This is a genomic window from Embleya scabrispora, from assembly GCF_002024165.1.
Taxonomy (GTDB): domain Bacteria; phylum Actinomycetota; class Actinomycetes; order Streptomycetales; family Streptomycetaceae; genus Embleya; species Embleya scabrispora_A.
In genome coordinates, this window is record NZ_MWQN01000001.1 from 4372843 (window position 1) to 4485477 (window position 112635).

The window sequence follows — 112635 nt, forward strand, 5'->3', positions numbered from 1 at the left end:
CCGCCCGTCCCGGACGGCCAGCGCCTCGGCCTCGGGCAGGTCGGGGTCGACGGTGTGGATGAGCGCGTTGCGCAGGACCAGGTCGGCGGTGCGGGACACGGTGAAACTCCAGGGTGGTGGTGCGATGGGGTCTGGTGCGGGGTCGATCAGTGTTCGGCGAACTGCGGTTCGCGGCGGGCGATGGCCCAGTAGAGGAGTCCGGAGACGACCGCGCCGAGCAGCGTGAAGTCGCCGTCGAAGGTCTCCACGAGCGCGCCGGTCCACAGCGCGGACTCGGCGGTCAGCGCGGCGAAGACGATGCCTGCGCCGAGCGCGATCATTCCGGCGGGATGGAAGCCTCGGGTGTACCAGTAGGCGCCGCCGCGCATGTCGTGCAGGCCGTCGGCGTCGTAGCGGCAACGGCGCATCAGCGTGTCGGCGATGAACACGCCGCCCCACGGCGCGAAGACCACCACGAGCACGGACAGGAAGCTGGTCAGGTTGTCGGTGAAGTTGCCGTTGAACAGCGCCCACAACGAGCCGACCAGGATGAACGCGGTGCTGACCAGAATGCCCTTGGAGCGCGACCACGGGATGCCCAGCACCTGGAGGTTCAGGCTGGAGGAGTACAGGGTCAGGATCGAGTTGGTGATCGAGCCGCCCACCACGAGCAGCAGGAACGGCGCCTCGAACCAGCCCGGCACCAGGTCGGCCACGCCCGCCACCGGGTCGCTCATGTCGGCCTGGGTGGCCGCGGCCACGCCGAGTACGCCAAGCAGCACCGAGGAGAGCATCCCGCCGGCCGCGCCCCACAGGGTGATCGAGCGCAGCGAGGTGTCCCGGGGCAGGTAGCGGGTGTAGTCCGAGGGCATCGGCAGGTAGGAGATCGGGCCGGCGACCATGACGAGCACGGCGAGCGAGATCGCGTGGAAGGTGTTCGAGGTCTCGGGCGCGTCGCCGGTTTTCAGGCCGGGGACCACGAACAGGATCAGCAGGCCGAAGCCGATGCCCAGGACGTAGGCCATCCAGCGCTCCGCGGCCTGCACGGTGGCGTGCCCCCACATCGCCACCGCAAAGGTGAGCGAGAGGGTGATCGCCAGCGCGACCACCCGGGCGAGGTCGCCGCCGGCCCAGCCGAGCTTGGCGAAGAGCCCTTCGAGGGCGAAGGTGCCGACCACGGTGTTGAGGATGGTGTAGCCGATGCCGACCACCCAGTTGAGCAGGCCGGCCGGGAAGTTGCCGTGTACGCCGAACGCGGCGCGCGAGATCACCAGCGTCGCGGTGCCGGTGCGGACGCCGGCCAGGCCCAGGGCGCCGACCGCGAAGAAGGACAGGCCGGTGATCACGACGACGGCGATGGCCGCCCAGAACGACAACCCGAACATCACCGCGAGCGTGCCGTTGATCACGAAGGTGAAGGAGAGGTTCGAGCCGAACCAGAGCCAGAAGACGTCCCTGGCGCTGCCGTGGCGCTCGTGGTCCGGGATCGGGTCGATCCCCCGGGTCTCCACCTGGAACAGCTCGTCGGAGGCGACGCCGGTGCCGAGGTCGGACGGGACGACGGTCCCGGATTCGCCGGCTGAGTCCGTGCGGGGCAGGGCCACCGGACCTCCTCTACGTGGTGTGCGGCTCGTTCGGCCGGCGGAAAGCTTGAATGGCATTCAAGGACTTTGAACGTCACTCAAGGTGTGCCGAGGTGGGGGAGAGTGTCAAGGGTTCGTGGCGAAGAGGGGAAGAATTTGACCGTCGTTCAAGGTTCGCGCCGGCGGGGGAGTAGGGTCGAGCCCTTGCGCGGGCGGGGTGGTCGCGCGGTCGAGAGGCGGTATCGGTGGTGGCCACGAGGCGGCGCGACGGTCGGATCGCGCAGGACCGGATGCTGGAGGAGGCCATCGCGGCGATCGCCGAGAACGGCCTGGCCGCGCTGACCATGTCCGGTCTGGCCGAGCGCCTGGGCACCAGCGGCGGGCACATCCTGTACTACTTCGGCAGCAAGGATCAGCTGCTCCTGGCCGCGCTGCGCTGGAGCGAGGACCGGCTGGCCGAGGAGCGCACCCGGTTGCTCGCCCGCCGGGTCGCCGCCGATCGTAAGGTGGACCTGTTCCTGGACCTGTACCTGCCGGTGGGCCCGCGCGATCCGCGCTGGATGCTCTGGGTGGAGCTGTGGGCCCGGACGGCGGGCAACGCGGAACTGCTGGCCGCGCAGGACGAGATCGACCTGGGGTGGCAGCGGGACCTGGCCGCGGTGCTGGCCCGGGGGGCGGCCAAGGGGGTGCTAGTCGTCGACGATCCGGTCGTGGCGGCGTCCGAGTTGCTGGCGCTCCTCGAGGGGCTGAGTACGCGAACGGTCCTGGGGCTCGGCGGGACCACGCGCGACGGTGCGTTGGCGTTGGCGCGGCGGGCGACGGGGCGGCTGCTCGGCTGAGCCGCGGGTGCCGGATGGTTGGTTTCGGGGTGGTGTGGTGTGTTCCGAGTGCCGGCCGGACGGTTGGTCGCGGTCGATATGTGCCGGCCGGCCGCAGCTCGGGGCACTACCATGAGCCCTGGTCGGCCTCGGGGCATCGTCGCGAAGGCCGGTCGTACGCGGCCGTGGCGCAATTGGTTGACGCAGCAGGTTTAGGTCCTGCCGTCCGAGAGGATATGAGGGTTCGAGTCCCTTCGGCCGCACAACGGTGTTTTTCCCGGGTGTTCCGTCCCCGGCGTTGCGCTCCGGCGTTCTGCTCCGGCATGTCCCCGGTGTTCGTTCCGGTAGGTTTCCGCCGGGTTTCGGCCGGTCTTGTGCTGGTGGCGTCGTCCCGCCCACGCTAGCTTTCGGCATGTCGTCTTTGGGGAGGCGCCATGCACTGCGAGTACTGTCCGAAGGTTGCCGGCGGCCGAGCGCAGATGCCGCCCGCGGACATGATCGTGCCGAAGATCGCCGGCGAGTGGGTCGGATGGGTGCGGACCGCCGCCGAGCGGGTCGAGCCGTCCGGGCGGGGGCTGCCGGCGCGGGCCGAGGCCGACTGCGTCATGAGCTTCGGCCGGCGCGTCTTCGAGGGCTCGGCCAAGCGTGGACTACACGCCGAGATGGACTGCCTGCATCAGGCCAGGACACTCGGACTGCCGCTGGAGACGGGCGAGTTCAAGGACGCCGCCGGCGCGTGTTGTCTGATCTGCGCGTCGGCGCTCGCCGCGGTGGGCATCCGGCACGTGCCGGCCGTGGACCCCGATCCGGACGCGTGCGTGAGCTGGCACGCCCCGGGGTTCCTGTTCGAGGATCCGCTGCTGTGCGTGGGGTTGATGGGCGATCGGGCGGCGCACCTGTGGCTGCGCCATCTGACACCGGCGGTGCGGCGGCAGTTGCGCGGGTCGTTGACGGGCGCGATGACGCGGTTGTTGGCGGGGCGCTGGGAGTGAGGGCTTCCGGCGGGGACGGGGTGGGCGCCCCCGCCGGGTTCGCCGACGTCGGTCAGACCGCGTGTTCCTTGCGGTCGCCGGACCATTCGGTGTGGAAGGTGCCGTCGCGGTCCACTCGGCGGTAGGTGTGCGCGCCGAAGAAGTCGCGCTGGGCCTGGATCAGCGCGGCGGGCAGGCGCGGCGAGCGCAGGCCGTCGTAGTAGGCGAGGGCGGCGGCGAACCCCGGTGCGGGGATGCCCAGTTCGGCGGACGTGGCGACGACGCGACGCCACGCGTCCTGGGCACCGGCGAGCGCGTCGCGGAAGTAGTCGGCGCTCAGCAGCGACTCGGGCCGCTGCGGGGAGTCGTACGCCTCGCGGATCCGGTTCAGGAAGCGGGCCCGGATGATGCAGCCGCCACGCCAGATCTCGGCGACCCTGCCCGCGTCGATCGCCCAGTCGTACTCGGTGCTGCCCGCCTCGATCTGGTGGATGCCCTGGGCGTACGCCACGATCTTGGACGCGTACAGCGCCTGCTCGACGTCGTCGGCGAAGCGCGCGGCGGCCTCCCCGTCGAGCGTGGTGGGCGCCGGTCCGGGCAGGCCCCGGCCCGCCGCGCGGATGTCGGTGTGGCCGGACAGCGAGCGGGCGAACACCGCCTCGGCGATGCCGCTGACCGGAACCCCCAGGTCGAGCGCGGTCTGCACGGTCCAGCGCCCGGTGCCCTTCTGCTCGGCGCGGTCCTGGACCACGTCGACGAACGGCCGGCCGGTGTCCGCGTCGGTGTGTGCCAGTACGTCGGCGGTGATCTCGATCAGGTACGACTCCAGGCGGCCGGAGTTCCAGCCCTGGAACACCTCGGCGATCTCGGCCGGCCGCAGCCCGGCGGCGCGGCCGAGCAGGTCGTACGCCTCGGCGATCAGCTGCATGTCGGCGTACTCGATGCCGTTGTGCACCATCTTGACGAAGTGACCGGCGCCGTCCGGGCCGATGTGCGCGCAACACGGGACGCCGTCGACCTTCGCGGCGATGTCCTCCAGGATCGGGCCGAGCGCCGCGTAGGACTCCGGGGAGCCGCCCGGCATGATGCTCGGGCCGAGCAGCGCGCCCTCCTCGCCGCCGGAGATGCCGGTGCCGACGAAGTGGATCCCGCGCTCGCGCAGTGCGGCCTCGCGGCGGCGGGTGTCCGCGAAGTGCGCGTTGCCGCCGTCGACGATCATGTCGCCGGGGTCGAGGAGCGCGGCGAACTCGTCGATCACCGCGTCGGTGGGGGCGCCGGCCTTGACCATGATCACCAGGCGGCGGGGTGGTTCGAGGAGGGCGACGAACTCCTCGGCGGTGTCGGCGGGTAGGAAGCTGCCTTCGTGGCCGAACTCGTCGACGAGGGCCCGGGTCTTGGCCGAGGTCCGGTTGTGCACGGCGACGGTGTGTCCGTGTCGGGCGAAGTTGCGGGCCAGGTTGCGGCCCATCACGGCCAGTCCGGTGACACCGATGTGTGCGCGCTCCGCCATGTCGTCAGCTCCTGTCGGCGATGTTGATGATCATGTGTGATCACTCGGACAACATCGTTTGCGGGAGGGGTTAATCCCTTCCGGCCGCAACACGCCGGCGTGCGGATGGGCGGTTCGGGCGGTGCGGGCGTCGGTGTCGGTGGGCAGGATCCGGGGATGAGGCGGAATCGCGAAGTCGTGCTGTCCGTGGTGGCGGCGGCCTACGGGGTGTCCGCGATGGGGGACCAGATGGCGATGGTCGTGCTGGTCCTGCGATTACACGATCAGGGGCAGTCGGGCGCGGTGATCTCGGCCCTCGTGGTGGCGAGCGTATTGCCGATCGTGGTGGTGGGGCCGTTGGCCGCGCCGCTGGTGGACCGGGTGGAGAGCGGCCGGCTGGTGGTCGTGGCGACCGGGCTTCAGGCGGTGGTGGCGCTGGGGTTGGTGGTCACGACGAATGTGGTCGGCGTGATCGTGCTGTTGGCGCTGCTCGGGGCCGGTCTGGCGGTGGTGTCGCCGACGTTGCAACTGCTCGTGCCGGAGATCGTCGGGGACGAGGGGGCGGCTCGGGGCTACGCGCGGATGGAGACGTTTCGCTCGGTCGGCAATGTGGCGGGTCCGGCGGCGGCCGGTCTCGCGGTCGCCGGGGTCGGTGATCGGGTGGTCCTGCTCGGGAACGTCGTGTCCTATGCCGTGATGTCGGTGGCGTTCGTGGCGCTGCGGATCCGGCGCGAGCCGGTGTCGGGCGGGCGGTCCCGGCCGGGGTGGCCGGCGCAGGTGCGCGAGGGGGTCGGCGTACTCGGCGGTGATCGGGTGTTGCGGGTGGCGATCCCGACGCTTGCGGTGGCGGTGGTGTTCACCGCGATCCTGCATGTGGCGCGGGTGTTTTTCGTTCGGGACGACCTGGGCGCCGACGACACGGGGTACGGCTGGTTGGTCAGCGCGCACATGGCCGGGATGCTGCTGGCGGCCGCGTTGTTGGCCGGGCGGATCCCGGTGGGGCGGCAGCCGGCGGTGCTGATCGGTGCCGGGATGTTGTCCGGCGGGTGCCTGCTGATCAGCGCCACGGTGGCGGTGTTCGCGGTCGCCGTGGTCATGTTCGTCCTGATGGGCGTGGCCAACGTGCTGGCCAACCTGGCCATTCGCAACCTGATCCACGCCCGTGTGCCACCCGAGACCCGAGGCCGTGCGTTCGCCACGTCCAGCGCCGGCCTGAACGCCGCCAACCTGACGGGCGCCGCGTTGGGCGGCCCGGCGGCAAGCGCCCTGGGCGGTACGGGAGCCCTGCAACTGGCGGGCGCCGGAACCCTGGCGGTGTCCCTGGCGGCGATTCCGCTCCTCTCCCACCACCTTGCCGCCGAGCCGGCGGCCGAGTGATCCGGCGGCGAAATCCGGTTGTCCGAGGGCCTGGGCCGACGGTACCCATGAGGCCATGAAGCCATCGATCCGACGTACCCGACATGCCCTGCCGCGCGGCGAGGCCGAGGTCTGGGCGCCGGCCTCCGCGCGTTACGGGATCTCGCCCTACGCCTGCAAGTACCTCCACACGGCGGGCGTACTGCGCGAATTCGTGTCGGCGGCGGGGTCGTTGGTGGCGCAGGCCCACCACCTCGCCGCCGCACACCTGGCCCTCAACGGCGCCGAACTCGTCGGCCGCTGCGTCTCGGAGCGCACGGAGCAGGGCGTCACCCAGCGGCTGCGCAACGGCCTGGCCTACCTGGAGGCCCTCGAACCCCCGGAGGAGGGCCGCCCCGTCCCGGAGCCCGACGCGTTGGTCAAACTCCGCAGCTTCACCGCCCACCCCACGCTCGAACCCCCGGCGGGCTCGGAACTCCAGTTCTCCCACGCAGCGTTCGAGTACGTCCTCACCCGCCTGGCCCTGGCCACCGACCACCTGTGGACCAACGCCGACGCGACGATTATCCGCAAATTCGCCGCCGCGAAGATCGCCCCCATGCGCACGGACGGCCAAAGCCACTACATCGAATCCGTCCTGACCCACCTCGAAGCCGGCCACACCCCGGGCACGGAAATCCCCCACGAGCAAGCCTGGCGCCCGGGCAGTCGGTTGACGGCAGCCCACTGACCCCGCCAGGTCACGGCCCTAATCGAGGATGTAGTCGGCCGACAGTTCACGGCCCGCGCCGAGAATGTCCATCGCGTATTCGGTCGGATTGTCGTGCTGGTCCCAGTACAGGTTCGTCATGGTCAGCGCCGGGGTCTCCGGTTCGACCCCCATGATCCGGGCCGCGTCTTCCGGTATGGGCCGCAGCGCGACCACATCGCGACGTCGGGTGGCGCGGCGTCCGGAGCGCTCCTCGACGAGACCGAACGTCATCGTCGGCAACGGCTCGGCGACCAGCAATTCCGGCGCCGCCTCGGCGAGTTGTCCCGGGAGCCAGGACGTCGAGAGGGCGATCACGCCCTCGTCGTCGCGATACAACCGCCGTCTGCGTACGACTTCGGTGCCATCCGCCAGGCCCAGCGCATCGGTTGCATGGCCGGTGCCCACGACGAGTTCCGCACTCAGGATCTCGACCCTCTCGCCGGAGCGGAACCCGGTCCCCGTCGCCCGCAGGAGCGCCAGGCGGTCCGGCCCCGTGGTCAGGCGTCGTGGCGTGACGACGATCGTCCCCACGCCAGGAATCGATTCGGCGTAGCCATCCGCACGGAGCACGGCGGCGACCCGGGTGGCGGTGGCGATCGAAACATTCTCGGCCTCGACGATCTCCCGCACGGACGGCACCCGGTCACCGGGCCGCAGTTCACCACGATCGATCCGGGCCCGAATCTCGGCCGCGATCCGCCGATACGGCGGCAATCCCTGTGCGCCGGCCACGGTCACACCCTTCTGTTCTAGTGCGCTCTAGAGCAGCTGTTGACTTGTCGCAGTGTTCTAGAACACTATAGATCGAGGCGTCTCCCAGCAATAGGGGACGGTCGCACGGCGGTCGGTCACGCCCAGTCGGCACCGACCGATCGCCGAGGCCTCGGCTGACGCACAGGCAGCGGCGGCACGTCCTGCCCGTCCACATCATTCATCGCGACGGATCCTCCGGCGGTCCGCGCACCACGCCCCAAGGAGGCGCCCCATGACGTGCGATCCCAACGCGCCCGAAGGCACGTTCACCACCGTCCAGCCCGGTGGTCGGCCGGTTCGGGACAAAAGAAGTGGCCTGATCGTGGTGCCGCTGGTGCTGCGCGAGGGGGCTCGGGGCGAGGCCGTCGGGGAGACCGCTTTGCGGCTCGACGGGGTGGGGGCGGAGCTGTTGCACGCCTATCTGACGCGGGCCCTGGACGGGGTCGACGGTTCGAGGGAGCGGCGATGAGCGAGATTGCCATCGCCAAGCCCGTACCCGTGGCGCCGGAATCGGCCCGGGATGTGCGGGAGACCGTCAGGCGGGTGAGCGACGGGCTTCGGCTGCTCGACGAAGCGCGGGCGAGCCTGGTGCTGATGGCCTCCGAACTGGTCGCGGACGCGGCGCTGCGCTCGGAGGCGGAGTGGCTGATCGTCGGCATCAAGGCTCAGTTGGTGCAAATCGACAGCGGTGAAAGGGAGTTCGCCCCCGTCGTGTACATCGGCATCCGCGAGGTGGTGCCGCGTCCGACCTGGACCCCCTACGGCTACGGGCCCCAACTCGCCCCGCCCCGCCGCTTCGACCACGGCCGGGGCCTCGGCCTGGTCGCCGAACTGGTTCACCACGACTGGGTGTCCGGCTGCTGCGGCTGGTCCCCGGGTACCGCCGGCCCCACCTCGTGGTTCCTGGCCACCGACCTGGACCCCCAATACGTCACCGGCTCGATCGGCAGCACGCTGGTGGTGGCCAGAGGCTTCCGCGACGAATGTGTCCTGACCCCGGAAATGCTGCTCCCGCATCCGGACGAGCCGAACTCCACCCCCGCGCCACCCTTGACCCTCGCCGCCGAGTCCCCATGACCGGAGCTTCCCGGACGCCCGACCTATGGGGTCGTTGAGCCCGGAGTTCCTTTGGGGAAGGGTTCGACTCCGACTATGCGGCGGACTTTGGTGGGCTCGATCAGGATGATGACGCGTTGTTCGCCGGGGACTCGCCATTCGTAGTGGTCGGTGCCCAGGTAGGTGTGGGCCAGCTTGTCCATGTTTCGGTCTGCCTCTGGGCCCTGGATGAAGTGTGCGGCGTGGCCGCGGATTTGTACTCGGTCGTAGGGGTTCGCCGGGTCCGCCAGGGACAGGCAGATGCGGGGGTCGCGGCGTAGGTTTTGTTCCTTGATGCGGCCGATTGCGGTGTTGATCAGGGGCAGGTCGCCGTCGAGGCCCAGCCACATCGGGCTGACGTGGGGGGATCCGTCCTTGTTGATCGTTGCCACGTACCAGATGTGTGGCGTTTCGATCATCCGGCGGGTCTCCGGGGGTAGTTCCACCATGAGGCGATTCCTGCCCGGGGGTGGGTCTTCGGACACTCAGCGGGGCCGGGTTCCGGTTGTAGTTCGGGCCAGGTGGAGGATGCCCTCTCGGATGCGGGCCGGGCCCAGTTCCGGGAGTAGGGCCGTTGCGTGTTCGGCGGCCAGTGGGGCCAGTAGGGCGTGGGCCGTGTAGTCGGGGTCCGGGGTTTCCCGGGGGAGCAGGATCGCCACGTGGCGGTGCCAGAACCTGTAGGCGCCGATTCGGTAGCGGGCGCCCGGGGTCGAGGTTTCCGACATGCGGATCAGGTCGAGGTGTTCCAGGAGGTAGTCGACGTAGGCGTCGAGGAATGCCGTGAGGCGTTGCTCTGCCGGGGCGCCCGGGCCCAGTGGGGGCGGGCCGCCGAGGATGGCTTCCTGGAGCTTGCGTTCCCTTGCGTCCAGCAGGGCCGTGGCCAGCCCCGACTTGTCGCCGAAGCGGCGGAACAACGTGCCCTTGCCGACGCCGGCCGCCGTGGCGATCTGGTCCATCGAGACGGCTGCGACGCCGTGTTCGGCGAAGAGCCGCGCGGCGGCGTCCAGGATGGCGGCGCGGTTGCGGGCCGCGTCGGCGCGTTCCTTGGGGGGCGGGGTGCGGAGCAGGTCCAGGTCCACCGGGATTGCGGAAGCGGACTGTGGTCCGTTAATGTCCTCGGGCATAAGCGGACTCTAGTCCGATTCTCTGTGAGGTGGGAGGCATCGCCATGACCGCGCTCATCAGCCGGGACGAGCTGCGCGCCGAGATCGCCGGCGGCACCGTGATTCTTGTGGACGCGCTCGGTGGGGAGTACTGGGCCAAGCAGCATCTGCCGGGGGCCGTTGCCCTGGTTCGGGACGACGTGGACACCCTGGCGCCGACGTTGCTGCCCGATCGTGACGCCGCGATCGTCACCTACTGCTCGAACCCGGGCTGCCCGAACAGCGGCCAGGTGGCCGATCGGCTGACGCGCCTCGGGTACACGAACGTGCGCAAGTACGCCGAGGGCATCGAGGATTGGGTCGGCGCCGGGCTGCCCACCGAGTCCGCCTGAGTGTGCGAAGGGGGAGGGGTGAGGCCGAACGTGGCCTCGGCCCTCCCCCTTCGGGGCCAACCGGCCTACTGCGGTGCATCCTTCAGGTCCGAGATTCGGCCGCCGTCGAGCGGGACCCGATACCAGACGTCGATGGTCGAGCCGTCGCCGAAGTGCTCGGTGACGATGACCGTCGCGTGGCCGGCGCCGCTGCCCTCGTAGCGGACGTCGCGACTCTCGGGGGTGTTCTGGGCGCGGAAGACCGGGTCGGCCATGTTCTCCTCGGCCCAGTCGTCCAGGCGGGCGTTGAGTTCGGGGGTGAGGAATTCGTTGCGGACCTCGGTCGGGTCCATGTTCGGGTTGGTGCCGTTGATCGCGTCCAGGTACTGGTCGTAGAAGGCGGTCACCTTCTCCACGACGCCGATCTGCCGGGCCGCCTGATGGCTGCCCGGTGGCGAGGCCTCCGCGGCGAGTGCCGGGGCGGCGAGGCCGCCGGCGAGCAGGAGTCCCGCGGTCACCGCGACGACGGCGGTACGGCGAATGCCGGTGGTCATGTCGACCTCCACGTGCTTGGGGATGTGCCCTTGCACCGGTTGAGACGTCCAACCGGTGGGGCGGGTTGCAGGATTTTGCCCTGCTTTACCCTCCGGAGATCGATTCGTTTCCCTCGGCCCGCCGGGCTCAGCCGCCGTCGGGACTGCCCGCCAAGGCCTCTTCCGCCTCGTCCAGGACGGACTGCGGCAGGCGGGTGTACGAGAGCAACCGGCCGCCCGAGTCGCGGATCCGGGTCGCCACCTCGCGGGCCCAGATGTTCTCCACGAACAGCACCACGACCAGCGAATCCGGCGGCATCACCTGCCCGATCTGCTCGGCGTCCTCGGCGCCGGCCAGGCCCAGCAACTCGCGCGCGGCCAACTCGGCCGCCATGTCCCGCAGGCCCTCGAACTCGCTGACCTCGTGGCTGCTCACCACTCCCGCGATGTCCTTGACCACGATCAGCGCGTCGATCAGCCGGACATCGCCGCGCTCCTCGACCGACTCGAACGCGTCGAGTACGGCGGAGGTCAGCCGCTGACCCGGAAAGCCCAACACGATCGCGTCGACGGGTCCCAACTCGGCCATGCTTCCTCGTCTCGGGCAGTAGGGGTGTGCGTCGCGGAACGCGGGGCACCCGATACGGAGCAGCCGACGCGCACCACCTGCGGCCACCGGAAGCCGGGGACGGGAGGCGCGAGTCGGCGGCGGAACGGGCAAACCGGATACCGCAACCGGATTTCCCGTTCCCGCTGCGCGCCCATTCATGTGTCCGCGCGGATGCGCACGCGCGAGGGGATCCGCGCGAGGCGCATGGGGCGGGCGGGTGGCGCGTTCGTCCGCGCGAGTGCGCCGGCGGGCCATGTGCCGTCCCGACCCGCCCGTGTCCGGAAGGTGCTACTGCTCGTATGCGATTACCGAGGCGTTCGGGTTGCCCTCGTTCGGGCGGAGCCACTGGGCGATGTACACGTTGCCCCGTGCGGTCACCGGGCGGGACGAGACCGGGGACGGGAGGGAGGCCTTCCAGGCGACCCTGCCCGTCTTCGTGTGCAGGGCCAGCAGTTGGGCCGCGTCGTCGGTCGAGGCGTCCGGCTTGGCGGCGTCCATCGCGATGTAGACCTTGTCGCCCGCGACGACGGGGGCCTCCAGTGCGCCGTACGAGGGCATCTCGGCCGACCACCGCACCACGCCCGTAGCCGCCTCCAACGCGTAGACCTCGCCCTTGGACACCGACGTGGCCGGGGGGTTGGTGGGCGCCGGGCCGGCGGTCGTGGTCGCGCTCGGTGTCACGCCCGCCTGCGGCTTGGAGGGGTGACACGCGACGTAGACCACGTCGTCCACCCGGGTGATCTCGCTCGCGTTCCGGGCCTCCATCTCGAACTTCCACACCTGCGAGCCCGTGAGCGGGTCCACCGCCACCACTCCCGACTTGGCCTCGTCGGTGGCCCCGTCGTAGACCTGGAAGACGTGGTCGCCGGCCACGGTGAGCGAACGGGCTTGGCCGCCGTTGACCGAGATGGGCCCCCACAACACCGCCCCGGTGGCCGCGTCGAGCGCGTATCGCTGCCAGGTGAAGACGCCCCCGCTGGAACTGTCGGTCACCACCGTGATCACCCGGTCGCCGAGGATCACCGGATCGCGGCCCCACGGCCGGCTCTTGAACGGGACCTGCCACTTCGGCTTGCCGGACCGATCGAACGCGTGGACCGCCGACGGGTTGTAGGACGCCTTGGGCTGAGCGACCACGACCACCATGCCGTTCGCGAACGTCGGCGTCCCCGGCATGCCCGTGTCCGCCGTCAGCCCCGCCCTCCACACCTCACGGTGCGTGGCCGCGTCGATCGCGACGATCGCCCCGGGCGCGCTGCTGTAGGAGTTCTCCTCGGCGACGCCCAGGTACAGCAGGCCCTGGTCCAGGGCGGCCGGCAGGTTCACCCAGCGGGCCTTGTACTCCAGGCTCCACCGCAGTTCGCCCTTGACCGGGTCGAAGGCCTGCACCGTGCACAGGGCCGGCTGGGATTGCTCCGCGACCGAGGTCGAGGGGTCCACCGTCCAGGAGACGACGAACAGGTGGTCCTTGGTCGCCAGCGGCGCGGACACCGAGTTGCCCGCGGTGGCCTTGCGCCAGACCTTCTGGCCGGATTCCGCGTCGATCGCGGTGACCTGACCCTTGCCGCCGCCCGCGCCGTCGGCGACGTGGAACACCAGATCGCCCTGCACACTCAGCGACGAACCGCCGCCGGTGCCCGCCGGATACGACCACACCCGCCTGCCCGGATCCGCGTCGTCGCCCATCAACAACCAGCCCGCACCGCCACCCACCGCGGCCACGGCCACCGCGCCGCCGCCGATCAGGAACGCCCGACGGGCCAACCCCCGCTTGTCGGGCGGAGGTTCCGGCACGCCGACGGTCGGCGGCAGGGCCGGTGGCGGCGGCGCGGCGGCCCGTTCGCCCGGCGCGTCGGACACCGCCACGGCGACCGTCGTCGGCGCCGCCGCGTCCGCGCCCGCCCCCAACGCGCGGGTGGGGGGTTCACCCGTCGAAGCGGTCACCGGATCCGGCAGCGCCGGATCGCCCAGGTGCCGCCGCTCCAACTCGGCCGCGAGCGCTGCCGGCAGCCACGAAGTGCCCAGCGACGGTTCGGAGTCGCCCATGCAGCGGGCCAGGATCTCGGCCGGCGCCGGTCGCGCCTCGGGTTCCTTGTCCAGGCAGTGCCGAATCAAGTCCCGCAGCCCGTCCGGTACTTCCGCCAACGCGGGTGCGTCGCGCAGCACCCGCATCATCATCTGCAGTTGCGCCACCGGCGGTTCCGCGTGGAACGGACCCCGCCCGGTGGCCGCGAAGACCAGCACCGAACCCAGCGAGAACACGTCGCTCTCCGGACCGAGGCGCCGCCCGCCCGCCTGTTCCGGCGACATGAACGACGGCGACCCGACCACCCGTCCGGTCCCGGTCAGCCCCTGGCCGCCCTCGTCCGCCGCCCGGGATATGCCGAAGTCGATCACCCGCAGCCGATCCCGGCCCAGGATCACGTTGGACGGCTTGAGGTCGCGATGGATCAGGCCCGCGCGGTGGATCGCCATCAGCGCCTCGGCCAACTGCGCGCCCAGGATGCGCAACGCGCCCTCGGGCAGCGGGCCGTACGCCTTGATCGCCTCGGACAACGAGAGGCCGGTCAGGTATTCGGTGGCCAACCACGGCGGTTGCGCGTCCGGATCGGCCTCGGCGATCGGCGCGGTCCAGGCGCTGTCCACCCGCCGCGCCAGGTCTATCTCGCGCCGGAACCGGTCCCGGAAACCGTGGTCCATCGCGAACTCCGGACGCACGGTCTTGACCGCCACCCGGACGCCGCTCGGGGACGTGCCGAGGAAGACCTCGCCCATCCCGCCCTCACCCAGCCGGCCGCGCAGCCGATACGGCCCCAGCCGCGTCGGATCCCCGTCGCGCAGTGCTTCCATGACCACCGTGTCCCCGTTCCGGTCGTGTCGGCCGGCCACTTTAGCCGCCGGCCCCCACCGGATTCAGCCGGTTCCCCCTCGGAAATATCGCTGCCAGGTCTGGGTCTGCCGAGTTTCCGGGTGATCCGGGCCCAAAACCCGGGCGAAGTCGGCGACCAGTGGGTCGTACAGGGCCAGCGCCTCGCCGCGGTGGCCGGCCAGGCCGCGGTTGACGGCGTGGCCTGCCCGGGCGACCAACGACTCCAGGCAGTCGGCGCCCAGGATCCGGATCGAGTCGATCGCGAGCGCGCCGTACATCTCCGCGGCGCGGAGCGGAGCGCCGCACTCCCCGGTGAAACGGGCCAGGTAGCTGCGTGCGGTCAGCGTGCTCTCCGCCTCGGCGCCCAGCGCGCGGGTCATGTCCGCGACCAGCTGGGTGAACAACGTCGTCGCACGTGGCGCCTCCCCGCCCTCGCCGATGAACCGGGCGTGGCACAGCCGCATGTCGAGGGTGACCCAGTCGCCCGGGCCGAGCGCCTGGCCCGCCACCGGGATCAGCCCCGCCAACAACTGGGCGGCGCGCCGCGGGTCGCCGTCGATCCCGACGAAGTGCGCATATGCGCGGCGCACGTTGAGCGTGTCCCGATCGGTGCCGCCGAGCACCCGGGCGGCGACCTCGCCGAGTTGGTGGTAGAGCCGGACGGCCGCGGTGGGATCCTCGCGCATCCCCCATTCCCAGACGGCGCCGACCTGTTCGTTGATCCGGGCACGGGAGGGATACGGCTCTTCGAGCGGACGAGGGGGCCGCACGATGCGGAAAGGCGAATCCATGCTCACCTCCGAAGATGTCGCATCCGAGTCTGCGACCTGCCCCCGGTCCTCCGGTAGAGGTATGTACCAGTGGACCGTTCGGGTTCATTCGGTGGGCATATTCCGTTATTCGTACACCAGTTCGAGATATCGTGTTCGAGCGAGCCGGGTGCACTTTCGATGCGGTTCGCTCGGAATACGCGGATAAAGATCTCAAATGGCGTCAGAAGCCGCACCGAGTACGCCCGTTCGAGGTCGGTTGGATGATCTGTCCGTTTATAGGCGCGTCGTTCGACGCGCCGGACCCGGCACTCGCATACAGTTCGGTCGAGTGGAGGATGACGAGATAACCCGGACGGGGCCGGGACGACCGGACGCGGAGGTGCCCATGGGCGCATTGCGCAAGGCCGGCTCGTGGCTCGGGATCGGTTCGGGGGACGTGGACGACGACCTTTACCGCACCGGCGCGGGTGCCTACGAGACCGGGACATACGACGCGGACGACGACGACACGGGATCGCGCTGGGTCTACGACGACGAGCCCGAGGAGTCGCGTTCGCGCGCCCTGGAGGGCAGCGTGGTGCCGGCTTCGGAGGTGTTCGCCGCGCGCGCGGCCGCTTCGGAGACGCCGGCGCAGCCGGGCACCCGGATCGCCGTCGTGCACCCGAAGAGCTACCACGAGGCAAGGGCGATAGGCGAATACTTCCGGCAGGACATCCCGGTCGTGATCGATCTGACCGCGATGGACGAATCCGACGCCAAGCGCGTCGTCGACTTCGCGTCGGGGTTGACCTTCGGCCGCCGCGGTGCGATCGAGCGGCTGGCGAAGCGGGTCTTCCTGCTGATGCCGGCCGACGCGCGGCTGCTCACGGGCGACCCGACACAGCAGAACCACGACGGGTTCTTCAACCAGGCGTAGCCGGCGGGTTCGAGAGCGATCCCGGAGTCGGTACGGGAGCCCCGCCGGCGACAGGGGCCCGAGGCCGCGCGTGCGGCCGGGCGCGAGTGTGCCCGGAGGCGAGTCGCGGCTCCCGAGTCGCGGGGGACGCGTGAGTGAGTACGCGGGTGCGTGAGTGCGCCGGTGCGCGCGGGTACGCCGGTACGCGAGTATGCGAGGACCCGAGCCCCCGGCGGCTCGGGTCCTCGGTCGTTCAGGGATCCAGCCGGGCCAGGTCGGCGGGCGTGTCGATGTCGAACGGGTCGGCGACGTCGGCGCACTCGATCAGCCGAACCCGATCCCGCTGCTCGGCGAGCAGCGCCCGGGCGCCGGCGTCCCCCTCGGCCCCGGCCGCCAACTCGGCCCACCAGGCGCGCCCGAACAGGACGGGATGGCCGCGCCGGCCCGCGTAGGCCGCCGCGATCAGGTCCTCGGGCGCGGCGTGTGCGGCGATCAACCGGGCCACCGCCGCCGCGCCCACGCCGGGCATGTCCACCAGGGTGACCACGACGGCATCGGCGTCGGCGGGCAGCGCGGCGACCCCGGCGGCGAGCGAGGAGCCCATCCCGCTCGCCCAGTCGTCATTGCGCACCACGACACAACCGGTCAAGTCGGCCTCGGCGAGCACCGCGTCGGCCTCCGCGCCGAGTACCACCACGACCCGGTCGCAGCCGCCGCGGCGCGACTCGGCGACCGCGAACTCCACCAGCGGCCGGCCCCGATGCACCAGTCGGGCCTTGGCCCGCCCCCCGAGCCGCCGCCCACCCCCGGCCGCCAACACCAACCCGACCACATCACCCACCGGGCACCCCTTTCCTTCGTCGACCGCGCGGACCCGCATCGTCCGGGCGAACCGGCCGACCCGGACAAGGCCGGGCCGACCCGGCCGCCCGACACTCACTCCACGGCCGACGCCCCCGAAGGCAGCGTGAGTTCGGCCATCGCACCGCCCGCCTCCGGATTGCTCAGCGTCAGCGACGCACCCAGCACCGCCGCCTGGCCCATCGCGATGGTCAGGCCCAGCCCGTGCCCACCGGCCGCCCGGTCGTCGGTGCCCTTCCGGAAGCGGCTGGGCCCCTCCCGCAGCAGTGTCGCCGGAAAACCCGGCCCCGCGTCCACGACCCGCAGTCGCGGCCCGTCCACCTCCACCACCACCGGCGCGAGCCCGTGCTTGGTCGCGTTGGTCAACAGGTTGGCCAGGATCCGCTCCAGCCGCCTGGGGTCGGTGACCACCACCTCGTCCCCGATCACCCGCAACTCGGCGGCGGGCGCGAGCGCGGCCACCCGCCGGGCGGCGAACGCGCCCAGCGGTACCTCGGTCAGGTCGGCCCGCTGGGTCGCGGTGTCCAGGCGGGCCACCTCCAGCACGTCCTCCACCAGCGAACGCAGCGCCCGGACCCGATCGCGGACCAACTCGCCCGGCCGATCCGCCGGCAACAGGTCGGCGGCGGCGCTCAGTCCGGTCAGCGGCGTGCGCAACTCGTGCGCGATGTCGGCGGTGACCCGGCGCTCCGCGTCGAGCCGGGCCTGCAACGCGTCGGCCATCGCGTCCACCGCCGTGGCCAACTCCGCCGCCTCGTCCCGACCGCTGCCGCCGATCGCCGCCCGTACCCGGATCGACCGCTCGCCCGCGGTGACCCGCCGAGCCGCGTCGGCGGCCCGCCGCAGCCGACGCGACAGCCGCGCCCCGATCAGCACGCCCGCCCCGGCCCCGCACACCACCACGCAGGCCGCGCCGATGACCAGCACCCGGTCGAGCGAGGCCAGGTCGCTGGTCCGGTCCCGATAACTGGAGCGCAGCGACAGGATGTGTCCGTCCACCCCGACCGCCGCCCAGATCCGGCCCTCGGACAACTCGGTGGCCCGGTCGCCGTCGCGCACCGCCTGGCGCAGTGCCGCCGGCACCCGCGGGTCGTCCAGTCGGCTGCCGAAGGTCGGCTGTCCGGTCCGGACGTACTCGCGCAGGGCCAGGTCGATCCGGTCGATCTGGAGTTTGCGCGCCTCGTCCGCCTGCTTGTAGGCGAAGGCGAAGTGCACGGTCAGGCTCAGCGCGACGGCGACCGCCACGCTGACCACCGTGACCACCGCCGAGATCCGCCAACGCAGACTCACCCGACGGGCCCCGGACGCAGCTTGTAGCCGAAGCCGCGGACCGTCTCGATCCGGCCCGGGCCCACCTTGTTGCGCAGCCGCTGGACGTGCACGTCCACGACCCGGGTGTCGCCGCCCCAGGCGTACTCCCAGACCCCTTCGAGCAGGGTGTCCCGGCTCAGCACCGTGCCCGGCGACTCGGCGAAGCGCAGCAGCAGCTTCATCTCGGTCGGGGTCAGCGCGAGCAACTCGCCGGACCGGCGCACCTGCACGCCGTCCGGGTCGATCTCCAGGTCGCCGAAGCGCAGCGGGCCCGGCTCCTCGCCCGGACCGGCGGTGCGCTGCGCGCGGCGCAGCAGTGCCCGGATCCGGGCGAGCAGCACCACGGTGTCGAACGGCTTGGTCACGTAGTCGTCGGCACCCGCCTCCAGCCCGACCACGATGTCGATCGGGTCGTCGCGCGCGGACACCATGATCACCGGGATCAGGCTCTCCGCCCGGATCCGCCGGCACAGGCTGATCCCGTTCATCAGCGGCAACATCACGTCGAGCAGCGCCACATCCGGCCGCTCGGCGCGAAACGCGGCGAGCCCGGCCTCGCCGTCGGCGGCGGTGCTCACCCGGAACCCGTCCCGTTCCAGGTTGAGTTGCGTCGCCTCGCGGATGACCTCGTCGTCCTCCACGACGAGCACGTGCGGTTTGCTCACGACACACCCTTTCCGATCTCGTTCTCGACGAACTGCGCGCCATCCCACCGCAATCCGACCCCGTGCTCGCCGAAGGGGCAGATCGCCGGCTCGTTGGCCCGGTACGCCGGCAGTTGGAGGACCAACATCTGCTTTCCGACCTCGATCCGACTCCCGGGCTCCTCCGAGGAGAACACCCGCTCGGCGTGCCCGTCCTCGAAGAGCCGGTAGACGTACGCGGCGACGTCCCGGCGCATCGTGCAGGTCTCGGGTCCGCAGTGGAACACCGACACCACCGCGATGGGCAGGGGTGTCCCGGGCACTCCCGGCGCGTTCAGGTATTGCGCGTTCACCGGGTAGGACGTGCCGCAGGACGGGGTGAGCACCGCCTTGATCTTGACGCCGATCCCCGCGTCCTCCCGCAGCACCCGGACCGGATCGATGCTCAGGCCCGCCCCGGAGGGCGGCGGTGCGAGCGGGATCCCGACCGGCTCCGGCTTGCCCGCGACGCGCACACCGGAGTCCACCGCGCACCCCGTGATCAGGGCAAACAGCAACAGAATCAGTGGAAAGCCACGTTTCACCGACATCCGACCGATCCTACCCGTCGAGGATTGTTACCCGATCTACGGACGACCGACGGACGGCCGCAACGACGACGCGATCAACCGGATGGGCGCCGCCGCATACCGTCCCTGACATGACCTTCGCCCACGATCCCGGCACTCCGGACAACCGTGACTCCGTCGGCCCGCTCGGACCCCTCGACACCCCCGAGAGCCGGCGCAACCGCACCCTGCGGCGGAGTGCGTTTCTGGCCGTGCCGCTGCTCCTCGCGACGGCCGTGGCCGCCTTCGTCGCCGCCGACGCGGACCCGCTCACCCAAAAGTCGCCGCAGGCCGCCAAGGTCGCGCCGCCGACCGCGCAGATCGCCGCCAAGCCGATTCCCGCGCACGAGTCGGCGCCGACCAAGCCGCTGTACCGGGTCCCGACGCAGGACAAGGTCGCCTTTCTGACCATCGACGACGGCGCGTACAAGGACCCGGAGATGATCCGGCTGCTGCGCGAAGCGGGCATCGAACCGACGTTGTTCCTGACCGACGAGTATGTGAAGCAGGACCCGGGCTTCTTTCGGAAACTGCGCGACGAGACGGGTGGGGTGATCGAGAACCACACCCTCGACCACCCCGACCTGAAGGGCAAGCCGTACGACGTGCAGAAGAACCAGATCTGCGCGACGTCCGACGACTACGCCCGTGAATTCGGCCGCCGGCCCGCGCTGTTGCGTCCGCCGTACGGAAACCACGACGAGAACACCATGCGGGCGGCGGGCGATTGCGGCATCGGGCACGTCGTGCACTGGAGCGCGGAAGTCCGCGACGGCGTCATGCGGTTCGCCGTCGGCGACAAACTCCGTCCGGGCGACATCGTGCTGATGCACTTCCGCAAGCAATTCCGGGCCGACATCCGGTCGTTCGTCGACGAGACCCGCGCGGCGGGCCTGACTCCGGCGCTGCTGGAGGACTACCTGGGACGGTAGTCGGCCGAGCGCCGACGCGGGTGCCCGGCTCGGGGCGTCGAGCCGGGCCGGGGGCGGGTGCCGGGGGTGCCGGGGCGGGTGCCGGGTCGCCGGGCTCGATGGTGCTGGATGGTGCTCGATACATGCGAGAAGGACCCGCCGGAAACCGGTGGGTCCTTCTCGGTGTTGCCGCTGTGCGCCGCCAGGGACTCGAACCCCGGACCCGCTGATTAAGAGTCAGCTGCTCTAACCAACTGAGCTAGCGGCGCTTGCTGCGAGAGAAATACTACCCGATGTTCGGGGTCGCTCTCACCCGGGTTTGGCTCGGCCGCGGTCTCACCACCGGTGACGATCACGTTACGAGGACGGGTTCGCCCGGTGTCCTCCCTGGGTCGGTGCGGCCGGGTACCGTGCTGCTTGTACATCGGCTGCTTGTACGTCGTCACGACCGGCGCAGTCGGGTGGTCGTGTTCGCGGGGGAGACGCCATGTCGGATGCCGGGGCGGTGCGGGCGTTCCGGATGGCCACGCATCGGGAGGGCGAGGTGGAGCCTCGACTCGTCGCGATGCGGGACTTCCTGGCCAACGCCTCCGATGCCGAGGTGGTCCGCAACCGGGGACTGATCGAGAGCCAGATCCAGGCCGTGGCCACCCAGCAGCCGGAGACCGCCGCGCGCATGCTCGCCGACGTGCTCGGGCGCGACCCCCGGGGCCACTACGCCCGCGCGATCGACGCAGTGCTGCGCTGGTGGGTGGTTCAGCCCGGCAGCGACTTCGCGGAGACGTGGACCACGCTGGAGAAGGCGCTGGAGGCCGGACCGCGCCCGCTGGAGCGCGCGCTGCTCGACGTGCTCGGCGGCCTGGACCCGCGTGCGCCCGTCCGGCGCTGGCGGGTCGCCGCCACCACCCGGGTCCTGGACTGCCTGGAGGAGCGCTTCGAGCAGCCGGCCCGGCACCCCGACCACGACCTGTGGCGGCTGCTGCCCGTGGTCGCGCCGCCCGGGGCGCCGGGTACGCGGGCCGAATGGGTGTGCGTGATCGGCGACCGGGCCGCGGCGCGGGGTGCGGAGGCCGCGGCGCGCACCTGCTACCGGCTCGCCTTCGAACAGGGCTGTGCCGCCGCCGCGCCGCGCCTGGCCCACCGGCTGGCCGTGGAGGGGCATCGGGAGCTGACCGGCGGCGACCCGGAACGGGCGGTCCGGTATCTGTACGAGGCCGCGATGCTCGATCCGGACCACGCCGAGTATCGCGAACTGCACCGGGCCGCCGTCGCGGCACGGGACGGCGGCGCGGCGGCCGGCGTGCGGCCCGGGACGGCGGCGGCCCTGGTGGTCGCGGCGGCGGATCTGCTGGAGCGCGGCGACGACGCGGGCGCGGTGCGGCTGCTGCGGCGGGGGCTGCCGGGCGGCGGCGGGGCGTCGGGTCTCGGCGGGGTGTCGGGCGGTGGTGCCGCGACGGCCGGCGGTGCAGCGACGGTCGGCGCCGGCCCGGACGACGCCGGGCCCGAGCCGCACGTGGTCGAGGAGCCCTACGCCGACACCTGGCCCGCGCGGCTGCTGCTCGGCACGCTGGAGGGCGACGACTCGATGGTGGCCGGTGCCGCGCGCGACCTGCTCCGGCGCTACGGTGCGGGCTGGGTCCGCCGTACGCCCCTGGGCCCCGGCCTGGTGCTGCACCGGGTCACCCGCGCCGACCCGGAACTGGCCGCCACGCTGCTCGAGTCGTCGCCGGCGGAACTGCGTGACGGACGACTCGGCCGGGCGGTCGCGACGGCCGCCGCATACCGAATACTGGCCTTGGGCGTACGGGACCTGGGAGCGGGACGGCCCGAGGCGGCCCGGGCCCGGGCGGACCTGGCCGAGCGGCTGCTCGCCGGCGACGAGGCGTGATCCGGCCCGGTGCGATCGAATCGGCGAGGCGGGGGAGAAGGCGACGTGGAGACGGACATCCTGGGGGTGCCGGAGCAGGTGTTCGACAGCGGGCTGCTGGTGGCCACCCGCCGGTTCGAGACCGCCTCGGCGGTGGCCCGCGAACTCGGCGCGCACACGGTCGAGGTCGCCCACACGCTGATCGCCCTGGCCCGGATCGACGGCGGGCGCGCCTGCGGCCTGTTCGCCCGCCAGGGCATCCCGCCGGACGTGCTCGCGGCCGGCCTGCTCGGCGGCGGCGGACCGGCCGCCGGGACGGCCGCCGGGGCGAGCGGCAACGGCCGGGGCGCGGGCGCGCTCGGCGGCCTGCCGGTCACCGCCGATTTGCGGGCCGGCTTCGCCGCCGCGGCGGACACCGGCTACGTCGACGAACGTGCGCTGCTCGCGGAGTTGTTGCCGCGCCTGGAGCCGGGCGCGGTGGACCTGCTCGTCGGCTACGGCCGGGTGGACCTCGACGCCTGGCGGGCCGAGGTGGCCGCGGCGCGCCCGGCGGCGGAGGTGTGCCGGGCCGACGGGTCGATCGACGAGGCCGCGTTCGCCCCGGGCGCCCGGCGGGTGCTGGCGATGATGGTCGCCGAGGCGAGCGGACTCGGCCGGCGGCAGTGCGGCATCGCGATGCTGCTGCACGCGCTGGCCACCACCCCGGGCGGACTCCTGGAGCAGGCCTTCCTGTTCCTGCGCCGGGACGTACGGGCGCTGCGCGAACAGACCATCGCGCTGACCGGCGCGCGGGTCCGCGGCCCGGCCGTCTCCGGCCCGATTCCCCCCGACGAGCCGCTGCGGCAGACCCTGCGCCGGGCGGCGACGTTCGCCGCGAGCGGCCCCGACCCGGACCCGGACACCGGCGCCCGGATCACCGAACGCGACCTGCTCGCCGCGCTCCTGGACACCCCCAGCGGCTTGGCGGCCGCGTTCTTCCGCGACATCGGCCTGGACCTGGAGCGGCTGCGCCGGTTCGCCGACACCTACTACCGCGAGCCCACCGAGCCCGAACCGGACCGGCCCGATACCCCGATGTCCCCCGAGGAGGCGGTCCGCCGGCTGCGCGCGGGACTGATCGGCCAGGAAAGCGTGGTCGAGCGGCTCGCCTTCCACGTCGAACTCATCAAACGTTCGCTCGCCCGCGGCTTCCGTCCGGACGACCGCCCGCGCGCGGCGCTGCTGCTGTGCGGCCCCAGCGGCTCCGGCAAGACGATGACCGCCCGGCTGCTCGCCGAGGTCGTCTACGGGTCCCAGGACGACGTCCTCGTCTTCGAGATGGGCCAGTTCAGCGCCCGCGAGTCGATCAACAACTTCATCGGCGCCCCGCCCGGCTACGTCGGCTTCGGCGAGGGCAAGCTCACCAACGGCCTGCGCGACAATCCGCGCCGGGTGTTCCTGTTCGACGAGGTGGAGAAGGCCGACGCCCGGGTGCTCGACGCACTGCTCCGGCTGCTCGACGAGGGCCGGATCGGCGACCCGGCCGGCCCGGTACGCGAGGCGCACGACGCGGTGGTGATCCTGACCACCAACCTCGGCGCGATCCACTCCGCGGCCGAGGCCGTCGAGGACGACGTGGACAGCGTGGACAACCTGATCGGCTCGATCCTGGCCGAGGGCTCGACCGGGCACACCGCCGCGAGCGCCCGGCTGCGCCGCACGATGGAGGGGTTCTTCCGGCCCGAATTCCTCAACCGGGTGGACGAGGTGATCCTCTACTCGCCGTTCGGCCCCACCGAATTGCGCGGGATCGCGGAGAACGGCCTGACCCGACTCGCCGCGCGGCTGCGCGACCAACTCGGCGTCGCGTTGACCTGGACCGACGAGGCCGCGGACCACATCGCCACCGTCGCCTGGCGCGGCCGGCCGGAGGAGGCGGCACGCGGCGTCAACCGCTGCGTCACCGCCGTGGTGCCGGGCGTGCTGCGCCTGCTCGACGAGGCCGACGCCGCCGGCCGGCCGATCGGCGCGGTCCGGGTGCGGGTGGTGGCCGGTGCGCTCGTGGTCGGGGGCGCCGATGACTGACCGCGCACAATTGCGCGCGTTCGCCGCCCGGCTGCGCGAACACGGCGCGGGCGACGGGCCGTTGGACGGCGAGGCGTACGCGAGCCTGGGCACCGGCGCCGACGCGCAGCCGTGGAGCGTGCGGGCCGAGGAGTTGTGGACCACCGGCGGCGGCCCGTGGCGCACCCACCACCTCGCGGTCGCGCTGCACGCGCGCGCCTACGACCTGGAGTCGACCGGCGAGAGCGAGGCGGCCCACCCGTACTGGAAACGGGCGTTGGCGCACTGGGCCGAGCTGTACCACGACAGCGCCTTTTGGGACCGGATGCACGAGCACCTGGAGGCGGTCGCCGGGAGCCCGGTGCCGGCGGCGACCGTCCAGGAGGTCCGCGAGCGGCTGCCGCGCGACCTGCTCGCCCCGCACCTGACCCTGGCCGCCGATCGGCGCCTGCGCGATCCGCTGTCCGCGCGCGCACACCTCGACCTGGTCCGCGAGTCCGGCTTCCCGCCGTCGGTGATCGCCAACGCCCGGGCCGACCTGGTCCGCGAGGCGCTGGCCGAGGCGTCGCGCGACGTCGAGGAGGGCCGCTACGACGACGTGGTCGAACTGCTCGCCTCCTGGCTCACGGTGGACCCCGGCAACGTGGAGGCGGCCCGGGCCCTGCTGTACGCGACCCGGCGCCACATCGAGATCGTGGTGGCCGCACCCGGGTGGGCGCACAGGATCGAGCCGCTGGTCGAGCGGGTGGCCCGGCTGGTGTTGCCCGCCTGGGACGAAGTGGGCACCCCCGCCGGTTCGTTCGCCGTCGAGCTGGCCCGGCACGAATACTGGCGCGGCATCGTGGTGCGCGAGTTGGAGTCCGGCCCGGCCACCGAACCCGCCGTACTGGAACAAGCCACGCTGCGCTCGGGCCGACACCTGCTGCGCGCCCTCGAACTCGACCGCGACCTGGCGCTCAAGAGCATGTACCGCGATGTCGAGCAACTGGCCGCCGAGGAATGGGCGTTGGCCGCCACCGCCCGACAACGCCAGGGGCTGCCGGACGGACACGTGCGGGACGCGCTGCGCCGGGCGCTGGCGATGTCCGCGCCCGGGCCGTGGGGTCGGCTGTTCATGGCCCGCGTACTGATCAACCTGCACGCACCACAGCCGGAGGACCTGGCCACCGCCCGCCGGCTCGCCGACGAGGTGGCCGCCGACCCGGACGCGGACAAACCCGAGATCGTCAACGCGCTGCGCGGCGTCGTGTTGTCCCTGGCCACGGGGCACGGCCCCGCATGGAGTTGAGTGCCGATGGAACCCACCGCGAGCGAGGGCGCCCGGGAGAACCCCTGGGCCTGGCAGGCCGGCCGCAACCCCTACCGGGGCACCGCCTTCCAGATCCTGGACCTGGATCCGGACCTGACCGGCCGGGCGGCGATCAAGGCGCAGGTGCGCAAGCGCCGACAGCGGATCACCCGGAGCGCGGACCGCTTCCCGGTGCACGGCCGGGTGCTCGCACCGGCCGAGGTGAACGCGGCCGAGGAGGCGCTGAACGATCCCGCCGGGCGGCTGACGGCCGAACTGCTCACCCACCGACCCGAGCGGCCCGGCCCCGATCCGGCCGAGTTGGCCGAGGAGTTCGCCGAGACCGACCCCCCGGAGTCGGCCGGGCCGACGCGGATCGGGATCGACCGACGTGTGCTCGCGGGCCTGGTGCCGCCGCCCGCGCCACGCGAGTTCGTACCGTTGTGGACGGAAGAAGGGGCGCACTGATGGCAGCGACACCCGAGCGGGGCCCCCTCGGGGCGGACCCGCCGGCGGATGCGGCGAGCCGGCCCGACCGGGGCGGCTCGCCCGCGCCCGCGTCGACCACATCGGCCGCGTCGCCCGGTTCCGCCGGGTCGGCCGATCCGGCCGCGTTCGCCGCGGACCCGATGGCGATCACCGAAAGCGAGCGCGCCGTGCCGGAACACGCGCTCGACCCGCCGTTCGCGCTGGTCTACGACGTGGTGCGGCGAACCGCGCGCGAACGCGAGGCCGGGCGCGAGGAGATGCGCAAACGCCTGGAGTCCACCCACGAGCGGTACACCGGCCTGGCCGCGGACGCCGCGGTCGCGCTGCACGAGTTGCGCGGCTGCCTGGAGGGCGAGCCCGCGCCGGCCGTACTGGCCTCGATCGCCCGGCGGTTCGCGACGGCGCTCGATCGCGCGGGCGTACGCTTCGACGATCCCGTGGGCGAGGCGTACGCCGCGGTCGGCCGCCGGGTGGATGTCGCGCACGCCCCCGACAGCGGCGACGAGGCGGCGATGATCGTGGCCAGGACGCTGCGGCCCGGTGTGCTCCTCGACGACGGCGAGGTGATCCGCCGCGCACAGGTCGTGCTCGGCTTCGTACCCACCCCGGCCGAACGCGAGGCAGCCCCCGGGCGGACCGACGACCGGGACACCCCCGCGGCTCCGCGCCCCGAACCCTCGAACGACCCGAACTGCGAAGGCGGTAGCACCAGATGAGCATCGTGGTCGGTATCGACCTCGGCACGACCAACTCGTGCATCGCGATCCCCGCCGACGCCGAGGTGCCCGACAAGGAGGCGCTGATCGCCGCCCGTCGGCTGCGCCCGGTCGGCGACTCGCTGATCGTGGCCAACCCCGACCGCTCGCCCACCACCCCGTCGGCGGTGTGGATCGATCCGATCGGCACCCCGATCGTCGGCCAACTGGCCAAGAACAAGGCCCGGTTGCCCGGTGCACCGCCCGCGATGTTCTTCAAGCGCAACATGGGCACCGACCAGTTGGTCACGGCCGGACACGCGCGGCTGACTCCGCTGGAGGCGTCCACGCACATCCTGCGCCACCTCAAGCAGGTCGCCGAAGAGGTGCTGGGCGTACCGGTGGAGCGGGCCGTGGTGACCGTCCCGGCGTTCTTCGAGACCCGGGCCAAGAACGAGACCACGCGCGCCGGCCAGGCGGCCGGCCTGGAGGTGGTCGAGACACTGATCGAGCCGGTGGCCGCGGCGCTGGCGTACACGCACGAGCGGGCCCGCGAGCTGACCGAGCCGCAGACGTTCCTGGTCTACGACCTCGGCGGCGGCACCTTCGACACCTCGGTGGTCACCTGGGACCCCGAAGTCGGCTTCGAGAACCGCTCGTTCAGCGGCGACCGCTACCTGGGCGGCTTCGACTTCGACCGGCGGATCGTGTCCTGGATCGCGGCCCAACTGCCCGAATACGATTTGGCGATCGACTCGGAGAACCCCGCCGACGGCAAGGTGGAGGCGCAGTTGCTCTCGGTCGCCGAGGGCGCCAAGCACGACCTGTCGCGCTACCCCGAGACCGAGATCGTCAGCCAGTACTGCGAGGACCGGCGCGGCACCCCGATGAACATCGGACTGCCCATGCGCCGCGAGGAGTTCGAGGAGATGATCGCGGACCGCATCCGCGGCACCCTGGACGACTGCGACCGCGCGCTGACCCGCGCCGGGATGACCGCCGCCGACCTGGACGAGATCGTCATGGTCGGCGGCTCGTCCCGGATCCCGCTGGTGGCCTCCATGCTCACCGAGCACTTCGGGCGCGGCCCCCGGCTGCTCAACCCGGACCTGTGCGTCGCGCTGGGCGCCGCGCTCAAGGCGGCGAACGTCCCCAGTCGCAGCGGCCATCTGGAACTGGACCGCCCCGAGGCGCTGCCGCCGGAGACGGACATCGGCGGCCGGGTCCTGGCCGGCCCCGACCTCGGTTCGCCGGCCGCCGCGCAGTTGGTGCTGACCTCGGACGACGGCCTGGTGTACCTGACCGAGACGGCCGACGGGGAGGGCCGGTTCCTGTTCGCCGACGTGCCGTTGCGCGAGGGCGAGAACGGCTTCACCGTGCAGGTGTCGGCGCACGGCCGGGAGATCGAGAGCCGGCGTCTGGAGGTGACCACCGACGACAAGCCGCGCTCCGACGCGACCGGCGACGTGCTCGCGCACGACTTCTCGGTCGAGCTGGTGGACGGGCTGCACGCGGTGGTGCGGGCCGGGACGATGGTGCCCTATCGCACCGACTTCCGCCTCGAGACCGCGTCCCACGGGTCCAGCCTGCGGGTCGGCCTGGTCGAGGGCCTGGTGCCGATCGGCGAGGTCTCGATCCGGGACCTGCCCACCGACGTGCCGGTGGGCTCGACCGTCGAGGTGACCCTGGAGTTCGAGACCGGCTGGACGATCCGGGCCGAGGCGCGGCTGCCGCAGGTGGGCGCGGAGGGCAGCGCGGTGATCGACATCCCGCAGCGGTCCGTGCCGGGCTGGCCGGAGCTGACCGAGCGGCACAGGCAGGTGGTGACCGGATGGGCGGAGAAGCGCGACGCGATCCCGCCGGCCGACGCCATCCGGGTCGGCCCGGCGCTGGATCGCCTCCTCGCCGAACTCGCGGAGCTGGTCCGGGAGCGGATCGACCCGAGCAAGACCCACCACAAGCTCCTGGAGGCGGAGACGCTGGTCCAGGGCCTGCGGGTGGCCACCACCGCGGGCAGCGCGCTGAACCCGCCGATCGGCGAGTTCGAGGACAACCTGGCGTTCCTGGCCCGGCTCGCCGACCGGCTGGTGGACCACGACCCGGTCGAGGCGGAGCGCTTCCGCAGCGCGATCCCCGGCCTGCGCGCCACGGGCCGTGCGGCCTACGCGGCGGGCAACAAGATGGACTGGCACCTGGCCAACGAGGCGGTACGGGACCGGATCAACGCGGCCGAGCGCATGCTGCACGGCGGCCGTGCCCCGCAGCAGTTCACCGCCGCCGAGTTCCAGGTCGCGGTGCTTCAGGAGGTGGAGTATCTGCGGCGCTCGATCCAGGAGATGGACCAGGCGTCCGGCGGCCTCCACCGGCTCGACGCGGACGCGTTCCTGCGCGAGTTGGACACGATCGCCGAGGACGCGGCGGAGGTGGACGTGCGGGACGAGGCGGCGGGCAACCGGCGGCTCGTGGAGATCTATCGGGGCCGGATCATGCCGCTGCGGGCGCGGGCGGACCGCTGGATGGAACAGATCCGGGAGGGCTCCCCGCACATCGGGCTGCGGCTCCCGAAGAACTCCCTGGAGAAGTGACATGGCGTTCGCGATCACCTGCCCCCTGTGCCGCCGCCGGATCGCCGACCTGACCGGACGCTGCCCGGCCTGCGGCGGCGACCTCGGCGCGCTCGCCGGCCTCGTCGAACTGGCCGACCGCCACTTCAACGACGCGGTACGGGCGGCCCGAAGCGCCCGCTGGAACACCGCCGCCGAACACCTGGCGGTCACCCTCGCCCTCAACCCGGCCGACGCGGAGGCCCGCCAACTCCTCACCAAGGTCCGCTACCACCAGGACCCCAAAACCCTCCCGGACCGCCTGTGGCGCAAGGCCCGCGCCCACCTCCCCTACGGCGACCGCCTCCCCCGAACCCTCCCGAAGCAAGCCGCCCTGAACCACCTCCTGGAGGAGGCAACCCGCCGCTGGTCCACGATCCGAAAGCCGACCTGACCGACACCACACACGGATGACACGCCGACCGGGCAAAACCCCGGCCCGGCCGGCGTTCGAGGACGGCAAGCCGACCGCCGATCAAGCCACCGGCTCGCCGGCGGGCCGGACCGCGAGGCTGCGCCGACCGTCCACCCCCACCGGGACGTCCCCGTCGATCGTCACCCGGTGCAACAACCGCCGGGCCCCGTCGAAGTCGGTGATCACCCGATGCTGCGTCGCCCGGTTGTCCCAGATCGCCACGTCACCCGCACGCCACCGCCATCGCACGGTGTTCTCGGGTCGAGTGACGTGCTTGTGCAACAGCGCGAGCAACGCCGCCGAGTCCTCGGCGTCGAAGCCCACCAGCCGCTGTGCGAACGCGCCGAGAACCAGCGTGCGTTCGCCCGTGACCGGGTGTATCCGCACCACCGGGTGCTCGGTCTCGTACACGGTCGATTCGAACAACTCCCGGTAGTCCTTCCGCGCCTGGCTGAGCCCATCCGTGTCCGAAGCCACGTAGTCGTACCGGTTGCTGTGCACCGCCCGCAGCGAATCGGCCAACGCCGCGAGTGGGGCGGGCAGTTGCGCATAGGCGCTCGCGGTATCGGCCCACAACGTGTCCCCGCCCACGTCCGGCAGGCGTACCGCGCGCAGGATGGAGGCGAGCGGATAGGCGGGAACGAATGTGACATCGGTGTGCCAACGATCGGCGACCACCCCGTGATCGTTGTCGATCGGCACGATCAACTCGCCCTCGGCGGACGCGGTCGGGTGCCCGATCGGATCGCCGAGCAGCCGGGCGAAGGCGAGTTGGCCCGCGTCGTCCAGGTGGTGCTGGTCGCGGAAGAAGATCACCCTGTGCCGGTGCAGTGCGTCCCGCACGGTGTCCACCGTGATCGGGTCCAGCTCGCCGCCCAGGCGAACCCCCTCGACCACGGCGCCGATTCGGGCGGCGACGGGTGATACGGAAACGGTGACAGCGGTCATGAGTGTGGTGTCCCTTTCGGCCCTCGCATGAAGAAGAACGTCATCCGAAGCGGGCGCACGCGGGCACGGACCGCCGAAACCCCGCGCATTCACGAGACATGACGACCCATCAACGAAAACCGAAGCCGGCGCGCGCCCTACCGACAGCGCATACCGGGCGGAACGGGAAGATGCGCGATCCGATGCCGCCGCATCACCGACGCGACAACACGCCCGCCGGTCTCGCCGGCGCGCGCCATGATCGTGATCCCCACACCAAAATTCTCCGGGTGAACCTCGCGGGGGTCAACCTCGAGGACGCCCGTTCCCGTCCGGGTGACCAGCAGGCCACGGAAAGCGATCTCGGAATCCTACGACCTACCATGGGAAGTATGGACCGCGAGGAATTCGACCGACTGACCGCCATCGCCGAGAGCATGCACGCGCCGTCCAATTACAAGGTCGAGATCAGCGATGGCACGCTCGTGATGATGACCGGCCCATCCGGCATCCACGAGTTCATCGTGCGTCGCCTGCGCATGCGTATCGAACAGGGGATCGCCGGGCGTCCCGAATGGGCCGGGATGGCGGTGCACGGTGGGATCGACGTGTTGGACGATACCAACCTGATAAGGCGCAACCCCGACGTCTGCGTCTTCCCGGAAGACGATCTCATCACCATCGAGAACCACATTCCCGCCGCCGACCTGCGACTCGTCGTCGAGGTCGTGTCACGGTCGAACCCCGAGAACGACTGGGAGGCCAAGCTGCGCGACTATCCCCGCATGCGTATCCCGGTCTACGTGATCGTCGACCCGCGCCAGGGCACGATTGTGGTCAATTCCGAGCCCAAGAGTGGCAGGTACACGGCTCGCGCGGCCTACGCGTTCGGCCAGGACGTGCCGTTGCCCGGCTTCGGGTTCGTGCTGACGACGGCGGACTTCCCGACCTACTGAAGGTCCGCCGCAGGTGCGGTCGGGCCGGTCGAGGAACCGGCGGGCGGGGTCAGGAGCCGCCCTCTTCGAGGAGTCGGCGCAGTAGTGCCTCGTCGTCGGTGGACAGGTCGGAGACGAATCGGGCGAGTACCGCCTGCCGGTCGCCCTCCTTGTCCAGCACCTGGCGCATCCGCCGCGCGGCGAGCCCGGCCTCGTCGTACACCGGCGCGTACACGTAGGACCGGCCCGACCTGGTGCGCTGGAGCACACCCTTGTCGTGCAGGCGGGACAGGATCGTCACCACCGTCGTGTACGCCAGTTCGCCGGAGACCCGTGCCTGCACCGCGGCCGCGCCCATCGCCGTGGGCGACGTCCACAGCAGGGACAGGATCTCGGACTCCAACTCGCCGGGGCCACGTCGCGCGGGCGCTCCGCCTGCTCTGCTCTCGGTCACTTCGGCCTCCGGTGAATGGGCACAACGCCCCGGAAGCCTAGTCGCGCGCCGAATACGGTCAACAGGGTCGCCGATTTCGGCCCGGCCGCCGGCACCGGGCGCGGACCTCACCCCAGGGGCAGCAGGTTTGCGCGGACGAACCCGGCGAGCCGGGACTGGTCCAGAATGCCCTTGTCGGCGCGCACGACCAGGGTCGGATGGCTGCGCGAGCGCGGATTGCCCAGGGTCACGATCGCGACCGGCTCGCGCCAACGCCGCACCGAGTTGGTCGCCTCGTAGTACTCCTGGGTGAACAGCACCGCCTCGCCCAGCGGAGTCTGCACCGTCTGGGTCACCGCGCCGGGCGGGACGTCGGCCGCGGTGCGGTACAGGCCGTGCCACCCGTTGCCCGGGGCGCCGCCCGGCGCCTTGCAGGTCACCTCGTTGGACTCGATCGTGACGTCGTCGAGCGCGAGCAGCACCCGATCGCAGGGGGTGGTCACGGTCTGCGCGCCCGCGTCGGTGCCCCCGGCGGCGCGGACCTCGAAGGCGACCGTCCCGGTGTCCACCCTGGTCGCGTGCGCCCGAACCGGCGGCGCCTTCGTCGAGGGCGCCGACACCACGAACGGATCATCCCCGGACCCACCACACGCGGACACCCCCAGAATCACCCCGGCCGCGACCACCGCCCCCACACTCCACCGCCGCACCGCCATCGCCCTGCCCCCTCGTCGTCGAACGCACGCACCGCGCAGTCGTACGCACCCGCAGAGTGGACGCGGCAGCCCACCGACGGGTTCCACCCACGCAGCCGGCGGTACGTTCTCGGGATGAGCACTTCTTCCGCGATCGCATCGGCCGAGGAGTGGCCGCGGACCGCCGCCGAGGCGCTGGCCGTGCAGGATCGGCTGCGCCCGACGGTGGACACGGTCGGGCCCGGGCCGCAGCCGGGCGAGGTGCGGCGGGTGGCCGGCCTCGATGTGGCCTACGCCGAGGACTCGGACGAACTGGCCGCCGCCGTCGTGGTGTTGGACGCCCACACGCACGCCGTCCTGGAGCACTCGGTGGTGCACGGCGTGGCGACCTTCCCGTACGTCCCGGGCCTGTTCGCCTTCCGGGAGGTCCCGGCGCTGCTGGCCGCGCTCGAACGCCTCGACGCCGCACCCGACCTGCTGCTGTGCGACGGCCAGGGGCTGGCCCATCCGCGCCGCTTCGGGCTGGCCTGCCACCTCGGCGTGCTCACCGGTCTCCCGGCCATCGGGGTCGGCAAGACACAGTTCGTCGGGACGTACGAGCCACTCGGACCGGCCCGCGGCGAGGCCGCCGACCTGGTGGACGAGGGTGAAGTGGTCGGCCGCGCGCTGCGCACCCGCGACGCGGTCAAGCCGGTCTTCGTGTCGATCGGCCACGGCGTCGACCTGGACACGGCCTGCGCGCACGTACTGGCCCTGACCCCGCGCTACCGCCTCCCGGAGACCACCCGCCAGGCCGACCAACTCTGCCGCCGGGCACTGAAGTCCCACCCCGCGGCCCGCTCCTGACCCCCGCCCCGCGAACGCGAAAGAGCCCCCGCCCCGCGAACGCGAAAGAGCCCCCGCACCGCCTGCGCAAGGCGGTGCGGGGGCTCTTCGGTCACCGGCTCCCCAAGGGGGGAGGATGGGGAGCCGGCTGCCTGTCGGGAGGGTCGCCCCTCCGGGTCAGTCCGTCGCGATGGCGCGCAGGACGTTCATCCGTGCCGCCCGGAAGGCCGGCATCACCGCGGCCAGCAGGCCGACGATCGCCGCGGCGATCACGATGCCGACGACCGTGCCCCACGGGACCTTGAGCACGTCCAGGCCCTGGTTGGCCAGCAGGCGCTGGGCGCCGATGCCCCACGCCATGCCGAGCGCGAGCCCGACCAGGGCGCCGAACACCGCGATCACCATGGACTCCAGGCGGATCATCCGGCGGATCTGCCGACGCGAGGCGCCGATCGCCCGCATCAGACCGATCTCCCTGGTGCGCTCGACCACCGACAGCGCCAGCGTGTTGATCACACCCAGGATCGAGATGATGATCGCCAGGCCGAGCAGACCGTAGATCAGGTACAGGAACGTGTCGATCTGCTTGCCGATCAGTTCCTTGTAGTCGCTCTGGTCACGCGCCTTGACCTGCGGGAAGGGTTCGAGCGCCGTCTTGAGCGCGGCGCCGACCTTCGTCGCGTCCTGACCATTGGCCGCGTTGATGCTGACGCTCTGGTACTGCACGTTCGGGACGAACTTCTTCATGATCGTGTTCGGGATCACGATCGTCTCGCCCATGCCGATGACGTCGTCGGACTTCTTGCGGATCGCGCCGACCTCGACCGTGGTCTTCTGCCCGTTCGGGAAGGCGAGCTCGATCTTGCCGCCCAGGCTCAGGTGGTGGTCCTTGGCGAAGTCCTCGCCGATCGCCGCCTTGCCCGCCGACATGGCCGCGTCGCCGCTGCCCTGGAGATAGGTGGTCTTGATCGTGCCGTCGATGCCCGGGTCCGAGCCGAGGACGAAGTCCTTCTTGGACTTGCCGTCCGCGGTGATGACCGCGTTGGACAGGGTCGAGGCGACCACCTCGCCGACGCCGGGGGTCTTGCGGGCGGCGTCGACGATGTTCTCGGGGAAGGTCCCGGTGAGCGACTGGACGGTGTAGTCGGAGCCCAGCGACTTGTCGATCTGCTTGTCGAAGGAGGCCGACATCGACGAGGCCGCGACCGCCATACCGCTGACGAGGGCCACACCGATCATGATCGCCGACGCGGTGGCGCCGGTACGCCGCGGGTTGCGCAGCGCGTTCTCCCGGCTGAGCCGGCCCATCGAGCCGAACAGCTTCGGGTACCAGGCGGCCAGCGCCGGGACCACGGTGCGAGCCAGGAGCGGTGCCAGCACGATGAAGCCGAGCAGCGTGAACAGCACGCCCAGGCCCACGAATCCGCCACCCTGGCCACCGCTGGAGGAGGTGGCTCCGGCGACCAGCGCGAGTGCGCCCAGACCGAACAGGACCGCGCCGATCACCGAGCGGGTCTTGATCGACTTCTGCGGCGGCGCGCCGGCCTCGCGCAGGGCCGCCATCGGGGCGACCTTGCCCGCGCGGCGGGCCGGAACGTACGCGGCGATCACGGTGACGATCACGCCGACCAGGTAGGCCACGATCGGGGTGGCGGTCTTGATCACCAGGGACGTGCCCTTGAGGTTGATCCCGACCGCGCTGATCAGCGCCTTCAGGCCGACGGCCAGACCGAGGCCCGCCGCCAGGCCGAGCGTGGAGCCGACCACGCCGAGCAGGACCGCCTCCAGGAGCACCGAGCGGTTCACGTCCGCCCGACTCGCCCCGATCGCCCGCATCAGTCCCAGTTCACGGGTGCGCTGGGCGACCAGCATGGAGAAGGTGTTGAAGATCAGGAAGACGCCGACGAGGACGGCGACACCGGCGAAGCCGAGCATCGCGTACTTCATCACGTTCAGGAAGCCGCCGAGCTCGTCGTTGGATTCCTTGGCCGTCTCCGCGGCCGTCTTGACCTCGAAGTTCTTCGGGTCGTTGAGAAGCTGCTCCACCCGCAGCTTGAGGTCCTTGTCGGCGACTCCGCCGGCGGCGTCGACCGATACCGAGGTGACCGCGTTCGGGTCGCCGAGCAGTCGCTGCGAGGCGATGGCGTCGTCGAACGAGAGCAGCGCGGCGCCGGGGTTGGTGGCGGTGAAGGTCAGGATGCCGCTGACCTTGAACGTGAACTCGCCGTTCGCCCCGATCGCCCGAAGCTGGTCACCGATCTTGACGTGCTTCTTCTTCGCCGTGTCGGCGTCGATCAGCGCCTCGCCCGGACCCTTGGGGGCGGCACCACTGGTGATCTTGACCGGCGTGCGGTCGGTCTCGAACCAGTTGGTGACGATGGTCGGAGCACCGCTGGACGGTCCCACCGACTTGTTGTTCTTGTCGACGATCGTGAACGACTCCAGGCTGATGCTGCCGTGAGCGTCCTTGACGCCGTCGACCTTCTTGATCTTGTCGATCAGCGACCGCTGGACGACGGGCGTCTCACCGGTGAGCGCGAGGTCTTCCTTGCTGAACTCGGACTTGGGCTTGACCGAGACGTCCGACGCGGTGGACTTGAACAGCTCGTCGAAGGTCTTGGTGATCGTGTCGGTGAAGACCAGGGTGCCGGAGACGAACGCGACCGACAGCAGGACTGCCAGGGCGGACAGCACCATTCGGCCCTTGTGGGCCAGGAAGCTGCGGAACGTGGCTTTCAACATGGTGGGGGACTCTCTCCGCCTGTTTCAGCTGGTCCGGGCACCGTCGAAGCGCTTCATGCGCTCCAACACGGCGTCGGACGTGGGACGCAGCATCTCGTCGACGATTCGACCGTCTGCCAGGAACAGGACCCGGTCCGCGTAGGACGCCGCGTTGGGGTCGTGGGTGACCATCACGATGGTCTGACCGAGTTCGTTGACGCTGCGCCGCAGGAAGCCCAGCACCTCGGCGCCCGAGCGCGAGTCCAGGTTGCCGGTCGGCTCGTCACCGAAGATGATCTCGGGCCGGCTGGCCAGCGCCCGGGCGCAGGCGACACGCTGCTGCTGACCGCCGGAGAGCTCGGTCGGACGGTGCTTGAGCCGGTCGCGCAGGCCGACGGTCTCGATCACGTTGTCCAGCCAGGCCCGGTCGGGCTTGCGGCCGGCGATGTCCATCGGCAGCGTGATGTTCTCCAGCGCGGTCAGCGTCGGAAGCAGGTTGAACGCCTGGAAGATGAAGCCGATGTTGTCGCGGCGGAGCTTGGTGAGCGCCTTGTCCTTCAGACTCGTGATCTCCGTGTCGCCGATCCAGCTCTTGCCGCTGGTCGCGGTGTCGAGGCCGGCGAGGCAGTGCATCAGGGTCGACTTGCCGGAGCCCGAGGGGCCCATGATCGCGGTGAACTGGCCGCGACCGATCTGGACGTCCACACTGTCGAGAGCGACGACTCGGGTCTCGCCTTCGCCGTACGCCTTGGTGAGCTGCTGCGCGCGGGCGGCGATGGTGCCCCTGGAGTCCGCGTCGGTCATGGCAGCCGTGGCCGTGGTCACGAGTCTGTCCCCCATGTTGAGGTGAAGGGTGGCGCGCTCCGCTCTTGCAGTGCACTCGATCACCGTAGGGGGGAAGCGGTCGCGGCGAATCCTCTCCAAGGACAGACCCGCTCGTCCTACGCAGGGAGGACCCGGGGTACGCCAAGCGACCCTTGCCCCTAGGGGAGGCCCGTACCGGTGGGGTAGTCACCGAAGGTGTGTACGCGCGTGATCACGTTGCGTTGATTCTCGTGGTGCCAACGATCCCCATGCGGCACGGAGTTCCCCAAATGTCCCATCTCTCGCCACGCGCGCTTGAAGAAGGGGGGTGTCAACCTTTGGGGGGACCCGTGGGTACGCCGTGGCGCGTGGCGATGCTCGCGCCCGCGGCGGCCACCGCCCGGCGCAGACTCGGCGGCGAGACCGCCTCCATCTCGACGCCCAGCATCACGAGTTGGCCGGCGGCGACCTCCTCGGACTCGGCCCACAGGCGCAGCTCGCGCCACCCCTGCGGGTCGGGCGGCCCGGCCGTCGCGAGCGCGTCCGCGGCGACGACCGGGCCGAACACCCGGGGCAGCTGCGCCGCGCCGAACGGCGACACCCGGATCACGCAGGCGAACCGCATCAGCGAGCGGGCGAAGTCGTCGTTGTGGTGCGTCCACCACGTGCCCAGATCGAAGTCGTCGGGTCGCTCGAAGCGTTCCGGCCGGGTGCTCGCGGCCACCACGCGCGAGACCCGATAGCTGCGGATGTCGACGCGATGCCGGGCGACCAGGTACCAGACGCCGGCCTTGAGCACCAGGCCGAGCGGGTCGAGCCGGCGGGTCGCCTCGCGGTCGCGGCGGGCGTAGCGCACGTCGATCCTGTGGCCGGTCCACACCGCGCCCGCGATCTCGGTCAGGTGCGGGACGTCCTCGTCCCGGGCGAACCACCCCGGCGCGTCCAGGTGGAACCGCCGCCGCACCCGGCTCGCCCGGGTGCGCAGGTCGGCGGGCAGGGTGGCCATCACCTTGGTCTGGGCCGCCACCAGGACCGTGTCCAGGCCCAGCGCGTCGGCGGCGTGCGGCGCGCCGGACAGGAACAGCGCGGCGGCCTCGTCGCCGGTGAGCCCGTCCAGCCGGGTCCGCCAGCCCTTCACCAGCCGGATCCCGCCGTGCGGACCGGTCTCGGTCCACAGCGGCACGCCGGACGACTGGAGAGCGGCGACGTCGCGGTACACGGTGCGTACCGACACCTCCAGCTCGGCGGCCAGCTCGGCGGCGGTCGCCCCGCCGGGTCGGTTCTGCAGGTGCAGCAGCAGTGCCACCAGTCGACCGGATCGCATGACTCGAAACTAACCCGGAATCCCTGCCAACGGTTGTCAGGGATGGGTCGCCATCATGGGTGTCATGACGAGTTGGGCGGAGTTCGAGAAGGCCGAACCGGAGTTCGCGGCGACGGTGCGCGAGCGGTTCGGGATGTACAAACACCACGTGCTGGGCACGCTGCGTCGGGACGGCTCGCCGCGGTTGACCGGTCTGGAGGCCGACTTCCGGTTCGAGCAGATGTGGCTGGGCATGATGCCGGATTCGCTCAAGGCGCGCGACCTGCTGCGCGACCCGAGGTTCTCGCTGTTCGCCAACCCGGGGGAGGGGGCCGAGATGACGCACGGCGACGTCCGGGTGAGCGGGCGCGCGATCGAGGAGGTCGACGAGGCGCTCAAGGAGCGATACGTCGCGGAGACCAACGCGCCCACCCCGTTCCACCTGTTCCGGGTCGAACTGGGCGAGGTGAGCGCGGTCGGGCTCGAGGGGCAGGAGATCGTGGTCCGGAACTGGCGGCCGGGCGCGCCGGTGCGGGCGATCCGGCGGGGCAACGACGCGGAGTCGGCGCGCGCGGAGGGGTGAGCGGTGCGCCCCGGCCGCGCGCGCCGGCCGGGGCTACTCCACCGGCGCGTCCTCCGCGGTCTCGGCGTCGCCCTGCGGGGCGGGGACGGCGAAGCCCTCGCCGCGGCGCAGGGTCAGCTCCCGGGTGATCCCGATCCCGTCCAGGAACGGGCGGTCGTGGCTGACCACGACCAGTGCGCCCCGATAGGCGTTCAGGGCCTGTTCGAGTTGGCGCACCGACGCCAGGTCCAGGTTGTTCGTCGGCTCGTCGAGGATCAGCAGGTGCGGCGGCGGGTCGGCGGACAGCAGGGCGGCCAGGACGGCGCGGAATCGTTCGCCGCCGGAGAGCGTGCCGACCCGCTGCTCGGGGCGGTTGCCCCGGAACAGGAAGCGGGCCAGCCGGCCGCGCAGTTCCGCGTCGGTCGCCTCGGGCGCGAAGCGGCGCACGTTGGCCAGGACGGTGGCGTCGTCGTCGAGGATGTCCAGCCGCTGGGGCAGGTGGCGCACCCCTTCGACGTTGATCCGGACGGTGCCCTCGGCCGGTTGCTCCGCGCCGGTGAGCAGGCGGAGCAGGGTGGTCTTGCCCGAACCGTTGTCGCCGACCAGGGCGATGCGTTCCGGGCCGCGCACGATCAGGTCCACGCCGTGCGGGCCGTAGAGCGCGTCCGCCGTGTTCAGGCCCTCGACGGTGAGCACCGTGCGGCCGGCCGGCACCTCGGTCTCGGGCAGTTCGATCCGGATCTCCTTGTCCTCCCGGACCGCGTCCCTGGCCTCGGACAATCGGCTTTTGGCGTCGTCGAGGCGGCCCTCGTGAGTGCCCCTGAGCTTGCCGGCGGAGACCTCGGCGCCGCGTTTGAGGTTGCCGGCCACGATCTTGGGGAGGCCGCCCTCCAATTGGGCCTTGCGGCCGGTGCGCTGTCGGCGGGCCAGCCGGATCTGGGCCTCGGCCAACTCGCGCTTCTGCTTGCGCACGTCGGTCTGGGCGACCCGGACCAGCCGCTCGGCGGTCTCCCGCTCCTGCTCCAGGATGTCGAGGTAGGAGCTGAGGTTGCCGCTGTGGGTACGCGCCCGGTCCGGCAACAACTCGACGATCCGGTCGACCAGATCGAGCAGCACCCGGTCGTGGCTGACCGCGACGAGCACCCCCGGGTACCGGCTCACCGCGTCGTACAGCCGCTCGCGCGCGGACGCGTCGAGGTTGTTGGTCGGCTCGTCCAGGAGCAGGATCTCCGGCCGGCGCAGCAGCAGCGCGGCCAGCCCGAGCAGCACCGACTCGCCGCCGGACAGGGTGCCGACGGTGCGGTCGAGGTCGACGTGCGGCAGGCCGAGCCGGTCGAGTTGGGCCCGCGCGCGTTCCTCGACGTCCCAGTCGTCGCCGATGGTGTCGAAGTGCCGGACGTCGGCGTCGCCGGCCTCGATCGCGTGCAGCGCGGCCCGCGTGTCGGCGATGCCGAGCACGTCGTCCACGCGCCGGTCGGCGTCCAGCGGGAGGTGTTGCGGCAGGTAGCCGAGGTCGCCGGCGAGGCCGATCGTCCCGGCGGTGGGGCGCAGTTCGCCCGCGATCAGCTTGAGCAGGGTGGATTTGCCCGCGCCGTTGACGCCGACCAGGCCGGTGCGCCCGCCGCCGATGGACAGATCCAGGTCGGTGCAGACGGGGGTGCCGTCGGGCCAGGCGAAGGACAGGGCGGAGCAGACGATCGCGGGTGCGGTCGGAATGGACATGCGGATTCTCCCGGGACGCGGTGATGTACGGATCGCGTGGGACACCGCGCGGCGGGATCGGGAAGCACCGGGAACGAGAGGGTCGACAAACGAGAGTCGACGAAAAAGTCGTCCGGGACGGCCACACCGAGGTCGAGAACGCGACCGCGAGCACAGCAGGCTCGAGCGGCGCGATGTCCTGACCTCAGATGCGCAACGGACCATCCAGACGGACGACAATGTGGCCCGCCCAGGCTACCTCGGGTACGTCGTGGACCTCAAACGGTTTCGTCGGCTCTCGGCTCGCGCCGCTCCCGCAGGTCGAAGCGGTAGGCGACGGCGGCGGTGCCGATCAGCAGGGCGAGCGGCGCGGCGAACGCGATCAGCACGTGCACGCGCAGGACGAGGATCGCGCCGGTGAACGCGCCCAGTGCCATCGCGAGCGCGGAGAGCAACCGGCGGCCCGCCCGGGATCCGGTGCCGCCGAGTCGGCGGATGTCGGCGGCCAGGCCGGTCAGCGTCTGGGACAACACGGTGGTGGTCAGGTCCGGGACGGCCAGTCGGCGGGCCACCGCGTTCTGCAGGCCCATGGCCAGGCCGAGCAGCAGGATCAGGGTGTACCGCTCGCCGGTGCCCAGGCCGTGCGCCGAGGCGGCGACGATCAGGGCCGCGGCGAGCAGGGCGGCCTGTACCGAGGCGCCGACCCACAGCAGGCGTACGCGGCGCGCGCCGAAGACCACGCCCAGTCGGCCGCCGCCGGCCGCGCCGACCAGGAACGCGCCGAGCGCGGCGAGCGAGGCGGTCACCGACAGGCCGGGGGCGCCGGCCAGCGCGAAACCGGTGAAGACCACGTTGCCGGTCATGTTCGCGACGAACACCCGGCCCAGTTCGAGATAGCTGAGCGCGTCCACCAGGCCGGTGACCACGGTGAGCACGATCAGCAGCGGCGGCAGCGGGGCGTGCGGGTCGTCGTGCGGCGGCAGCAGCGTGTGTTTGGCGTCTCGAAGCGTCTCGCGCATCGATGTCCCCTCCGGGGTCGGCCGGTTCTCGGTCCGGGTCCGGCGAGCGGACCCCGGGCGGCCGCGCGGGCGCGCCCCGTGCCGAGGCGAACCACCGGCTCGGGGCTATCCATTGCCGGTGGCGGACCCGCGACACCCTCGGCGGCCCGTGCGGCCGCTCACACCGCGGCCGAGTGGCCGTACCCGTTCATCCCATGGGGTGGTGCCGGCCGGCCGTCCGGTGGGGTGGGTCGATGAATCGGCCGGCGGCCGATCTAGCCTGCTGTCGAGTTCCCTATATTTCCAATCATTTGGGGCATTCGTGCGATCATCCCGCACCATGGCCGTCATCGTGCTCGTCGTAGCGGTGTTCGCCGCCATCGGCTTCGTCGTCTTCGCCCGCGTCCACGGGAGCGATCCCGAACAAAAGGCCGCCGCGCCCGCGAAACCTCCCCAGGGGCCGGCCGCACAGGCCCCGGTGACGCTGATCGGCGACGGCTCGACCTCGAACACCGGCGAGCAGCCGAACCGGCCCAGGCCGGAGAAGCTGGCCCCGGGTGCGACCCCGCCGCAATTCGTGGTCTTCTCCTGGGACGGCGCCGGCGAGGACGACAAGAAGTTGTTCTCCCGCTTTCGCCAGGTGGCCAAGGAGAGCAACGCCAGGATGACGCTGTTCCTGTCCGGGGTGTACGTGCTGCCCGAGGCCAAAAAGGCCAGGTACCAGCCGCCGCACAAGCCGATCGGCGCCTCCGACATCGGCTACCTCGACGACGCCCACCTGCGGATGACGCTGGAGCAGCTCGGCGCCGCGTGGCAGGAGGGCCACGAGATCGGCACCCACTTCAACGGACACTTCTGCGGACCCACCGGTGGCGGTTCGTGGTCGGCCGAGGACTGGCGCGCCGAGACGGAGCAGTCCCGTTCGTTCGTGAAGACTTGGAAGAGCAACACCGGTTGGACCGACATGCCGGCGCTGCCGTTCGACTACGACAAGGAACTCATCGGCGGTCGGGCGCCGTGCCTGGAGGGACAGAAGGCGCTGCTCGCGGCGGCGCCCTCGCTCGGCTTCCGCTACGACGCGAGTTCGCCCGGCGGGCGGCAGGTGTGGCCGGACAAGGTGAACGGGGTGTGGGACCTGCCGCTCCAGCAGATCCCGCTGCCGGGGCGCAAGTTCGAGGTCCTGTCGATGGACTACAACGTGATGTTCAACCAGTCGCGCACGGTCAAGGGCGACCCGGCGAAGTTCGGCGAGTGGGAGGACCAGGCGTACGCGAGCTACATGGCGGGCTTCGACCGCGCGTACACCGGCAACCGGGCGCCGCTGCTGATCGGCAACCACTTCGAGGGCTGGAACGGCGGCATCTACATGAAGGCCGTCGAACGCGCGATGCGCACGGCCTGCACCCGCCCCGAGACCAGGTGTGTCAGCTTCCACGACCTGGTGGACTGGCTCGACGCGCAGGATCCGGCGGTGCTGGCGAAGCTGCGCACGTACGACGTCGGCGCCAAGCCGGACTGGGCGGCGCTCGGGGCGCCCGCGGCCCCCGCGGCTCCGGCCGCGCCGGGTGCGCCCGACGCGCGACAGGCCGCGGTGGTGCGCGACCGCTACTGACGACCGACCGACCGACCGACCGCCGACCGCCGGCCGGGCCCGGGCGCCGCCCCGCCCGGTCGGCGTCAGCCGTGGGGGTGGCGCCGGTCCTCGCGCAGCAGTTCCGGCAGCGTCACCGCGCCGGAGCCGTAGCGGGCGGCCTGGTCGTCGGGGTTGGAGATCCGGCAGCGCTTCATCGACAGGCACCCGCAGCCGATGCACTGCTCCAGACCGTCACGCAGCCGTACCAAAGCCTCGATCTCCTCCTCCAGACGACCGCGCCAGGCCCGGCTGATCTTGGCCCAGTCGGCGGGGGTGGGCGTGCGGCCCTCCGGGAGATTGCTCAGCGCCGACCGGATCTCCTCCAGGGACAGGCCGATGTTCTGCGCCGCGCGGATGAAGGCCAGCCGGCGCAGGATGTGCCGCTCGTACCGGCGCTGCCCGCCCGTCGTGCGGCTCGCGGTGATCAGGCCCTCGGCCTCGTAGTAGCGCAGCGCGGATGCCGCGAATCCGCTGCGCGCGGTCATCTGCCCGACCGTCAACAGGTCCGTTCCGGTGAGCACACCGTCTCCAAGTTCTCGTCCGAAGTCTCGTGCGATGCGCTTCCCGGTCGCTTGACCTGAAGTGCACTTGAACTTGCAGTGTAGAGGGGCAGCCCATCACCGGGTGGGGTGTGGAATTCCCCTGGAGAACACCATGCCTGTCGCACTCGTCACCGGCGCTTCGCGCGGCCTCGGCCTGGCCCTGGCCCGCGCGCTCGCCATCCGCTCCTGGACGCTGATCCTGGACGCCCGCGGCGCCGCCGACCTGGATCGGGCCGCCCGCGAACTCCGCGCTCTGGGCGACGCCGACGTGATCGCCGTCGCCGGCGACGTGACCGATCCCGCACACCGTCGCGAACTGCGCGACCTGATCCGCGAGTCCGGTCGCCTCGACCTGCTCGTCAACAACGCGAGCGTGCTCGGGCCGAGTCCGCTGCCGCCGCTCGCCGCCCATCCCCCGGCCGATCTGGTCCGGGTGTACGAGGTGAACGTGTTCGCGCCGCTGGCGCTGACCCGACTCGCCCTGCCCTTCCTGCTCGCCGGCGACCGCGGCGCGGTGGTGAACATCAGCTCGGACGCCGCCGTCAACGCCTATCCCGGCTGGGGCGGCTACGGCTCGGCCAAGGCCGCCCTCGACCACGTCGGCGCGACGCTGGCCGCCGAGAACCCGGACCTGGACGTGTACGCGTTCGACCCCGGGGACATGAACACCGACCTGCATCGACAGGCGTTCCCCGGCGAGGACGTCTCGGATCGCCCCAACCCCGAAACCGTGGTGCCGGCCCTGCTGCGGCTGTACGACGAGCGTCCCGCGAGCGGGCGGTACACCGTCGCCGAGTTCGCCCCGGCGGTGATCTCGTGACCACCGCGACGGTGCACGAGGCGACCGAACCCGCCGAGGCCCGGGGACTCGCGCGGGACGGGGTCCGGCTGCTCGTACACGCGGGGGAGCGGGTCGAGCACACCGTCTTCCGCGACCTCGGACGGCACCTGGGAGCCGGCGACCTGCTCGTGGTGAACACCTCCGCGACGCTGCCCGCCGCGGTGGACGGCTACCGCGCCGACGGCTCGCCGGTCACCGCCCACTTCGCCACTCGGCTCGACGAGGAGACCTGGATCCTCGAACTGCGGCACACCGACGGCACGCCCGGGCCGGTGGCCGGGGTGCGCCGATTCGAGGCGGTGCGCTTCCCCGGCACCGGGTGCGGCATGGCGCTGCTCCTGGACCCGTATCCGCACGAGCACACCCCCCAGCGGTTGTGGAAGGCCCGGATCACCGTGCCGCACGCCCGGGTCGAAACCTTCCTGGCCGACCGCGGCCGACCGATCAGTTACGCCCACGTGCGCGAGCGCTGGCCGCTGACGGCGTATCAGACCATCTTCGCCCGGGACGAGGGCAGCGCCGAGATGCCCAGCGCCGGGCGGCCGTTCACCCACGAGTTGGTGGTCGACCTGATCACCCGCGGGGTCACCGTCGCGCCGATCGTGCTGCACACCGGGGTGTCCTCCCAGGAGGTCGGCGAGCCGCCGCTGCGCGAGTGGTTCGCCGTCCCGGAGAGCACCGCGCACCAGGTGCGCCGCGCCCGCCGGGTGATCGCGGTGGGCACCACGGTGACCCGGGCCCTGGAGTCGGCGGTGGGCCCCGACGGCGAGATCGCGGCCGCGAGCGGCTGGACCGACCTGATGCTCGGCCCGGACCGGCCGGCCCGGGTGGTCGACGGCGTGATCAGCGGTCTGCACGCGCCCGAGGCCACCCATCTGCTGCTCCTGGAGGCGGTGGTGGGCCGGGCAGCGGTGCGCAGGGCCTACGACGCGGCGCTGGCCGAGGAGTACCTGTGGCACGAGTTCGGGGACAGTTCGCTGCTGCTGCCCTGAGCCGCGCGGCGGCCCGGAGCCGCCCCGGGCCGCCGGCTCAGCGCACCAGCTCGGACACGGGCCCGGGCGACGAGCCCGCGCTCCCCGGTGGGGCGGGGCGCCGGGAGCGTACCCACCACAACACGATCACGCTCGCCGCGGCCGCGACCGCGCACCACGTGGACGCGAACGCGTGGAACCACAGGCGCATGGTGATCGCCGCACCTACGGCGCAGACCAGGCCCAAAAACCGCAACAGTCGGTCCCGGGCCAACAACAACGAGCCGAGGGTCGCGACCAGATAGCCGGCGATCACCCACGGCGCGCCGGGGATGCCCACCGAGTAGCGCACGGTGTTCCCGCAGATCTCGGCGTCGACCGGGCGCGAGACGAGCGCGTGCCCGAGGGCGCCCGCGACCACCAGGCCGAGCACGATGAAGAACGTCGCCCGGACCCGCTCCCGACCCCGGGCGAGCGGCCACTGGGCGGCCAGCACCGCGAGCGGGACGAAGGCGGGCAACAGCGGAAAGGCGATCACCGCCCAGGCCTCGCGCGCGATCTCGGCGGTACCCGCCGACACGTCACCCGTCTCGCCCTGCCACACCACCGCCTCGACGAGCTGATGGGCGCCCAGGATGACCGGCAGCAGCGCCATCGGCAGATCGTTGATCCGTCGCACGGAGGCGACGCTCGCTATGCCGACCGCCGTGATGGCACTGCCCATCACCAGATCCGCACCGGCGCTCCAACACACGGCTGCCTCGATTCACCGGGAGGGGTGGGGTGGTCCCGTGGCAGGCGTACCCATGGTTGGTGTGTTCAACAGTTCATACGCTCATTCGGCCCCGGGAATCCACGTGGGATGGGTCACGCCCAGGTGTAGGGCACACGTACCGCCGACCGCCGGCGCGGTTGGCGCGGGCGCGACCGGGACGAGTGTGGCCGGACCCGGCCCCGGGTCCGGCCACACCGCACGTCAGTTGCCGGCCGTCCACTGCTCCCAGGTCAGGTTCCACGCGCCGTAGCCGTTGTCGGCCGCCACCGGCTTCTCGTCGTTGCCCTTGACCTGCACGATGTCCCCGCGGATCGAACGCTCGTACATCCACTTGGCGTTCTCCAGCGTCATCGAGACGCAGCCGTGGCTGGTGTTGGCGTTGCCGAACGGGTTGACCGTGGTCCACGTGTTGGCGTGCAGGAACGTGCCCGACTCGGTGATCCGCATCGCGTACGGCACGGCCTTTTGGTCGTACTCGTTGCCCAGGCCCACGGTCTGCGAGTTCATGTCGAGCGTGGGGTAACGCTCCTCCATCACCATGATCCCGTTCCACGTCGTGTACTTGGGGTCCTCGCCCGCGGTGATCGGGATCGTCTTGACCACCTGGTCGTTCTCGGAGACGGTCATCGTGTGCGCGTTGGCGTCCACCACGGCGATGCGCTTGGTGTCCGCGATCTTGAAGCCGAAGCTCTTGAACTGCTTGGACATCACCCCGCCGCCGAGGTCCACGCCGCGCAGGTTGAGGTCCACCTTCACCTGGGTGCCGGTCGGCCAGTACTCCTTCGGCCGCCAGTCCACCCGCGAGTTGCCGAACCAGTGCCAGGCGCCCTCGACGGCGGGCGTGGCGGTGACCTTGATCGCCTCCTGCACCGCCTTGCGGTTCTTCACCGGCTGGTCGAAGGTGATCGACACCGGCTGGCCCACGCCGACCGTGGCGTCCGCGTCCGGCATGAAGGTGGCGGTGGCCGCCTGCGTCGGATTGAGCACGGTGAACGCCGCGTTGGCGGTGGTCGGCTTGTTCTCCGCGTTGGTGGCGGTGGCGGTGACCGTGTACTTGCCGCCGTACATGAACGGCACCTTCGGCTTCCAGGAGTCGCCGCTCAGCGCGCCGTCGACCGTCTCGCCGCTCGCGTTGGTCACCTTGACCTCGGACACCTTGCCGCCGCCGACCGCGATCTTGACCGGTGCGCCCGGATCGACACCGGTGGCCTTGTCCACGGGGGTCAGGGTGACCACGGCGGGCTCGGCCGGGGCGGACCGGTTCTCGCCCGCCGCCTTCGCCGGGTCGGCCGACTTCTTCGCGTCGTCCTTGGAACAGGCTCCGGTCAACAACAAGGTCGCCGCGACGAACGCGGCGACCCCGACACGCTGGGTGATACCGGTCATGAAAAGGGCCCCCCGGGCTCAGCCGTCCGATCAGGTGGATTCACCTGATCGGACGCCGCCGGGCGCGTGGCCGTTGCATGAGAGGACCTGTGATCGAGGTCTCAATCGTCGTCGGGCGCGTCCCGCCCGGGGGGTGCTCCCCGGGTCACTCCTTGGTCGCGCTGCCGGCCAACCACTGGGACCAGCTCAGGTTCCACGCGCCGTAGCCGTTGTCGGGCGCGACCGCGCGCTCCTTGGAGTTGACCACCTTGACCACGTCGCCGCGATCGGCGTGGTCGTAGAACCACTTGGCGTCCTCGGGCGTCATGCTCACGCAGCCGTGGCTGGTGTTGGCCCGGCCGAACGGCGGATTGGCCTTGTCGTACCAGTAGTTGCCGTGCACGAAGGTGCCCGAGGTGGTGATCCGGACGGCCCACGGGACGTCCGCGATGTCGTACTCCTTGCCCAGACCCACGGTCGCCGAGTTCATCCGGGTCTTCTCGTACTTCTCCATCACCACCATCACGCCGCCCCAGGTGTCGTACTTGGGGGACTCGCCGGTGGTGACCTTGGTGGTCCTGACCACCTTGCCATTCTCGGTGGTGGTCATCGTCTTGCTCGCCACGTCGACGGTGGAGATCCGCGCCACGCTGCCGATCGCGAAGTTGAAGCTCTTGTACTGCTTGGAGCCCGCGCCACCGCCGAGATCGGCGCCGCGCAGGTTGAGGTCGACCTTCACCTTGGTGCCGGCCTTCCAATAATCCTTGGGCCGCCACTCCACCCGGGTGTTGCCGAACCAGTGCCACGCGCCGGACACCGCGGGCGACGCGGTGACCTTCATCGCCTTCTCCGCCTCGGCCTTGTTGGTGATCGGCCGGTCGAAGCGCACCGAGACGGGCTGACCGACGCCGACCGTCCCACCGTCGGGGAAGATCGAGGCCGTCACCTCCTTGCCCAGCGTCTGGGTGGTGAACCTGGTGGAGATGGTGGTCGGCTGGTTGTCCGCGTTGGTGGCGGTGGTGCTCACCGTGTACTGGCCGCCGGGGGTGAACGGGACCTTCGGCTTCCAGGACTTGCCGTCGGGCGACAGGGTGCCGTCGACCTGTTCGCCCCTCGCGTTGGTCACCTTGACCGCGGAGACCTTGCCGCCCTCGATCGCGAAGGTCAGCGGATCGGCGAGGTCGACGCCGGTGGCGCCGTCCTCGGGCGTCATGGTCACCTGCGGCGCTGCCCCCTTGGCCGGCTCGGGGGGTTGACCGGACTCGGTGCCCGGGGTGCCGCCGGACGCGCCGGGCGTGACCTTGGACTCGCTGCCCGCGTTGCTCGTCTTGTCGCCCTTGTCGTCGCCGCCCAGTAGCCCGCAGGCCCCCGTGAACAGGATCGCGCCGGCGATCAGAACGGCCGGAACGGTGCGCCGTCGCATCGCTTTACCTGCCACGTTTCGGGATTCCCTTCACAACGGGTCGAAAGACGGAGGCCGCGCGATGCGAGTCTCCGCATCATTGACTCCCGGAGGGGGTCTCAGGTTGCTCTCTTCGGGATGTGATGTACGTCTCGTTTTGGTGGGCGGGTCCTGGCTCCGGCGGTCCGCGTGCCCGGTGGTGGTCGTCGCCGGCGAAGGCGGTGCGTCGGTTGTGCGGCGGATTGCGGGGCCGACGAGTCGGCGGATCGACCGGGTCGGGGGCTTGCGTCGACCGTGCGGCCGGCGCGGTCGGCGCGAAGGCCGCGTTCGGTGTACTTGCGCGGGCGTGGCGGAGTGGGTATAGGCGTCGCGCCGCGCTCCACTCCTCTGCGTCTCCCCTATATACCGGCGGAGTTCGAGGTCGGCCGCGGGCACTCGCGGGTCGTGCGCGGGCCGGTCGCGTGACCCATTCTCGGTTTCTCCGACGTGAGACTGGTCACCGCCGCGGCGGCTTCGCGCGGTGTCGCGGCCCGTCGGGAGCGGGTGTGCGGGGCTCGGCGGGTGCGGGTGCCAAATCCGGTCGGACGTGGCCGGATTCGCTCTCGGCGGGGGTTTGCGCCGGTTCGATCGGCCGTCGGAGAGATGGGTAACTCACGGACATATCAGTCCAGTTGACGACACGTCAGGCTACGCCTGCGTCCGGAAGGTCGGTGTTGGGCACGTCCGGATCCGGCCCGGTAGGCTCACGCCCGACCAGCCCCCGGCAACGAGGATCCGCTTGATGTCAGCAGTAGACATGCCCCCTCGCGCCCGGTCCGAACGACCCCCGATGGGGCGGCCACTGCTCGCCTTCGCGGTCGTGTCGATCTGTACCGCAGGCGCGGTCGTGTGGGCGGTGTCGGCCGTCGGCTCGAAGCATCGCACCACCGTCGCGGTGGGCGGCGTGGCGGTCGCGCTGGCGTTGGCCATCGCGGTCGCGGCCACCCTCTACGCGATCGGCACCGCAGAACTGTTGCGCGCCAGGGTCGCCACGTTGGAGGGTGACGCGGCCCGCTGGAACGACGCCAACCGGGACCGGATGTCCGCGTTCCAGGCCGAGGCGACCCGGGTCGCCGACCAGACGTTGCCCGCCCTGGTGGCACTGCTGCGCGACGGCGCGTCGGTGGAGACCGCCCTGGCCGGTGTACCCACGCCGCAACACGAGGCGCTGGAGCGGATGTTGACCACCGTGGCCCGCGAGGTGGGCCAGGGCGAACGGATGCGTGCCGCCGCGATGTCGGCGTGCGCGAACGCTGCCGGCCGGGTGCAGGCGTTGTCCACCAGCATGCTCGCCGACCTGCGCGAGATGGAGAACCGGCACGGCGAGGAGGTCTTCGGAGACCTGCTCCGGCTCGACCACAGCACCGCTCAGGCGGGCCGGCTCGCGGACAGCATCGCGGTGCTCACCGGCGCGCGTTCGGGGCGGCGCTGGACCAAGCCGATCGTGATGGAGAGCATCCTGCGCGGCGCGGTCGGCCGGATCAGTGCCTACCAGCGGGTGCGGGTGCACTCCACCAGCGAGGCGGCGGTGGCCGGCTACGCGGCCGAGGGCGTGATGCACGCGCTGGCCGAACTGATGGACAACGCGACCAAGTTCTCGCCGCCCTCCGAGCAGGTGCACGTCTATGTCGAGGACGTGCCGGCGGGCGTCGTGGTCACGGTGGAGGACGGCGGCCTGGTGATGGGCGAGTTCGCCCTGCGGCGGGCGGAACAGGCGGTCTCGGCGGAGGCGTTGGACCTGACCACGCTCTCCGGGACGCGTCTGGGGCTGGCCGTGGTGGGTTGTCTGGCCCGCAAGCACGGGCTGACCGTGTCCTTCCGGCCGTCCTCGCGCGGCGGTACCGGCGTCGTGGTGATGATTCCGCGGCAGTTGGTCGGCGAGATCCGGCCCGAGCCGCGCAAGCGGGCCGCGCCCGAGGTGCGTTCGGGGCGGGCGCATCCCGTGGAGGCGGCGCCGGTGGCCCGCGCGATCACGGAGGCTCCCGCGGCACCCGCGACTCCTGCGGCACCTGTGGCACCGGCGGTACCCACGGCACCCGCGACTCCCTCGGCGCCCTCGGTGTTCGAGCCGGTGGCCGGGCAGGGGACCGAGCCGGCGCCCGCACCCACGCTGTCCCCACTGGCCAAGCGCCGCCCCGGACAGACCCTGGCCGCCGCGACCAGGGCGGCCGAGCGGGCCGAGTCGCGCTCGGACGCCGGTTCCCGCGAGACCAAACCGCGCCCCGCGCCCGGGGCCCGCTTCGGCGCGTTCCGCCAGGCGGTACAGGGCGAACGACCGGGTCGGGACGTGACGGCGTCCCCCGACGACAAGTCCTGATCGCCCCTTCGCCGGGTGGTACGCAACGAGAGAACGGAGGCGGGGGCGGGCATCCGAGCGATGTCCACCCCGGAAGCCCTATGAGCGCAACAGCACACGGCACCGAAGCGCAGCGGATCGACCCGCAACGGCGCTCCGAGCGCGATCTCGACTGGCTCCTGGAGAGCCTGATCGAGCGCACCCCGGGCACGCGGCACTCGCTGGTGTTGTCCAAGGACGGCTTGAAGCTGTGCCGTACCGGCGGGCTCACGATCGACCAGGCCGACCAACTCGCCGCCATAGCGTCCGGCATCCAGAGCCTGTCGCACGGCGCGTCGATCGAGTTCGGCGACGGCAGCGGCGGCGTGCGCCAGTCGATGACCGAGTTCCACGGCGGCATCCTGTTCATCGTCGAGGCCGGCGAGGGCGCCCACCTCGCGGTGATCGCGGACGACGACGCGGACGCCGGCGTGGTGGGCCACAACATGAACGAGTTGGTCGAGCAGATCGGCGAGTATCTGAGCACACCGGCTCGGAACTTCGACGAAGGCGGCCGATCGGCATGATCCGGCGGCCAGTCGACAGCGGCGATCCGGACCGGCTGTACACGGTCACCAACGGTCGAACGCGCGCCGACGAGGACGCGTTCGACCTGGTCACCCTGATCGTCAGCGAGTGCGAACCCACGCCGGGCATGCAGTCCGAGCACGTGCGGATCCTGCGGATGTGCGATCGACCGACCGCCGTGGTGGAGATCGCCGCCGAACTGGGCCTGCCCGTGGGCGTGGTGAAGATCCTGCTCTGCGACCTGCTCGACACGGGGCGAATCACCGCGCGGCACCCGCGCCTGTCCCCGCGCCGGGCGCAACTACCCGATACCGAGATCCTGAAGCAGGTGCTCGTTGGACTCCACAACCTCTGAGCTCGCCGCGTCCGCGCCGGCCGTGCGTACCCCCCTGGCGAGCACCGCGAGCGACGGGCTCAAGATCGCCATCGTGGGCGGGTTCGGCGTCGGCAAGACGACGATGGTGCGCTCGGTGAGCGAGATACGTCCGCTCAACACCGAGGAGACGATGACCCGGGCGGGTGTGGGCATCGACGACGCACGCGGCGCGGACGGCAAGACCACCACCACGGTCGCCTTCGACTTCGGTCGGATCTCGCTCAACGACGAGATGGTGCTGTACCTGTTCGGCGCCCCCGGGCAGGAGCGCTTCTGGTTCCTGTGGGACCGGCTGTTCTCGGGCACGCTCGGCGCGGTCGTGCTGGTCGACCCCAGGCGGCTCGAGGACTCGTGGTACGCGATCGACCGGCTGGAGCACCACGGCATGCCGTTCGTCCTGGCCCGCAACAACTTCGGGCCGCCCGAGCACACGCTGGAGGAGGTGCGCGACGCGCTGTCCCTGCCGCCGGAGATCCCGATGGTCGACTGCGACGCGCGCAGCCGGGAGTCCAGCAAGGCCGTGCTGATCGCGCTGGTGAACCACCTCTACACGTTGTCCTTCGCCCGGGAGCACGCCCTGTGACCACGCCTTCGGACCTCAACGACCCGAACGCCCCGGCTCCGCCGCAGGGTTGCCCCGCGCACGCGGGCGGCGGGCCGGCCCTCGACCCCTCGCACGAGGGCGCCGCGCGGTTGTCCGGCCCGGGGTTGTGGCAGGACCCGCACGGGATGTATCGCAAACTACGCCAGGAGTACGGCTCGGTGGCGCCGATCCTGCTCGACGGCGACATCCCCGCGTGGTTCGTGCTCGGCTACCGCGAGGTGCACCACGTCACGGCGAACGACCAGATGTTCGCCCGCGACTCGCGGCGCTGGCACGCGTGGGACCGGATCCCGCCGGACTGGCCGCTGATGCCGTTCGTCGGCTATCAGCCGTCGGTGATGTTCACCGAAGGGCCCGAGCACCGGCGCCGGGCCGGGGCGATCAGCGACGCGCTCGCGGCGGTGGACCAGTTCGAACTGCGCGCCCAGGCCGAGCGGATCGCGGACCGGCTGGTCGACGACTTCGCCGGGGTGGGCGAGGCCGAGTTGATGGCGGACTACGCGCACCGGCTGCCCTCGCTGGTGGTGGCCCGGCTGTTCGGGCTGCCCGAGGAGGAGACTCCGGATCTGGTCCGGGACCTGGCCGGCTCGTTGGACGGCGGCGAGGGCGCGGTGGAGGCGTACCTGCGGGTGCGGGACACGATGGCCCGACTGTTGCGGCGCAAGCGCGAACGCCCCGGCGCCGACGTGCCGTCGCGGTTGCTGGTGCACCCGGCCGAGTTGGCCGAGGAGGAACTGATCCAGGACATGCTCGTGGTGATGGCCGCCGCCCAGCAGCCCACCGCGAACTGGATCGGCAACACGCTGCGGCTGATGCTGACCGACGACCGGTTCGCGCTGACCCTGTCCGGCGGCCGGCGCAGCGTCGGACAGGCGCTGAACGAGGTGTTGTGGGAGGACACCCCGACGCAGAACTTCATCGGCCGCTGGGCGGTGCGCTCGACGGTGCTCGGAGGGCAGAAGATCAAGGCCGGCGACCTGCTGGTGCTCGGGCTGTCCGCGGCCAACACCGACCCGCAGGTGCGGCCCGACTCGCACGCCGGCGCGGCGGGGAACAGCGCGCACATGTCGTTCAGCCACGGCGAGCACCGCTGCCCGTACCCGGCGCCCGAGTTGGCCGAGGTGATCGCCCGGGCGGCGATCGAGGTGCTGCTCGACCGGCTGCCCGACGTCCACCTGTCGGTGCCCACCCGGGAGCTGGTCTGGCGCGACTCGGTGTGGATGCGCGGTCTGGAGAACCTTCCGGTCGAGTTCACCCCGGCGTACGTGGGGTGATCCCGGGTCGGCGCGGGGACGGGCGGGTGACCCGTCCCCGAGGGGCTTGCGTGAGGCTCGGACCTATGGGACGCGGGACGGCGCGGCTCAGGCCGTGGGGGTGAAGGTGACCGGCAGCGCGACCGGGCCGCGGGTGAACACGCCCCTCTCGGTGGGTGCGAAGCCCGGCGCGAAGGCCAGGTCGGGCATCGCGTCCAGGAGTTGGTTGGTGCCCACCTCGACCTCGGCCACCGCGAGCAGCGCGCCGACGCAGAAGTGCCGGCCGAGCGCGAAGGACAGGTGGTCGGCCGCCGCGGAGAACGCCGTCCTGGCGGTCAGGTCCTCGCGGAAGATGTCGAACCGGTCGGGGTGCGCGTAGCGCCGGTCGTCCCGGTTCGCCGCGCCGATCAGGCAGGTGAGCGTGCTGCCCGCGGGCACCACTCCACCGGTGAGTTCGACGTCCTCGGCGGGTTGGCGCATGATCATGTGCACCGGCGGCGAGTAGCGCAGCGTCTCGGCGAACGCCCGCGGGATCAGTGAGCGGTCCGCGCGCACCGCGGCGAGTTGGTCGGGGTGTTCGAGCAGGTTCTTGAACAGGCTCGCGATCGCCTTGTCCGTCGTCTCGCCGCCGGCGGCGAGCAGCAGGCTGCAGAACGCCTTGATGTCCTCGTCGCTCATTCGGGTGCCGTCGATCTCCGCCCGGCACAGCGTGGACAGCAGATCGTCTCCGGGATTCGCCCGCCGCTCGGCGATCAGCGGCAGCATGTACGCGGCGAACTCGTCCCGGGTGCGCAGCCCGGCGGCGGCCACACCGGGGTCCTGGCTCAGATTGCCCAGGAACGCGATGACCGAGGTGTACCAGCCCTGGAACCGCTCGTGGTCGGCCTGGTCCAGGCCGAGCATGTCGGCGATCACGTTGACCGGGAAGCGCTGCGCGAACTCCGGTACCAGGTCCACCGATCCGCGCGCGCGGAAGGTGTCCACCAGTTGTCGGGCGTTGCGCTCGATCACCGGCATGAACGTTTCCTGAAGCGTGTTTCCGCGAAACGCGGGCGCCACCAGCGCGCGCCGCACCGCGTGTTCGCGCCCGCTCATCTGCAGGATGGTGCGCCCGTGCACTGGCTCCAACTGCCAGTCGTAGTTGTCGGTGGTGAACACCGGCTCCTTGAAAGCCCGTTCGAGGTCCGCGTAGCGCGAGATGATCCAACTCTGCATGCCTTCGTGCCACAGCAGCGGGTGTTCGTCCCGCATGCTCCGGTAGAGGGGATACGGATCGGCCGCGAACTCGGGCGAAAGTATGTCGGGCACATCCAGAGCGGTCATCGAATCGAAACCCCTTGTCCCGCAACGCGATCGAAGATCATCCGGCAACCACTCCAGGCTATGGAGCCAACCACCTCGGGGTCTACCCCGGCCGCGGGGCCGACCTCGGCCTCCCTTCCAGGGCCGGCGCGTAGCGCGCACCGCGCAGCGCGGTCGACATGGTGGGCACCGCACGAGAGGCGGCCCAGGCCGAGGTCGTCGCCGAAGAGCGCTGGGGCGAACCGAGATGCGGCCCGCGCCCAGCGCCCGACCGAGCGGGCCACCAGGCCCGGCCCGATCGGAGCGGTTCGCCGGCCAACGACGCACGGGCCGCACGTTCGAGATCTCCGGCCGTGCCACCCGAACCGCCGGCTCCGCGCCGCCGAACGGGCAAAACGACGAAGGCGTTCTCGATAAATCGAGAACGCCCAAGTCGAGGGTGTTTCTGCGGTGCGCCGCCAGGGACTCGAACCCCGGACCCGCTGATTAAGAGTCAGCTGCTCTAACCAACTGAGCTAGCGGCGCTTGCGTTGCGTGGGAAACATTAGCAGGGGTCGGCGGTGATCGAAAATCGACACCCGGGGACCTGGCTCGATCGGGTCCGGGGGCGCGCGGGGAGCGTATCGAGGGCGCGCAAGGTCCCTCGAAGGACTTCTTTGAGGACACGGGGAGGACGCCGCTTTCCGGACATCGGCAAAGAGGTCCCCCGGCCCCTCTCACGGCGGGTACCGTCGGCATCACAGCCTGCACAGCACACCGCACGCGTGAACCGGGAGGGCCGATGGCCATGCGGCAGGGGGCCGGTCCTTCGTCCGGGAATGTCCGGCTCAAGGCCCTGCGGCACTCGCATGGCTGGGTTTCCCAGCAACAATTGGCCGACGCGTTCGAGAAGAAGGCGCTCGAATGCGGTCTCCGCCTCGGGGTGAGCGTGCGGCAGGTGCGCCGGTGGGAAAGCGCCGAGCCGCCCTGGCCGACCCCCGATTATCAGCAGGTCCTACAGGCTTTGTTCGAGCGACCGCTGACCGATCTCGGGTTCACCCCGCCGTGGCAGGCGGAGCTGACGGCGGAGTACGGCGAGGGTTATGCCGAGGGGTTCACCGAGGGCTACCCCGAGCCGCAGCCCGCGCTCGAGCAACCGGCGCCGCCGCCGAGTCTTCCCGCGCCCGCCCGCGAAGCCGGGTGGGCGCCGGAGCTTCCGGAGCCGACCGCCTACGGCGAGGCCCGGGTACGCCGACAACCACCGCCGCCGGGCAGCAGCCCGCTCGGGGGGGCGATGGCGCTGCCCGCCCGCACCGCACCCCCGTCGCCCGGCCGCACCGCGCCGCCGGCCGCCCCGGGCCGGACGCCGCCCCCACCCGGCCGGCACGTGCCGCCGCCGCGATCCGGCCCGGTGCCGCCGCCGGGGCCCGTACCGCCGCCCGGCATCACGCCCCCGCCCGGCCCGGTGCCCCGCCCGGCCTCGCGTCCGTGCCGGCCCAGGCGCCGCCGTTCGAGGACGGCCCCACCGTGGTCGACGGCCGGCGGCTGGAGGGCGATCGGCCCCGTGACCTGCCGGTTCGGCCACCGCTACGGGTGATCGGCTCCCCCTCCGCCCCTGTCGAGGCGCCGTCCCGGTCCCTGGAGATCGCCACCCCCGCCGTGCTGCGCCAGCTCCTGCGCGACACCCCCGACCCGGGCCCGCTGGCCGTGCCGATGCACTCGCGGGCCGGCCGGCTGACCGTGGTCGGCGCCGACCAGTACGCGATGCTCACCCGGACCTACCGGCAGATGTACTGGGTCGCCCCCGCCGCCATCGCCTACCCCTCGGTGATCACCCACGTGCGCCTGGGCACCCAACTGCTCGCCGCCCCCGGCCCGGCCCGGGCCCGGCGGATCCTGGGCGCCTCGCTCGCCGAGACCGCGATGCTGGCCGGCCGGATGGCCTTCTTCGACCTGGACCGCCCGCACGACGCGCAGGACCACTACCTGGTCGCCTACCGGGCCGCCAACGAGGCGGCCGACACCCTGCTCGCCGCCGCCGTACTCGCGCACACCGCCTTCATCCCCGCCTTCGACGCCGCTCCCACGGCCGCGGCGGACATCCTCGACTTCGCCCGCAAGACGGCTACGCGCGATGCGCCGACGGTGATGCGCGCCTGGTTCGACGCGGTGCAGTCCGAGTTCGAGTCGTTGCGCGGCACTCCCGAGCGCGGGCTGCACCTGCTCGACCGGGCCGAGGACCTGCTGTGCCACCCCGACAACACCCCCACCCCGCCGTGGCTCGACTTCTTCGACGCCTCCCGGCTGTGGGGTTTCCGCGGCAGGGCCGAACTCACCGCACGCCGGATGGACCAGGCCCAGAGCTCGCTCAACGACGCGCTGCAGAACCTGCCGCCCAACGGCGACAAGCAGCGCGCGGTGATGTACGCCGACCTCGCCGAGGCGGCCTTCCAGGCGGGCGAGGTGGACGAGGCGTGCGGCCGGCTGTTCCAGTCCATCGACATGTTGCGGGTGCACTGGTACTCGATGGGCATGGACCGGGTCCGGGACACCCGCAAGCAACTGGAGCCGTACAAGAATTCGGTCGCGGTGCGGCAATTGGACGAGGCGCTGGCGTCCTTCTCCGAACTCGCGCCCACCGACGAGACCGGCTTCGTGGCCCTGCCCTCGGCCGAGGATCAGCGTGCCGATCGGCGTGACGACCGGCGCTGAGTTCCGCCTGTCGGTCACATGGTCCACACTGACCCGGGACCGGACGGTTCGACGACGAAAGCCGTACACGAGACATGCGCACGACGGGTACGACCGGCGCGATCGCCGGCAGGCTGGAGCAGTTGCGCGGCGAACTGCCCACCCGCAATCACAACGCCCGCACGGTGGCCGCCCTCGCGGCCAACCCGGGCTGCGCCCGCCGCGGCGTGTTGGACGCGGCCGGCATCGAGAAGACCGTACTGGCCGAACGCCTCGGCTTCCCCGCCCGCTACGGTCGCTCCCCGTTCGCCATCGGGCGCGGCAACGTGTTCGAGGCCCGGGTCAAGGCCGACGACGGGCGGGAGTTGCGCCGCCTCCTCGCCGAGGTTCTGGGCGCCGACCCCGACGACGGCGCGCTGCTCGACGTGGACGGTGCCATGGGCTCCGCCGGCCCCACCGGGCCCACCACCTCCACCGACCGACCCGGCCGACCCGGCCGCGAGGAGCGGGTCGCCCGCACCCGCGAGGCGCTGCTGCGCGCGGCGAGCGGCGATCCGGACGCCTGCGCGATCCTGGACCACCCGCTGCTTCCGCTCGACGTGGCCGGCCGGCGCGCCTACCTGGAACCCGACGCGATGGCCTGCCGGGTGGCCGGCCGACTGCACGTGGTGGAGATCAAGTCCTTCGCGATCATCGACGGCTCCGCCGACCCGGGCAAGCTGGCCTCCGCCACCCGACAGGCCGCGGTATACGTACACGCGCTGCGCGGGCTCGCCGAGGAACTGGGCCTCGACCCCGAGTCGGTGTCCACCGACATCGTGCTGGTGTGCGCCCAGGACTTCGCCAACCGCCCGATCGCCGTGGTGCTCGACGTACGCCGCGAACTGGCCACCACCCGGCGGCGGTTGGCCCGACTGTCCGGGGTCGAGGAACTGTTCGCCGAACTCCCGGAGGGGCTGACGTTCGACGTCGCCGAGGAGCGGGTCGGTGCGGCCGTCGCCCGGGTGCCCGCCGCCTACCTGCCCGACTGCCTGTCCGCCTGCGAACTCGCGCTGTTCTGCCGGAACGAGGCCCGCGGCTGCGGCACCGGCGGCGGCGTGGGCACGCTGGGTACCTCGGTGCGCGGCGCGCTCGGCGGGATCGACGACATCGGCACCGCCCTCGCACTCGCCGACGGCACCCGCGCGCCCGAGCCCGGCCAGGAGGACGTGGCCCGGCTGCTCCGCCGCGCCCAGGCGCTGCGGCACGAGGCGCTGGGCGGTGTCGGGTGAGCACGATCGCCGCGCTCGGCCGGCTGCGCGCCGCCGCGACCGGCTACGCGCAGCCGGCGGCGACGGTGCGCCACCGGCACCTGTCCGCGCGTCCTGTGGTGCTGGTGCCGTATGTGCTCGCGGGCGAGGCGTTCGCGCCGCTGGCCGCGCTGGTCGGCACGGACCGCCGGCGGCCGCACCTGCTCGCCGTACCGCAACCGCGCGACCGCGACCGCCGGTTCGCGCACGCGGCCGAGTTGGCGGGGCAACTCCTGCCCCACCTGGGCGCGTTCGCCGCCGAGACGGAGACGATCGAGCGCCGGGGCGACGACCCGTACGAGCGCAGCCTGGACGCGCCGCAGGTGCTGGTGCCCACCGCGGGCGGCATCGAGTATCTGCGCCTGCTCGGTCGCTCCACCCGGTTCCGGCGCACCGACGGCGAGTTCGCGGTACCGGCCGAGGTTCCGCTGCTCGGGCGGTGGAGCACCTGGCTGGCGGATCGGGCGAGTGTGCCCGGATCGAGCGTGCTGCTCGCGATGACCGACCTGCTCACCCAGGCGTGGGCGACCGGGCAGAGCGCGATGGAGGACGGCGACCTGGCCTCGCTGTTGGCCTGGATCGACCCGCCCGCCGGTCGGCGCGGGGACGAGGCGGCGCGAGAGGCGGAGGGTGGTCCGACGGCGGGCCCGGCGACCGATCCGGCGTTCGACGAACGACTCGTGCCGCTGATCGCCGCGTTCGACGAGGCGGTGGCCGCCGAGCGGGAGGCGGACGGGGACGGCGCCGTCAGCGAGCGCGAGCGGCGGGCCGAGCAGGCGATCCGGGACGCGCTGGCCGCCGAGTTGATGCCCACCTGGGATCGTATGTGGCGCGGCGTGGACCTGCTCGCCGCCCTGCCGGCGGGTGCCTCGGTGGCCGGGCGCTGGGAGGCGGACCGGGCCTCGTACAGCTTCTTCGCCGCCGACCTGGCCGACCCCGAGTCGCGCCCGCAGCCCAGGGTGCCCGGCGCGATCTCGGCCGCCGCGCAACTCGCGGGCCGGGAACGGGCCCAGGCCCGCCTCGACGCCGAACAGGTGCGCGACGACCCGCTGTTGATGGCCGCCGTGCGGCTGGCCGGCGAGGCCTTCCGGGGCGAACTGATCGCGGTGGACGCGGAGCGCATGGCCACCGAACCGGGCAAGAAGACCGCCCGTCCCCGGCCGCTGCTCGTCTTTCGCACCGAGGACGAGCCGCTGTTCGGGCCCGGTACCGAACTCGCCTGCGTGGAGCGCCCCGACGCGAAGGCCCGGGTGTTGGCGGGCGAACCCGGCCGGATGGAGCTGGAGCTGTTCGGTGGGATGGGTGGCGGCAAGGCGCCCAAGCCGGGCAGCGTGCCCGAGCGGGGCGAGGTGTTGTGCTGGACCTCGCTGATCGCCGAGTTCCGGCGCAGCCCCGACTGGCCCGCCGTCGAGGACACGCCCTGGACGCACGGCGGCCCGCCGCCCGAGCCGGGGACGGAGCCCGGCGCGCAGACCGGGCCCGATCCCGAGCCGGACGACGACGCGTTGGAGGAGTGGTCGTGACGACCGCGCACACTCGCGCCCCGCAGGGCGACCCGGCCGCGCTCGCCGCCGCCGCGACCGCCGCGGTGCTCGCCGACCTCGGCTCGGGGGCACACCGCGGTGTCGTGGTCGACTCGCCGCCCGGCGCGGGCAAGTCCACCCTGGTGGTGCGTGCCGCCGGCGAACTGGCCGCGTCCGGCGAGCGGTTGATGATCGTCGCGCAGACCAACAACCAGGTCGACGACCTGCTGATCCGGCTCGCCGAGGAGCATCCGCAGCTGCCGGTGGGGCGGTTGTCCGCCACCGGCTACCGGCTGCCGCCCGCCCTGGTGGGCACCTCGGTGTCGAACGCGGAGAAGGCGGAGGCACTGGACGCCTGCGCGGTGGTGGTGGCCACCGCCGCCAAGTGGGCGCTGGTCCAGGACCGGCGCTGGCCCTGGGCGATCGTGGACGAGGCGTACCAGATGCGCTCCGACGCGCTGCTCCTGGTGGCGCGACTGTTCGACCGGGCGCTGTTCGTGGGCGATCCCGGTCAGCTCGATCCGTTCGCCACCGTGGACACCTCGCGCTGGCACAGCCTGAGCTACGACCCCTCGCAGAGCGCGGTGGTGGTGCTCCGCCGGCACAACCCGGACCTGCCGGTGCACCGGCTGCCGGTGTCCTGGCGGCTGCCCGCGAGCGCGGCGCCGCTGGTGTCGGACGCGTTCTATCCGTTCACCCCGTTCCGCTCCGGGACCGGCCCCGGCGAGCGCTCGCTGCGCTTCGAGGCGGCGCGGGAGCACGACGCGTACGACACGGTGGTCGACGTCGCGGCCGGATCCGGGTGGGGCCTGCTGGAGTTGCCCGCGCGGTTCACCGGGGCGGCCGACGAGGAGGCCGTACGGGCGGTGGCCACGCTGGCGGCGCGGCTGCTCGCGCGCGACGGGACGGCGGTCGGCGAGCGTACCCCCGCCGGGGTGCCGCTGGACGCGTCCCGGATCGCGATCGGGGTCAGCCACCGCGAGCAGCGGGCGCGAGTCGAGTCGGCGCTGCGCGATCTCGGTGCGACGGAGATCGTGGTGGACACCGCGAACCGGCTCCAGGGCCGCGAGTTCGACGTGACCGTGGTGCTGCATCCGCTGTCCGGGCGGCGCGACGCGACCGAGTTCCACCTGGAGACGGGCCGGTTGTGCGTACTGGCCTCCCGGCATCGGCACGCGTGCCTGGTGGTGGCCCGGGCGGGCATCCCCGAACTGCTCGACGCGCATCCGACCGCGAACCCGGTCCACCTCGGCGTGCCGGTGTCGTTCCCGGACGGTTGGGAGGCGAACCAGGCGGTGCTTGCCGAACTCGGCAGGCATCGGGTGCCGCTGACGCCCTGAACGCGGGTACGGTCCCCGCGACATGCGCGTCCGTGTCGTCCGCGCGGACGCCGGCCGCCCCCTCCGGCCGGCGGTCCCGACGGTCCGCTACTCGCCCCGCTCCAGCAGCAGTCGTCGGCCGTGCTCGATCATCTTCGCCGTGTATTCCTCGCCCCACCCCGCGCGCGCCGCGACCTGAGCCGTCGTCAGATGGTCGAACCGATTCGGGTCCGCCATCCGCGCCGCGGCCATCGCCTGATAGTCCACCGCCCGGTCGGCCGCCGCCCGGAACGCCTCGGCCAGGTCGGTCGAGCGGGTCAGCACCTCCTGGGGATCGGTCAGATCGTCCAGGTCGAAGAAGCGTTCGTCGGGCGGCTCGGGGACCGAGGGCTCGAACAACAGCGGCACAGGCCGCATGCGGGGCTGGCGCGACTCGGACGGCATGCGCGGGTTCCTTCCGACAGGGCAGACGTGCTGACGACGAAAACGGACGGGGGGAGCAACGGGAATCGACCGATCCGAGATGGTCGGCAAGATCCCGTGCCCTTGCCATTGTCGCCAACCGCGCGCCATCCGAAAGACCCTTGCCCGAAAGAGGGACGCCTGTCCGGGCGGCGCCCGGATAAACCCCGAATCGGGCGGGCCCGGGACCCGGTTTCGGGGGTTTGGCCGGGGGGTCGGGTCCGGCCGGTGTGGGGCTTCGGATCGGCCCCGGGGCGACTTCGGACCCGCCTCGATGCGGGCCGACGCACGGACGCGCCCCCCGGCCGAGGGGCCGAGGGGCGCGTCGCGTCTTGCCGATACCGGTCGGGTCGAGCAGGTATTGGGGGAGCCGCTCGTGATGTCAGGTCTCCGACCGGTACGTTCCGGGCGACCTCAGATCGCCTGCTGGTGGCGCTCGGCGAGGGCGCGGGCGGCCTCGGCGATCGCCGCGCGCACGTGCCGCAGCGTGGTCAGGCGGTTGTCGGACGTGGGCGGCACCAGCCAGACCAGCGGGCCGTCGTTCTGCTCCGGCGGCGGTGGGAAGGTGATCCACGCGCCGCGGCCGTGGTGGCGCGGGCCGAGCCGGCGCTCGCGCGGGCGCATCGGCATCACGGCGGTCGGCGGTACGAGGAATCCGATCCGGCGGTAGCGGCGGTCGAAGATGACCGGTCCGACCGGCACGCGGTGTGCGTGCAGCGTGTCCAGGGCCGCCCGACCGAGCCGGTCCTCCACCTCGATCACGTCGAACGTCTCGCCGGCGGCGACCAGGCGAGGTGCGTACGGGTTCCGAAGCGCGTCCTGCGGCAGCGCTGCCAGCGTCGTCCGGTTCACGTCGGCGTCCATCGGTGAGGCGGTCCTCTCGTTTCGTCGTGGAAACGGAATCGTCCTCGGGGGCCGGAGCGGTCCTCGAAGCGTCCTCTGTGTCCTGCACGTGCCAGATGCGTCCGAGTTGTGCGTCGTCCGCCCTGCCCTTAGATGCAACCAGGCCGGCACACGGTGTGACGAGGCCCGCGGTGGGACTCCTGCAGGACGTGCTGAGGACTCTTGCCGCCCTAACGGGCTAGAGGCATGACGCCGCAGGTGGGGCGGGGTCACGATCGAGATCCAGCACGGATCGTACGGGCCCGGTGTAGTACGTGAGCGGGTCCTCCCAGTCATGTCCGTCAACCGACGCGTATGGAGGACGCGGTGCAACGACGTACCTTTCTGGCCGGCGCCGCCGTCGCCGGCCTCACGGCGAAGTCATCCGCCGCGTACGCCTCCTCGGCTCGGGCACCCGCCCTCCCCGATCCCGCCGCCTATGTCGCCACCACCGCCCGCCTGCGGTCCCGCTACTGGATCGAGGAACCCGGGCGGTTGCTCCCGGTGGTGGCCGAACACGCCCGTCACGGTGCCCGACTGTTGGCCGAGGGGCCCGAGGGGGCGCACTGTTCCGCGATCGCGGAGACCGCGCTGCTCGCGTCCCGGATCGCCTTCTTCGACCTGAGCCTGCGCGGGCCGCACGTGCGGCGCTGGCAGGACCTCGCGCTGGAGGCGGCGGACCGGGGCCGGGACGGCTCGCTGGCCGCGGCCGTGCTCGGGCACATGGCCTTCGCCCCGGCCTGGACCGGGCGCGGCACCGAGGCCCGCGACACGCTGGCCGCGGCGCGCGAGCGCACCACGGGCGGCGACGCGGGCCCGACCCTGCGGGCCTGGCTGGACGCGGTCGCGGCGGAGGCGGAGGTGCGGCTGGGTACGCCCGACGCGGCCTTTCCGCTGCTGGACCGGGCCGCCGACACGTTCGTGCCGCCGGACACGCCCGGGTCGTGGACGGCGGACGGCCCACCCGCCTGGCTGGACTGGTTCTCGGCGGCCCGCCTGGAGGGTTTCCGGGGCGCCGCGGAGGTGGCCGCCGGCCGATCGGCGGAGGCGCGGGCGACGCTGGAGCGGACCCTGGCGGGGCTGCCGGCGCACAGCCACAAGCAGCGCGCGATGACGCTGGCCGAACTGGCCGCGACGGCGGTGGGCGCCCGGGAGCCGCAGGACGCGTGTCGGCTGCTGGAGGAGGCGCTCGACCTGGTCGGCGTCCAGGGGTACGCGACGGCGGTGGACCGGGTCCGCACGGTGCGGGCGTCGCTGGCACCGTGGTCCCGCGAGGCGTTCGTGCGGGACGTCGACGACCGCTTGCGCACGGGCGGCGGGGCGCCGCCGGAGGAGGCGGTCTGAGGCGGCCCCCGGCCAGGTGGTCGCGAGCACCTGGCCGGGCCGTTTGCCGCCGAGCGTCGGCCGGGCTGATCCGGCTTCGAGCGCCGGCCGGGCCGGAGGGTTGCCCGGTCGGCGCTTCGTGCGGTGGTTGAGTGCTTTCGGCCTCGATCACGGTGGGCCCGGGGTCGGAAGCGTCGTCCCCGGGGCGTGCGGGCGCGCCGACGTGGTGGAACCTCGCCGGCCGCCCCCGTGCTTCGGCTACCGGCCCGTCGTGCCGTTGATTCGGGCTATGGCGGCCGGTAGTTCGTCGAGGGTTTGCAGGCGCAAGTCGGTCACCGCCATCAGTTCCGGGTCGTCGGCCACCAGGTAACCCCAGGGGCCTCGGCGGATGTGGGCCGTGCGCAGGCCCGCCCGGTGGGCCGGGCGGACGTCGTTGTCGAGGCGGTCGCCGACGTACAGGATCTCCTCGGCCGGGCACGGGCACTCGGCCACCAGGCGGTCGAAGAAGGCCGGCTCCGGCTTGCTGATGCCCCAGTCGTCGGAGGTGGCGAGCAGGTCCACGCCCAGGTCCAGGTCACGCAGGATGATGCCCGCGTGCACCGTCTGGTTGCCCACCACGCCCAGCCACAATCGCTGGTCGCGCAGCGCCTTGAGGCAGGGGCGGGTGTCGTTGTACAGGTCTTCCTCGCCGAACCACTCGGGAAAGCCCGCCTCGGCGCGCGCGGCCCGCTCGACGGTCAGGTCGAAGCCGGGCCGAAAGCGCTGGAACACCTCGCGATAGTCGAGGCCCTGCGCGATCACCGCCCCGAAGGTGGCCGCGAAGGTGTGTCGGGGCACCCCGAGCCAGTCGGCCCACGTGCCGTACTCGCGCGTTTCGTCGACCAGGGTCTCGCCCACGTCGAACACCACGGCGCTGATCCGCATTACCGCTCCCGCTGTCGTCGCCTGTCGGCCCCGTGTCCTGTGCCCGTGCGTCGAACCCCTTCGTCCGCCAGGCGAGAGATGGGCCTGTCAGGCCGAGCCCGATCGGATTCGTCCGCCGTTGTGGCGACTTGTCCGATCGGCGTGCGCCCGATGGCGGAATCCTTGCCGCGTGCTCGGGCGTGGGGCCATCCAGAAGGTACCGCCTGCCCGCAGGGCCGGCGTCGTTCCGAAGTCGGATCCGGTCGGTCTCGACCGAAATCGTTTTGTCCGTTACCCGACGGGGGCGTCAGGCGGTGTCTTTGTGGCCGGAATCGATCGCCGCGACAGCGGAATCCGACCCGGCCCGGCGCATCGCCACCCCACCTCGCAACCCGTCGAGTCCACGCACCACCCACGGCGACGCCAGCGCGCCCAGACCCATCACCGCCAGGCCCGCGACCACGTCGGCGAGGTAGTGGTTCCCGGTGCCGAGCACCACCACGATCACGAACAGCGGATAGGCCGGCGCCAGTCCGCGCACCACCCGGCCGCGCCCGTGCCGCCACACCTGCCACCCGCACCACGCCGCCCAGCCCACGTGCAGCGACGGCATCGCCGCGTACTCGTTGGTCATGTGCTCCATCCCGCGCGGCGCACTGGCCCCACCACCCCACCAGCCCCAGGACGCGAAGTGCGCCATGGTGTCGGTGAAGCCCGCGACCATCCGGGGCGGCGCGGTCGGGAAGAGCATGAAACCGGCCAGCGAGACCACCGTCGCGACGGCCAGCGTGGTGCGCGCGCCCCGATAGCGCTCGGGGCGTCGGCGCCACAACCAGAACAGCACCAGCGGCGTCACCACGTAGTGCAGCGTCGCGTACGCGTAGTCGCAGACCACGCCGATCAACACGTGGTTCGAGACGACCCGGTTGAGCACGCGCTCGGGGTCCAGGTGGCTCAGCGCCTCCACGTGCAGTATTCGCTCGGCGTTGCGCATCGCGGCGTCGGCGTCGCCGCGGACCACGAGCCGGCTCAGCGAGTACGCCTCGTACAGCACCACGATCAGCAGCAACTCGGTCCACCAGCGCGGACGCAGGCGGACCCCGGCGGGGGTCGACGACATCCATCCAGTCTGCAACACGCTCCGGTGCGCCACGGCATCGCGTCCGAACGATCCCGGCCGGCGGTCGCGAAGGGGGGCCGAGGACCGCGGTGTCGCGGCCCCGGGGCCGCCCTGTCGCGGGCCGTACCGGCGCTCGCGACCATTGATGACACGTGTCACACATGATAGAACGTGTTTCACTTTTCTGCCGGGTGGACGCTGCCCGCAGGGCGGGGACCGGGCGTCGGCAGGGACGTCCGGCACCGCCGGTCGCAGCTCGCGACGTGGATACCGGAGGTTGTCGTGGCCGACTCCGACGAGGTCACCCGTCCGCAGACCAGCACGCGGGACCTGGCGACGGTGCACGATCAACTGCTGGTCTGGCTGGCGGGCCGACTGCCCGAGGGCGCCGAGCCGGAGATCTCCGAGCTGCGCGCCCCGTCGGGCAACGGGATGTCGAGCGAGACGCTGCTGTTCGACGCGACGTGGACCGCGGACGGCGAGCGCCGCACCGAACGCTGCGTGGTGCGGATGCGGCCGGCGATGGACGCCAAGCCGGTCTTCCCGAGCTACGACATGGACAAGCAGTTCGCGGTGATGACGCTGGTCGCCGAGCGCTGCTCGATCCCGGTGCCCGCGTTGTTGTGGAACGAGCCGGACGAGGGGCCGCTGGGCGCCCCCTTCTTCGTGATGCGCCGGGCCGAGGGCGCCGCGCCGCCCGACGTGATGCCGTACACGATCGACGGCTGGATGCTCGCGGCCACGCCCGAGCAGCGCCGCAGGCTCCAGGAGGAGTCGGTGGCCGTGGTGGCCGCGATCCACGGGATCGAGACCACGCCCGAGGAGATCGCGTTCCTCCAGTACGACGGCGCCGGCGAGACCGCGCTGCGCCGGCACCTGGACGACCTGCGCGCGTTCTACGAGTGGGGCATCGAGGGGCAGCGGGTGCCGCTCCTGGATCGGGCGTTCGAGTGGCTGGAGGACAACTTCCCCGCCGAGGTCGGCCCGGACGTGATCAGCTGGGGCGACGCCCGCATCGGCAACATCCTGTACGTGGACTTCACGCCGACCGCGGTCCTGGACTGGGAGATGGCCGCGGTCGGTCCGCGCGAACTGGACCTGGCCTGGATGATCTTCATCCACGCGTTCTTCCAGGACATCGCCACCCGCTACGGCCTCCCCGGCCTGCCCGACTTCATGCGCACCGAGGACGTGTGCGCGCAGTACGAGAAGCTGACCGGCCACACGCCGCGTGACATGCGCTACTTCGAGATGTACGCGGCGGTGCGGCACGGCGCGGTGATGGCCCGCATCGCGCACCGCCAGTGGCACTTCGGCGAGCGCGAGCAGCCGGCCGACCTCGACGAGACGGTGCTGCACCGGGGGTTGATCGAGGCGATGCTGGCCGGCACGTACTGGGAGCGCGCGCAGGAGAACTGACGCCCCGTCACCACTACCCGCGCGCCGGTCCCGCGGCGGGCGCCCTCCCCGGGCTCGGCGGGTGTGCGCTCGGACAAGATCCCGAGGGGTTAGGCTGGACTCTTCACCATCATCCGAGACGGGCACATCTGACCCGTGCGGGTGATCGTGTGTGACGGGCGACATCACGCGGACACCGTCCGTGTTGTTGTCGGTAGCATGAATTCCCGGGGGCGACTCCGGGGGTAGCTGCCGGAGGTGCCGCATGACGATCGGGGGACTCGACCCGCCGGCCGGGGCCGGTGTGCCCAAGGGTGCGCCGCGAGCCGAGGGTGACGTTCCGAGCCGGAGCATGTCCGACCGCGTCGGACGACTGTCCCGCCGGCCTGTCCAACAACCCATCCAACGACTGGGTCTGGCCGCGGTCACGTTCCTCACCGGAAGCCGTCGACGCACGCCGGACGCGGTCGAACCGCTGCTCCAGGTGCATCGTGTGCACCACCCGAAGGCCGATGTGACGGCCATTCAAGAGGCGTACGCGGTTGCCGAGTTGTCCCATCGCGGGCAGATGCGCAAGAGCGGCGAGCCGTACATCACGCACCCCCTCGCGGTGGCCACGATCCTGGCCGAGTTGGGTGCCGACACCACCACGCTGGTGGCCGCGCTGCTGCACGACACGGTCGAGGACACCGACCTGACCCTCGAAGAGGTGCGCGCGGCGTTCGGCGACGACGTCACACACCTGGTCGACGGGGTGACCAAGCTGGAGCGGGTCGACCTGGGCGACCGGGCCGAGGCCGAGACGATGCGCAAGATCATCGTGGCCACCGGTCGGGACCTGCGGGTGACCGTGATCAAGCTGGCCGACCGGCTGCACAACATGCGCACGATCCGATATCGCCGCCGGGCCAGCCAGATCCGCACCGCCGAGGCCACGCAGGAGGTGTTCATCCCGCTCGCCGAGCGGTTGGGCATCCACGTGCTCAAGTCGGAGCTGGAGGACATCGTCTTCGCCACGCTCCGACCCGAGGAGCACGCCGCCACGGCGCGCACGGTCAGCGCCAGTCAGGCGGTCACCGACGAGGCCGTGTCGAAACTGTGTACGACGGTCAAACGCGCGCTGCGCGAGGCCGGGATCGAGGCGGAGGTATCGCCGCGCGCGCGGCACCACGTATCCGTGCGCCGCGTACAAAAGCGGCGCGGACGCGAGGACCTGAGCCCGTTCGACCTCTCCCGGCTGATGATCGTGGTCGACGCCGACACCGACTGTTACGGCGCGCTCGGCGTACTGCACACCTGCTGGTCGCCGATCGCGGGCGAGTTCAAGGACTACATCGCAACCCCCAAGTTCAACCTGTACCAATCGCTGCACACCGCGATCACGCTGCCCGAGGGCGACAAGGTCGAGGTACTGATCCGCACCCGTCGCATGCATCGCCTGGCCGAGTTCGGCGTCGTGGCGCACACCGGGAAAGCGGAGGCCGGGCCCGACGCCCCCGAGCAACTCGCCTGGCTGCACCGGTTGCTCGCCTGGCAGGGCGGCATCCCCGACGCACACGTCTTCTGGAGCTCGCTGACCGCCGACCTGTCGGCGGACCGCGAGCTCCTGGTCTTCACCCCCGGGGGACGTCCGCTCACCCTGCCGGCGGGCTCCACGTGCGTGGACGCGGCCTACGCGATCGACGAGCAGACCGGCCACCGATGTATCGGCGCGCAGATCAACGGCCGCCTGGTGGCGCTGAGTTCGGTCCTGGCGGACGGCGAGACGGTGTCCATCATCACCGCCCCGCCCGGCGCGGCGGCACCGTCGAAGGAATGGCTCTCGTTCGTCCGCAGCCCGCTGGCCCGGGTGGCGATCGAAGCCTGGCTGGCCAAGTATCCGAACGGCATCGAGGGCCGGATGGATCCGCTGCTCGCCCCGCCGCTGGGCAACCTGGCCGCCGCGGGCGAGGCCGCGCCGACCCTCCCGGCGAGCCGTCCCGAGCCGGCCGCCGCGCCCGACGAGGCCGCCGCCCAGGCCCCGGCCCGGACCCGACGCGCCCCCTCCGACCCCGGCGAGGCCGCGGTCAGCGTGCCGGGCTCGCCCGGAGCGCCGGTCCGCCTGGCCCGCTGCTGCACCCCGGTGCCGCCGGACGAGTTGGCGGGCTTCGTGATCCGCGGCGGCACGGTCGCGGTACACCGGGCCGACTGCACCAACGTCCAGCAGATGCGCCGCGCCGGCCGCGACGTGGTCGCCGCGTCCTGGCTGCCGCACCAGGCCGACCAGGGCTACCGGGTCACCCTGCAACTGGAGGCCCTGGACCGCCCCCGCCTCCTCGCCGACGTCACCGCCGCGATCGACGCGGAGGGCGCCGACATCACCTCGGCCTCGATCGCGCCGCCGCAGCAGATGCGCGTCCGACAGACCTACACGATCCGCCTGGCCGACCTGGCCACCCTCCCGAAGCTGCTTCGGGCCCTGCGCCGGGTGCAGGGCGTATACGACGTCTACCGGGCGAGGCCGCGCGTACACCCGAGGGTGGCGGACCGACCCTAGGGTCGGTCCGATCCGCTCGACCGGCCCTGGCTCGGCCGGGTCCGATCGGGCTCGACGCCGACCTCCGCCACGTCGCCGCGCAGGACGTCGTTGAAGCGGGCCAAGTGGTCCGCGAGCGCGCCCAGTTCCTCCTTGGGCCAGGAGGCGAACCGTTCCGCCATCACCGCGAGGCTGCGCCTGCGCGCGTCGGCGAGCCGCAACCGGCCGGCTTCGGTGACGGTGATCAGGTGCGATCGGCGATTGGTCGGGTCGGTGGTCCGGGCGATCAGCAGGGCCTCCTCCAGGGAGGTCAACTGCCGACTGATCGTGGTCTTGTCCAGGCTCAGCAGGCAGGCGAGTTCCTTGCCGGTCGAGGTGCCGCGCTCCTCCAAAAGGGCGAGCAGGTGAAACTCCGCCTGGGTGATCCCCGCGGCCTGGAGCGGAGGAGCCATCAACAGCCGAATCAACCGGGTGGCGGCACCGACCTCACGGACCACTCGCCGCTCAACGCTGTCCGACATCGCCTTGCTCCTCATCACCGCGCACCCTGAATGTGCGCCAAGCGTGCCGGAAACGGTTGCAAAACACAACAAGCTGCGCCGGGTGGGGGATGGGGGTATGGGGCGGGGGCGCGGGGAGTCGGGTGGGGGGCGGGGCGGGTGCCGGGGCGTGGGGTGGGTGAGGCGTGGTGCGTGGGTCGTGGGGTGGGTGAGATGGGGTGGCGGGGTTGTGAGGTGAGCGGGGTCGGGGTTGGGGGTGGGTGAGGCGCGGTGCCGGGGGCGTGGGGTGGGTGAGATGGGGTGCGGGGGTTGTGGGGTGGGTGGGGCGCGGTGCCGGGGCGTGGGGTGGGTGAGATGAGGTGCCGGGATTGCGGAGTGGGTGAGAGGCGTGGTGCGTGGGTGGTGGGGGGCAAGGAGGGGTGCTGGGGCTGCGAGGTGAGCGGGGTCGGCGCGGGGGGCGTGAGGTGGGCAAGTGGGGCGCTGGAGCTGCGGGGTGAGCGGGGGCGTGGGGTGAGTGAGGTGGTGGGCGTGGGGAGGCCACGCGCGGTGCCGGAGTCCGCCGCGAGCGGGTGGGTGGGCGTGGTCGCGGCTGCGGGAGCGAAGGGGTGGGCCGGGGTCGCGGGGTGAGGAGCGGGCTGGGCTGGAGTTGTGACGAGAGCGAAGGGGTGGGCCGGGGTCGCGGCGGGAGCGGGTGGGTGGGCGCGGTCGCGACGGGAGCAGGACGGCAGGCACAGTCGCGGCGGGAGGGCAGGGGTGGGCCGGAGTCGTGGCGGCGGCGGTGGCTTTTTGTTGGGCGCTTCGCGCCGGCTCGCGGGGCACCGCTTTTCTGCTCCCCCGCTTCGCTCCTCCGCAGAAAAGCGGCACCCCGCTTGCGGCTGTGCGCCCCTCCGCTTCGCTCCGGGTCGCCCAGCCTGAAAAAACAAGCGGCGGCTCCGCCGCTCTCCGCGCTTCGCGCGTCGATCACCATCTCGACCAGGGTCGTGGGCGCTGACGCGCCGACGGGATGCACCAACGACTCGGGTCACCGGGCAAGGCCCACATCGCGACGGTGACCAGGCGGGGTGGGACCCGCGTCATCCCGCGAGCCTGGCCTCCCCACCTCTCACCCCCGTGGCGCGTCAGCGCCCACGACCCGGGCCGCCCACGCGATCGACGCGCGCAGCGCGGAGAGCGGCGGAGCCGCGGTGTTGTGGGTCGGATGGCCCGGAGCGAAGCGGAGGGACAGCCGACCCCGAGCGAGGGGCCGCTTTTCTGCGGAGGAGCGAAGCGGGGGAGCAGAAAAGTGGTGCCTCGCGAGCCGGCGCGGAGCGCCCAACAAGAAGCAACGCGGCGCCCGCGACTTCGCCCGCCCCCGGCTCTCTCCGCGATTCGGCCGTTGCGACCGCCACCCCCGTGGCGCGTCAGCGCCCACGACCCGGGCCGCCCACGCGATCGACGCGCGCAGCGCGGAGAGCGGCGGAGCCGCCTTGTGTTTTTTTGGGCTGGGCGACCCGGAGCGAAGCGGAGGGGCGCACAGCCGCGAGCGGGGTGCCGCTTTTCTGCGGAGGAGCGAAGCGGGGGAGCAGAAAAGTGGTGCCTCGCGAGCCGGCGCGAAGCGCCCAATAAAAAGCCGCCGCCGCCACCACGACTCCGGCCCGCCCCTTCGCTCCCGCCGCGACTTCGCCCGCCCACCGTCTCTCTCCGCGAGTCGGCCGTTGCGACCGCCACCCCGTGGCGCGTCAGCGCCCACGCCCCAGGCCGCCCACGCGATCGACGCGCGAAGCGCGGAGAGCGGCGGAGCCGCCGTTTGTTTTTTGGGCTGGGCGACCCGGAGCGAAGCGGAGGGGCGCACAGCCGCGAGCGGGGTGCCGCTTTTCTGCGGAGGAGCGAAGCGGGGGAGCAGAAAAGCGGTGCCTCGCGAGCCGGCGCGAAGCGCCCAACAAAAAGCCGCCGCCGCCACCACGACCCCGGCCCGCCCCTTCACTCCCCCCGCGACTTCGCCCGCCCCCGGCTCTCTCCGCGATTCGGCCGTTGCGACCGCCACCCCCGTGGCGCGTCAGCGCCCACGACCCGGGCCGCCCACGCGATCGACGCGCGCAGCGCGGAGAGCGGCGGAGCCGCCTTGTGTTTTTTTGGGCTGGGCGACCCGGAGCGAAGCGGAGGGGCGCACAGCCGCGAGCGGGGTGCCGCTTTTCTGCGGAGGAGCGAAGCGGGGGAGCAGAAAAGTGGTGCCTCGCGAGCCGGCGCGAAGCGCCCAATAAAAAGCCGCCGCCGCCACCACGACTCCGGCCCGCCCCTTCGCTCCCGCCGCGACTTCGCCCGCCCACCGTCTCTCTCCGCGAGTCGGCCGTTGCGACCGCCACCCCGTGGCGCGTCAGCGCCCACGCCCCAGGCCGCCCACGCGATCGACGCGCGAAGCGCGGAGAGCGGCGGAGCCGCCGTTTGTTTTTTGGGCTGGGCGACCCGGAGCGAAGCGGAGGGGCGCACAGCCGCGAGCGGGGTGCCGCTTTTCTGCGGAGGAGCGAAGCGGGGGAGCAGAAAAGCGGTGCCTCGCGAGCCGGCGCGAAGCGCCCAACAAAAAGCCGCCGCCGCCACCACGACCCCGGCCCGCCCCTTCACTCCCCCCGCGACTTCGCCCGCCCCCGGCTCTCTCCGCGATTCGGCCGTTGCGACCGCCACCCCCGTGGCGCGTCAGCGCCCACGACCCGGGCCGCCCACGCGATCGACGCGCGCAGCGCGGAGAGCGGCGGAGCCGCCTTGTGTTTTTTTGGGCTGGGCGACCCGGAGCGAAGCGGAGGGGCGCACAGCCGCGAGCGGGGTGCCGCTTTTCTGCGGAGGAGCGAAGCGGGGGAGCAGAAAAGTGGTGCCTCGCGAGCCGGCGCGAAGCGCCCAATAAAAAGCCGCCGCCGCCACCACGACTCCGGCCCGCCCCTTCGCTCCCGCCGCGACTTCGCCCGCCCACCGTCTCTCTCCGCGAGTCGGCCGTTGCGACCGCCACCCCGTGGCGCGTCAGCGCCCACGCCCCAGGCCGCCCACGCGATCGACGCGCGAAGCGCGGAGAGCGGCGGAGCCGCCGTTTGTTTTTTGGGCTGGGCGACCCGGAGCGAAGCGGAGGGGCGCACAGCCGCGAGCGGGGTGCCGCTTTTCTGCGGAGGAGCGAAGCGGGGGAGCAGAAAAGCGGTGCCTCGCGAGCCGGCGCGAAGCGCCCAACAAAAAGCCGCCGCCGCCACCACGACCCCGGCCCGCCCCTTCACTCCCCCCGCGACTTCGCCCGCCCACCGTCTCTCTCCGCGAGCAAGCCGTTGCGACCGCCACCCCGTGGCGCGTCAGCGCCCACGCCCCGGGCCGCCCACGCGATCGACGCGCGCAGCGCGGAGAGCGGCGGAGCCGCAGAGAAGTGGTCCCTCGCGAGCCGGCGCGAAGCGCCCGGCAAAAGGTTCCCGCGATGCGATCTCCGCATTAGCGTGGATGCGCTCCCAACCCCCGGTACACCAGTCGCTCGCAGCGTGCAGGAGGTGGACCCACCGGATGCTGGATCGGACACAGGCCCTGGCCGAACTGACCGGACCCGAATCGGCCTACGCGATCGAGGAGGTCGTCCACGACGGCATTCCCTGGCGGGTGCTGAGCAAGGCCCCGCCGACGTTGCGCGCGGTCTTCGAGGGCCTGATCGGCCACGGCGACCGGGACGCGCTGGTCTACCGGGGCGAGCGCATCTCCTACGCCGAACAACACCGCCTCGTCGCCCACCTGGCCCGACATCTGGCCGACGAGTACGGCGTGCGGCGCGGCGACCGGGTGGCCGTCGCGATGCGCAACCGGATCGAATGGCCGCTCGCGTTCTGGGCTACCCAGGTGCTCGGCGCGATCGCGGTACCGCTGAACGCGTGGTGGACCGTCGACGAACTCCGCTACGCCCTGGAGGACTCCGGCACCACGGTGCTGATCTGCGACGACGAGCGGGCCGACCTGATCCGGGGGCGGGCCGGCGGCGCACTGCCCACCCTGGTGGCCGGTCTCGACGAGCCGCCGGCGGCCGGCGAGGCGGACCTGACGGCGCTGCTGCGCGGGTTCACCGGCGAGTGCGCGCTGCCGGACGGCGGCCCGGAGCCGTTCGACGACGCGACCATCATCTACACGTCCGGCACCACCGGGCGCCCCAAGGGCGCGGTCGCCACCCACCACAACCACACCACCAACCTGCACACGATGGAGCTGACCCGGGCGGTCGCACTGGCCCGCGCCGGCCTGCCCATCGCCGAGTTGGCCAAGGGCCCGGCGCTGCCCGACGGGTTCCCGACCGGCGCGGCCGCGCCGGGCAGCCTGCAGGTCTACCCGTTCTTCCACGTCGCCGGCCTGTCCGGCCTGTACATCGGCGCCGCCCAGGGCGCCAAGCTGTGCCTGATGCACCACTGGGACACCGCCACCGCGCTCGAACTGATCGAGACCGAGCGGCTGTCCACCGCCAACATGGTGCCCACGCTGCTGCGCCGGCTGGTCGAGTCGCCGCTGCGCGCCGGGCGCGACCTGTCCAGCCTGACCAGCCTGGGCATGGGCGGCTCGCCGGTGCCGCCGGACCTGGTCGCCCTGGTGGGCGGCATGTCCGGCAACACGATCGTGCCGTTGAACGCCTACGGGATGACCGAGACGACCTGCGTGGTGGTGGTCAACTCGGGCGACGACTACTACGAACACCCGGACAGCGTCGGGCACCCGGTGCCGGTCGCGGATCTGCGGGTGGCCGACCCGCTGACCGGGGAGGAACTGCCGATCGGACGCACGGGCGAGATCCGGGTGCGCGGCCCGCACGTGGTCCGGGGCTATTGGAATCGGCCCCGGGAGAGCGAGGAGGCATTCCCCGGCGGGTGGTTCCGTACCGGCGACCTCGGCTACGTCGACACCGACGGGCGGCTGTACGTGGTCGACCGGCTCAAGGACGTGATCATCCGAGGCGGCGAGAACGTCTACTCGGCCGAGGTCGAGGCGATCCTGTTCGAGCACCCGGCGATCTCCGAGGTGGCCGTGGTCGGGGTGCCGCACCACGACCTGGGCGAGGAGGTCGCGGCGGTGGTCCGGCTGCACGTGCCCGGCGCGGCGAGCGCGGCCGAACTGCGCGGGCACGTGGCGCGTCGGCTCGCCGCGTTCAAGGTGCCCACGCTGGTTCGCTTCACCGAACGGGCGCTGCCGCGCAACGCGGTCGGGAAGGTGCTCAAGCGCGAACTGCGGGACATGCTCGCGCTGTGACGGACGGGACGACCGTGGGCGACGCGGGCCCGCGACGGGCGGCCGGCGGCGGGCCCCGCCGCCGGCCGCCCGTCCGGTCAGGACCCGTCGCGCGCCAGTGCCGCGTCCTGGTCGCCGTGGCCGTCCAGCCGGTGCTCCCAGAAGGTGAGCTCGTCCCACAGCTCGATCACCAGCCGGTGCTCGGCCCCGAGCACCCGGATCACGTCGGGGATCAGCGTGCGCAGCTGATGCACCGCGGTCATGAAGTTGCCCGCCTCGCCCTCCCGGCGGGCCCGTTCGTGCCGGATCTGTAGCGTCTCGATGTGGTCGGTGCCCATCACCCGGACCTGGTCCGGCAGCAGGTTCCGGAGCAGCTTGGCCGCCTCCGCCGGCCGGCCCGCCGCCGCGGTCCAGTGCGCCCGCCGCCGCCGCGCCCGCAGCGTGCGCGGGTCGAGCGCGCCGCGCAGCGGGCCGCTGTCCGAGATCACCTCGCGCAGCAGCCGCATCGCCGCGGTCGGATCGCCGTCCCGGCCGAGCCGGTCCGCCAACTGCTCGCGCATCCGCAGCGTGTCCGGATGGTCGTGGCCGAACGCCCGGACCTGTCGCCCGATCTCGTCCCGCAGCGCCTGGATCGAATCGTTCGCCCGCACCGGCCGCGACCCGGTCGGCGGCGGCACCAGCCGCACCGGCTGGTCCACGGTCGGCTGCGGGTCGATCGTCGCGACCGACTCCGGCGCCGGCACCCCCCACGGCTGCGGGGCGAGGTTGCGCGGCGGCTTGACGGACAGGTCGTCCAGTCGATCCCGGACCTCGGCCGCGTTCGCCGGCCGATTCTCCGGCCGCTTGCTGAGCAGCGCCAGCACCAGCGCGGCCAGATCCTCCGGCACCTCCAACCGGGAGTTGCGCACCGACTCGGGCGGCTTCTCCAGGTGGGCGTGCATCATCGAGTGCGGGTGGTCCAGACCGAACGGCGGCGCGCCGGTGAGCATTTCGTGCAGCACACAGCCCACGCCGTACAGGTCGGCGCGGCCGTCGACCGTCTCGCCGCGGATCTGCTCGGGCGCCATGTACGCCGGAGTGCCGATCATGCTGCCGGGCAGCGTGATGCCCGCGCGTGAGGACTCCTTCTGCATGTAGCGCGCTATGCCGAAGTCGAGCACCTTGACCACCCCGCGCGAGGTGACCATGACGTTCGCGGGTTTGATGTCGCGGTGCAGGACGTCGCCCGAGTGGGCGACGTCGAGCGCGTCGCACAGCTGGATCGCCCAGCCGATCACGAGGCCGATCGGCAACCACGTGCCGTCCGCGACGAGTTGGGCCAGCGTACGGCCGGTGATCAGCTCCATCGCCAGGTACATGACCTTGCCGTCGGTCTCCCGCATGTCGGCGGGTCCGGCGCCGAGCGCGGAGGTCACCTGCGCGTCGTGCAGCGTCTCGGCGTCGTGGTCGAACACCCGCGTCGCGACATCGCCCGGCCGCCGGGCGACCGTGGGCGCGGAGTGCTCCGGGCCCACGGGAGGCGACTTCCTCGGGGGGTGCGGTCGGGTTCGCCGGGGTGCCGGACCACCTGCTTGAGGCCGCGGTCGTGCACCACGATGATGTTGGGCGAGGAGAGCCGGCCGAGGATCAGCGCCTCCCGGCCGAAGCGGTCCATGCTGTTGGATCCGCCGAAGGACTCCTTGAGCACCTTGACCGCGACGAAGCGCTGCATCCTGCGATCCCAGGCCCGCCATACGGTTGCGTTGCCGCCCGAGCCGAGCTTTTCGTCCAGCCGATACCGGCTGCCGAGCCACAACCGAGCCACCGCAAACGCCTCCCCGTACGCGCCCTGTGGATGTGATTCTTTCGTAGCAGCGTCCGTGTGGGGAACCGTATGCGACATCGCCTCGGGGACGGGGCCCGGGGCCGCCGGGTTTCGCGGGGGCAACGCGACGTCCCCGGTCCACATGGTGTGGCCGGGGACGGGGAGCGCGTCGAGGTCGAGAGCACTGGGTACGGCGAACTGCCGCGTCGACTGGTCGACGCCGGGATGCCGGCGGCCGTGCCGGCCGCCGGCGAGGATCAGCGGTAGTTGCCGAGACCCGTGCAGGGGGCGTGCCGCTCGACGAGGCAGACGGTGTCGTCGATCGTCATCAACCGGCCGCCGACGATCTCCGGGGCGCGGAACACCGGAGTCTGCAGGGTGACGAGCGAGCGCGGGCTGAGCGCCGCGACATACGGCTCGCCGCAACGGGTGCACATGGCGGGGGCGGTGAGGGTCTTCAGCATGGTGCTTCCTCCGTGACTGGTGACGTTAACCTTCCGTTCACCTTCGGTTCGGTCTCCAGTTTCCTTCTTGGATCGGTAAATGTCAACTGTGTTGGCCTACGGAGGTGGCCGCACATATGGCATCCTGACGGTGTGGATCACAAGGATGTCGGCGGCGCGGATCCCGAAGCCGCCGAAGAAGGCCTGGTCAGGGCCGCGAAGGCCTACCGAAAAACCGAGAAGGCGCACGAAGAGGCGCGTCAGGAACTCAAGCGGGCGGCGATCCGGGCGATGGGCGCGGGGGTCAAGCAGTCCGAGGTGGTCAAGGTCACCGGCTGGACACGTGAATACCTGCGACGTTTGAAGAAGGACCGCTAGGACCGGCGACGGCCGAGGACCGCGACGGCGACCGGGGACCGCGAGGGACCGCGAAGACGAGAGAGGCCGGGGCCCCGGACGGGGAACCGGCCTCTTCGGTGCGCGCCGGCGTCGGCGTGCCGTGCGGTCAGGCGTTGTCGAGGTCGGCCGGGTTCTCGAATTCGGGCAGGCCGGCCGGGTCGGTCGCACCCCCGAACGCGCACAACACGTGGCGCTCGACGATGTAGGTGGTGCCCGACGCGTTGAACACCTGCCCCGACACGGGGGCGTCGATCCGGGACAGGTAGCGCCGCTGAGTGGGGATCAACTGGGCGATGTACGGCTCGTTGCAGCGGGTGCAGGTGGCCGGCGTCGCGGTCGGCGAGGCCGCGGCGTAGCGGTCCAGGGCGATGACGAGCCGGTCGGCCAGGTGCGCGGCGGTGCGCTGGGTGGCGGCGACCCGCTCCGGATCGCCCGCCTCGCGGGACTCGGCGCAGGCCCGGAGTGCGTCGCCGATCCGGCGCAGCGCCACCTTGTGGAACGGCGGTGCCTGTGTGGACAGCGCGTCCGCGCGGTCGGCGATCGAACCGGCGGAACCGGCGAACGCGGGGTGCCGCTGGGCACCCTCGGCGCCGAGGGCCGAGACATCGGCGGCGAGGCCGCGCAGCGCGGTCACGTGCTCGGGCGTCAGGCTCATGGTGTGCCGTTCCTTTCTGCCGTCCGACGGGGAGGCAACTCCGTTCGATGGGAGGCAACCCGTCCATAGTGGACAGACTCGACCGCTAAACGCCATGGAATGTGACGATCGGCACGTTCATGGACGGTTTGTCGGAGTTTGTCGAGCGGTAAACCCGGCCGGCGGCGGCGTGCGATGTGGCGATCCGAAGACGAAACCGTTATGCAATGGCCGAAAAGTTCCCCTTGTCGGGGGCAGAGCGAGGGGAGGAGAGTCACGATCACGTCGTTTTAGGGGGAATACATGCGCACTGTGAAAGTCGGACTGCTCGCGGTGATGCTGACGTGCGCCGTCGGCGCCTGCGGGAGCAGCGGGGACGACGGTTTCGGGGGCCTGGGGGCGAAGAAGACGCAGAGCGCGAGCGGCCCAAGCCCGTCGGAGGAGGAGAGCTCCACCACGCGCGCCACGGACGACACCTCGCCGACGCCCACCGCCGGCCGACCCACCACGACGCGTCCGCGCACGAGCGCGCCGGGCACCCCGACTTCGCCGGGCACCTCCGCGGGGACCGGCGGCGACTGGTCGTCCTCGTATTCGACGAGCTTCCTCAACGGCTGCCTCGGCACCTCGAACAACAACACCCGCTACTGCCAGTGCACGCTGACCGAGCTACAGGGCAAGTACAGCCAGGCGCAGATGAACGCGTTCGACCAGGAGTACGCGCGCACCAACAAGCTGCCCGACGAGTTGCAGAGCACCGTGCAGAAGTGCCTGAACACCGGATGACGGGGTCGGCCCGGTCCGTCACCGCCGCCCGCCGGGGCGGCGGTGACGGACTCGTCAGTGCGGGATCTCGTCGATGAGGGTGCGGGCACCCTTGGCGAGCAGTTCGCCGGCGACCGCGACGCCGAGCTTGTCCGGCTCCGAGCCGTGGTCGGTGGCCTCCAGGAGGTCCGCGCCGTCGGCGGAGTACACCGCGGCGTGCAGCGTCAGGCCGGTGTCGGAGTCGGTGCAGTGGGCCGCGATCGGGCTGTGGCAGTGGCCGCGCAGCTCGCGCAGCAGGGCCCGTTCGGCGGTGACGCAGGCCCGGGTGGACGCGTCGTCCAGGGCCCGCGCGGCGGCCAGGGTCGCCGCGTCGTCGACCCGGCACTGCAGCGCCAACACCCCCGCGCCGATCGCCGGCAACATCTGAGTGGTAGTCAGGATCTGGGCCACGCGCCGCTGTTCGCCGATCCGCTCCAGGCCGGCGACGGCCAGGATCAGCGCGTCGAAATCGCCCGCGTCCAGCTTGGCCAGCCGACCGTTGGCCGAGCCGCGGATGGGTACCGGCGTCAGCCCGGGGTGCCGGCGCCGCAGCTGCGCCGCGCGGCGCACCGAACTGGTGCCCACCCGGGCGCCGGCCGGCAGGTCGGCCAGGCGTGCGCCGACCACGCAGTCGTGGACGTCGTCGCGGGGCAGGTAGGCGGCGATGGTGAGCCCGTCGGGCAGCGGCACGTCGCCCGGGATGTCCTTGAGGCAGTGCACGACCAGGTCCACCTCCCCGTCGAGTTGGGCGCGGTCGAGTTCCTTGACGAACGCGCCCTTGCCGCCGAGACGGGCCAGGCTGCCGCCCCAGCGGTCGCCGCTCGTGGACAGCGGGACGATCGTGGGTTCGAGCGGTTGTCCGGACAGCAGGGCGGCGACGAGCCGAGCCTGTGCGAGGGCCATGGGGGAGGACCGGGTTCCGATGCGGAGCTGCATACGCGACACGCTAGGGCCGCGGCGCCCGCGGGGCCGAATTTCGGCGAAGTCCGGTACCTCGCGGGGGATGTCGGATCGGGGCGGGTCGGCCGCCAGTCGTTCGGCCCAGCCGCCGTGTCCTTCGGGCGGGGTGCGGCGTTGGGCAGGCACGGCTCGTCGGCGTTCGACGGACACCGGACCTGGAGACAAGGAAACCGCCCCATGCAGCGCATCGTTCGCGGCCTTCTGGTCAGCACTGCCGTCATCGCGGCCCCCGTCGTCGGCGCGACGGTGGCGGTGGCCGTGCCGGCCGGTCCCGAGACGCACACGGTTCGGGCCGACACGATCGAAACGGTGAGCGGGGTCTGTGGCAACGAGGCCGGCGTGCTCGCGTTCATCAACCCGGCCTTCGGCCAGCGCTGCTGAGGCGGGGGCCGGCCCCCGCCCGCGCGGCGCCGGCGGTGTCCCGATCCGGTCCGGGGGTCGGATCGGGACACCCCCGTGCCCCGGGTCAGAGGCCGATGTCGGTGCTCAGGCGCAGGTCGCCGAGGGAGCGGCCGACGCGCAGGGTGTAGGTGCCGGGCGCGGTGGCCCAGGCCGCGTCCCGCTCGTTCCAGCGGGCCAGGGTGCGGGCGTCGATGTCGATCGTGGCGGTCGTCCGCGCGCCGGGCTCGACGTCGAGCGCGGCGAAGCCGACCAGGCGGATCGGCTCCGGGCGGCCCCACAGCGTGCCGTCGGCGGTCTCCAGGTACACCTGCACCACCTCGCGGCCGGGACGGTCGCCGGTGTTGGCGACGGTGACCTCGACGGTGACGCCGGCCGCGTCGCCCTTGGCCGCGACCTCCTCGTAGGCCCAGTTCGTGTAGCCCAGGCCGTGGCCGAACGGGTAGGCGGGGGCGGCCTCGCCCAGGGCCCAGGCGCGGTAGCCGATGTTGCTGGACCGCTCCGCGTAGTGGTGCTCGCCGTCGACCCGGGCGGTGGAGTACACCGGGACGTCGGTGTCGGCGGCCGGGTAGGTCGTGGGCAGCCGGCCGCCCGGTTCGACCGCGCCGGTCAGCACGTCGCCGAGGGCCGCGCCGCCCTCCTGCCCGGGCAGCCAGGCCCACACCACGGCGGCGACCTCGTCGCGCCAGGGCATCAGCACCGGCGAGCCCGCGTTGACCACCACGACGGTCCTCGGGTTGGCCGCGGCGACCCGGCGCACCAGTTCGTCGGAGCGCCCCGGGAGGGCCAGGTTCGCCCGGTCGAAGCCCTCCGACTCGATGTCGTCGGTGGTGCCGACCACGACCACGGCCACGTCCGCCGCCCGGGCGGCCTCGACCGCGGCGGTCAGTTCGTCCTCCTCGGAGCGGCGCGGGTTCGCCCAGCCCAGGCCGAGCGCGGCCATGAAGAACCGCTCGCCCTGGCTGAAGTCGACCCGGATCGCCACCTCCGTACCGGCCGTCGCCTCGATTTCGATGCGGGTGGCCTCCGGGCGCATGATCGTCTCGATCACGTCGGTGCCCTCGGGGGCGCTCATGTCGATCGTCCGGGTCGTGCCGTCGATGTCGACCTCGAACCGGCCCGCGCCGCGGACGTCCAGGATGTTCGTGCCGGACACGGTCGGGGTGACGTTGGCCCGCAGTCGGATCAAGGTCGCTCCGGCCGGGATGTTGTCCGGCCAGAACATCAGGCTCGACCCCAGGCGGTGTTCGGAGGAGAGCAGGTTCCCGTCGGCGTCCAGGAACTCCGCCCGCAGGCCCGGCTCGCCGGTCTCCGGGTCGACGGCCGTGTCCAGGGACAGGTCGGCCAGCGCGCGGTGGGTGAACGCGCCCTCGGTGAGCGTCAGTTCGATGTCGTCGCCGAGAGCGGCGCGCAGGCCCTCGGGGATCGAGACCACGTGTGCGGGGTTCACGTGCGCGCTGCCGCCGCCCTGAGCGGACAGGCGCAGGGCGTTCGGGCCGATCAGCGCGACGCGGGAGAGCGTGCTCGGGTCGAGCGGGAGGGTGCCGTCGTTGGCCAGCAGCACCATGGCCCGGGCGGCGATCTCGCGCAGCGTGGCGATCGCGTCGTCGGGGGTGGTGGTCGCGGCCGGAGCGCGGTCGCCGAGCACACCGACGCGGGCGGCCAGGCGCAGGACCCGGACCACCCGCTCGTCGATCAGCGACTCCGCGACCCGGCCCTCGCGCACGGCGGCGAGCAGTGGTTCGCCCCACACCTCGGACGGGCCCGGCATCGCGACGTCGGTGCCGCCCGCGGCCGCGGCCTCGGTGGAGCGGACCGCCATCCAGTCGGAGATCACCACGCCGTCGAAGCCCCACTCGTCCTTGAGGACGTCGTTCACCAGGCGCGAGTTCTCGGTCATCGTCTCGCCGTTGACCCGGTTGTACGCGCTCATCACCAGCCACACCCGGCCGGTGCGCACGGCCTCCTCGAACGGCAGCAGGTAGACCTCGCGCAGCGAGCGCTCGTCGATCCGCGAGTCGTAGGACATGCGGTCGTCCTCCGTCTCGTTGCCGACGAAGTGCTTGATCGTGGCACCGACCCCGGCGGACTGCACCCCCTCGATGAAGGCGGTCGCGATCCGCGCGGTGAGCAGCGGGTCCTCGGAGTAGCACTCGAAGTGCCGGCCGCCGAGCGGGCTGCGGTGCAGGTTCACCGTCGGCGCGAGCAGGACGTGGATGTCCTTGTCGCGGGTCTGCGCGCCCATCACGAAACCGGCCCGGCGGGTGACCTCCGGGTCCCACGCGGCGGCAAGCGCGGTGGGGCTGGGGAACAGCAGCGAGGTGTCCCGCTCGTCCCAGGTGACGCCGCGGACGCCGACCGGGCCGTCGGAGACGCGCAGCTTGCGCAGGCCGATGCGCGGAATCTCGGGCAGGGACCAGAAGTCCTCGCCGACGATCAGGGACAACTTCTCCTCGAGGGTGAGGCGGGTCACCAGCTCGCGCAGCTCGCCGTCCGTGGCTTCGGTGGGGGTGGGGTCGGACATCGTCGTCTGCCTTCCGCTCGCGTTCCCGATCGATCCGGATTCCGCCGGACGAGTCGGTGGGGGACCTCCTCGTACCGTAATCGGAAAACTTTATAGTCGGTAGTTTTGTTATCTCTGCGTGACCTGCTCTTCGACGGGCCTTCGCCGGGACACGGCAGGATGGGGCCATGGACGTACGACCCGACGATCTCTCCGACTCCCCGCCGACCCGGTCCGGGCGGGCCAGACCGCGCGGACGGGGGTACGCGTCGGGGGACGCGCGGCGTACGCGCATCCTCAACATCGCGCTTCAGGAATTCGCCGAGAACGGCTACCGGGGAACCTCGCTCGCGCGCATCGCCGAGCGCGCCGAACTCACCCAGGCGGGGCTGCTGCACCACTTCCGCAGCAAGCAGGAACTGCTCGTCGCGGTGCTCGACCTGCGCGACCGGATGGACATGGCGCACCTGGACCTGGCGGAACTTCCGCTCGGCGGCGCGGCGGTCCTGGCCAAGTTCACCGAACTCGCCGGGCACAACCAGGCCATCCCCGGCCTGGTCCAGCTCTTCACCGTGCTCACCGGCGAGGCGGTCACCACCGACCACCCCGCGCACGGGTGGGCCCGGGACCGCTACGCGCGCCTTCGGGCGAGCGTCACCGCGTCCCTGGAGGCCGGTGTGGCGTCGGGCGAACTGCGCGCGGACGTGGACCCGGCCGCGGTCGCCGCGCAGATCTTCGCGATGATGGACGGGCTCCAGCTGCAATGGCTGCTGGACCCCGAACACGTGGACATGGCGGCGCTGTTCGGCGACTACGCCGAGCACCTGCTGCGCCGCATCCGGGCCTGACCCCGGACCGCTCCTACGCCTTGTCCGGCGCGCCCTCGCCCGCGGTCAGCTCGCGCAGCACCGCGCCCAGGTCCCAGTTGGACAACCCCGCCAGCGCCTCGCGGAAGACGGTGAGCCCGAACAGGTCGCCCCGGGCGGTCATCCGGCCGGCGGCCAGCGCCTCACGCGGTGCGTGCCGGTCGTTGAGCAGGATCACCCGGCGGGCGGTGTCGTAGTCCATGTGCACGATCAGGTCCGGCCCCGGCAGCAGGCCCGGGCGGACCAGGACGCGGCCCTGGAAGACGTCCAGATGCAGCTCGGCCGGGTCCTCGCGGTCCGGGACGTCGCTGACCACGATGTCCACGATCGCCGGATGCGGCGTGCGCTTCTCCGGATCCGGGGTGATCAACCGGCTCAGCCGGGACACCGCCGCGATCCACGCGTCGGACATGAACGCGTGCCGATCCAGGGCCGGCTCCGCGGCGTCGTCGGCCGGCACCGGCTCGGTCCGGGTGCGCTCGGGCTCCTCGCGCAGCACCTTCCCCAGCTCCTCGCCGAGCCGGCGGGCGGCCGTACGGCGCATCGCCCGGGCCAGTTCGGCCTCCACCGCGCGCAGCGCCAGCGGACGCATCCGACGGATCATCTCCGCCGTCTCGTCCGCGTCGCCGTCGGCGGGCAGCAGGTGCGTTTCCATCAACCGCCCGAAGCCCTCGGCCACGTGCTCCATCGCGGCGCGCAACATCCGCAACTGCTCGGTGACCGCGCCCACCGGGACGCCGGCCGCGTGCAGCTCGGCGCCGACCGCCAGCTCGCGCGGACTGGGCACCCGGAACACGGTCAGCGAGTCGTCCTCGGGTTCGAGCAGGCCCAGGCGCACCGCCCCGGCGAGCGCGACCGGATCGGACAGTCCGCCGAACATCGCGATCAACTCGGCGCGGGTCATCCGCTCCGGGGTCTCCTCGCTCCACGGACCGCTCGCCTCGGCGACCAGGCCGAGCACGCCGCCGAGGCTGCGCCCGCCGTCCCAGGCGTCGAGCAGTTCCTTGATGCTGACCAGGCTGTAGCCGCGCTCCAGGAGTTGGCCGATCAGGCGCAGCCGGCCCAGATGGGCGTCCTCGTACAGCGACACCCGGCCCTGGCGCCTGGGCCGCGGCAACAGTCCGCGATCCTGGTATGCCCGTACGTTGCGTACGGTGGTGCCCCCCTCGCGGGCGAGGTCTTCGATCCGATAATCCGCCAACCTCGTGCCTCGCGATCCTCGTGCCCCGTGTCCGCGGCCAACGTAATGCAGATGCGTTCGAGGTTCGATCACGCGGTGATCGCAAATGGGCGCGGGAATGGTCCCGGAGCACGGGCCCGGGGATCCCGGTAAGGAAAAAAGCGCGGGTGCGGGGCTCAGGGAATGACCACGACCGGGCGTTTGGCGTGTTTGACCAGACGGCACGCGACCGATCCGAAGATCCGACTGGCCAGCCCGGTGGATCCGCCGACCACGATCGCGTCGGCGGTGAACTCGCGCGCGACGTCCTCGATCTCGTGGCAGATGTCACCCCCGCGCTCGACCAGGATCCACGGCACGTCGCTGAGGTGGTCCGCGCAGGCCAACTCCAGGCCCAAAGCCTCGGAACGACTGTCCGGCACGTCGATGAAGACCGGCGGTTCGCAGCCGGCCCACACGGTGGCCGGAATCCGGTTGGCCACGTGCACGATCACCAGCCCGCCGCCGAGTCTGCGCGCCATGCCCGACGCGTACGCGAGGGCTCGCTCGCTGGACTCGGACCCGTCGAAACCGACCACGACGGGATGCTGGAACGCGGGATCGCGCTGTTGGGGGGAATCGGGACGGAGCAACGGAGTGCCGTCCGGGAAGTCACTGAACTCGAAAGCAGCCATGGGAATCGGGCGTCTTTGCTGTGGAGGGGCGCCTCGGGGCTTTCTGTACCAGATTACTGCGCCGACCCGCACATTCGACAGGGTCGGCCGGGGTTCTCCCGGACAAAAAAGACTCTGGGCCGTGTACCGGTCTGGGCATGGTGCGGTCCGCCGAACCACGCGCGGGGATGGATCCCCCGGGCAAAGCCTCGGCGAGACACGCACATTAGCCGGACAAGGCCGTGAATGGGGAGACCCGGGCGGCCGTGTGGGTGATTGCGTTGCGGACGCGGCCGTCTAGGACCCGGTCGAAAGGGCGCCGCACGGGCCGCGGCGGGCCGGTTCGAGCCGGCCCCGGAGGCCCGTTCGGGGGTGCCGACCGACGCCGCAGGGGGAACGGGCGTTACCCCGGACCCCGCCCGAGCGTTGGTCAGGGCGACACCGTGCGTCCGGGCGACCGCGTCGTCACGGGCGGCGATCCGCTGGTCGGACGCCGACCCACCCGCACGCCCACCCGCGCCGCGGCGCCGACGTCGAACCTGTCCGACGGCCCGACACGCGCCGGGCCGTCGGCGGGTTCGACGCTTTCGCGGACCCGGCGACGTCGGTCCCGCGCGGGTTCACATCGTGAGCAGCACCCCGCCGTAGGCCGCGCCGGCGATCAGCACCCAGGAGGCGAAGCCGAGCAGCAGCGCGCGCCACCCCGTGCGAATCAGCCGGCCGAGCCGAACCATGGCGCCCAGTCCGAACAGCGCCGCGGCGAGCAGCAGATCCTGCGCGGTGCCGGCCGCCTCCAGTGCGTCGGCGGACAGCAGGCCGGTGCTGCGGACGGCGACCATGGCCAGGAAGCCGAGCACGAACAGCGGGATCAGCGGCGGCCGACGGGACCCGGCCCGCCCGTTGTCACCGGCCCGCGCGGCCCGACGGCGCAGCGTGTACGCGGTGCCCGCCACGATCGGCGCGAGCAGCAGCACCCGCATCAGCTTGACCACGACCGCGGTGTGCAGCGCGACCGGACCGGCCACCCCGCCCGCCGCCACCACCTGGCCGACGTCGTGCACGCTCGCGCCGACCCAGCCGCCGTAGGAGGTCGGGTCCAGGCCGAGCGGCGCCCGCAGCAGCGGCAGCACCCCGATCGCCAGGCTCCCGCACAGGGTGACCAGCGCGACCGAGGTGACCACGTCCTCCTCGTCGCTGTCGCTGACCCCGTTCATCGCGGCGACGGCGGAGGCGCCACAGATCGAGAAGCCCGTCGCGATCAGCAGCGGCTGGTCGCCGGGCAGCCCCATGCGCCGGCCGAGCCACCGGGTGGCGAAGAAGGTGACCATCACCACGACGATCACCATCGCCACGGTCGGCAGCCCGAGACCGGCGATGTCGCCGAGGGCGAGCTTGAGCCCGAGCAGCACCACGCCGGCGCGCATCAGCCGCCGCCCCGCGAAGCCGAGCCCCGGCGCGGTGGCGGCGGGCAGCGCCCGCACGTTGGCGGCGAGCACACCCAGGGCCACCGCGACCGTGAGCATCGGTACGTGCGGCCAGATCCGGTGCGCGCCCCAACTCGCGGCCACCGCGAGCGCCGCCGCGAGCAGCCCCGGCCACAGTCGGGCCGTCGCCGTCCCGGCCGGAGCCGGGGACTGCCGGTGGTGGGCGCGCCGCGCGATCGTCAGGGTCATGATCACCACCCTCGGCCCGCCGTCCCCGCGCGGGTAGCGGTCGATTGCCTGGCAGGTCATAGGGTTTGGCTATGACCTCGAACGCGCGCCCGGCGGACCGGTTGCCGGATCTGTACACGCTGGAACTGCTCGTGGCGGTGACCGAGAACGGCAGCCTGGGTGCCGCGGCCCGCCGGTTCGGGATCAGCCAGCCCTCGGCCAGCGCGCGGATGCGCACCCTGGAGCGACGGCTCGGCGTACGGCTCCTGGAGCGCAGCACCACCGGCTCGGTGCCCACCGCGGCGGGCCTGGTGATCACCGACTGGGCGCGTGGGGTGCTCGACCAGGCGCACGCGCTGGTGGAGGGCGCCGCCGCGCTCAAGGCCCGGCAGGAGGACCGCCTGCGGGTGGCGGCGAGCCTGACCGTGGCCGAGCACCTGGTGCCCGGCTGGCTGACCGTGCTGCGCGAGGCGGTGCCCGGGCTGCACGTCGGCCTCCAGGTCACCAACAGCCTGCACGTGATCGAGGCGCTGCGGGCGGGCGAGGCCGACATCGGCTTCGTCGAGGGGCCCTGGATCCCGCGCGACCTGCAGTCGGCGGCGGTGGGCCGGGACCGGCTCGTGGTGGTGGTCGCGCCGACCCACCCGTGGGCCCGGCGGCGGCGCCCGATCGCGGCGGCCGAGTTGGCGAACACGCCGCTGCTGCTGCGCGAGGCGGGCTCGGGCACCCGGGAGACGCTGGAGCGGGCGCTGGCGGCCTACGACGGAGTGGCCGTGCCCGCCCTGGAGTTGGGGGCGACGGCGCCGCTGCGCTCGGCCGCGATCGCCGGATCCGCGCCCGCCGTGCTGTCCGATCTGGCGGTGCGCGAGGACCTGGCCGAGGGGCGTCTGGTGGCCGTCCCGGTGGCCGATCTGCCCGCCCTGGATCGCATCCTGCGCGCGGTGTGGCCGCGCGGTCGGGAACTGCCCGAGGGCGCCCTGCACCTGCTGCACGCCGCCCGGCGGCGTCCCGGGGCCTGACAGCCCGCGCAATTGTCGATAAGTTCCGCGATGTGACCACCGTCACAAACACGCATATCTACATAACGTCACGTAGAGAACACCATGCATAGACAAGGTAAGAGAGAGTAAGTTCCGATCTTGGGTTACGCGAGTGACGCCTGTGAACTACTGGGGCGGGACCGCCTGCGCGATCCGGACCGCCGGCACGACCGGGGCCGTGCAGGTCACAGAGGGGTGAAGGGGGCGATCGGGGCCATGAGCAGGATCGACAGCCGCAAGGACCGGCGACGGGGCCGAGCACGCGTGGTCGATGCCGATCATCCGGCCGAGTCCGGCGCGATCGACGCGACGGGCACGACGGGCGCGATCGACGTCGATCCGGGCGGCGACGAGGACGCGGCGGTGATCGTCGCGGCGTCCACCGTGCTCTCCGAGGCCCCGCCCGAACACGACTCGGTCGACGACGAAGGCGAGTACGCCGACGACATCGACCTCGACGGCGAGTACGACCCCGACGGCGAGGGGGTCCTGGCCCCGGGGCGGGAGCGCCCGCTGCTCGGCCGGCGGCGGCCGGACACCATCGCGGTGCTGCTGTTCGCCAACTCGCCGATCCTGGAGAGTTCGATCCCGATATCGGTGTTCGGGGTCGATCGACGCGACGCCGGCGTGCCGAACTACCGATTACTGGTATGCGCGGCCGAACCCGGACCGCTCCGCACCACCGGCGGCGTCGAACTGATCGCCCCGTACGGCCTCGACGCGCTCGCCCGGGCCGGCACCGTGATCGTGCCCGCGTGGCACTCCCCGTCGCGGATGCCGCCGCCGCCCGTCCTGGAGGCGCTGCGTCGGGCGCACCGCGAGGGGGCCCGGATCGTCGGCCTGTGCGGCGGCGCCTTCGTGCTGGCCGCGGCCGGTCTGCTCGACGACCGTCCGGCGACCACGCACTGGATGTACGCGCCCGCGCTGGCCAAGCGCTATCCGAAGGTCCGGGTGGACCCGCGCGAGTTGTACGTGGACGACGGCGACATCCTCACCAGCGCCGGCACCGCGGCCGGGATCGACCTGTGTCTGCACCTGGTCCGGCTCGACCACGGTCCGGACGCGGCCAACGCGCTCGCCCGGCGCCTGGTCGTGCCCGCGCACCGGATCGGCGGCCAGGCCCAGTACATGGACCTGACCCTGCCCGAGGAGATCAGCGGCGACCCGCTGGCCACGGTGATCTCGTGGGCGCTGGAGAACCTCGCGGATCGCTTCGACATCGAGCAGTTGGCGACCCGCGCGTACATGAGTCGGCGCACCTTCGACCGGCGCTTTCGCACGCTCACCGGCAGCGCCCCGCTGCAGTGGCTGCTGACCCAGCGGGTGCTCCAGGCGCAACGGCTCCTGGAGACCACCGATCTCCAGGTCGAGGAGATCGCCCGGCGCTGCGGATTCCGCTCGCCGGTGGCGCTGCGCGGGCACTTCCGCAAACAACTGGGCGTGCCGCCGGCCTCGTATCGCGAGACGTTCCGCACCCGAGGCCCGGAGGAGACCGGGGACGAGGAGGTGTGTGCCCGGGCCGTAGGGTGACCCCATGAACGACCGCTTGGTCTGGATCGACTGTGAGATGACCGGACTCGACCTGTCCCGGGACGCGTTGGTGGAGGTGGCGGCTCTCGTCACCGATTCCGAGCTCAAGATTCTGGGCGACGGGGTCGATGTCGTGATCCGCCCGCCCGCCGAGGCGCTGGCCGGCATGCCCGATGTGGTGCGCAGGATGCACACCGCTTCAGGTCTGCTGGACGAGCTGGAGGCGGGCGTGAGCCTGGCCGAGGCCGAGGCCGAGGTGCTGCGCTACATCAAGGCGCACGTGCCCGACGGCCGCAAGGCGCCGCTGTGCGGGAACTCGATCGGCACCGACCGGGGCTTTTTGGCCCGGGACATGCTCGACCTCGACGCCTACCTGCACTACCGGGTGATCGACGTCTCCTCGATCAAGGAGTTGGCCCGCCGCTGGTATCCGAGGGTCTACTTCCAGAGCCCCCCGAAGGCCGGCAACCACCGCGCGCTGGCCGACATCCACGAGAGCATCGAGGAACTGCGCTACTACCGCGAGGCGATCTTCGTCCCGGAGCCGGGACCGGACAGCGACACCGCCAAGGCGATCGCCGCCCGGTACGGCCACAAGCCGGCCGAACGCGCCTGAACTCGGGCTCGCGCGCGCTTCGCGTCGGGCCGGCGCGTCCCCGGAAACCACCGCGCGCGCCTCTCGAATCCATCGCGCGCGCCTCTTGAATCCACCGCGTGGAAACCCTGCGGCGAGCAGCCTCCGCGAGCCTGTACACTTTTCCTCGCCGGGACGGAAACGCCACGGCGATGGTGGGTGTAGCTCAGCTGGTAGAGCACCTGGTTGTGGTCCAGGAAGTCGCGGGTTCAAGTCCCGTCACTCACCCCGAGAAGGCCCCGAGACGTGCAAGTGTCTCGGGGCCTCGTGCGTTTTCGGATGATCGCCGCCGGATCGCGCCCGATGTCGGCGTTCGCGTTGTGTGTGGCGGCGGGCGCGGCGTAGCGTGCGGTCACCAGAGGGTTACGTACGTGTCATCGGGAGGGTTTCGATCATGAGCATCGGCGAGTCGGGGCAGCCTTCGCGGCAACAGCTCGACGACGAGAAGGCCGCGCTGTACGCCATGGACATCAGCGGTGTCACGTGGATCGGCTACGGCGAGGACACCACCGGCGAGGGGATCGTGGAGACCGCCGAACTGCCCGGCGGGGGCATGGCGATGCGCAACTCGATCCACCCCGAGGGGCCGATCCTGCGGTTCACCGAGGGCGAGTGGACCGCGTTCGTACTCGGCGTGCGCGACGGCGAGTTCGACCTGGACCGGCTGGCCGAGCCGCTGCCGGAGCAGCGGGGCTGACACCGCGTCGGATGGACCGGTCGGCTCGACCCGACGGGTCAATCATCCATTTCGCCCGTTTGGCGAATCCTGTACGGGTTACTCCTCGGTGGACGTGCCACCGACGGAGGGAAATCCGTGTCCACAGCCACCTCCGGGGTGGAGATCAGTGCGGTCGGCCTGGCGGCGGAGGGCCCGGACGGCGTCATCTTTCGCGACGTGCGCCTGACCGCGCCCGCGGCCGGCCTGACCGTGCTCGTCGGACCCGCCGGCGCCGGCCGGACCTCGTTGCTGCTCGCGCTCGGCGGCCGATTCCGGACCGTCGCCGGCACCGTGACCGTGGCCGGCAGCCGCCGCGCCGCCGACGCCCGCGCCCACACCGCGCTGGCCCGGGCCCGCCCGGGCCTGGATCTGGAACCGCACCTGTTCGTCGCCGAGACGGTCGCCGAACGACAGGCCGTCGACGGCGGCCGGCCCACCGGGACCGCGCTCGCTCGGATGTACGACCTGATGCGGATCGACCCGCCGGGCCACGTCCTGGTCGAGCACCTGTCCGCGGTCGAACACCTGCTCTTCGCGGTCGCGCTGGCCGCCGCCGGCCGACCCGGCGCGGTCCTGGTCGACGACGTGGACAGCGGCATCGCGGGCGCCGATCTCTCCCGCGCCTGGCGGGCGTTGCGCGACCTCGCCGACACCGGCACCACCGTGGTGGCCACCGCGACCGCGGCACCGCGCGGCGCCGACGTGGTGGTCGATCTGCCCGGACACCACCTGTACCCGAGAGGCGGTACCGCCTGATGGGCGTGCTGCGCCTGGCCTGGTTCGAACTGCGGCGCTTCCGCGGCCCGTTGCCCCGGTTGGTCCCGGTCATGCTGATGCTGGTGCCGACGCTGTACGGGGCCCTGTACCTGTGGTCCAACTGGGATCCGTACGGCCGACTGCACCAGGTGCCGGTCGCGTTCGTGAACGAGGACCGGCCGGTGGACGCGCGCGGACAGCACATCGACGCGGGTGCTCGGCTGACCGAGGCGATCCGCCACGACAAGAACTTCAAGTGGAAGGTCACCGACGCGAAGGCCGCCCGCGACGGTCTGGACGACGGCGACTACCACTTCGTGGTCACCGTGCCGCCCGACTTCAGCGCCACGCTGGCCACCACCGCGTCGGCCGAGCCGCGTCAGGCCAAGCTGCTGATGACGCTCGACGACGCCAACGGCTTCATCATCGGCAAGATGGCCGAGATCGCCAAGACGCAGCTCCAGCAGCAGATCTCGGCGACTACGCAGAGCACGCTGGTCCAGCAGTTGTACGGGGAGACCGGCACGCTCAAGGCGCAGTTGGCCCAGTCGGCCGACGGCGCGCGGCAACTCGCGGCGAACGCGGGCGGCGCGCCCCCGGAGCAGACCCGTCAGGGTGCCGCGCAACTGGCCGACGGGCTGGCGAAACTGGACGCGGCGGTACCGGCGCCGCCGCCGGCGCAGGCCGCCGGGGCGGACGCGCGGGTGCTCGGCGCGCCGGTGGCGATCGAGGTGCGCAACCTGCATCCGGCGGGGCTGTACGGGCGCGGACTCGCGCCGTTCTTCTTCGGGATCGCGCTGTGGGTGTTCGGCCTGGTCGGCTATCTGCTGCTGCGGCCGTACAACCCGCGCGCGCTTGCCGGGCGGGCCGGCGCGGTCAAGGTGGCGCTCGCGGGGTGGCTGCCCGCCGCCGCGCTCGGCGTGCTGGGCGCGTTCGTCCTGTACGCGGTGGTCCAGCTGGGGCTGAGCCTGGACGCCGACGATCCGGGTCTGAGTCTGCTGCTGATCGCGCTGGGGGCGGTGACCTTCGTGGCCATCGCGCAGTTCCTGCGGGCCGCGCTCGGCGCGGTGGGCGACGTGCTGATCCTGGTCCTGCTGATGCTCCAGCTCACCTCGTGCGGCGGGCTGTATCCGGTCACCACCACCCCCGCGCCGTTCCAGGCGCTGCATCCGGTGATGCCGATGACCTACCTGGTGAACGGGTTGCGCATCACCCTCACGGGTGGTCAGGGCGAGCGTTTGGGGGTCGCTTTCGCGGTGCTCGGCGCGTACCTCGTGGTGGCGCTGATCGCGACCGTTTTCGTGGTCCGACACAAGCGGATGTGGACCATGGCCGGGCTGAAACCGTCCGTGGAGTTGTGATCACCCGGATTCCCATGGGGCGACCCGCTCCCCCGTACGGTTGTACTCGGGGGAGCGCAACCACGTCCGCTCCGGACACGTCGCCCACAATCAGGGGGTACCGCGGGTTTGCGACCTGTGGTGGAGGAGGGAGAATCAGCGGCGATGAACGAGCAGGAGATACAGAAACTGAGGGCCGAGGCCGAGACCCGGATGCGGGAACTCGGACCCGATCACCCCGGTTCGCTCGACGCGCGCGCCGCGTGGGCCCGGGTCGTCGGCGACGAGGGCCGACCCGCGGAGGCCGCCCGGATGTTCGGGGAGCTGGCGGGCGACTACGCGCGCGTGCTCGGCCCGCAACATCCCGACACGCTCCTGGCCCGGCACAACCACGCCTACTGCCTGGGTCTGTCCGGCAACGCGGTCACCGCCGAGTCGCTGGCGCGCGACGTCGCCGCCGACTGTGTTTTGGTGCTCGGTCAGGACGACCCCGAGACGTTGAACGTGCGTGCCGGGTGGGCTCGTTGGATCGGCGAGGCGGGTGACGCCGCGGGCGCGGCCCGGATGTTGCGACCGATCGTCGAGGAGGCGACCGACGCGCTGGGGCCGGTACACCCCGACACGCTCACCATCCGGCACCAGCACGCGCACTGGGTGGGCCGGTCGGGCGAGACGATCCAGGCGGCCCGGTTGATGGCGTCCATCGCGGACGAGCGCGGCGAGGTGCACGAGCCGGACGACCCGGCGGCGCTGACCGCCCGGCACGACTGCGCGATGTGGGCGGGCGAGGCGGGCGACGTCTCGGTGGCCCGCGACGCGATGATGCGGCTGGTGGAGGACGCCGCGCGCGTGCTCGGCCCGGACCACCACGACACGCTGGTGATCCGGCACAACCACGCGCACTGGACCGGCGAGTCCGGTGATCCGCTGGGCGCGCGCACGCTGCTCACCCAGTTGGTCTCGGACTGCTCGCGCGTGCTCGGCGAGCAGCACCCGGACACCGAGAACGCCCGACGCGGGTTGATGTGGTGGACGTACGGGCCCAAGGCCACCGGTCCGGCGCCGGTGTTCGCCACCCCGGTGGGGAACAGCTCGGTGGAGGCGGGCAAGCCGGCGAAGGAGCCGAAGCCGGCCAAGCCCGCGCGGGTGAAGCAGCCGAAGGCGCCGAAACCGCCTCGGGAGTCGCGGAAGGCGGCGGCTCGTCCGGCGGAGGTCGAGGCGGCCGCACCGGCGGCTGCCTTGCCGGTTGCCTCGGCCGTCGCCGCGGCGGGTGCTCCGGCGGCGCCCACCGAGGAGGTGTCGGTCGGCGCCGCGGACTCGGAGTCGCGGCCGGTCGCCCCGGACGGGGATGTCACCGAGTTCGCCCCGATCGCCGGGCTCACCCCCGACACCGAGCAGAACGCGGCGGTGTCCGCCGAGCCGGCGGCGCGGGTCGGCCTGGACAAGGAGGCGGAGCCGGCGGCCGAGCCCGAGGCCGTTGCCGTACCGGGCCGGGACGAGGCGCCGGAGGACATGGCGACCCGGGTGACGAGCGTGGCGCCCGACGACGAGCCGGCCCACGTGAACGTGCCGCCGCGCCCGGCCGTACCGCCGGTGAAGGGCAAGCCGAAGGCCGACGAGCCGGCCGACGGCTTCGACGCGGTCGATGTCGCCGACGCACCGGATGGCTCCGATATATCCGATACGTCCGACGCGAAGAAGTAGGCACACCACGAGCGGGGCGTCGTCGGGCATCCGATGGCGTCCCGCTCGTGCGTTCGGTGCCCGGCGGTGCCCGGGCACGTGGTGTCGTTATATGTACGCAACATGCGCGAAACGGGAAAGGTTCAGGATTCACGACAGGTCGATGAAGGAGGTGTCGCGTGTTGTACCGACTGAGGGTGTCGCTGCCCGATCGACCGGGGTCGCTCGCGCGGGTCACGCAGCTGCTCGGCGCGGCGGGGGCCGATGTGATGCAGATGACCGTGCTCGAACAGCTCGGCGGCCGGGCGGTGGACGAGTTCACCGTCTCCTGGGCCGGTGAGCGGGACGTCGCCGGGCTGGTCGCCGCCCTGGAGCGGTCGGCCGGCGTCCGGGTGGAGGGTTGCTGGGCGGCCGGTGAGGTGCCCGGTTCCGCACCCGAGCTGGATGTGCTGGGCCAGGTGGCGCGCGACCCCGGCCGGGCGGTGGCCACGCTGGTCGACGCGGCGCCGACGCTCTTTCACGCCGACTGGGCGGTGGCCACGCGCGGCGGACGTGGCCGACAGCGGGTGTACGCGAGCTGGCGGGCCCCGCAGACGCCGGTGTTGCCCGCGCTCACCCCGATGCGGCCGCTGGGCTTCGCCTACGAGGGTGAGGCCACCGGCCACGGCGCGGCGGCGCCGATCGGGGCGTCCTGGCTGACGATGTACGTGGTCCGGCACGAGGGCCCCGCGTTCCATCGCACCGAACTGGACCGCCTGGGCCGCATCGTCGACGTGGCGCTCGGCGTCCTGGGCGAGCGCGGCGCGGCCAAGGCGACGGGCGCCGGCGTGCGCCCGGGGCCGGCCTGATCGGGGCGCCGGCACCGGCGGCGTACCCCGATGTGCCCGATCCACGATTCGGTTTCGACCGGGACGGGAACCATTTGGCGCTATTCGGCGTGTAACGATCGGAACAACGTATGATTGCGTAATTGTGCGCGCACTTCGGGCCGTGAGCCGAGCGCACATCGAGCGCGGGGGCCCGACGAAGGCGACGACGACGTGCAGGACAGGGATGAGACGTCCCCGGGGGCCGAGGCCGTTCCGGGGGCGTCGGCCGAGGAGCCGGGGCCGGAGAGCCCCAGCCGCATAGAACGGCGCGCGCACGACCGCCGGCGTCGCCGGCGGCGCATCCTCACGTGGATCGGTGGCGGTCTCGTCGCCGTCCTGATCGCCGCGGGCGGCTTCGGCTGGTGGTTGTACGACCGCCTGAACGGCAACATCCGCACCCAGGACTTCGCCGACCAGTTGACCGATCGCCCGCCGCCCACGGGCGCGCTGAACGTGCTGTTGGTGGGGTCCGACTCGCGGGCCGGCGACAACTCCGAGTACGGCCGCGACGACGGCGGCAGTCAGCGCTCGGACACCACGATCCTGCTGCACGTGCCGCAGGGCCGAAAGAGCGCGACCGCGGTCAGCTTCCCGCGCGACCTGATGGTCGACGTGCCGTCGTGCCGGACCACCTCCGGCGGCACCCAGCGGGCCTACTTCGGCCAGTTCAACAGCGCGATGGAGGTCGGCGGCGTGCCGTGTGTGGCGGCCACCGTCGAGCGGCTGACCGGCGCCCGGATCGACCACCAGATCACCATCGACTTCATCGGCTTCAAGAAGGTCGTGGACGCGCTCGGCGGCGTGCCGATGCACATCGCCCAGCCGATCGACGACAAGGCCGCGCACCTGCAACTGCCCGCCGGCGACATCACCCTCGACGGCGAGCAGGCGCTCGGCTTCGTCCGGGTGCGCAAGAGCCTGGGCGACGGCAGCGACATCCAGCGCATCGAACGGCAGCAGGAGTTCCTCAAGGCGCTGATCAAGAAGGTGCAGGGGGAGAACCTGCTGACCAACCCGGCGAAGGCGTACAACGTGATGGACGCCGCGACCAAGGCGATCACCACCGACTCCGGGATCAACACGCTGGTCGGCCTGTACGACTTCGCGAGCGGCCTGCGCGGGATCCCGCTGGAGAAGATCGACTTCGTCACCACGCCGCTGATCGACTACGCCCCCGACCCGAACCGGGTGGCGCTCAAACAGCCCGACGCGGCGCAACTGTTCACCGCGCTGCGCGACGGGGCGCCGGCGCCCACGCCGACCGGGACGGCGCGTGCGACCGACGGCACGGGGTCGACCGGAACCGGACGCTCCGGTGCGGGTTCGACCGGATCCGGTCGAAGCGGGTCGTCCGGCGGTACGGGTGCGGGCACGAATCAGGGCACTGCGGGACGTTAACCGTCGTCGGTCCGTGACCCGTGGTCGTTGAACTGTACGGTGCAGGGGTTCGCCGACGACGCGGCCGACCGGCGCCCGGGGCAGACCCGGTCATGGGGTCGCCCGCGACGCTTTACGGTGGACTCGCGAGGGTGCTGGGTGCGGACCGAGGGGCTGGTGGCAGGGGCGCCATGACGGGTCGGGTTCTTCAGGTGGTGCAGGGCACTCGTTGGCGACGCCGCGCGGGCGAATACGCCTCGATCGGGGCCGCGGTGGGCGCGGCGGCGGCGGGCGACTCGATCATGGTCGCGGCGGGGACGTATCGCGAGGACGTGGCGATCTCCGTGCCGGTGACGGTGGTCGGCTCGGACGGGCCGGGGACGGTGGTCCTGAGCGCGGCCGACGGGGTCGCGCTCACCATCACCGCCGACGCGGCGGTACACGGCCTGGTCGTCGACGGCGGCGCGGGCGTGTTGTCGCCGGCCATCGTGATCGAGGGCTGCGCGCCGATACTGGAGGAGTGTGTGGTCCGGGCCGCCTCGGTGGTCGCGGTCGAACTGCGCGCGGGCGCCGACCCGATGGTGCGCCGCTGCCGGGTGGGCAACCCGAAGGGCGTGGGCATCGGGGTGACCGGGCGCTCGCGCGGCACGTTCGAGGACTGCGAGATCGGCGACACCGGGCGCGAGGGCTTCGACGTGCGCGAGGGCAGCGCGCCGATCCTGCGCCGGGGCCGGGTGCGCGACGCCTCCGGGCACGGACTGCGCTTCACCGGACCCGGCACCACCGGCAGTGTCCAGGAGTGCGAGATCCAGGACGGCTCGGACGCGGAACCCGCGGTGTTCGTCGGCGACCAGGCCTCGCCGCATTTGACCGGCCTGCACATCCACGACGTGGGCGGCGGCGGGATCTGCGTCGCCGGCGGCGCCGCGCCGATCATCGCAGACTCGCGGATCGAGCGGGTCGGCTGGGCGGGCATCTCGGTCGGCGGCCAGGGCAGCGCCGGGTCGTTGTCGCGGACGGAGATCACCGCGGTCAAGGGCACCGGCGTCCAGGCCGACGACCTGGCCACGTTCTCGCTCGACGACTGCACGATCCGCGACGCCGAGGGCAACGGCGTCTCGGTCGACCGGGGCGCCAACCTGACCCTGGTCGGTTGCCGACTGCGCGACATGGGCCGCAACGGCGTCGACGTGCACGGCCACTCCGAGGTCACCCTCAGCGGTTGTACGATCCGCAGTTTCGGTCGCAACGGGCTCGCGCTGGCCGACCACGGGGCCCGCGCGTCCGCGATCGACTGCGAATTCCACGACTCCACCGGCGGCAAGCCGGCCGTGTGGGTGGCCGACGGCGCGGACGCCGCGCTCGGCGAGTGCCGCATCCACGACGTGCTCGACGGGGTCAAGGTGGCCGGCTCCGGCACCGGCCTGTCGATGCACGACTGCGAGATCCACGATGTGGACGAGACCGGCATCGGGGTGGGCGCGGGCGCCGTGGTCTCGGTCAAGTCCTGCAAGGTGCGCAAGGCCACCACCGGCGTGTGGTTCATGGAGTCGGACTGCGGCGGCATCATCGCCGACTGCACGATCGAGGACACCACCGACGGCGTCTCGGTCACCGGCGCGGCCGGGCCCACGGTGCGCCGGGTCCGGGTGGACCGGGCCACCGGCGAGGGCATCCGGATCGCCGGGGGCGGGCGCGGCGACTTCGAGGACTGCGAGGTGCTCGGCGGGCGCGGCTACGGGGTGCACGTGCGCGAGGGCTGCCATCCGGTGTTCACCCGCTGCACCACGCGCGACAACGCCAAGGGCGGCTTCGAGTTCGCCGGTCCGGGGCCGGTCGCGGTCGAGTGCACCTCGCAGGGCGACGGGACGAGCGGCACGGAGCCGGCGGCGGGCGGGATCCTGGGTACGCCGAGCCCGATCGCGGCGGCCGGCGCACAGCCGCAGGGGGTGGCCCGGCTGACCGCCACGCTGCCCATCCCCGGCGCGCGCGACGGCGCGGCCGTGGACGAGGCGGCGGCCACGTCGGGGCGCGGAGTGGACGAACTGCTGGCCGAGTTGGACGGTCTGGTCGGCCTCGCCGGGGTCAAGGCCGAGGTGCGCAACCTGATCGACCTGATCTCGGTGGGCCGGCGGCGCGAGGAGGCCGGCCTCAAGGCGCCCACGCTGCGCCGGCACCTGGTCTTCACCGGCTCCCCGGGCACCGGCAAGACCACCGTGGCCCGGCTGTACGGGGAGATCGCCCAGGCACTCGGGGTGTTGCGGATGGGGCACCTGGTGGAGGTCTCCCGGGTCGACCTGGTCGGCGAGCACATCGGTTCCACCGCGCCGCGCACCAAGGAGGTCTTCGACCGGGCCCGGGGCGGGGTGTTGTTCATCGACGAGGCGTACAGCCTGGCCCCGCCGGACCCCTCGCGCGACTTCGGCCGCGAGGCGATCGACACGCTCGTGAAGATGATGGAGGACCACCGCGACGACGTGGTGGTGATCGTGGCCGGCTACACCGACGAGATGGAGCGTTTCCTCGGCGCGAACCCCGGCTTCGGATCCCGGTTCTCCCGCACCATCACCTTCCAGGACTACTCGGCCGACGACCTCGTCGAGATCACCCTCATGCAGGTGCGCGAACACGAGTACGTGCTCACCGACGAGGCGTGCGAGGCGCTGCTCGGCTATTTCCGCCGACTGCCGCGCGGTGCCGCGTTCGGCAACGCGCGCGAGGCGCGGCGCACCTTCGAGGCGATGATCGAGCGGCACGCGACCCGGTTGGCCCAGCTGCCGGGGGCGGGCATGGAGGAGTTGCGGACGCTGCATCCGGAGGATCTGCCCGACCTGCGGTGAATCGGTCCGCGCCGGCGGGGTAACGGCCGGGGTACGCGGGCCGCTTGCCGGATGCCGGCCGGGTGGCGCGCGGGTGGTTCGAGGGCTGTTTCGAGGGCTGATTCGAGGGTTAAGGAGCCGTACGTGCCGGTCATGGGCATCGACATCGGCGGGACCGGGATCAAGGGCGCGCCGGTGGACACCGACGCCGGGCGGCTGACCCGGGAGCGGGTCCGGCTGCTCACTCCCGAACCGTCCGAACCGCAGGCGGTGATCGCCGTGGTCCGCGACGTGCTCGCGGAGTTCGCGGACACCGAGGGGCCGGTGGGAATCACCTTCCCCGGCGTGATCCGCGACGGCATCGTGCGCACCGCGGCGAACGTGGACAAGTCGTGGATCGACCTGGACGCCGACGCGCTGTTCACCGCGACGCTCGGCCGGCCGGTGACGATGGTCAACGACGCGGACGCGGCGGGAGTGGCCGAGATGCGCTTCGGCGCGGGCGCCGGGCAGCGCGGCACGGTGCTGATGCTGACCTTCGGTACGGGCATCGGCAGCGCGCTGTTCGTGGACGGCCGGCTGGTGCCGAACACCGAGCTGGGCCACCTGGAGCTGGACGGGCACGAGGCCGAGCGGCGGGCCTCGGCGGTGGCGCGCGAGACGCACGATCTGTCCTGGGAGAAGTGGGCCGCGCGGGTGCAGGACTACCTGCGGCACGTGGAGATGTTGTTCTCGCCGTCGCTGATCATCATCGGGGGCGGGATCAGCAAGAAGCCGGAGAAGTTCCTGCCGTTCATCAAGATCCGGGCCGATCTGGTGCCGGCGAGGCTGCACAACGACGCGGGGATCGTGGGCGCGGCGATGCTGGTGACGGGCGACTGAGGCCGAGCGCTGCTCAGCCGGATGTCCGGGCGGTGTTCGGGCGGGACGCGCGCAGGACGCCGCCGAGCAGGGCGGCGATGTTCCACGCGTCGTCGACGCCCCGGTGGTGGGTGCCGTCGAGGGGGAGGCCGGCGTGGGCCAGGGCGCCGGCCATGCCGAGTTCGCGGTCCAGGCCGTGGGCGAGCGAGTACAGCGTCTTGGCGTTGAGGTGGCGGGCGCCGAACGGGTAGGGCACGCCCTCGGCCGCGCACTGCCGCTCGAACGCCTGGCGGTCGTATTCGCCCCAGCTCGCCCACACCCGCTGGTGCGCCTTGAACTCGGTGCGCAGAAGCGCGCAGGCGTCGGCGAAGGTGTGGCCGCTGTCGACGTCGGCCTGGGTGAGGGTGGTCAGTTCGGTGCAGAACGCGCTCACCGTGGAGGACGTGGGGCGGACCAGGAGGCCGTGTCGGTCGATGCGCTCGCCGGTGGTGACGTCGAGGGTGGCGATGCCGATCTCGATGATCTCCGAGCGTTGGCCGTCGGGGATCGGACCGTTCCAGCAGGTGGCCTCGACGTCGACGACCAGGAGCAGATCCAGGAGTCGTTTCGCCATGCCGGTGAGTAGACCACCGTGGCCGGCGTGCTACCACTGGTTTTGTTCTGACGGTACGTCAGATGCTTGGTCCGCCCGTCCACGGAGGAGTACGAAATGGGTACGCACAAGACATCACCCGGCACCGGCGTCGTGATCACCGGCGGTGCCTCCGGAATCGGTCGGGCGACCGCGCGGGCGCTGGCCGCGACGGGTCGGCCGGTCGCGCTGTGGGACATCGCGGCGGGCCCGGTGGAGGAGGCCGCGAAGGAGATCGCGGCCGAGCACGGGGTGCCGGCACTCGGGCTGGCCCTGGATGTGACCGACACCGAGGCGTATCCGGACACGATCCGCGCCTCGGTCGAGGCACTGGGCACGATCGGCGGCTTCGTGCACGCGGCGGGCGTCGTCGACTCGACCCCGATCACCGAGGTCACGGCGGAGACCTGGGACCGGGTCCTGGACGTCAACCTGCGCTCGTTCGCACTCCTGGTCCAGGCGCTGACCCCGCACCTGCGCGAACACGCCGGCTCCGCGATCGTGGGCATCGCCTCGCTGAACGCGATCGTCGGCAACGCGCTCAACCCGTCCTACTGCGCGTCGAAGTCGGGCATGCTCGGGCTGAACCGCTCGATCGCCGCCAAGCTCGCCGAACACGGCATCCGCAGCAACGTGGTCTGCCCCGGCTACATCGAAACCCCGATGCTGGCCGCCTCCTTCGCCCGCCCGGGCACGAGGGAGCGCATGGAGAACAGCTCCCCGCTGCGCCGACTGGGCCGCCCGGAGGAAATCGCCGCCGCGGTCCGCTTCCTCCTCGGCGACGACGCCTCGTTCGTGACGGGCACACACTTGATGGTGGACGGCGGCATGACGGAGACGGTCTGACGCACTCCAGGCGGTTGCGGCTCGGCCCGGCCCGGCCCGAAACCGGCCCGCAACCGCGCATCGCCTGCGGTGACGTCGGCAACGCCGGCACAATCACGGCAAGTCCGGACGTGGCCGACATCTTTGGAGCATCCGCATGCAGGTTGGCTTCGATCGCGAATGGACCGCCGACGATGTGCTCGCCGCCCAGGAGACCTCCCCGTTCAGGATCGAACTCCTGGGTGGCATCCCGCTGATGTCGCCGTTGCCGACCTTGCGCCATCAGCACGTGTCCGGTGTGCTGGCCGACATCCTGCGCTCGGCGGTGGACGGCTCCGGCGTCGGTGCCGTGACGTTCAAGAGTGTGAACGTGCGTCGTGGACACCGGGACGTCCTGCGTCCGGACATCGTGGTGGTCACGTCGACGGCGGCGATCAGCGGACTGGAATCGGACGACGTTGCCTTCGCCCCCGAAGACGTGCTCTTGGCGGTGGAGACCCTGTCACCCGGCCACGAAGGCGCCGATCGCATCGACAAGCTCGCCCGCTACGCCGAGTGGGAGATCGCTTCCTACTGGATCGTCGACCCGAAGGCCCTCACCATCGAGACCTACACCCTCGACGGCAACGTGTACGAGCCCTCGGCCTCCGCGAAGCCGGGCATCGAAACCACATTGCTCGCGTTCGCACCGGTCACCCTGGACCCGGGCACGCTGCTGCGGATGCGGTGACGCGGGGTCGGCGCTACGCGTCGGTCGGGTTGTCGTGGGGTGGCGGTGATCCTCCGTCCGGCGTGTCCGTGTGAAGGGACATCGCGCGTTCCCGTCTGCGGAGTGCCCGTCGCTCGGTCTCGATGCGCTCCTCCTCGGCCGGTGTGAACGCGAACTTGCGCTCCATGTCCTCCCACGGCGTGCCGCTCATGGTGTTGCGCTCCTCGGAGGTCGGGTTTGTTACATCGGGTGTAGCTCCACGAGCGTTACTTCCGGGGGTGCGCCCACTCGGACCGGGGGGCCCCAGAAGCCGGCGCCTCTGGTGACGTAGAGCATCGTGTCGTCGACCTTGTGGAGGCCGGCTACCGCCGGTTGGTCGAGTTTTACCAGGAGTTGGACCGGGAACATCTGGCCGCCGTGGGTGTGGCCGGAGAGTTGTACGTCCACGTCGTAGCGGGAGGCGTCCTTCACCTGGACCGGCTGATGGGCCAGGAGGACGACCGGGCGGGACGGGTCGCGGTTGCCGAGGGTCTTGGCGAAGTCGGGGCCGTCGTGGTGGGACTTGCCGGTGACGTCGTTGACGCCCGCCAGGTCGAAGGCGGCGCCGCCCCGGGCGATTTCGAGGCGGTCGTTGGCCAGGGTGCGCACGTTGAGCTCGGCCAACTCGGCGATCCAGTCGGTCGCGCCGGACATGTAGTCGTGGTTGCCGGTGACGAAGAACGCGCCGTGCCGGGCGGACAGTCGGCGCAACGGGGCCGCGTCGCCGCCGAGTTGGGCGGCCGTGCCGTCGGCGAGGTCGCCGACGATGGCGACCAGGTCGGGGTTGGTGCGGTTGATCGTCTCCACGACCCGCGTGGTGTGCGCGCGGCCGAGCAGCGGGCCGAGGTGGATGTCGCCCACCACCGCGATCCGAAAGCCCGCCAGGCGCGGGTCGAGCCGGGCCACCGGTATCCGCACCCGCACCGTGCGCGGTGCGCCTAATGCCTGGCTCATCCCATAGCCGACGGTGCCCAGCGAGGTGCCGGCCGCAAGCAGCGCAACCGAGCGGGTCAGCACAAGCCGCCGATCCGGGCCGAGCGGCGTGCCGGAGGCGCCGGCCGCCGGCTCCGGATCGGGCCCGGTCGTCCCCGTCGCCTGCGCCCCCACGGGCACCGGCACCGGCGCGGCCGTGTGCGACACCTCGCCCCCGCGCCGGCGCAGCGCCCGCAACGCGAACAGGCGCGGCAACTCCAACACCCCGAGCGCGAGCACCACATACAGCAGCAGGGCCATCCACACGAAGCCCGGCCACGCGATCCACTCCGTGCCGCGTGGGCCGAACACCTTCGGCACCACCAGCGCGCCCACCATCGACACCCCGAGCGCGACCACCACCCCCGCGCCGACCCGCCGCACCACCCCCGGCCGCGTGGTGTCGCGCACCAGCCGCCGCCACACGTAAAGGTGCACGCCGATCAGCAGCGCGAGCGCGGCGACGGCCGCGACGATTCCCAGGGCAACGGTCAAGGCGGGGCTCCCGGACGCAGGAATGTTTCCCGGGAAGCGTGTCACGCCCGCCTCGGCACCGGCATCCGGCTCGCGGAGTATCCGAGCCTGCTCCCGGGAGCGATACCGGCCGACCCCCGGTGCATCCCCCGGCAGTACGCACCCCGACGACGCCTCTGCCCGCCCCCGTGCGGTACCTCGCACCGTGCCGATGCCCCGGCCGGGCCGCCGGCCGGCCCCATATGCTCGATGCCATGGTGCGTGTACGGACGTCGCTGGGTGAGCTGATCGGTGCGGAGTCGGACGGGGTGCGGGTCTTCCGAGGCGTACCCTTCGCCGCGCCGCCGGTGGGCCCCGCGCGGTTTCGCCCGGCCCGCCCCGCGCCCGCCTGGCACGGAGTGCGTGACGCCCGCGAGTTCGCCCGGGCCGCGCCGCAGCCGATCGGGCAGTACGGCGCCGCGCCGGTGGATATCGACGAGGACTGCCTGTACCTGAACGTCTTCGCCCCCGCCGAGCCCGGCCCGCACCCGGTGCTGGTCTGGGTGCACGGCGGCGGCTACACGAGCGGCGCGTCGTTCGAGGCGGTGTACGACGGCTCCGCGTTGGCCCGGCACGGCGTCGTCGTGGTCACCGTCGCCTACCGACTCGGTGTCCTCGGGCTGCTGCACCTGCGGCACCTGCTCGGCGACGCCTACGCCGACTCCTCGGCCAACTCCCTCCTGGACGTGGTGCGGGCGCTGCGCTGGGTGCGCGAGCACATCGCCGCGTTCGACGGCGACCCCGGCCGGGTCACCCTCGGCGGGGTCTCGGCGGGCGGCAAGGTCACCGCGAACCTGCTCGCGCTGCCCGCCGCCCGCGGCCTCTTCCACCGCGCGATCGTGCAGAGCGGCGGGGCGCAGACCGTGCGCACCGTGCCCGAGGCCGAGGAGGCGACCGGGCACGTGCTGGCCGCGCTCGGTCTGGGACCGGACCGGGCCGCGGAACTGGTCGACGTGCCCGTGCCCGACCTGCTCGCCGCCCAGGCCGAGGCGATCGGGCGCGGTACCGCGAGGTTCGTGTTCCGCCCGGTGGTCGATCCCGACGGGCCGCTGCCGGCGGTGCCGCTGCACACGATTCGGGGTGATGTACCGCTCCTGCTCGGGTCGAATCAGGACGAGGAGGAGATGTTCGTCGTGACCGAGCGGTCGGGCGGGCGCGAACCCGTGGCCGCCGACCTGGCCAACCTGCGCCGACCGGACCGACTGGCCGAGCTGGTGCGCGGATACGCGGAGCTGTACCCCGAACTGAACGGACGTTCGCGGCGGATCCGGCTGCTCACCGCCGAGTCCTACGGCATACCGACCGTGCGGCTCGCCGAGGCGCAGCACGCGGCCGGCGGGCAGGCGTACATGTACCGCTTCCGCTGGGCGCCCAAGGCGCATCCGCAGCGCCTGGGCTCGCCGCACGCGATCGACATCCCGTTCGTGTTCGGCACCCTGGACACCCCGCTCGGCCGCTGGCTGACCGGCGGCGTGCCGGCCGAGGCGCGGGCGTTGTCCGGCCGGATCCGGCAGGCGTGGGCGGCGTTCGTCGCGGGTGGGCCGCCGGTCGCCGACGGGCTGCCCGACTGGCCCTTGTACGACCCGACCGAGCGGCGCACGATGCTGCTCGACGTGCCGGCGACGGTGGTCGGTGACCCGGACCGGGAGGAGCGGCGGGTGTGGGACCACGCGATGTGAGCCGGGGCGGGTCGATCGCGCTGACCGACCTGATGCCGTGGGGCACGGCCGGGATCGCCACCGGACGCGGTTGGGTGTACGCACCCGAGCGGGAGACGCTGCGTCGGCGCTGGGCCCGGCTGGCCGCGGCGGAGGATCGTGATGCCCTGCTGCGGCCCACCCGTTCGCGGACGGCGATGTCGTTTCCCGCGCCGCTGCCCGGGTGTGACGCCCCGTCCGGTCCGCTGGCGCGCGAGGTGGGGCCGACGCCCCGGCTGGTGCGGATCGCGCGGCAGCCGTTCGATCGGCAGTGGCTGGTCGCGGACCACCGGGTGCTGGATGCCGCCCGGCCCGAGTTGTGGCGGGTGCGCGGAGACCGGCAGGTATACCTGTCGATCCGCCAGGCGGGGGATCCCTGGCCGCTGTTGTGCAGCGCGCTGGTCCCGGACGGGACGCACCACGGTGGGCGCGGCGGGCGGGTCGCGCCGCTGTACCGGGACCCGGCGGGGTTGGCCGCGAACCTGGCGCCCGGCCTGGTCGACCTGCTCGCGGCCCGGCTCGGCGTCCCGGTCGACGCGGAGGACGTGTTCGCCTGGATCGTCGCGGTGACGGTGGACCCGCAGCGGGTGCCGCTCACCGCCGACCCGGACGTCTGGGCGACGGGCGTCGACCTCGGTCGCCGCCTGGTCGGGCTGCACACGTTCGGCGCGCGGTTCGGCCGGCCCGGCGACGGCAAGCCCCGACTGCCGGGCGGGCGCCGCCCGTTCGTGCGCGAGCCGGTGCCGGCGCGGCCGGCGGGCGCGCACTACGACGACGAGTCCCGATCGCTCCTGCTCGGCTCCGGCCGGATCGGCCCGGTGGCACGCGAGGCGTGGGAGTCGGGCGTCCTCGAACCGTGGATCGCGGCCCGCACCGAACCCCCCGGCGAGGGCCTGGAGCGGATCCGCGAACGCACCTGGTCCACCGACCTGACCAGCGAACTGATCGACCTGCTGCACGTCCTGGGCCTGCTCGCCGATCTGGCCGAACCCCGCGCCAAGCTGCACGCGCGCACCGCCGAGGCCCCCACACTCGACCCGACCCCGGTCCTGCCCCCGCCCCCGTCCAGCCGCCGCCCGCCGACGGTCCTCGACATCACGGAGGAGGGCCCGGGCGGCCAGGCCGTGCTGCTTTGAGCACGGACCGGGAGGAGGGAGCCCTGTTGCGGCGGATCGGTCCGATGGGGACGTTGGGCCGAACGGGGGAATCGTATGCGCGGTGCTCGGAGAGTGATTGTCCGGTGACTTAGCGTGGTCTGGTGCGCAGAGGCGGAAACGATCGGGTGAGGCGGGCGGTGGTCGTCGTCGGCGCGGTCGTGCTGGGCTCAATCGCCGTTCCGGTCGCCGTCGCGACGCCGCGGGTCGGGCCGGGATCAGGGCCCGGCGACGCTTCGGCCGTGGTCGTACGCCCGCCGCTCTCCGCCGTGCGCCATCCGCTTTCGCCGCTGCCGAGCCCTCCCGGCGGCGCCGCCCCGCGCCCCGGCGTCCGCCCCCCGGACGCCGGGGCGCCCGCCGTGGATCCGTGTCCGGACGAGACTCCCCGAGCGGTCGGCGCCACCGCTCCGGACCCGACGCGGGACGCCGCGCGCTGTTGCCGGGATCGCCTGCGGGACCGTGCGCACGGCGTCGACCCGGCCCGCTTCGACTGTCGGGGGCTCCTCGGCCCGGGGCGGCGGCACCAGCCCGCCCCCGGCGCGCGCACCGGATCGGCCGCGACCCCGCCCGTCCCGGCTCCGGTTTCGGCGGGCCCCGAGGCCGACCCGACCGGCGGCCTCCCGCCCGGGCGCCCGGCGTCGCGGCGCGGCGCGGTGCCGCAGGTCGCGCCCCCGCGTCGGGCCAAGCCCCCGGGCGCCCGGGACGGTGACGACAGGGAGCGCGGCGAGGCTGCCAAGCGGGCCGTGCACGACGGCCCGGCCGTATTGGCCCGCCGGGCCATCACCGACCACGTCGCGGGCACCGGATCCGGGGCGGTGCTCCCGCTGGGCGTGGCCGCCGGCGCGCTGCTCGTGGTCGGCGGCGCGCTGGTCGCCGGCGCCCGCCGCCGAGGCGACCGCCCGCCCCGCCGCGCCGGGGCCCGCCGCCCCGGCGACTGACGCCCTACCGCTCCAGGCACTCCCGGACCGCCTTGATCAGGCCGAGGGCCCGGACGTCCGAGTTCAGTGGGGACTGACCGTTCGTCACATATGCGAACGCGAGGCCCGTGGCCGGGTCGGCGAAGGCCAGGGGGCCGCCGCTGCCCGGGTGTCCGAACGCGGCGGGGTCGGGGGAGACCGCGAAGAACGTGGTCTCCGGCTTCATGAACCCGAGGCTGAACGCGGTGTGGTCGCCCAGGATCCGGTCCGGCCCCGCGACCACCGTCGAGGTCACGTCGGCGACCGTTTCGGCGGAGAGCAGACGCACCCCGTCGAGCGTGCCGCCCGCGCCGAGCATCGCGTACACCCGGGCCAGCGCGCGGGCGTTGGTGACGCCGAGACCCGAGGGCACCTCCCAGGTGAGCACGCTCGGGTCGTGATCCGCGCCGGGCGCGGCCAGTTCGGGCAGCGCCAGCATCGTCCGGCCCAACTCGGAGCCGAGGTCGAGCAGGCCCGGATCGCTCGGGGCGATCGTGGTCAGATGCGCGAGCCGGGGCAACTCCGCGGCGGGCAGGCCGATATGCGCGTCCAGGCCCAGCGGTCCGGCCACCTCCTCGGCCAGGAACGCGCCGACCGTGCGCCCGTCCACCCGCCGGATCAGCTCGCTCGCGTAGAAGCCCCAGGTCACCGCGTGATAGCCGTGCGCCGTGCCCGGCTCCCAGACGGGACGCTGTGCGGCGAGCGCGTCGGCCAGCGCGTCGGGCATGGCCACCTGGTCGAGCGTGATCGGCTCGTCGAGGAAGGGCAATCCGGCCTGGTGGGACAGCAGTTGGGCCACCGTCACGGTCTGCTTGCCGGCCGCCGCGAACTCGGGCCAGTAGCGACACACCGGCAGCGCGGGGTCGAGCCGATCCCGGTCGATCAGGATCGCCAGACAGGTGGCGACCAGGCCCTTGGTGACCGACCAGACCACCTGTACGGTGTCGTGCTCCCAGCTTCGGCCCGAGACCGGTTCGGCCAATCCGCCCCACAGGTCCACCACGGGCGCGCCGCGCAGTCGTACCGCGAGCGCCGCGCCGACCTCGCCGTGAATCGCGAAGTTCTCCTCGAACGCGGCCTGTACGGGCGCGAATCCGGGCGCGATGAAACCGTCGACGTGCATGGTGTGTCCTTTCGCGAACGCTCGGGACACCTCACCGGCGCCGGCGCGGTCGGTGACCGGGACGCTTCGTCAGTTCCTCGGGGTGACGCCTTCGAGCACCAGCGCCGTGAATTGGGTTTCCAGTTCGGACAGGGTCCGATCGATGGTCGACTTCCACCCGGCCGTGAGCCACAGCGGGTAGGCGAGGTAGCGGTAGGCCAGCTCCGGGTCCAGGTCCGCGCGGAACTCCCCGGAATCGATGCCCTCCTGAAGGGTGTTCAGCCACAGATCGCGGACCCGCATGCCGTCCGCCGCCAAATGCGCGAAGCGTGGCAGCGTGGCCAGGTACGCGTAGTCGCGGACGTACATCACGGCCGCGTCGGGGTGGTGCTCGATGGTGCGGAACGCGGCGTGCACGAGTCCGCGCAGCCGGTCGGACGAGGTGCGCGCGTCGGCGAACGCCTCGTCGTACCACGCCGCGAGGTCGCGCATCGCGGCGGTGAGGATCTCGTCGATCAAGTCCTCTTTCGAACCGAACCAGTGGTAGATGCTGCCCGCGAGAATGCCCGACGCGTCGGCTATCTCACGAACCGTTGACGCGACGACGCCCTTGCGGGCGAACAGTGCGGCGGCCTCGGACAGGATCACCTCCCGGCGCGGAAGTGCTTCGGGTTCCGTCTTCCTGCGTGCCATGAGCGCCCGTTCTCGGTCCGGCGGGTTGACTGCTGCCGCGTACTGCCAGGTGCCGTGCAGCCTAACCGCAGGTGGAGCGGTTGCCGTTGATTCAGTGGGGGATGCCTTCAGGGAGATCCGAACTACCTATCTAACATTTGTTAGATTGTGCTGAACCTTCTACGCCAGATCCCGATTGCCTGTCAAGGGCCTTGCGGGGCGCGGGGGTTGCGGTCTAGCTTGTGCCGCATCCGGGAGTCCGTGGGGGATGGCCGGGCGGGGAGACGACGCGAGAGGCGTTGGCTCCCATGGCTCGTACGACGGCACCGCACAGAGCACACATCGCAACCCAAGTCGCACCACCGGCCCGCGGCACAGACTCGACGCGAGCGGTGACACCACGTCCGGGTCCGGCCTGGGGATCGTCCTCGGCGGACGGCGGCGGCATACCCGCGCAGACCGAGCTGGTGGCCACCGGCTGGGCCGGTTGGATCGGCGACTCCCGTCCCGTTCCCGCACCCCGCACGGGTGCGTCCTGACCATGGGCACCTCAGTAGCGCCGTCCCGCGCCGGCGAGTCCGGCCGAACGGTCGTGGCCGTGGGCGAGTTCGGCGATCTCGCGGGCGCGGCGTCCGGCCGTGTCGCGGCGCGGGCGAGCCAACTCCCGTTCGAAGCAGACCGGTTACCGAGGCAGGTGGGCGTACTCCCGTACCCCACACGGCTGTCGGCGATCGTGCCGCGCCCGAGCGGGGTGCATGGAGCCGGTAGGTATGAAACCGGT

At 72.2% G+C, this 112635-nt stretch carries 102 protein-coding genes and 4 tRNA genes (1 of these 106 only partly in view); 58 read left to right on the top strand and 48 right to left on the bottom strand.

The features are described from left to right. Window positions 1–99, bottom strand: partial view of an amidohydrolase gene (locus B4N89_RS19290; RefSeq protein WP_078977080.1) — the 5' portion only. The gene continues 1545 nt to the left of window position 1, outside the view; 99 of the gene's 1644 nt are visible here — the first part of the coding sequence; the start codon lies at window positions 97–99; its stop codon lies off the left edge, out of view. Between the two features lie 47 nt (window positions 100–146). Then, a complete protein-coding gene (locus B4N89_RS19295; RefSeq protein WP_101897121.1) occupies window positions 147–1583 on the bottom strand; it encodes a purine-cytosine permease family protein in 1437 nt (478 codons plus the stop codon). Window positions 1584–1807: 224 nt separating this feature from the next. Between B4N89_RS19295 and B4N89_RS19300 the strand changes: the two genes are divergently transcribed. The 3 genes from B4N89_RS19300 to B4N89_RS19310 all read left to right on the top strand — a co-directional run bounded on the left by B4N89_RS19300 (window position 1808) and on the right by B4N89_RS19310 (window position 3372). After that, complete coding sequence (locus tag B4N89_RS19300; RefSeq protein WP_414646381.1) at window positions 1808–2401, top strand: TetR/AcrR family transcriptional regulator; 594 nt, start codon at window positions 1808–1810, stop codon at window positions 2399–2401. Between the two features lie 158 nt (window positions 2402–2559). Beyond that, a tRNA-Leu gene (locus B4N89_RS19305) sits at window positions 2560–2643 on the top strand. 171 nt (window positions 2644–2814) lie between these two features. Continuing rightward, complete coding sequence (locus tag B4N89_RS19310) at window positions 2815–3372, top strand: hypothetical protein (RefSeq protein ID WP_143658024.1); 558 nt, start codon at window positions 2815–2817, stop codon at window positions 3370–3372. Between the two features lie 52 nt (window positions 3373–3424). Here B4N89_RS19310 and gndA read toward each other — a convergent pair whose 3' ends face one another. Continuing rightward, window positions 3425–4861 carry an NADP-dependent phosphogluconate dehydrogenase gene (gndA, locus tag B4N89_RS19315; RefSeq protein ID WP_078977082.1) on the bottom strand — a complete coding sequence of 479 codons (1437 nt, stop codon included), beginning with the start codon at window positions 4859–4861 and terminating at the stop codon, window positions 3425–3427. A 156-nt stretch (window positions 4862–5017) separates the two neighbouring features. Here gndA and B4N89_RS19320 point away from each other — a divergent pair, with 156 nt between their 5' ends. Next, window positions 5018–6217, top strand: coding sequence for an MFS transporter (locus B4N89_RS19320; RefSeq protein WP_161500753.1), 1200 nt, complete (start codon window positions 5018–5020; stop codon window positions 6215–6217). A 55-nt stretch (window positions 6218–6272) separates the two neighbouring features. Next, window positions 6273–6926, top strand: a complete 654-nt coding sequence (locus tag B4N89_RS19325) for a hypothetical protein (protein ID WP_078977084.1) — start codon at window positions 6273–6275, stop codon at window positions 6924–6926. Window positions 6927–6944: 18 nt separating this feature from the next. Here the strand turns inward: B4N89_RS19325 and B4N89_RS19330 are convergent, their stop codons facing one another. Further along, window positions 6945–7685, bottom strand: a complete 741-nt coding sequence (locus tag B4N89_RS19330) for a GntR family transcriptional regulator (RefSeq protein ID WP_078977085.1) — start codon at window positions 7683–7685, stop codon at window positions 6945–6947. 247 nt (window positions 7686–7932) lie between these two features. On the opposite strand from B4N89_RS19330, the gene B4N89_RS19335 reads away from it, so the two are divergent. Together B4N89_RS19335 and B4N89_RS19340 are read left to right on the top strand one after the other, a co-directional pair. Further along, window positions 7933–8169: a hypothetical protein gene (locus tag B4N89_RS19335; protein ID WP_078977086.1), complete on the top strand. Its 237-nt coding sequence runs from the start codon at window positions 7933–7935 to the stop codon at window positions 8167–8169. Next, on the top strand, window positions 8166–8777 hold the full coding sequence (locus B4N89_RS19340; protein WP_078977087.1) for a hypothetical protein: 612 nt from the start codon (window positions 8166–8168) through the stop codon (window positions 8775–8777). The genes B4N89_RS19335 and B4N89_RS19340 overlap by 4 nt, the downstream gene beginning before the upstream one ends. Before the next feature lie 23 nt (window positions 8778–8800). On the opposite strand, the gene B4N89_RS19345 is transcribed toward B4N89_RS19340, so the two are convergent. Together B4N89_RS19345 and B4N89_RS19350 are read right to left on the bottom strand one after the other, a co-directional pair. Continuing rightward, entirely contained in the window at window positions 8801–9244 is a 444-nt protein-coding gene (locus B4N89_RS19345) for a PPOX class F420-dependent oxidoreductase (RefSeq protein ID WP_078977088.1), read from the bottom strand. Between the two features lie 36 nt (window positions 9245–9280). Further along, window positions 9281–9919 (bottom strand): TetR/AcrR family transcriptional regulator, encoded by a 639-nt coding sequence (locus B4N89_RS19350; RefSeq protein ID WP_201260863.1) that lies wholly within the window; start codon window positions 9917–9919, stop codon window positions 9281–9283. Between the two features lie 44 nt (window positions 9920–9963). Here B4N89_RS19350 and B4N89_RS19355 point away from each other — a divergent pair, with 44 nt between their 5' ends. Next, on the top strand, window positions 9964–10290 hold the full coding sequence (locus B4N89_RS19355) for a rhodanese-like domain-containing protein (RefSeq protein ID WP_078977089.1): 327 nt from the start codon (window positions 9964–9966) through the stop codon (window positions 10288–10290). A gap of 65 nt (window positions 10291–10355) precedes the next feature. Here the strand turns inward: B4N89_RS19355 and B4N89_RS19360 are convergent, their stop codons facing one another. From B4N89_RS19360 to B4N89_RS19375, 4 genes are all read right to left on the bottom strand, one after another. Then, entirely contained in the window at window positions 10356–10823 is a 468-nt protein-coding gene (locus tag B4N89_RS19360) for a hypothetical protein (protein ID WP_143658025.1), read from the bottom strand. 127 nt (window positions 10824–10950) lie between these two features. Then, window positions 10951–11391, bottom strand: a complete 441-nt coding sequence (locus B4N89_RS19365) for a DUF6325 family protein (protein ID WP_078977091.1) — start codon at window positions 11389–11391, stop codon at window positions 10951–10953. Window positions 11392–11700: 309 nt separating this feature from the next. Next, on the bottom strand, window positions 11701–14262 hold the full coding sequence (locus B4N89_RS19370) for a serine/threonine-protein kinase (RefSeq protein ID WP_143658026.1): 2562 nt from the start codon (window positions 14260–14262) through the stop codon (window positions 11701–11703). Window positions 14263–14325: 63 nt separating this feature from the next. After that, window positions 14326–15072 carry a hypothetical protein gene (locus B4N89_RS19375; RefSeq protein ID WP_078977093.1) on the bottom strand — a complete coding sequence of 249 codons (747 nt, stop codon included), beginning with the start codon at window positions 15070–15072 and terminating at the stop codon, window positions 14326–14328. Window positions 15073–15439: 367 nt separating this feature from the next. Here B4N89_RS19375 and B4N89_RS19380 point away from each other — a divergent pair, with 367 nt between their 5' ends. Beyond that, window positions 15440–15970 carry a cell division protein SepF gene (locus B4N89_RS19380; protein ID WP_078977094.1) on the top strand — a complete coding sequence of 177 codons (531 nt, stop codon included), beginning with the start codon at window positions 15440–15442 and terminating at the stop codon, window positions 15968–15970. Between the two features lie 232 nt (window positions 15971–16202). Here B4N89_RS19380 and B4N89_RS19385 read toward each other — a convergent pair whose 3' ends face one another. From B4N89_RS19385 to B4N89_RS19400, 4 genes are read right to left on the bottom strand one after another with little or no spacing between them, the layout of a single operon-like run. Beyond that, a complete protein-coding gene (locus B4N89_RS19385; RefSeq protein ID WP_078977095.1) occupies window positions 16203–16829 on the bottom strand; it encodes a nucleotidyltransferase family protein in 627 nt (208 codons plus the stop codon). A 56-nt stretch (window positions 16830–16885) separates the two neighbouring features. Then, window positions 16886–18100: a sensor histidine kinase gene (locus B4N89_RS19390; RefSeq protein ID WP_078977096.1), complete on the bottom strand. Its 1215-nt coding sequence runs from the start codon at window positions 18098–18100 to the stop codon at window positions 16886–16888. Beyond that, entirely contained in the window at window positions 18097–18786 is a 690-nt protein-coding gene (cseB, locus tag B4N89_RS19395) for a two-component system response regulator CseB (RefSeq protein ID WP_078977097.1), read from the bottom strand. The genes B4N89_RS19390 and cseB overlap by 4 nt, the downstream gene beginning before the upstream one ends. Then, on the bottom strand, window positions 18783–19355 hold the full coding sequence (locus B4N89_RS19400) for a hypothetical protein (RefSeq protein WP_078977098.1): 573 nt from the start codon (window positions 19353–19355) through the stop codon (window positions 18783–18785). The genes cseB and B4N89_RS19400 overlap by 4 nt, the downstream gene beginning before the upstream one ends. 110 nt (window positions 19356–19465) lie before the next feature. On the opposite strand from B4N89_RS19400, the gene B4N89_RS19405 reads away from it, so the two are divergent. After that, entirely contained in the window at window positions 19466–20305 is an 840-nt protein-coding gene (locus B4N89_RS19405) for a polysaccharide deacetylase family protein (protein ID WP_078977099.1), read from the top strand. A gap of 174 nt (window positions 20306–20479) precedes the next feature. On the opposite strand, the gene B4N89_RS19410 is transcribed toward B4N89_RS19405, so the two are convergent. After that, a tRNA-Lys gene (locus B4N89_RS19410) sits at window positions 20480–20553 on the bottom strand. A 218-nt stretch (window positions 20554–20771) separates the two neighbouring features. On the opposite strand from B4N89_RS19410, the gene B4N89_RS19415 reads away from it, so the two are divergent. Genes B4N89_RS19415 through B4N89_RS19445 form a run of 7 tightly spaced genes read left to right on the top strand, consistent with a single transcriptional unit; the run spans window position 20772 to window position 29663 of the window. After that, the gene (locus B4N89_RS19415; protein ID WP_078977100.1) at window positions 20772–22172 is read left to right on the top strand and encodes a hypothetical protein; all 1401 of its coding nucleotides are present in this window, start codon (window positions 20772–20774) and stop codon (window positions 22170–22172) included. A gap of 45 nt (window positions 22173–22217) precedes the next feature. After that, a complete protein-coding gene (locus B4N89_RS19420; protein WP_161500754.1) occupies window positions 22218–24215 on the top strand; it encodes an AAA family ATPase in 1998 nt (665 codons plus the stop codon). Next, complete coding sequence (locus B4N89_RS19425; protein ID WP_143658027.1) at window positions 24208–25482, top strand: hypothetical protein; 1275 nt, start codon at window positions 24208–24210, stop codon at window positions 25480–25482. Before B4N89_RS19420 ends, B4N89_RS19425 begins: the two co-directional genes overlap by 8 nt. 6 nt (window positions 25483–25488) lie before the next feature. After that, window positions 25489–25950, top strand: a complete 462-nt coding sequence (locus tag B4N89_RS19430) for a hypothetical protein (RefSeq protein ID WP_143658028.1) — start codon at window positions 25489–25491, stop codon at window positions 25948–25950. Then, on the top strand, window positions 25950–26687 hold the full coding sequence (locus B4N89_RS19435) for a hypothetical protein (protein WP_078977104.1): 738 nt from the start codon (window positions 25950–25952) through the stop codon (window positions 26685–26687). The genes B4N89_RS19430 and B4N89_RS19435 overlap by 1 nt, the downstream gene beginning before the upstream one ends. Further along, window positions 26684–29251 carry an Hsp70 family protein gene (locus B4N89_RS19440; RefSeq protein ID WP_078977105.1) on the top strand — a complete coding sequence of 856 codons (2568 nt, stop codon included), beginning with the start codon at window positions 26684–26686 and terminating at the stop codon, window positions 29249–29251. Before B4N89_RS19435 ends, B4N89_RS19440 begins: the two co-directional genes overlap by 4 nt. 1 nt (window position 29252) lies before the next feature. Next, on the top strand, window positions 29253–29663 hold the full coding sequence (locus B4N89_RS19445) for a hypothetical protein (RefSeq protein ID WP_078977106.1): 411 nt from the start codon (window positions 29253–29255) through the stop codon (window positions 29661–29663). Between the two features lie 81 nt (window positions 29664–29744). Here the strand turns inward: B4N89_RS19445 and B4N89_RS19450 are convergent, their stop codons facing one another. Next, window positions 29745–30632, bottom strand: a complete 888-nt coding sequence (locus tag B4N89_RS19450) for a TauD/TfdA dioxygenase family protein (RefSeq protein WP_078977107.1) — start codon at window positions 30630–30632, stop codon at window positions 29745–29747. A 98-nt stretch (window positions 30633–30730) separates the two neighbouring features. Between B4N89_RS19450 and B4N89_RS19455 the strand changes: the two genes are divergently transcribed. After that, a complete protein-coding gene (locus B4N89_RS19455; protein WP_078977108.1) occupies window positions 30731–31567 on the top strand; it encodes a Uma2 family endonuclease in 837 nt (278 codons plus the stop codon). 49 nt (window positions 31568–31616) lie between these two features. On the opposite strand, the gene B4N89_RS19460 is transcribed toward B4N89_RS19455, so the two are convergent. Together B4N89_RS19460 and B4N89_RS19465 are read right to left on the bottom strand one after the other, a co-directional pair. Further along, window positions 31617–32000, bottom strand: coding sequence for a BlaI/MecI/CopY family transcriptional regulator (locus B4N89_RS19460; RefSeq protein WP_201260864.1), 384 nt, complete (start codon window positions 31998–32000; stop codon window positions 31617–31619). 107 nt (window positions 32001–32107) lie between these two features. Then, entirely contained in the window at window positions 32108–32695 is a 588-nt protein-coding gene (locus B4N89_RS19465; RefSeq protein WP_078977110.1) for a hypothetical protein, read from the bottom strand. A gap of 114 nt (window positions 32696–32809) precedes the next feature. Between B4N89_RS19465 and nfi the strand changes: the two genes are divergently transcribed. Then, the gene (gene nfi, locus B4N89_RS19470; RefSeq protein WP_078977111.1) at window positions 32810–33520 is read left to right on the top strand and encodes a deoxyribonuclease V; all 711 of its coding nucleotides are present in this window, start codon (window positions 32810–32812) and stop codon (window positions 33518–33520) included. 156 nt (window positions 33521–33676) lie between these two features. Here the strand turns inward: nfi and B4N89_RS19475 are convergent, their stop codons facing one another. The 3 genes from B4N89_RS19475 to B4N89_RS19485 form a co-directional block, all read right to left on the bottom strand. After that, window positions 33677–36241: an ABC transporter permease gene (locus tag B4N89_RS19475; protein WP_078977112.1), complete on the bottom strand. Its 2565-nt coding sequence runs from the start codon at window positions 36239–36241 to the stop codon at window positions 33677–33679. 24 nt (window positions 36242–36265) lie between these two features. After that, complete coding sequence (locus B4N89_RS19480) at window positions 36266–37024, bottom strand: ABC transporter ATP-binding protein (RefSeq protein WP_078977113.1); 759 nt, start codon at window positions 37022–37024, stop codon at window positions 36266–36268. Between the two features lie 331 nt (window positions 37025–37355). Beyond that, entirely contained in the window at window positions 37356–38348 is a 993-nt protein-coding gene (locus tag B4N89_RS19485; protein ID WP_078977114.1) for a helix-turn-helix transcriptional regulator, read from the bottom strand. A 64-nt stretch (window positions 38349–38412) separates the two neighbouring features. Here B4N89_RS19485 and B4N89_RS19490 point away from each other — a divergent pair, with 64 nt between their 5' ends. Continuing rightward, entirely contained in the window at window positions 38413–38910 is a 498-nt protein-coding gene (locus tag B4N89_RS19490; RefSeq protein WP_078977115.1) for a pyridoxamine 5'-phosphate oxidase family protein, read from the top strand. Window positions 38911–38943: 33 nt separating this feature from the next. On the opposite strand, the gene B4N89_RS19495 is transcribed toward B4N89_RS19490, so the two are convergent. Together B4N89_RS19495 and B4N89_RS19500 are read right to left on the bottom strand one after the other, a co-directional pair. Next, window positions 38944–40611 (bottom strand): ABC-F family ATP-binding cassette domain-containing protein, encoded by a 1668-nt coding sequence (locus B4N89_RS19495; RefSeq protein ID WP_078977116.1) that lies wholly within the window; start codon window positions 40609–40611, stop codon window positions 38944–38946. A 257-nt stretch (window positions 40612–40868) separates the two neighbouring features. Beyond that, a complete protein-coding gene (locus B4N89_RS19500) occupies window positions 40869–41609 on the bottom strand; it encodes a YoaK family protein (protein WP_078977117.1) in 741 nt (246 codons plus the stop codon). A 319-nt stretch (window positions 41610–41928) separates the two neighbouring features. On the opposite strand from B4N89_RS19500, the gene B4N89_RS19505 reads away from it, so the two are divergent. After that, window positions 41929–43200, top strand: coding sequence for a hypothetical protein (locus tag B4N89_RS19505; protein ID WP_078977118.1), 1272 nt, complete (start codon window positions 41929–41931; stop codon window positions 43198–43200). A 65-nt stretch (window positions 43201–43265) separates the two neighbouring features. Here the strand turns inward: B4N89_RS19505 and soxR are convergent, their stop codons facing one another. Beyond that, window positions 43266–43742 (bottom strand): redox-sensitive transcriptional activator SoxR, encoded by a 477-nt coding sequence (gene soxR / locus B4N89_RS19510; RefSeq protein WP_201260865.1) that lies wholly within the window; start codon window positions 43740–43742, stop codon window positions 43266–43268. Between the two features lie 133 nt (window positions 43743–43875). Here soxR and B4N89_RS19515 point away from each other — a divergent pair, with 133 nt between their 5' ends. Then, window positions 43876–44583, top strand: coding sequence for an SDR family NAD(P)-dependent oxidoreductase (locus B4N89_RS19515; RefSeq protein ID WP_078977119.1), 708 nt, complete (start codon window positions 43876–43878; stop codon window positions 44581–44583). Beyond that, entirely contained in the window at window positions 44580–45596 is a 1017-nt protein-coding gene (locus B4N89_RS19520; RefSeq protein ID WP_078977120.1) for an S-adenosylmethionine:tRNA ribosyltransferase-isomerase, read from the top strand. The genes B4N89_RS19515 and B4N89_RS19520 overlap by 4 nt, the downstream gene beginning before the upstream one ends. A gap of 37 nt (window positions 45597–45633) precedes the next feature. Here B4N89_RS19520 and B4N89_RS19525 read toward each other — a convergent pair whose 3' ends face one another. The 3 genes from B4N89_RS19525 to B4N89_RS19535 form a co-directional block, all read right to left on the bottom strand. Then, entirely contained in the window at window positions 45634–46329 is a 696-nt protein-coding gene (locus B4N89_RS19525) for a DUF6629 family protein (protein ID WP_321170700.1), read from the bottom strand. 222 nt (window positions 46330–46551) lie between these two features. Next, window positions 46552–47736 carry a L,D-transpeptidase gene (locus tag B4N89_RS19530; protein WP_078977121.1) on the bottom strand — a complete coding sequence of 395 codons (1185 nt, stop codon included), beginning with the start codon at window positions 47734–47736 and terminating at the stop codon, window positions 46552–46554. Window positions 47737–47881: 145 nt separating this feature from the next. Further along, window positions 47882–49138 (bottom strand): L,D-transpeptidase, encoded by a 1257-nt coding sequence (locus tag B4N89_RS19535; RefSeq protein WP_078977122.1) that lies wholly within the window; start codon window positions 49136–49138, stop codon window positions 47882–47884. A gap of 760 nt (window positions 49139–49898) precedes the next feature. On the opposite strand from B4N89_RS19535, the gene B4N89_RS19540 reads away from it, so the two are divergent. The 5 genes from B4N89_RS19540 (at window position 49899) to B4N89_RS19560 (ending at window position 54273) form a co-directional block, all read left to right on the top strand. Then, the gene (locus tag B4N89_RS19540) at window positions 49899–51473 is read left to right on the top strand and encodes a sensor histidine kinase (RefSeq protein WP_235618694.1); all 1575 of its coding nucleotides are present in this window, start codon (window positions 49899–49901) and stop codon (window positions 51471–51473) included. Between the two features lie 80 nt (window positions 51474–51553). Beyond that, complete coding sequence (locus B4N89_RS19545; protein WP_078977124.1) at window positions 51554–52018, top strand: roadblock/LC7 domain-containing protein; 465 nt, start codon at window positions 51554–51556, stop codon at window positions 52016–52018. Further along, window positions 52015–52374: a DUF742 domain-containing protein gene (locus B4N89_RS19550; RefSeq protein ID WP_078977125.1), complete on the top strand. Its 360-nt coding sequence runs from the start codon at window positions 52015–52017 to the stop codon at window positions 52372–52374. The genes B4N89_RS19545 and B4N89_RS19550 overlap by 4 nt, the downstream gene beginning before the upstream one ends. Further along, entirely contained in the window at window positions 52355–52978 is a 624-nt protein-coding gene (locus tag B4N89_RS19555) for a GTP-binding protein (protein ID WP_078977126.1), read from the top strand. The genes B4N89_RS19550 and B4N89_RS19555 overlap by 20 nt, the downstream gene beginning before the upstream one ends. Beyond that, window positions 52975–54273 carry a cytochrome P450 gene (locus tag B4N89_RS19560; protein WP_201260866.1) on the top strand — a complete coding sequence of 433 codons (1299 nt, stop codon included), beginning with the start codon at window positions 52975–52977 and terminating at the stop codon, window positions 54271–54273. Before B4N89_RS19555 ends, B4N89_RS19560 begins: the two co-directional genes overlap by 4 nt. A gap of 87 nt (window positions 54274–54360) precedes the next feature. On the opposite strand, the gene B4N89_RS19565 is transcribed toward B4N89_RS19560, so the two are convergent. Both B4N89_RS19565 and B4N89_RS19570 read right to left on the bottom strand, forming a co-directional pair. Next, window positions 54361–55575: a cytochrome P450 gene (locus B4N89_RS19565; protein ID WP_078977127.1), complete on the bottom strand. Its 1215-nt coding sequence runs from the start codon at window positions 55573–55575 to the stop codon at window positions 54361–54363. Between the two features lie 430 nt (window positions 55576–56005). Then, window positions 56006–56079, bottom strand: a tRNA-Lys gene (locus B4N89_RS19570). Between the two features lie 256 nt (window positions 56080–56335). Between B4N89_RS19570 and B4N89_RS49830 the strand changes: the two genes are divergently transcribed. From B4N89_RS49830 to B4N89_RS19595, 5 genes are all read left to right on the top strand, one after another. Then, on the top strand, window positions 56336–57130 hold the full coding sequence (locus tag B4N89_RS49830; RefSeq protein WP_161500755.1) for a helix-turn-helix transcriptional regulator: 795 nt from the start codon (window positions 56336–56338) through the stop codon (window positions 57128–57130). Further along, window positions 57127–58245, top strand: coding sequence for a hypothetical protein (locus B4N89_RS19580; protein ID WP_078977130.1), 1119 nt, complete (start codon window positions 57127–57129; stop codon window positions 58243–58245). The genes B4N89_RS49830 and B4N89_RS19580 overlap by 4 nt, the downstream gene beginning before the upstream one ends. A gap of 74 nt (window positions 58246–58319) precedes the next feature. After that, the gene (locus tag B4N89_RS19585) at window positions 58320–59495 is read left to right on the top strand and encodes a hypothetical protein (protein WP_078977132.1); all 1176 of its coding nucleotides are present in this window, start codon (window positions 58320–58322) and stop codon (window positions 59493–59495) included. Then, window positions 59492–61036: a hypothetical protein gene (locus B4N89_RS19590; RefSeq protein WP_078977133.1), complete on the top strand. Its 1545-nt coding sequence runs from the start codon at window positions 59492–59494 to the stop codon at window positions 61034–61036. Before B4N89_RS19585 ends, B4N89_RS19590 begins: the two co-directional genes overlap by 4 nt. Next, window positions 61027–62376: an AAA family ATPase gene (locus B4N89_RS19595; RefSeq protein ID WP_078977134.1), complete on the top strand. Its 1350-nt coding sequence runs from the start codon at window positions 61027–61029 to the stop codon at window positions 62374–62376. Before B4N89_RS19590 ends, B4N89_RS19595 begins: the two co-directional genes overlap by 10 nt. A gap of 87 nt (window positions 62377–62463) precedes the next feature. Here B4N89_RS19595 and B4N89_RS19600 read toward each other — a convergent pair whose 3' ends face one another. Then, the gene (locus tag B4N89_RS19600; RefSeq protein WP_078977135.1) at window positions 62464–62799 is read right to left on the bottom strand and encodes a hypothetical protein; all 336 of its coding nucleotides are present in this window, start codon (window positions 62797–62799) and stop codon (window positions 62464–62466) included. A 432-nt stretch (window positions 62800–63231) separates the two neighbouring features. After that, window positions 63232–63681: a hypothetical protein gene (locus B4N89_RS19605; RefSeq protein ID WP_078977137.1), complete on the bottom strand. Its 450-nt coding sequence runs from the start codon at window positions 63679–63681 to the stop codon at window positions 63232–63234. A 345-nt stretch (window positions 63682–64026) separates the two neighbouring features. On the opposite strand from B4N89_RS19605, the gene B4N89_RS19610 reads away from it, so the two are divergent. Next, window positions 64027–65043, top strand: a complete 1017-nt coding sequence (locus B4N89_RS19610) for a transcriptional regulator (RefSeq protein ID WP_143658029.1) — start codon at window positions 64027–64029, stop codon at window positions 65041–65043. 237 nt (window positions 65044–65280) lie between these two features. Here B4N89_RS19610 and B4N89_RS19615 read toward each other — a convergent pair whose 3' ends face one another. Beyond that, entirely contained in the window at window positions 65281–65946 is a 666-nt protein-coding gene (locus tag B4N89_RS19615; RefSeq protein ID WP_078977140.1) for an HAD family hydrolase, read from the bottom strand. Window positions 65947–66232: 286 nt separating this feature from the next. Then, a complete protein-coding gene (locus B4N89_RS19620) occupies window positions 66233–67045 on the bottom strand; it encodes a phosphatase PAP2 family protein (RefSeq protein WP_235618695.1) in 813 nt (270 codons plus the stop codon). 282 nt (window positions 67046–67327) lie between these two features. Between B4N89_RS19620 and B4N89_RS19625 the strand changes: the two genes are divergently transcribed. Then, complete coding sequence (locus B4N89_RS19625; RefSeq protein ID WP_078977142.1) at window positions 67328–68464, top strand: phosphotransferase family protein; 1137 nt, start codon at window positions 67328–67330, stop codon at window positions 68462–68464. A gap of 244 nt (window positions 68465–68708) precedes the next feature. Continuing rightward, complete coding sequence (locus tag B4N89_RS19630) at window positions 68709–70979, top strand: RelA/SpoT family protein (RefSeq protein WP_078977144.1); 2271 nt, start codon at window positions 68709–68711, stop codon at window positions 70977–70979. Here the strand turns inward: B4N89_RS19630 and B4N89_RS19635 are convergent. Continuing rightward, complete coding sequence (locus tag B4N89_RS19635; RefSeq protein ID WP_161500756.1) at window positions 70976–71479, bottom strand: MarR family winged helix-turn-helix transcriptional regulator; 504 nt, start codon at window positions 71477–71479, stop codon at window positions 70976–70978. The genes B4N89_RS19630 and B4N89_RS19635 overlap by 4 nt on opposite strands. 3486 nt (window positions 71480–74965) lie before the next feature. On the opposite strand from B4N89_RS19635, the gene B4N89_RS47755 reads away from it, so the two are divergent. Then, a complete protein-coding gene (locus B4N89_RS47755) occupies window positions 74966–76681 on the top strand; it encodes a class I adenylate-forming enzyme family protein (RefSeq protein ID WP_161500757.1) in 1716 nt (571 codons plus the stop codon). A 77-nt stretch (window positions 76682–76758) separates the two neighbouring features. Here the strand turns inward: B4N89_RS47755 and B4N89_RS19650 are convergent, their stop codons facing one another. The 3 genes from B4N89_RS19650 to B4N89_RS19660 form a co-directional block, all read right to left on the bottom strand. Next, a complete protein-coding gene (locus B4N89_RS19650) occupies window positions 76759–78114 on the bottom strand; it encodes a protein kinase domain-containing protein (RefSeq protein ID WP_143658030.1) in 1356 nt (451 codons plus the stop codon). After that, window positions 78072–78464 carry a protein kinase domain-containing protein gene (locus B4N89_RS19655; RefSeq protein WP_201260867.1) on the bottom strand — a complete coding sequence of 131 codons (393 nt, stop codon included), beginning with the start codon at window positions 78462–78464 and terminating at the stop codon, window positions 78072–78074. The genes B4N89_RS19650 and B4N89_RS19655 overlap by 43 nt, the downstream gene beginning before the upstream one ends. Before the next feature lie 257 nt (window positions 78465–78721). Further along, the gene (locus tag B4N89_RS19660; protein ID WP_078977152.1) at window positions 78722–78928 is read right to left on the bottom strand and encodes a hypothetical protein; all 207 of its coding nucleotides are present in this window, start codon (window positions 78926–78928) and stop codon (window positions 78722–78724) included. 132 nt (window positions 78929–79060) lie between these two features. Here B4N89_RS19660 and B4N89_RS19665 point away from each other — a divergent pair, with 132 nt between their 5' ends. Then, the gene (locus B4N89_RS19665) at window positions 79061–79285 is read left to right on the top strand and encodes a hypothetical protein (RefSeq protein ID WP_078977153.1); all 225 of its coding nucleotides are present in this window, start codon (window positions 79061–79063) and stop codon (window positions 79283–79285) included. A 127-nt stretch (window positions 79286–79412) separates the two neighbouring features. On the opposite strand, the gene B4N89_RS19670 is transcribed toward B4N89_RS19665, so the two are convergent. Continuing rightward, the gene (locus tag B4N89_RS19670) at window positions 79413–79961 is read right to left on the bottom strand and encodes a hypothetical protein (protein ID WP_078977154.1); all 549 of its coding nucleotides are present in this window, start codon (window positions 79959–79961) and stop codon (window positions 79413–79415) included. A 282-nt stretch (window positions 79962–80243) separates the two neighbouring features. On the opposite strand from B4N89_RS19670, the gene B4N89_RS19675 reads away from it, so the two are divergent. Then, entirely contained in the window at window positions 80244–80726 is a 483-nt protein-coding gene (locus B4N89_RS19675) for a hypothetical protein (protein WP_143658031.1), read from the top strand. 54 nt (window positions 80727–80780) lie between these two features. Here the strand turns inward: B4N89_RS19675 and hemC are convergent, their stop codons facing one another. Then, a complete protein-coding gene (hemC, locus tag B4N89_RS19680) occupies window positions 80781–81680 on the bottom strand; it encodes a hydroxymethylbilane synthase (protein WP_078977157.1) in 900 nt (299 codons plus the stop codon). A gap of 201 nt (window positions 81681–81881) precedes the next feature. On the opposite strand from hemC, the gene B4N89_RS19685 reads away from it, so the two are divergent. Continuing rightward, window positions 81882–82085: a hypothetical protein gene (locus B4N89_RS19685; protein WP_078977158.1), complete on the top strand. Its 204-nt coding sequence runs from the start codon at window positions 81882–81884 to the stop codon at window positions 82083–82085. Window positions 82086–82170: 85 nt separating this feature from the next. Here B4N89_RS19685 and B4N89_RS19690 read toward each other — a convergent pair whose 3' ends face one another. Then, entirely contained in the window at window positions 82171–84627 is a 2457-nt protein-coding gene (locus B4N89_RS19690) for a beta-glucosidase family protein (protein WP_078977160.1), read from the bottom strand. 167 nt (window positions 84628–84794) lie between these two features. Between B4N89_RS19690 and B4N89_RS19695 the strand changes: the two genes are divergently transcribed. Continuing rightward, on the top strand, window positions 84795–85454 hold the full coding sequence (locus tag B4N89_RS19695; protein ID WP_078977161.1) for a TetR/AcrR family transcriptional regulator: 660 nt from the start codon (window positions 84795–84797) through the stop codon (window positions 85452–85454). A 13-nt stretch (window positions 85455–85467) separates the two neighbouring features. On the opposite strand, the gene B4N89_RS50730 is transcribed toward B4N89_RS19695, so the two are convergent. From B4N89_RS50730 to B4N89_RS19710, 3 genes are all read right to left on the bottom strand, one after another. Then, window positions 85468–86673: a MerR family transcriptional regulator gene (locus B4N89_RS50730; protein ID WP_101897126.1), complete on the bottom strand. Its 1206-nt coding sequence runs from the start codon at window positions 86671–86673 to the stop codon at window positions 85468–85470. A gap of 155 nt (window positions 86674–86828) precedes the next feature. Continuing rightward, on the bottom strand, window positions 86829–87326 hold the full coding sequence (locus B4N89_RS19705; RefSeq protein ID WP_078977162.1) for a universal stress protein: 498 nt from the start codon (window positions 87324–87326) through the stop codon (window positions 86829–86831). A gap of 599 nt (window positions 87327–87925) precedes the next feature. Then, a complete protein-coding gene (locus B4N89_RS19710) occupies window positions 87926–89038 on the bottom strand; it encodes a YeiH family protein (RefSeq protein ID WP_078977163.1) in 1113 nt (370 codons plus the stop codon). An 11-nt stretch (window positions 89039–89049) separates the two neighbouring features. Between B4N89_RS19710 and B4N89_RS19715 the strand changes: the two genes are divergently transcribed. The 12 genes from B4N89_RS19715 to ppgK all read left to right on the top strand — a co-directional run bounded on the left by B4N89_RS19715 (window position 89050) and on the right by ppgK (window position 102605). Continuing rightward, window positions 89050–89976, top strand: coding sequence for a LysR substrate-binding domain-containing protein (locus tag B4N89_RS19715; RefSeq protein ID WP_078977164.1), 927 nt, complete (start codon window positions 89050–89052; stop codon window positions 89974–89976). A 237-nt stretch (window positions 89977–90213) separates the two neighbouring features. Continuing rightward, the gene (locus B4N89_RS19720; RefSeq protein WP_235618696.1) at window positions 90214–91527 is read left to right on the top strand and encodes a GlxA family transcriptional regulator; all 1314 of its coding nucleotides are present in this window, start codon (window positions 90214–90216) and stop codon (window positions 91525–91527) included. 4 nt (window positions 91528–91531) lie between these two features. After that, the gene (gene orn, locus B4N89_RS19725; protein WP_078977167.1) at window positions 91532–92143 is read left to right on the top strand and encodes an oligoribonuclease; all 612 of its coding nucleotides are present in this window, start codon (window positions 91532–91534) and stop codon (window positions 92141–92143) included. A 173-nt stretch (window positions 92144–92316) separates the two neighbouring features. After that, a tRNA-His gene (locus tag B4N89_RS19730) sits at window positions 92317–92389 on the top strand. A gap of 166 nt (window positions 92390–92555) precedes the next feature. Then, entirely contained in the window at window positions 92556–92858 is a 303-nt protein-coding gene (locus B4N89_RS19735) for a DUF397 domain-containing protein (RefSeq protein WP_078977168.1), read from the top strand. Window positions 92859–92975: 117 nt separating this feature from the next. Continuing rightward, window positions 92976–93635 (top strand): ATP-binding cassette domain-containing protein, encoded by a 660-nt coding sequence (locus tag B4N89_RS19740; RefSeq protein WP_161500758.1) that lies wholly within the window; start codon window positions 92976–92978, stop codon window positions 93633–93635. Then, window positions 93635–94996, top strand: a complete 1362-nt coding sequence (locus B4N89_RS19745) for a YhgE/Pip domain-containing protein (RefSeq protein ID WP_078977170.1) — start codon at window positions 93635–93637, stop codon at window positions 94994–94996. Before B4N89_RS19740 ends, B4N89_RS19745 begins: the two co-directional genes overlap by 1 nt. Before the next feature lie 144 nt (window positions 94997–95140). Beyond that, window positions 95141–96679, top strand: a complete 1539-nt coding sequence (locus tag B4N89_RS19750; RefSeq protein WP_078977171.1) for a tetratricopeptide repeat protein — start codon at window positions 95141–95143, stop codon at window positions 96677–96679. A gap of 158 nt (window positions 96680–96837) precedes the next feature. Continuing rightward, window positions 96838–97506, top strand: coding sequence for an ACT domain-containing protein (locus B4N89_RS19755; RefSeq protein WP_078977172.1), 669 nt, complete (start codon window positions 96838–96840; stop codon window positions 97504–97506). 192 nt (window positions 97507–97698) lie between these two features. Then, the gene (locus B4N89_RS19760; protein ID WP_078977173.1) at window positions 97699–98925 is read left to right on the top strand and encodes an LCP family protein; all 1227 of its coding nucleotides are present in this window, start codon (window positions 97699–97701) and stop codon (window positions 98923–98925) included. A 170-nt stretch (window positions 98926–99095) separates the two neighbouring features. Further along, window positions 99096–101744 (top strand): right-handed parallel beta-helix repeat-containing protein, encoded by a 2649-nt coding sequence (locus B4N89_RS19765; RefSeq protein ID WP_101897127.1) that lies wholly within the window; start codon window positions 99096–99098, stop codon window positions 101742–101744. A 132-nt stretch (window positions 101745–101876) separates the two neighbouring features. Then, window positions 101877–102605 (top strand): polyphosphate--glucose phosphotransferase, encoded by a 729-nt coding sequence (gene ppgK, locus B4N89_RS19770; RefSeq protein WP_235618953.1) that lies wholly within the window; start codon window positions 101877–101879, stop codon window positions 102603–102605. Between the two features lie 13 nt (window positions 102606–102618). On the opposite strand, the gene B4N89_RS19775 is transcribed toward ppgK, so the two are convergent. Next, entirely contained in the window at window positions 102619–103197 is a 579-nt protein-coding gene (locus B4N89_RS19775; protein ID WP_078977176.1) for a 3'-5' exonuclease, read from the bottom strand. Window positions 103198–103293: 96 nt separating this feature from the next. On the opposite strand from B4N89_RS19775, the gene B4N89_RS19780 reads away from it, so the two are divergent. Next, window positions 103294–104061 carry an SDR family NAD(P)-dependent oxidoreductase gene (locus B4N89_RS19780; RefSeq protein ID WP_078977177.1) on the top strand — a complete coding sequence of 256 codons (768 nt, stop codon included), beginning with the start codon at window positions 103294–103296 and terminating at the stop codon, window positions 104059–104061. 136 nt (window positions 104062–104197) lie between these two features. After that, complete coding sequence (locus B4N89_RS19785; protein ID WP_078977178.1) at window positions 104198–104770, top strand: Uma2 family endonuclease; 573 nt, start codon at window positions 104198–104200, stop codon at window positions 104768–104770. 13 nt (window positions 104771–104783) lie between these two features. Here the strand turns inward: B4N89_RS19785 and B4N89_RS49835 are convergent, their stop codons facing one another. Together B4N89_RS49835 and B4N89_RS19790 are read right to left on the bottom strand one after the other, a co-directional pair. Next, window positions 104784–104960, bottom strand: coding sequence for a hypothetical protein (locus B4N89_RS49835; RefSeq protein WP_161500759.1), 177 nt, complete (start codon window positions 104958–104960; stop codon window positions 104784–104786). A gap of 29 nt (window positions 104961–104989) precedes the next feature. Beyond that, window positions 104990–106255 (bottom strand): metallophosphoesterase, encoded by a 1266-nt coding sequence (locus B4N89_RS19790; RefSeq protein WP_078977179.1) that lies wholly within the window; start codon window positions 106253–106255, stop codon window positions 104990–104992. 233 nt (window positions 106256–106488) lie between these two features. Here B4N89_RS19790 and B4N89_RS19795 point away from each other — a divergent pair, with 233 nt between their 5' ends. From B4N89_RS19795 to B4N89_RS19805, 3 genes are all read left to right on the top strand, one after another. Then, complete coding sequence (locus tag B4N89_RS19795; RefSeq protein ID WP_161500760.1) at window positions 106489–107952, top strand: carboxylesterase/lipase family protein; 1464 nt, start codon at window positions 106489–106491, stop codon at window positions 107950–107952. Beyond that, on the top strand, window positions 107934–109106 hold the full coding sequence (locus B4N89_RS19800; protein ID WP_235618697.1) for a type ISP restriction/modification enzyme: 1173 nt from the start codon (window positions 107934–107936) through the stop codon (window positions 109104–109106). Before B4N89_RS19795 ends, B4N89_RS19800 begins: the two co-directional genes overlap by 19 nt. 260 nt (window positions 109107–109366) lie before the next feature. Then, a complete protein-coding gene (locus tag B4N89_RS19805) occupies window positions 109367–110062 on the top strand; it encodes a hypothetical protein (RefSeq protein ID WP_143658032.1) in 696 nt (231 codons plus the stop codon). A gap of 4 nt (window positions 110063–110066) precedes the next feature. Here B4N89_RS19805 and B4N89_RS19810 read toward each other — a convergent pair whose 3' ends face one another. Next, a complete protein-coding gene (locus B4N89_RS19810) occupies window positions 110067–111203 on the bottom strand; it encodes a serine hydrolase domain-containing protein (RefSeq protein ID WP_078979475.1) in 1137 nt (378 codons plus the stop codon). A 69-nt stretch (window positions 111204–111272) separates the two neighbouring features. After that, window positions 111273–111875 carry a TetR/AcrR family transcriptional regulator gene (locus B4N89_RS19815; protein WP_078977182.1) on the bottom strand — a complete coding sequence of 201 codons (603 nt, stop codon included), beginning with the start codon at window positions 111873–111875 and terminating at the stop codon, window positions 111273–111275. Between the last annotated feature and the right edge of the window lie 760 nt (window positions 111876–112635).

What these genes read in the sequence shown, in the direction of transcription:
- B4N89_RS19310 (WP_143658024.1), top strand. Translation starts at nt 2,815, where the DNA reads ATGCACTGCGAGTACTGTCCGAAGGTTGCCGGCGGCCGAGCGCAGATG.
- B4N89_RS19320 (WP_161500753.1), top strand. Translation starts at nt 5,018, where the DNA reads ATGAGGCGGAATCGCGAAGTCGTGCTGTCCGTGGTGGCGGCGGCCTAC.
- B4N89_RS19780 (WP_078977177.1), top strand. Translation starts at nt 103,294, where the DNA reads ATGGGTACGCACAAGACATCACCCGGCACCGGCGTCGTGATCACCGGC.
- B4N89_RS19750 (WP_078977171.1), top strand. Translation starts at nt 95,141, where the DNA reads ATGAACGAGCAGGAGATACAGAAACTGAGGGCCGAGGCCGAGACCCGG.
- B4N89_RS19695 (WP_078977161.1), top strand. Translation starts at nt 84,795, where the DNA reads ATGGACGTACGACCCGACGATCTCTCCGACTCCCCGCCGACCCGGTCC.
- B4N89_RS19615 (WP_078977140.1), bottom strand. Translation starts at nt 65,946, where the DNA reads ATGCGGATCAGCGCCGTGGTGTTCGACGTGGGCGAGACCCTGGTCGAC.
- B4N89_RS19400 (WP_078977098.1), bottom strand. Translation starts at nt 19,355, where the DNA reads ATGTCGGTGAAACGTGGCTTTCCACTGATTCTGTTGCTGTTTGCCCTG.
- B4N89_RS19325 (WP_078977084.1), top strand. Translation starts at nt 6,273, where the DNA reads ATGAAGCCATCGATCCGACGTACCCGACATGCCCTGCCGCGCGGCGAG.
- B4N89_RS19675 (WP_143658031.1), top strand. Translation starts at nt 80,244, where the DNA reads ATGCGCACTGTGAAAGTCGGACTGCTCGCGGTGATGCTGACGTGCGCC.
- B4N89_RS19600 (WP_078977135.1), bottom strand. Translation starts at nt 62,799, where the DNA reads ATGCCGTCCGAGTCGCGCCAGCCCCGCATGCGGCCTGTGCCGCTGTTG.
- B4N89_RS19715 (WP_078977164.1), top strand. Translation starts at nt 89,050, where the DNA reads ATGACCTCGAACGCGCGCCCGGCGGACCGGTTGCCGGATCTGTACACG.
- B4N89_RS19455 (WP_078977108.1), top strand. Translation starts at nt 30,731, where the DNA reads ATGACGACCCATCAACGAAAACCGAAGCCGGCGCGCGCCCTACCGACA.
- B4N89_RS19670 (WP_078977154.1), bottom strand. Translation starts at nt 79,961, where the DNA reads ATGAGCCTGACGCCCGAGCACGTGACCGCGCTGCGCGGCCTCGCCGCC.
- B4N89_RS19405 (WP_078977099.1), top strand. Translation starts at nt 19,466, where the DNA reads ATGACCTTCGCCCACGATCCCGGCACTCCGGACAACCGTGACTCCGTC.
- B4N89_RS19450 (WP_078977107.1), bottom strand. Translation starts at nt 30,632, where the DNA reads ATGACCGCTGTCACCGTTTCCGTATCACCCGTCGCCGCCCGAATCGGC.
- B4N89_RS19620 (WP_235618695.1), bottom strand. Translation starts at nt 67,045, where the DNA reads ATGTCGTCGACCCCCGCCGGGGTCCGCCTGCGTCCGCGCTGGTGGACC.
- B4N89_RS19630 (WP_078977144.1), top strand. Translation starts at nt 68,709, where the DNA reads ATGACGATCGGGGGACTCGACCCGCCGGCCGGGGCCGGTGTGCCCAAG.
- B4N89_RS19605 (WP_078977137.1), bottom strand. Translation starts at nt 63,681, where the DNA reads ATGGACGCCGACGTGAACCGGACGACGCTGGCAGCGCTGCCGCAGGAC.
- B4N89_RS19380 (WP_078977094.1), top strand. Translation starts at nt 15,440, where the DNA reads ATGGGCGCATTGCGCAAGGCCGGCTCGTGGCTCGGGATCGGTTCGGGG.
- B4N89_RS19360 (WP_143658025.1), bottom strand. Translation starts at nt 10,823, where the DNA reads ATGACCACCGGCATTCGCCGTACCGCCGTCGTCGCGGTGACCGCGGGA.
- B4N89_RS47755 (WP_161500757.1), top strand. Translation starts at nt 74,966, where the DNA reads ATGCTGGATCGGACACAGGCCCTGGCCGAACTGACCGGACCCGAATCG.
- B4N89_RS19365 (WP_078977091.1), bottom strand. Translation starts at nt 11,391, where the DNA reads ATGGCCGAGTTGGGACCCGTCGACGCGATCGTGTTGGGCTTTCCGGGT.
- B4N89_RS19530 (WP_078977121.1), bottom strand. Translation starts at nt 47,736, where the DNA reads ATGACCGGTATCACCCAGCGTGTCGGGGTCGCCGCGTTCGTCGCGGCG.
- B4N89_RS19550 (WP_078977125.1), top strand. Translation starts at nt 52,015, where the DNA reads ATGATCCGGCGGCCAGTCGACAGCGGCGATCCGGACCGGCTGTACACG.
- B4N89_RS19785 (WP_078977178.1), top strand. Translation starts at nt 104,198, where the DNA reads ATGCAGGTTGGCTTCGATCGCGAATGGACCGCCGACGATGTGCTCGCC.
- B4N89_RS19490 (WP_078977115.1), top strand. Translation starts at nt 38,413, where the DNA reads ATGACGAGTTGGGCGGAGTTCGAGAAGGCCGAACCGGAGTTCGCGGCG.
- B4N89_RS19735 (WP_078977168.1), top strand. Translation starts at nt 92,556, where the DNA reads ATGAGCATCGGCGAGTCGGGGCAGCCTTCGCGGCAACAGCTCGACGAC.
- gndA (WP_078977082.1), bottom strand. Translation starts at nt 4,861, where the DNA reads ATGGCGGAGCGCGCACACATCGGTGTCACCGGACTGGCCGTGATGGGC.
- B4N89_RS19660 (WP_078977152.1), bottom strand. Translation starts at nt 78,928, where the DNA reads ATGCTGAAGACCCTCACCGCCCCCGCCATGTGCACCCGTTGCGGCGAG.
- B4N89_RS19685 (WP_078977158.1), top strand. Translation starts at nt 81,882, where the DNA reads ATGCAGCGCATCGTTCGCGGCCTTCTGGTCAGCACTGCCGTCATCGCG.
- B4N89_RS19635 (WP_161500756.1), bottom strand. Translation starts at nt 71,479, where the DNA reads ATGTCGGACAGCGTTGAGCGGCGAGTGGTCCGTGAGGTCGGTGCCGCC.
- B4N89_RS19705 (WP_078977162.1), bottom strand. Translation starts at nt 87,326, where the DNA reads ATGGCTGCTTTCGAGTTCAGTGACTTCCCGGACGGCACTCCGTTGCTC.
- nfi (WP_078977111.1), top strand. Translation starts at nt 32,810, where the DNA reads ATGAGCACTTCTTCCGCGATCGCATCGGCCGAGGAGTGGCCGCGGACC.
- B4N89_RS19440 (WP_078977105.1), top strand. Translation starts at nt 26,684, where the DNA reads ATGAGCATCGTGGTCGGTATCGACCTCGGCACGACCAACTCGTGCATC.
- B4N89_RS19475 (WP_078977112.1), bottom strand. Translation starts at nt 36,241, where the DNA reads ATGTTGAAAGCCACGTTCCGCAGCTTCCTGGCCCACAAGGGCCGAATG.
- B4N89_RS19585 (WP_078977132.1), top strand. Translation starts at nt 58,320, where the DNA reads ATGCGCACGACGGGTACGACCGGCGCGATCGCCGGCAGGCTGGAGCAG.
- B4N89_RS49830 (WP_161500755.1), top strand. Translation starts at nt 56,336, where the DNA reads ATGGCCATGCGGCAGGGGGCCGGTCCTTCGTCCGGGAATGTCCGGCTC.
- B4N89_RS19385 (WP_078977095.1), bottom strand. Translation starts at nt 16,829, where the DNA reads ATGCGGGTCCGCGCGGTCGACGAAGGAAAGGGGTGCCCGGTGGGTGAT.
- B4N89_RS19480 (WP_078977113.1), bottom strand. Translation starts at nt 37,024, where the DNA reads ATGACCGACGCGGACTCCAGGGGCACCATCGCCGCCCGCGCGCAGCAG.
- B4N89_RS19505 (WP_078977118.1), top strand. Translation starts at nt 41,929, where the DNA reads ATGGCCGTCATCGTGCTCGTCGTAGCGGTGTTCGCCGCCATCGGCTTC.
- B4N89_RS19375 (WP_078977093.1), bottom strand. Translation starts at nt 15,072, where the DNA reads ATGGATTCGCCTTTCCGCATCGTGCGGCCCCCTCGTCCGCTCGAAGAG.
- B4N89_RS19775 (WP_078977176.1), bottom strand. Translation starts at nt 103,197, where the DNA reads ATGGCGAAACGACTCCTGGATCTGCTCCTGGTCGTCGACGTCGAGGCC.
- B4N89_RS19465 (WP_078977110.1), bottom strand. Translation starts at nt 32,695, where the DNA reads ATGGCGGTGCGGCGGTGGAGTGTGGGGGCGGTGGTCGCGGCCGGGGTG.
- B4N89_RS19540 (WP_235618694.1), top strand. Translation starts at nt 49,899, where the DNA reads ATGTCAGCAGTAGACATGCCCCCTCGCGCCCGGTCCGAACGACCCCCG.
- B4N89_RS19415 (WP_078977100.1), top strand. Translation starts at nt 20,772, where the DNA reads ATGTCGGATGCCGGGGCGGTGCGGGCGTTCCGGATGGCCACGCATCGG.
- B4N89_RS19430 (WP_143658028.1), top strand. Translation starts at nt 25,489, where the DNA reads ATGGAACCCACCGCGAGCGAGGGCGCCCGGGAGAACCCCTGGGCCTGG.
- orn (WP_078977167.1), top strand. Translation starts at nt 91,532, where the DNA reads ATGAACGACCGCTTGGTCTGGATCGACTGTGAGATGACCGGACTCGAC.
- B4N89_RS19720 (WP_235618696.1), top strand. Translation starts at nt 90,214, where the DNA reads ATGAGCAGGATCGACAGCCGCAAGGACCGGCGACGGGGCCGAGCACGC.
- B4N89_RS19690 (WP_078977160.1), bottom strand. Translation starts at nt 84,627, where the DNA reads ATGTCCGACCCCACCCCCACCGAAGCCACGGACGGCGAGCTGCGCGAG.
- B4N89_RS19515 (WP_078977119.1), top strand. Translation starts at nt 43,876, where the DNA reads ATGCCTGTCGCACTCGTCACCGGCGCTTCGCGCGGCCTCGGCCTGGCC.
- B4N89_RS19815 (WP_078977182.1), bottom strand. Translation starts at nt 111,875, where the DNA reads ATGGCACGCAGGAAGACGGAACCCGAAGCACTTCCGCGCCGGGAGGTG.
- B4N89_RS19495 (WP_078977116.1), bottom strand. Translation starts at nt 40,611, where the DNA reads ATGTCCATTCCGACCGCACCCGCGATCGTCTGCTCCGCCCTGTCCTTC.
- B4N89_RS19435 (WP_078977104.1), top strand. Translation starts at nt 25,950, where the DNA reads ATGGCAGCGACACCCGAGCGGGGCCCCCTCGGGGCGGACCCGCCGGCG.
- B4N89_RS19355 (WP_078977089.1), top strand. Translation starts at nt 9,964, where the DNA reads ATGACCGCGCTCATCAGCCGGGACGAGCTGCGCGCCGAGATCGCCGGC.
- B4N89_RS19445 (WP_078977106.1), top strand. Translation starts at nt 29,253, where the DNA reads ATGGCGTTCGCGATCACCTGCCCCCTGTGCCGCCGCCGGATCGCCGAC.
- B4N89_RS49835 (WP_161500759.1), bottom strand. Translation starts at nt 104,960, where the DNA reads ATGAGCGGCACGCCGTGGGAGGACATGGAGCGCAAGTTCGCGTTCACA.
- B4N89_RS19535 (WP_078977122.1), bottom strand. Translation starts at nt 49,138, where the DNA reads ATGCGACGGCGCACCGTTCCGGCCGTTCTGATCGCCGGCGCGATCCTG.
- B4N89_RS19565 (WP_078977127.1), bottom strand. Translation starts at nt 55,575, where the DNA reads ATGACCGCTCTGGATGTGCCCGACATACTTTCGCCCGAGTTCGCGGCC.
- hemC (WP_078977157.1), bottom strand. Translation starts at nt 81,680, where the DNA reads ATGCAGCTCCGCATCGGAACCCGGTCCTCCCCCATGGCCCTCGCACAG.
- ppgK (WP_235618953.1), top strand. Translation starts at nt 101,877, where the DNA reads ATGGGCATCGACATCGGCGGGACCGGGATCAAGGGCGCGCCGGTGGAC.
- B4N89_RS19335 (WP_078977086.1), top strand. Translation starts at nt 7,933, where the DNA reads ATGACGTGCGATCCCAACGCGCCCGAAGGCACGTTCACCACCGTCCAG.
- B4N89_RS19545 (WP_078977124.1), top strand. Translation starts at nt 51,554, where the DNA reads ATGAGCGCAACAGCACACGGCACCGAAGCGCAGCGGATCGACCCGCAA.
- B4N89_RS19765 (WP_101897127.1), top strand. Translation starts at nt 99,096, where the DNA reads ATGACGGGTCGGGTTCTTCAGGTGGTGCAGGGCACTCGTTGGCGACGC.
- B4N89_RS19425 (WP_143658027.1), top strand. Translation starts at nt 24,208, where the DNA reads ATGACTGACCGCGCACAATTGCGCGCGTTCGCCGCCCGGCTGCGCGAA.
- B4N89_RS19340 (WP_078977087.1), top strand. Translation starts at nt 8,166, where the DNA reads ATGAGCGAGATTGCCATCGCCAAGCCCGTACCCGTGGCGCCGGAATCG.
- B4N89_RS19745 (WP_078977170.1), top strand. Translation starts at nt 93,635, where the DNA reads ATGGGCGTGCTGCGCCTGGCCTGGTTCGAACTGCGGCGCTTCCGCGGC.
- B4N89_RS19810 (WP_078979475.1), bottom strand. Translation starts at nt 111,203, where the DNA reads ATGCACGTCGACGGTTTCATCGCGCCCGGATTCGCGCCCGTACAGGCC.
- B4N89_RS19370 (WP_143658026.1), bottom strand. Translation starts at nt 14,262, where the DNA reads ATGGAAGCACTGCGCGACGGGGATCCGACGCGGCTGGGGCCGTATCGG.
- B4N89_RS19795 (WP_161500760.1), top strand. Translation starts at nt 106,489, where the DNA reads ATGGTGCGTGTACGGACGTCGCTGGGTGAGCTGATCGGTGCGGAGTCG.
- B4N89_RS19485 (WP_078977114.1), bottom strand. Translation starts at nt 38,348, where the DNA reads ATGCGATCCGGTCGACTGGTGGCACTGCTGCTGCACCTGCAGAACCGA.
- B4N89_RS19345 (WP_078977088.1), bottom strand. Translation starts at nt 9,244, where the DNA reads ATGGTGGAACTACCCCCGGAGACCCGCCGGATGATCGAAACGCCACAC.
- B4N89_RS19710 (WP_078977163.1), bottom strand. Translation starts at nt 89,038, where the DNA reads ATGACCTGCCAGGCAATCGACCGCTACCCGCGCGGGGACGGCGGGCCG.
- B4N89_RS19350 (WP_201260863.1), bottom strand. Translation starts at nt 9,919, where the DNA reads ATGCCCGAGGACATTAACGGACCACAGTCCGCTTCCGCAATCCCGGTG.
- B4N89_RS19500 (WP_078977117.1), bottom strand. Translation starts at nt 41,609, where the DNA reads ATGCGCGAGACGCTTCGAGACGCCAAACACACGCTGCTGCCGCCGCAC.